At 58.7% G+C, this 84,346-nt stretch carries 76 protein-coding genes and 9 pseudogenes; 35 read left to right on the top strand and 50 right to left on the bottom strand.

Annotated elements, in window-relative coordinates; translation table 11 throughout:
* The first annotated feature begins 259 nt into the window (after nt 1-259).
* Nucleotides 260-454, top strand: coding sequence for a hypothetical protein (locus tag BSF44_RS18345; RefSeq protein WP_056727280.1), 195 nt, complete (start codon nt 260-262; stop codon nt 452-454).
* A gap of 14 nt (nt 455-468) precedes the next feature.
* On the opposite strand, the gene BSF44_RS18340 is transcribed toward BSF44_RS18345, so the two are convergent.
* Together BSF44_RS18340 and BSF44_RS18335 are read right to left on the bottom strand one after the other, a co-directional pair.
* Entirely contained in the window at nt 469-822 is a 354-nt protein-coding gene (locus BSF44_RS18340) for a DUF1428 domain-containing protein (protein WP_095944703.1), read from the bottom strand.
* Nucleotides 823-839: 17 nt separating this feature from the next.
* On the bottom strand, nt 840-1,904 hold the full coding sequence (locus BSF44_RS18335) for a hypothetical protein (protein WP_095944702.1): 1,065 nt from the start codon (nt 1,902-1,904) through the stop codon (nt 840-842).
* A 383-nt stretch (nt 1,905-2,287) separates the two neighbouring features.
* Here BSF44_RS18335 and BSF44_RS18330 point away from each other — a divergent pair, with 383 nt between their 5' ends.
* On the top strand, nt 2,288-2,548 hold the full coding sequence (locus tag BSF44_RS18330) for a hypothetical protein (RefSeq protein ID WP_095944701.1): 261 nt from the start codon (nt 2,288-2,290) through the stop codon (nt 2,546-2,548).
* Nucleotides 2,549-2,571: 23 nt separating this feature from the next.
* Here the strand turns inward: BSF44_RS18330 and BSF44_RS18325 are convergent, their stop codons facing one another.
* Complete coding sequence (locus BSF44_RS18325; protein ID WP_095944710.1) at nt 2,572-2,808, bottom strand: hypothetical protein; 237 nt, start codon at nt 2,806-2,808, stop codon at nt 2,572-2,574.
* 181 nt (nt 2,809-2,989) lie between these two features.
* On the opposite strand from BSF44_RS18325, the gene BSF44_RS18320 reads away from it, so the two are divergent.
* The 6 genes from BSF44_RS18320 to yghX all read left to right on the top strand — a co-directional run bounded on the left by BSF44_RS18320 (nt 2,990) and on the right by yghX (nt 10,277).
* Nucleotides 2,990-4,753 (top strand): L-lactate permease, encoded by a 1,764-nt coding sequence (locus BSF44_RS18320; protein WP_095944700.1) that lies wholly within the window; start codon nt 2,990-2,992, stop codon nt 4,751-4,753.
* A 246-nt stretch (nt 4,754-4,999) separates the two neighbouring features.
* Nucleotides 5,000-6,499: a glycolate oxidase subunit GlcD gene (gene glcD / locus BSF44_RS18310; protein WP_095944698.1), complete on the top strand. Its 1,500-nt coding sequence runs from the start codon at nt 5,000-5,002 to the stop codon at nt 6,497-6,499.
* Complete coding sequence (gene glcE / locus BSF44_RS18305) at nt 6,499-7,563, top strand: glycolate oxidase subunit GlcE (protein WP_095944697.1); 1,065 nt, start codon at nt 6,499-6,501, stop codon at nt 7,561-7,563. The genes glcD and glcE overlap by 1 nt, the downstream gene beginning before the upstream one ends.
* Before the next feature lie 3 nt (nt 7,564-7,566).
* Nucleotides 7,567-8,784 carry a glycolate oxidase subunit GlcF gene (glcF, locus tag BSF44_RS18300; protein ID WP_095944696.1) on the top strand — a complete coding sequence of 406 codons (1,218 nt, stop codon included), beginning with the start codon at nt 7,567-7,569 and terminating at the stop codon, nt 8,782-8,784.
* 19 nt (nt 8,785-8,803) lie between these two features.
* Nucleotides 8,804-9,205 carry a heme-binding protein gene (locus BSF44_RS18295; protein ID WP_095944695.1) on the top strand — a complete coding sequence of 134 codons (402 nt, stop codon included), beginning with the start codon at nt 8,804-8,806 and terminating at the stop codon, nt 9,203-9,205.
* 184 nt (nt 9,206-9,389) lie between these two features.
* Nucleotides 9,390-10,277, top strand: coding sequence for a YghX family hydrolase (yghX, locus tag BSF44_RS18290; RefSeq protein WP_095944694.1), 888 nt, complete (start codon nt 9,390-9,392; stop codon nt 10,275-10,277).
* A 143-nt stretch (nt 10,278-10,420) separates the two neighbouring features.
* Here yghX and BSF44_RS18285 read toward each other — a convergent pair whose 3' ends face one another.
* Nucleotides 10,421-11,074 carry a peroxiredoxin gene (locus BSF44_RS18285; protein ID WP_095944693.1) on the bottom strand — a complete coding sequence of 218 codons (654 nt, stop codon included), beginning with the start codon at nt 11,072-11,074 and terminating at the stop codon, nt 10,421-10,423.
* A gap of 123 nt (nt 11,075-11,197) precedes the next feature.
* Nucleotides 11,198-12,142 carry an aldo/keto reductase gene (locus tag BSF44_RS18280; RefSeq protein WP_172435367.1) on the bottom strand — a complete coding sequence of 315 codons (945 nt, stop codon included), beginning with the start codon at nt 12,140-12,142 and terminating at the stop codon, nt 11,198-11,200.
* Nucleotides 12,143-12,271: 129 nt separating this feature from the next.
* Here BSF44_RS18280 and BSF44_RS18275 point away from each other — a divergent pair, with 129 nt between their 5' ends.
* From BSF44_RS18275 to BSF44_RS18265, 3 genes are all read left to right on the top strand, one after another.
* A complete protein-coding gene (locus BSF44_RS18275; protein WP_095944691.1) occupies nt 12,272-13,060 on the top strand; it encodes an alpha/beta hydrolase in 789 nt (262 codons plus the stop codon).
* Between the two features lie 337 nt (nt 13,061-13,397).
* On the top strand, nt 13,398-14,030 hold the full coding sequence (locus tag BSF44_RS18270; RefSeq protein ID WP_095944709.1) for a hypothetical protein: 633 nt from the start codon (nt 13,398-13,400) through the stop codon (nt 14,028-14,030).
* Nucleotides 14,031-14,049: 19 nt separating this feature from the next.
* The gene (locus BSF44_RS18265; protein ID WP_095944690.1) at nt 14,050-14,715 is read left to right on the top strand and encodes a metalloregulator ArsR/SmtB family transcription factor; all 666 of its coding nucleotides are present in this window, start codon (nt 14,050-14,052) and stop codon (nt 14,713-14,715) included.
* Between the two features lie 72 nt (nt 14,716-14,787).
* Here BSF44_RS18265 and BSF44_RS30760 read toward each other — a convergent pair.
* Nucleotides 14,788-14,952: pseudogene (locus tag BSF44_RS30760) on the bottom strand (arginine-ornithine antiporter); the annotation flags it as partial.
* A gap of 1,596 nt (nt 14,953-16,548) precedes the next feature.
* On the opposite strand from BSF44_RS30760, the pseudogene BSF44_RS18255 reads away from it, so the two are divergent.
* Nucleotides 16,549-16,757, top strand: a pseudogene (locus tag BSF44_RS18255) (transposase domain-containing protein); the annotation flags it as partial.
* Nucleotides 16,758-16,988: 231 nt separating this feature from the next.
* On the opposite strand, the gene BSF44_RS18250 reads toward BSF44_RS18255, so the two are convergent.
* From BSF44_RS18250 to BSF44_RS18230, 5 genes and pseudogenes are all read right to left on the bottom strand, one after another.
* On the bottom strand, nt 16,989-17,603 hold the full coding sequence (locus BSF44_RS18250) for an NADPH-dependent FMN reductase (protein WP_095944689.1): 615 nt from the start codon (nt 17,601-17,603) through the stop codon (nt 16,989-16,991).
* Nucleotides 17,594-17,749 (bottom strand): annotated as a pseudogene (locus BSF44_RS18245) (hypothetical protein); the annotation flags it as partial. The gene BSF44_RS18250 and the pseudogene BSF44_RS18245, both read right to left, overlap by 10 nt.
* 14 nt (nt 17,750-17,763) lie before the next feature.
* The gene (locus tag BSF44_RS18240) at nt 17,764-18,300 is read right to left on the bottom strand and encodes a cupin domain-containing protein (protein ID WP_095944687.1); all 537 of its coding nucleotides are present in this window, start codon (nt 18,298-18,300) and stop codon (nt 17,764-17,766) included.
* Nucleotides 18,301-18,401: 101 nt separating this feature from the next.
* A complete protein-coding gene (locus BSF44_RS18235; protein ID WP_095944686.1) occupies nt 18,402-19,517 on the bottom strand; it encodes an alcohol dehydrogenase catalytic domain-containing protein in 1,116 nt (371 codons plus the stop codon).
* Between the two features lie 71 nt (nt 19,518-19,588).
* On the bottom strand, nt 19,589-20,170 hold the full coding sequence (locus tag BSF44_RS18230) for an amino acid synthesis family protein (RefSeq protein ID WP_095944685.1): 582 nt from the start codon (nt 20,168-20,170) through the stop codon (nt 19,589-19,591).
* A 118-nt stretch (nt 20,171-20,288) separates the two neighbouring features.
* On the opposite strand from BSF44_RS18230, the gene BSF44_RS18225 reads away from it, so the two are divergent.
* From BSF44_RS18225 to BSF44_RS18210, 4 genes are all read left to right on the top strand, one after another.
* Nucleotides 20,289-21,140, top strand: a complete 852-nt coding sequence (locus BSF44_RS18225) for a fumarylacetoacetate hydrolase family protein (protein ID WP_095944684.1) — start codon at nt 20,289-20,291, stop codon at nt 21,138-21,140.
* A gap of 40 nt (nt 21,141-21,180) precedes the next feature.
* A complete protein-coding gene (locus BSF44_RS18220) occupies nt 21,181-21,738 on the top strand; it encodes a VOC family protein (RefSeq protein ID WP_095944683.1) in 558 nt (185 codons plus the stop codon).
* Nucleotides 21,739-21,787: 49 nt separating this feature from the next.
* Nucleotides 21,788-23,230, top strand: a complete 1,443-nt coding sequence (locus BSF44_RS18215) for an aldehyde dehydrogenase family protein (protein ID WP_218194559.1) — start codon at nt 21,788-21,790, stop codon at nt 23,228-23,230.
* A gap of 79 nt (nt 23,231-23,309) precedes the next feature.
* Nucleotides 23,310-24,878, top strand: a complete 1,569-nt coding sequence (locus tag BSF44_RS18210) for a bifunctional 3-(3-hydroxy-phenyl)propionate/3-hydroxycinnamic acid hydroxylase (protein ID WP_095944682.1) — start codon at nt 23,310-23,312, stop codon at nt 24,876-24,878.
* Nucleotides 24,879-25,086: 208 nt separating this feature from the next.
* On the opposite strand, the gene BSF44_RS18205 is transcribed toward BSF44_RS18210, so the two are convergent.
* From BSF44_RS18205 to BSF44_RS18140, 15 genes and pseudogenes are all read right to left on the bottom strand, one after another.
* A complete protein-coding gene (locus tag BSF44_RS18205) occupies nt 25,087-25,773 on the bottom strand; it encodes a GntR family transcriptional regulator (protein WP_095944681.1) in 687 nt (228 codons plus the stop codon).
* A 98-nt stretch (nt 25,774-25,871) separates the two neighbouring features.
* Nucleotides 25,872-26,588 (bottom strand): methyl-accepting chemotaxis protein, encoded by a 717-nt coding sequence (locus tag BSF44_RS31150; protein ID WP_371918280.1) that lies wholly within the window; start codon nt 26,586-26,588, stop codon nt 25,872-25,874.
* Between the two features lie 144 nt (nt 26,589-26,732).
* Nucleotides 26,733-26,918, bottom strand: a pseudogene (locus BSF44_RS31145) (HAMP domain-containing protein); the annotation flags it as partial.
* Between the two features lie 1,050 nt (nt 26,919-27,968).
* A complete protein-coding gene (locus tag BSF44_RS18195) occupies nt 27,969-28,487 on the bottom strand; it encodes a DUF1097 domain-containing protein (protein WP_218194558.1) in 519 nt (172 codons plus the stop codon).
* Nucleotides 28,484-30,892: an RND family transporter gene (locus tag BSF44_RS18190; protein WP_095944679.1), complete on the bottom strand. Its 2,409-nt coding sequence runs from the start codon at nt 30,890-30,892 to the stop codon at nt 28,484-28,486. Before BSF44_RS18190 ends, BSF44_RS18195 begins: the two co-directional genes overlap by 4 nt.
* Nucleotides 30,893-30,896: 4 nt before the next feature.
* A complete protein-coding gene (locus tag BSF44_RS18185; RefSeq protein WP_256589105.1) occupies nt 30,897-32,027 on the bottom strand; it encodes a YCF48-related protein in 1,131 nt (376 codons plus the stop codon).
* 70 nt (nt 32,028-32,097) lie between these two features.
* Nucleotides 32,098-33,450 (bottom strand): DUF1329 domain-containing protein, encoded by a 1,353-nt coding sequence (locus BSF44_RS18180; protein WP_095944678.1) that lies wholly within the window; start codon nt 33,448-33,450, stop codon nt 32,098-32,100.
* Between the two features lie 26 nt (nt 33,451-33,476).
* Nucleotides 33,477-35,126, bottom strand: a complete 1,650-nt coding sequence (locus tag BSF44_RS18175; protein WP_095944705.1) for a DUF1302 domain-containing protein — start codon at nt 35,124-35,126, stop codon at nt 33,477-33,479.
* Between the two features lie 135 nt (nt 35,127-35,261).
* Nucleotides 35,262-35,678 (bottom strand): heme-binding protein, encoded by a 417-nt coding sequence (locus tag BSF44_RS18170; protein ID WP_095944677.1) that lies wholly within the window; start codon nt 35,676-35,678, stop codon nt 35,262-35,264.
* Between the two features lie 360 nt (nt 35,679-36,038).
* Nucleotides 36,039-37,469: an NAD(P)(+) transhydrogenase (Re/Si-specific) subunit beta gene (locus BSF44_RS18165; protein WP_095944676.1), complete on the bottom strand. Its 1,431-nt coding sequence runs from the start codon at nt 37,467-37,469 to the stop codon at nt 36,039-36,041.
* The gene (locus BSF44_RS18160; RefSeq protein ID WP_095944675.1) at nt 37,466-37,819 is read right to left on the bottom strand and encodes an NAD(P) transhydrogenase subunit alpha; all 354 of its coding nucleotides are present in this window, start codon (nt 37,817-37,819) and stop codon (nt 37,466-37,468) included. Before BSF44_RS18160 ends, BSF44_RS18165 begins: the two co-directional genes overlap by 4 nt.
* Nucleotides 37,820-37,834: 15 nt before the next feature.
* The gene (locus BSF44_RS18155; protein ID WP_095944674.1) at nt 37,835-38,956 is read right to left on the bottom strand and encodes a Re/Si-specific NAD(P)(+) transhydrogenase subunit alpha; all 1,122 of its coding nucleotides are present in this window, start codon (nt 38,954-38,956) and stop codon (nt 37,835-37,837) included.
* A complete protein-coding gene (locus tag BSF44_RS18150; RefSeq protein WP_256589102.1) occupies nt 38,953-39,399 on the bottom strand; it encodes a DoxX family protein in 447 nt (148 codons plus the stop codon). Before BSF44_RS18150 ends, BSF44_RS18155 begins: the two co-directional genes overlap by 4 nt.
* A 243-nt stretch (nt 39,400-39,642) precedes the next feature.
* Nucleotides 39,643-40,332, bottom strand: coding sequence for a 4-carboxy-4-hydroxy-2-oxoadipate aldolase/oxaloacetate decarboxylase (locus BSF44_RS18145; protein WP_095944672.1), 690 nt, complete (start codon nt 40,330-40,332; stop codon nt 39,643-39,645).
* Between the two features lie 317 nt (nt 40,333-40,649).
* The gene (locus BSF44_RS18140; RefSeq protein ID WP_095944671.1) at nt 40,650-40,811 is read right to left on the bottom strand and encodes a DUF3861 family protein; all 162 of its coding nucleotides are present in this window, start codon (nt 40,809-40,811) and stop codon (nt 40,650-40,652) included.
* 572 nt (nt 40,812-41,383) lie between these two features.
* Here BSF44_RS18140 and BSF44_RS18135 point away from each other — a divergent pair.
* On the top strand, nt 41,384-42,406 hold the full coding sequence (locus BSF44_RS18135) for an amidohydrolase family protein (RefSeq protein ID WP_095944670.1): 1,023 nt from the start codon (nt 41,384-41,386) through the stop codon (nt 42,404-42,406).
* Nucleotides 42,407-42,436: 30 nt separating this feature from the next.
* On the opposite strand, the pseudogene BSF44_RS18130 reads toward BSF44_RS18135, so the two are convergent.
* The 6 genes and pseudogenes from BSF44_RS18130 to BSF44_RS18105 form a co-directional block, all read right to left on the bottom strand.
* Nucleotides 42,437-42,949: pseudogene (locus BSF44_RS18130) on the bottom strand (reverse transcriptase domain-containing protein); the annotation flags it as partial.
* Nucleotides 42,950-43,181: 232 nt separating this feature from the next.
* Nucleotides 43,182-43,796: a TetR/AcrR family transcriptional regulator gene (locus BSF44_RS18125; protein ID WP_095944669.1), complete on the bottom strand. Its 615-nt coding sequence runs from the start codon at nt 43,794-43,796 to the stop codon at nt 43,182-43,184.
* An 89-nt stretch (nt 43,797-43,885) separates the two neighbouring features.
* The gene (locus BSF44_RS18120) at nt 43,886-44,245 is read right to left on the bottom strand and encodes a DoxX family protein (RefSeq protein ID WP_095944668.1); all 360 of its coding nucleotides are present in this window, start codon (nt 44,243-44,245) and stop codon (nt 43,886-43,888) included.
* Between the two features lie 11 nt (nt 44,246-44,256).
* Entirely contained in the window at nt 44,257-45,204 is a 948-nt protein-coding gene (locus BSF44_RS18115; RefSeq protein WP_095944667.1) for an ABC transporter substrate-binding protein, read from the bottom strand.
* Between the two features lie 62 nt (nt 45,205-45,266).
* Complete coding sequence (locus tag BSF44_RS18110) at nt 45,267-45,824, bottom strand: cupin domain-containing protein (protein WP_095944666.1); 558 nt, start codon at nt 45,822-45,824, stop codon at nt 45,267-45,269.
* Nucleotides 45,825-45,872: 48 nt separating this feature from the next.
* Nucleotides 45,873-46,988 carry an alcohol dehydrogenase catalytic domain-containing protein gene (locus tag BSF44_RS18105; protein WP_095944665.1) on the bottom strand — a complete coding sequence of 372 codons (1,116 nt, stop codon included), beginning with the start codon at nt 46,986-46,988 and terminating at the stop codon, nt 45,873-45,875.
* Between the two features lie 158 nt (nt 46,989-47,146).
* Here BSF44_RS18105 and BSF44_RS18100 point away from each other — a divergent pair, with 158 nt between their 5' ends.
* From BSF44_RS18100 to BSF44_RS18075, 6 genes are all read left to right on the top strand, one after another.
* Nucleotides 47,147-48,181, top strand: a complete 1,035-nt coding sequence (locus BSF44_RS18100) for an aromatic ring-hydroxylating dioxygenase subunit alpha (RefSeq protein ID WP_095944664.1) — start codon at nt 47,147-47,149, stop codon at nt 48,179-48,181.
* Nucleotides 48,178-49,137 carry a PDR/VanB family oxidoreductase gene (locus tag BSF44_RS18095; RefSeq protein ID WP_095944663.1) on the top strand — a complete coding sequence of 320 codons (960 nt, stop codon included), beginning with the start codon at nt 48,178-48,180 and terminating at the stop codon, nt 49,135-49,137. Before BSF44_RS18100 ends, BSF44_RS18095 begins: the two co-directional genes overlap by 4 nt.
* Nucleotides 49,138-49,183: 46 nt before the next feature.
* Nucleotides 49,184-50,134 (top strand): ABC transporter substrate-binding protein, encoded by a 951-nt coding sequence (locus BSF44_RS18090; protein WP_095944662.1) that lies wholly within the window; start codon nt 49,184-49,186, stop codon nt 50,132-50,134.
* The gene (locus BSF44_RS18085) at nt 50,134-50,493 is read left to right on the top strand and encodes a DoxX family protein (protein ID WP_095944661.1); all 360 of its coding nucleotides are present in this window, start codon (nt 50,134-50,136) and stop codon (nt 50,491-50,493) included. The genes BSF44_RS18090 and BSF44_RS18085 overlap by 1 nt, the downstream gene beginning before the upstream one ends.
* Before the next feature lie 192 nt (nt 50,494-50,685).
* On the top strand, nt 50,686-51,798 hold the full coding sequence (locus tag BSF44_RS18080) for an S-(hydroxymethyl)glutathione dehydrogenase/class III alcohol dehydrogenase (RefSeq protein ID WP_095944660.1): 1,113 nt from the start codon (nt 50,686-50,688) through the stop codon (nt 51,796-51,798).
* An 81-nt stretch (nt 51,799-51,879) separates the two neighbouring features.
* The gene (locus tag BSF44_RS18075) at nt 51,880-52,263 is read left to right on the top strand and encodes a VOC family protein (RefSeq protein WP_095944659.1); all 384 of its coding nucleotides are present in this window, start codon (nt 51,880-51,882) and stop codon (nt 52,261-52,263) included.
* A 541-nt stretch (nt 52,264-52,804) separates the two neighbouring features.
* Here the strand turns inward: BSF44_RS18075 and BSF44_RS18070 are convergent.
* Together BSF44_RS18070 and BSF44_RS18065 are read right to left on the bottom strand one after the other, a co-directional pair.
* Nucleotides 52,805-53,854, bottom strand: coding sequence for a patatin-like phospholipase family protein (locus BSF44_RS18070; RefSeq protein WP_095944658.1), 1,050 nt, complete (start codon nt 53,852-53,854; stop codon nt 52,805-52,807).
* Nucleotides 53,855-53,952: 98 nt separating this feature from the next.
* The gene (locus BSF44_RS18065) at nt 53,953-57,405 is read right to left on the bottom strand and encodes an adenylate/guanylate cyclase domain-containing protein (protein ID WP_095944657.1); all 3,453 of its coding nucleotides are present in this window, start codon (nt 57,403-57,405) and stop codon (nt 53,953-53,955) included.
* On the opposite strand from BSF44_RS18065, the gene BSF44_RS31140 reads away from it, so the two are divergent.
* From BSF44_RS31140 to BSF44_RS30755, 4 genes and pseudogenes are all read left to right on the top strand, one after another.
* Entirely contained in the window at nt 57,307-57,570 is a 264-nt protein-coding gene (locus BSF44_RS31140; RefSeq protein ID WP_371918279.1) for a type II toxin-antitoxin system RelE/ParE family toxin, read from the top strand. The genes BSF44_RS18065 and BSF44_RS31140 overlap by 99 nt on opposite strands.
* A 198-nt stretch (nt 57,571-57,768) precedes the next feature.
* A pseudogene (locus BSF44_RS18060) lies at nt 57,769-58,300 on the top strand (IS66 family transposase); the annotation flags it as partial.
* A 577-nt stretch (nt 58,301-58,877) separates the two neighbouring features.
* Nucleotides 58,878-59,618 (top strand): annotated as a pseudogene (locus BSF44_RS18055) (reverse transcriptase N-terminal domain-containing protein); the annotation flags it as partial.
* Between the two features lie 61 nt (nt 59,619-59,679).
* On the top strand, nt 59,680-59,877 hold the full coding sequence (locus BSF44_RS30755) for an aldehyde dehydrogenase family protein (protein WP_256589107.1): 198 nt from the start codon (nt 59,680-59,682) through the stop codon (nt 59,875-59,877).
* A 287-nt stretch (nt 59,878-60,164) separates the two neighbouring features.
* Here the strand turns inward: BSF44_RS30755 and BSF44_RS18045 are convergent, their stop codons facing one another.
* The 13 genes from BSF44_RS18045 to BSF44_RS17985 form a co-directional block, all read right to left on the bottom strand.
* Entirely contained in the window at nt 60,165-61,748 is a 1,584-nt protein-coding gene (locus tag BSF44_RS18045; protein ID WP_095944655.1) for an aldehyde dehydrogenase (NADP(+)), read from the bottom strand.
* 42 nt (nt 61,749-61,790) lie between these two features.
* Nucleotides 61,791-62,786 (bottom strand): AraD1 family protein, encoded by a 996-nt coding sequence (gene araD1, locus BSF44_RS18040; protein ID WP_095944654.1) that lies wholly within the window; start codon nt 62,784-62,786, stop codon nt 61,791-61,793.
* 52 nt (nt 62,787-62,838) lie between these two features.
* Nucleotides 62,839-64,014, bottom strand: a complete 1,176-nt coding sequence (locus BSF44_RS18035) for an L-rhamnonate dehydratase (protein ID WP_095944653.1) — start codon at nt 64,012-64,014, stop codon at nt 62,839-62,841.
* A 256-nt stretch (nt 64,015-64,270) separates the two neighbouring features.
* On the bottom strand, nt 64,271-65,542 hold the full coding sequence (locus BSF44_RS18030) for an OprD family porin (RefSeq protein WP_095944652.1): 1,272 nt from the start codon (nt 65,540-65,542) through the stop codon (nt 64,271-64,273).
* Nucleotides 65,543-65,758: 216 nt separating this feature from the next.
* On the bottom strand, nt 65,759-66,796 hold the full coding sequence (locus BSF44_RS18025) for a c-type cytochrome (protein ID WP_095944651.1): 1,038 nt from the start codon (nt 66,794-66,796) through the stop codon (nt 65,759-65,761).
* A 43-nt stretch (nt 66,797-66,839) separates the two neighbouring features.
* Complete coding sequence (locus tag BSF44_RS18020; RefSeq protein WP_095944650.1) at nt 66,840-67,742, bottom strand: SMP-30/gluconolactonase/LRE family protein; 903 nt, start codon at nt 67,740-67,742, stop codon at nt 66,840-66,842.
* A 10-nt stretch (nt 67,743-67,752) separates the two neighbouring features.
* Nucleotides 67,753-68,859, bottom strand: coding sequence for a substrate-binding domain-containing protein (locus BSF44_RS18015; protein ID WP_095944649.1), 1,107 nt, complete (start codon nt 68,857-68,859; stop codon nt 67,753-67,755).
* Between the two features lie 76 nt (nt 68,860-68,935).
* On the bottom strand, nt 68,936-69,958 hold the full coding sequence (locus tag BSF44_RS18010) for an ABC transporter permease (RefSeq protein WP_095944648.1): 1,023 nt from the start codon (nt 69,956-69,958) through the stop codon (nt 68,936-68,938).
* An 81-nt stretch (nt 69,959-70,039) separates the two neighbouring features.
* Complete coding sequence (locus BSF44_RS18005) at nt 70,040-71,554, bottom strand: sugar ABC transporter ATP-binding protein (protein WP_095944647.1); 1,515 nt, start codon at nt 71,552-71,554, stop codon at nt 70,040-70,042.
* A 35-nt stretch (nt 71,555-71,589) separates the two neighbouring features.
* Complete coding sequence (locus BSF44_RS18000) at nt 71,590-72,546, bottom strand: amidohydrolase (RefSeq protein ID WP_095944646.1); 957 nt, start codon at nt 72,544-72,546, stop codon at nt 71,590-71,592.
* Between the two features lie 87 nt (nt 72,547-72,633).
* Entirely contained in the window at nt 72,634-73,560 is a 927-nt protein-coding gene (locus BSF44_RS17995) for a YncE family protein (RefSeq protein ID WP_095944645.1), read from the bottom strand.
* 37 nt (nt 73,561-73,597) lie between these two features.
* Entirely contained in the window at nt 73,598-74,884 is a 1,287-nt protein-coding gene (locus BSF44_RS17990) for an MFS transporter (RefSeq protein WP_256589101.1), read from the bottom strand.
* Nucleotides 74,885-74,939: 55 nt separating this feature from the next.
* The gene (locus BSF44_RS17985) at nt 74,940-75,992 is read right to left on the bottom strand and encodes a 4-hydroxythreonine-4-phosphate dehydrogenase PdxA (protein WP_095944644.1); all 1,053 of its coding nucleotides are present in this window, start codon (nt 75,990-75,992) and stop codon (nt 74,940-74,942) included.
* Between the two features lie 395 nt (nt 75,993-76,387).
* Here BSF44_RS17985 and BSF44_RS17980 point away from each other — a divergent pair, with 395 nt between their 5' ends.
* Both BSF44_RS17980 and BSF44_RS17975 read left to right on the top strand, forming a co-directional pair.
* Nucleotides 76,388-77,350, top strand: coding sequence for a LysR family transcriptional regulator (locus BSF44_RS17980; protein WP_095944643.1), 963 nt, complete (start codon nt 76,388-76,390; stop codon nt 77,348-77,350).
* Nucleotides 77,351-77,765: 415 nt separating this feature from the next.
* Nucleotides 77,766-78,236 carry a cyclic nucleotide-binding domain-containing protein gene (locus tag BSF44_RS17975; RefSeq protein WP_172435365.1) on the top strand — a complete coding sequence of 157 codons (471 nt, stop codon included), beginning with the start codon at nt 77,766-77,768 and terminating at the stop codon, nt 78,234-78,236.
* Between the two features lie 137 nt (nt 78,237-78,373).
* Here BSF44_RS17975 and BSF44_RS17970 read toward each other — a convergent pair whose 3' ends face one another.
* On the bottom strand, nt 78,374-79,993 hold the full coding sequence (locus tag BSF44_RS17970; protein ID WP_095944641.1) for a methyl-accepting chemotaxis protein: 1,620 nt from the start codon (nt 79,991-79,993) through the stop codon (nt 78,374-78,376).
* 505 nt (nt 79,994-80,498) lie between these two features.
* Nucleotides 80,499-80,793: pseudogene (locus BSF44_RS17965) on the bottom strand (transposase); the annotation flags it as partial.
* A gap of 554 nt (nt 80,794-81,347) precedes the next feature.
* Between BSF44_RS17965 and BSF44_RS17960 the strand changes: the two are divergent.
* From BSF44_RS17960 to BSF44_RS17935, 6 genes and pseudogenes are all read left to right on the top strand, one after another.
* Nucleotides 81,348-81,557: a hypothetical protein gene (locus BSF44_RS17960; RefSeq protein WP_095944640.1), complete on the top strand. Its 210-nt coding sequence runs from the start codon at nt 81,348-81,350 to the stop codon at nt 81,555-81,557.
* Nucleotides 81,558-81,782: 225 nt separating this feature from the next.
* Nucleotides 81,783-82,097: a hypothetical protein gene (locus BSF44_RS17955; protein WP_095944639.1), complete on the top strand. Its 315-nt coding sequence runs from the start codon at nt 81,783-81,785 to the stop codon at nt 82,095-82,097.
* Nucleotides 82,098-82,393: 296 nt separating this feature from the next.
* A pseudogene (locus BSF44_RS17950) lies at nt 82,394-82,756 on the top strand (NUDIX hydrolase).
* A gap of 243 nt (nt 82,757-82,999) precedes the next feature.
* Nucleotides 83,000-83,251, top strand: coding sequence for a hypothetical protein (locus BSF44_RS30750; protein ID WP_043302427.1), 252 nt, complete (start codon nt 83,000-83,002; stop codon nt 83,249-83,251).
* A gap of 28 nt (nt 83,252-83,279) precedes the next feature.
* The gene (locus BSF44_RS17940) at nt 83,280-83,504 is read left to right on the top strand and encodes a hypothetical protein (RefSeq protein ID WP_008019294.1); all 225 of its coding nucleotides are present in this window, start codon (nt 83,280-83,282) and stop codon (nt 83,502-83,504) included.
* Nucleotides 83,505-83,572: 68 nt separating this feature from the next.
* Nucleotides 83,573-83,776, top strand: a complete 204-nt coding sequence (locus BSF44_RS17935) for a hypothetical protein (RefSeq protein ID WP_043302433.1) — start codon at nt 83,573-83,575, stop codon at nt 83,774-83,776.
* A gap of 283 nt (nt 83,777-84,059) precedes the next feature.
* Here BSF44_RS17935 and BSF44_RS30530 read toward each other — a convergent pair.
* A partial coding sequence (locus tag BSF44_RS30530; RefSeq protein ID WP_218194556.1) for a hypothetical protein occupies nt 84,060-84,346 on the bottom strand: 287 nt, incomplete at its 5' end.

Here is an 84,346-nt window from a genome sequence, read left to right as displayed (position 1 = left end):
TCGCCTTAAAGCGGGCCAGGCAAGGCGCAGGCCGCTGGGAATGGTTGTTCCCTTTCCAAGGCCTGCAACGCAGCCTGGCCCGCTTTAAGGCACAACCCGAAGGGCCGGGCCTGCTGTTGTGCAGGGCTGCGTTGCTCGAAGCTTATTTGGAATGACCAAACCACGCTTCTCGCGCCTTGCCCTGCACAACAGCAGACCCGGCGCGGCGTGAAAACTAATTGAGAACGCCCCCTACCATCCCGAAAAACCGGAGGGGGCCATGCGACAGATCATCAGCAAGGAACCATGGTGGGCCAGGCCGCCCGAGCCCGGCCAGGATGAACTCAAGCTGGAATGGGGCTGGCTGGTGCACTACAGCGAAGGCGAGCCGCGCTTCGAGTTCATCCGCGAGCGGCCGACGGACGACGAAATCCGCCAGCGCAAGAGTTGCAGGATCACCCCGACGCCGGAGTGATCCCGCGTGCGACGTCAGGCCTGGAGGAGTACTTCGAACCCGCCGTAGACCATGCGCTGGCCATCGAAGGGCATCGGATTGACGTCCGGCTTCATGCGCGGGTCCTGCATCATCCTGTCCATTCCGGCATTGCGGGTGGCCTTGTCAGGCCAGATGATCCAGCCAAAGGCAACGGTTTCGCCTTCCTTGAGCTTCACCGACATGGGAAACGAGGTGACCTTGCCTTCCGGGACATCCTCGCCCCAGCATTCGACAATGCTCAAGGCACCGTTTTCCTTGAAGACCAAGGCGGCGATTTTGGCGTGCCTGATGTATTGCTCACGGTTGGCGGTGGGTACGGCAGCGATGAAACCATCGACATAAGACATGAGTATTTCTCCTTGGGTCATGGGGTGTTCTGCTGCGTAGTCGGTTGCGATGGCGTCAAATCGACAGTCCCGGCGCTCAATCCGACCGGCGGTGCAGTGCGGTCCGCCAGGCTGCCCTCGATCTGCCCCGCCATGTACAGCGTGCCGGCCATGACGCCGCTGGTCGGGTTCTGCACCAGCTTGAGCCAGGCCTTGTCGAAGGTATTGCCCAGGCTGCTGCGGATCAGCGCCTCGCTGTCGGGCCGGTCATTGGCCTGAATCAGTGCGCGAATGCCCGCCACCCCTACCGTGATCAAGCCACCGGCGAGTTTCCCGGCTGCCGCGGCCACGGCGCTGGCGGCCCCGCGCGGGGCCATCTCGGCTTCCATCCGCCGGCTGGCGCGCCTGGCCACCGGCGCCATCGCGGTGTCGGTCGAACCCACGCCCCTGTCGCCACCGGCCTTGTGGACTTTATCGATCAGCGCGGCGTAGGCCGGCAGAGTGTTCAGCGGTTCGGTGCGCACGATCTGGTACAACGAGGCGTTCCGCGTCGGCGGCGGTCCGAGGGCGATGGCCGGGATTTTCTGGATACGCCCATTGAGCTGGGCCATCGGCACGCCGTGGCGGGTGGATATCTTCTGCAGTTCCTCCTTGAGGATGTCAACGTAGAACGCCACTGACAGGCCGAGAATCGAATCGGGATCGACTTCCTGTGCCACGGGGGCCAGCACCTTCTCCTGATAGGCTTCGAGCAGGTAGGCCGCCAGACGTTTTTCCGATGCGTCCTGCTCGCCCTTAGCGCTGAGGGTGTACCAACTGACCTTCATCGACAGCCATTCCTGGGTCCAGTAACTGCTGAACCACGGAATGAAATTCTGTTCGGTCAATTCATAGACCCGGGTGCGCCAGTAATCCATCGCACCGCGGGAGTAGATTCGGGTCTGCTCGGTGGCCGACTGCGACGCGGCGACGATTTCCCGGTCCACTTGTTGCCAGGTGCTCGCTGAAACGATGACCGGCGCCACTTCCACCGGCGCACGCGGCGGTGTGGCGCACCCTGCCAACACCACCAGTACGGCAATGATCAGTGAACGCAGGCTCAAGATCGCGACTTCCTGCAGTGTGCACCGGGCAGAATGCCCGACACCCAAAACCCTCGGTTTAAGTATAGGTGGCGGTGTCCGTGAGGCCGCCTTCGCGAGCAGGCTCGCTCCCACAGGTTCACCGCCAATCAGGGTGGGAGCGAGCTTGCTCGCGATGGGGCCCGCATCAACAGCGCAAAAACCACCATCACTGGCGTCGATATTCACCATCGCCGCGATTGCCTTCCGCTTTAACGCCGTCAGCGTAGGATCGATCCCAAGCCAACTCGAAACCCCGAATCGGAGGGAAACCTCATGCTGATCCATCTGCTGACCTGCCTGACCCTGACGGCGTTCACATTGAGTGTGTTTGCCTGGTACGTCCTGAGCGAGGAGCAAACGTCATGATTCACACGGTCACCCTCGCCGTACGTTTCCCGGTGTTCGGCAACAATTTCTACGCTCAGGAATTCGAGTCATGTAAAGAGTTGACTCTGCTCTTCGACGAGAAGTTCGAGGCGTTGCTGATGCCGGCAGCCGATCATCACTTCAGCAACGAAGTGGTCGGGCTCAATGATCAGTTCCGCTTTTTGAATGATGTGCTGGTCGAGCATCTGCTGGATGTCGAATTGGCAAAAGGCTCGGCCCGTTCGTTCGGGTTCTGACAGCGACCGCCGGTCGTCCGGGCTCACAACGATCGCTGGCTATTACCGATCCCCTTGGCAATATCGATCCCCCAATCCATCGCTGCTTCCATGTCCAGCATGTGCGGCCGTGGGTCGTGGTTTTCATTGATGGCCGTGCCGTCCGGCCGATAGACACCGATGAACATGCTCAACGAACCGTCCTTCAATATCTCGGCCTTGACCTTGATGCTGCATCCGTTCGATAGCGTTTCCTTGTGCTCCACATGGCGCTCGGTCATGACTGCATTGCTCCCCTGACTGAATTCAAACCCTACTGGCCATGCTAGCTCAGCCCCCGGAACTGCGCCGACCCGCTGGACCGGAGGGCCTGCCCTGACAGCGGCGCAATGCCACCTATACTGAAAACCACCTCCCCCCAGGGGGATCTGCACGTTCAACAATAAAAAGCAGAGGTGGAACATGGTCTGGCAGCAAGTCTACGATCCGTTCGGTAACCCGGTGCTTTCAACGCTCATGGCGGCTGTGCCGGTGGTGGTGATGCTGGCGTCCCTCGCGTTTTTTCATGTCAAGGCGCACCTGGCGGCGTTGCTCGCCCTGGCCTCGGCCTTGCTGATCTCGATCTTCGCCTTCGGCATGCCGGCGGGCATGGCAGGTTCGGCGGCGTTGTTCGGTGCGGCCAACGGCCTGCTGCCAATTGGCTGGATCGTGTTGAACATCATCTTCCTGCACCGCCTGACCACCGAGAACGGCTCGTTCAAGGTGTTGCAAGACTCCCTGGCGCGCATCACCGATGACCGACGCCTGCAATTGCTGCTGATCGCCTTCTGCTTCGGCGCGTTTTTCGAAGGCGCCGCCGGTTTCGGTACGCCGGTGGCGGTGACCGGAGCGATCCTGATCGGGCTGGGCTTCTCGCCACTCGCCGCCTCGGGGCTGGCGCTGATCGCCAACACCGCCCCCGTGGCGTTCGGCGCCCTCGGTACGCCGATCATCACCCTGGCCAAGGTCACCGGGCTGGATGAAATGGAACTGTCGATGATGGTCGGCCGGCAGTTGCCCTTCTTCTCGGTGTTGGTGCCGTTCTGGCTGATCTGGGCTTTTGCCGGCTGGCGCAAGATGGTGGAAATCTGGCCGGCGATCCTGGTGGCCGGGGTCAGTTTTGCCGTGCCGCAGTTCCTGGTGTCCAACTACCACGGGCCAATGCTGGTGGACGTGATCGCCGCGCTGATTTCCATGGCCTGCCTGACCGGCTTCCTCAAGGTGTGGAAACCCGCCACCGTGCACACTTCCGCTGCGCTGTCCGGCCGTGTCGACGACTCGAAGATCGACGCCGAGCACGACGAAAAACCTGTACCCACTGCAACCTTTGCCAACGAGGCAAAACCGGCCGTGATGCGGGCGTGGATGCCGTGGCTGATCCTCACGGTCTTCGTGTTCATCTGGGGCACCCAGGGCTTCAAGAACACCTTCGACACCCGCCCCGCCATCGACCCGCAAACCAGTGCCGCCAAGCTCGATCCCCAGGGCAAGCCGATGCGTGAGGCGAACCCGGTGTTTGCGCCGGTCGTGACCTTCACCACCCTGCACTTGCAGGTCGAGAAAGTCCCGCCCGTGGTGGCCGCGCCGAAAACCGAAGAAGCGGTGTACAAGTTCACCTGGTTCACCGCCACCGGCAGCGGCATTCTGCTGGCGGCGATTGTCGGCGGTTTGCTGATGGGGTACTCGATCCCGCAACTGATACACCAGTACCTGCGCACCCTGTGGGTGGTGCGTTACTCGCTGATCACCATTGCGGCGATGCTCGCGCTGGGCTTCCTCACGCGCTACTCGGGACTGGACGCGACCATGGGCCTGGCCTTCGCCGCGACGGGCATTTTCTACCCGATGTTCGGCACCCTGCTCGGCTGGCTCGGCGTGGCATTGACCGGCTCGGACACCGCGTCCAACGTGCTGTTCGGCGGCTTGCAACGGGTGACGTCCGAGCAACTGGGCATCAGCCCGGTGTTGATGGCCGCCGCCAACAGTTCCGGCGGGGTCATGGGCAAGATGGTCGACGCCCAGTCGATCGTGGTCGCCTCCACCGCCACCCGCTGGTACGGCCATGAAGGGGAAATCCTGCGCTACGTGTTCTTCCACTCGATTGTGCTGGCGATCCTGGTCGGCGGCCTGGTGACGCTGCAGGCCTACGTCGCGCCGTTCAGCCATATGGTGGTGGGCGGGCATTGAATCGAATACACGCGTAATTCTGCTTAAAACTGATCCATTGTGGGAGCGAGCTTGTTCGCGATGACCGTGTCACATTCGACAGTGATGTCGACTGTGCCACCGCTATCGCGAGCAAGCTCGCTCCCACATTGGTGGACGGTGGTTTATGGAATGAATCGTCCGTCGAGCAGACAAAGATCCCATGGACAGCCGGCCGTCTCAGGCCAATGATGTACATCAGTGGCCTCCAGCGGGAGTCATGAACCAATGAACATTCTCTACGATGAACGCGTTGACGGCGCCCTGCCCGACGTCGACAAACAGGCGCTGTTGCAGGCCCTGCAAACCCGCTTGCCGAAGCTGGAAGTCTTGCATCATCGGGAGGAACTCAAGCCCTACGAATGCGACGGGCTGTCGGCCTATCGCACCACGCCGATGCTGGTAGTGCTGCCCCGATCCATCGACGAAGTCCAGGGGGTGCTGCGGGTCTGCCATGAGCTGCGCGTCCCCATCGTGGCCCGTGGCGCCGGCACCGGTTTGTCCGGTGGTGCACTGCCCCTGGAGAAAGGCGTGCTGCTGGTGATGGCGCGCTTCAACAACATCCTGCACATCGATCCTGCCGCCCGTACCGCGCGGGTTCAGCCCGGCGTGCGCAATCTGGCGATCTCCCAGGCGGCGGCGCCCTTTGGCCTGTATTACGCGCCGGATCCGTCCTCGCAAATTGCCTGCTCCATCGGCGGCAACGTCGCGGAAAATGCCGGTGGCGTGCACTGCCTCAAGTACGGCCTGACCGTGCACAACGTGCTCAAGGTCGACATCCTCACCGTCGATGGCGAGCACCTGAGCCTGGGCTCCAACGCCCTCGACGCCCCCGGTTTCGACCTGCTGGCGCTGTTCACCGGCTCCGAAGGCCTGCTCGGGGTGATCACCGAGGTCACGGTCAAGCTGCTGCCCAAACCCCAGACCGCCAAAGTGCTGCTGGCGGCGTTCGATTCCGTGGAAAAAGCCGGGCGCGCGGTCGGCGACATCATTGCCGCCGGCATCATCCCCGGTGGCCTGGAAATGATGGACAACCTGGCGATCCGCGCCGCCGAGGACTTCATCCACGCCGGTTATCCGGTGGATGCCCAGGCCATTCTGCTGTGCGAGCTCGATGGTGTTGAAGCCGATGTCTCTGATGATTGCGCCCGGGTGCGCCAGGTGTTGCAACAGGCCGGCGCAACTGAATTGCGCCAGGCCAAAGACGAAGCCGAGCGCGTGCGCTTCTGGGCCGGGCGCAAGAATGCCTTCCCGGCGGTGGGCCGCCTTTCCCCGGACTACTACTGCATGGACGGCACCATCCCCCGCCGCGAACTGCCCGGTGTGTTGCACGCCATCGCCGAGCTCTCTAACGAATACGGCCTGCGGGTGGCCAACGTGTTCCATGCCGGCGACGGCAACATGCATCCGTTGATCCTGTTCGACGCCAATCAACCCGGTGAACTCGATCGAGCCGAAGCCTTGGGCGGCAGGATTCTGGAGCTGTGCGTGAAAGTCGGCGGCAGCATCACCGGTGAACACGGCGTGGGCCGCGAGAAGATCAACCAGATGTGCGCGCAGTTCAACAGCGATGAGTTGACCCTGTTCCATGCCGTCAAGGCCGCCTTCGACCCCGGCGGCCTGCTCAACCCCGGCAAGAACATTCCGACCCTGCACCGCTGCGCCGAATTCGGTGCCATGCACATACACGGCGGTCAATTGCCCTTCCCTGAGCTGGAGCGTTTCTGATGCACGGCCCTGAAGATTTCGATGACAGCCAGTCACTGCTGGAGCAGGTCAATCGGGCGCTGGAAAACACCACGCCGTTGCGCATCCAGGGTTCCAACAGCAAAGCCTTTCTGGGCCGCACCACAGCCGGGGAAATTCTCGATACCCGGTCGCACCGGGGCATTGTCAGTTACGACCCGACTGAACTGGTGATCACCGCCCGTTGCGGCACGCCATTGTCGCAACTGGCGCGGGTGCTGGACGCCGCACAACAGATGCTGCCCTGCGAGCCACCGTCCTTCGGCGACGGCGCCACCGTCGGCGGCATGATCGCCTGCGGACTGTCCGGGCCACGGCGCCCGTGGGTCGGTTCGGTGCGGGACTTCATTCTTGGCACGCGGGTCATCACCGGTCAGGGCAAACTATTGCGCTTTGGTGGCGAGGTGATGAAAAACGTCGCCGGCTACGACCTGTCGCGCCTGATGGCAGGCAGTTACGGCAGCCTGGGACTGATCACCGAAGTGTCCCTCAAAGTGCTGCCAAAACCCCGGCAAGCCTTAAGCATCAGCCTGGAAATGGACGCCGAACGGGCCTTGCTGCGCCTGGCGGAATGGGGCCAGCAGCCGTTGCCGATCAGCGCGGCCTGTCATGACGGCTCACGCCTGCACCTGCGGCTCGAGGGCGGTGAAGGTTCGGTGGCGGCGGCCCATGAGCGCCTTGGGGGCGAACGGCTGGAGGCTTTTTTCTGGGACGATCTCAACGAACAGCGCTTGAGTTTCTTCGATCAAGACCAGCCGCTTTGGCGCCTGTCGCTGCCGCACAACACACCGCTCCTGTCGCTGCCGGGGCGCCAGTTGATCGACTGGGGCGGTGCCCAGCGCTGGCTGAAATCCGATGCCGAAGCGGCGTACATACGCCAGGTCGTCGACGAGGTCGGCGGCCATGTCACCTGCTTCAGCCACGGCCTGACCGACAACCCCTTCCATCCGCTACCCCCAGCGCTGATGCGTTATCACCGCAACCTGAAACAACAACTCGATCCACGGGGCATCTTCAACCCCGGACGCCTGTACGCGGAGCTTTGAACCATGCAGACGACCCTGAGTGAAAGCGCCAGCCATCTGCCCCGCGCCGCGGAAGCCGAAAGCATCCTGCGCACCTGCGTGCACTGCGGGTTCTGCAATGCCACTTGCCCGACCTATCAATTGCTCGGCGATGAACTGGACGGCCCACGGGGCCGAATCTACCTGATCAAGCAGGTGCTGGAAGGCAACGACGTCACGCAAAAGACGCAACAGCACCTGGACCGCTGCCTGTCGTGCCGCAACTGCGAAACCACCTGCCCCTCGGGCGTCGATTACCACAACCTGCTGGACATCGGGCGCGCGGTGGTCGATGCGACGGTGCCACGCCCCCTCGGCCAGCGCCTGTTGCGCGAAGGGTTGCGCCAGACCGTGCCCCATCCAGAGCTGTTCAAGAGCCTGGTCAATGGCGGCCAGGTGTTCCGCGCACTGCTGCCCGGCACCCTGCAAAGCAAGTTGCCGCGCAATGTCTACCCGGCCAAGCCGCGTCCCATGACCCTGCGTGAGCGTCAGGTGCTGATGCTCGAAGGTTGCGTGCAGCCCAGTCTGTCGCCCAACACCAATGCCGCGGCGGCGCGGGTGCTGGACCGGTTGGGGATCAGCGTCATCGCGAGCCGCGAAGCCGGTTGCTGCGGCGCCGTGGACTACCACCTGGACGCCCAGGCCGTTGGCCTCGACCGTGCCCGGCGCAACATCGACGCGTGGTGGCCGGGCATCGAAAAAGGCGCCGAGGCGATTGTGCAAACGGCCAGCGGTTGCGGCGCCTTCATCAAGGATTACGGCCACCTGCTCGCCAGCGACCCGGCCTATGCCGACAAGGCGAAAAAGGTCAGCGAGCTGGCCCGGGACCTGGTGGAGGTGTTGCGCGACGAACCGCTGGAAAAGCTCGGCATCCACGCCTCGCAACGCCTGGCCTTTCATTGCCCCTGCACCCTGCAGCACGGGCAGAAACTTGGCGGTGCCGTGGAAGCGCTGCTGACCGGACTCGGCTTCAACCTGACCTGCGTCCCCGACGGACACCTGTGCTGCGGTTCGGCGGGCACCTATTCGCTGACCCAGCCCGAACTGTCGCGACAACTGCGCGACAACAAGCTCAACGCCCTGGAAAGCGGCCATCCCGAGGTCATTGTCACGGCCAACATCGGCTGCCAGTCGCACCTTGACGGCGCGGGGCGAACCCCGGTGCGGCACTGGATCGAACTGGTCGAAGCCGCCCTGCCCTAACCGAACCCTGGAGATGCCCATGAACAGCAAAGCCGTTCTGAGTCTGAACGAAATCGGCCACATCCTCGCCGCCGCCCGCGCCGAAGCACAGGCCAATCAATGGGCCGTGACCATCGTGATCGTCGATGACGGCGGCCACCCGCTGGCCCTGGAACGCCTCGACGGCTGTGCGCCCGCCAGCGCGTATATCGCCACCGAAAAGGCACGCACCTGCGCCCTCGGGCGACGCGAATCGAAAAGCTATGAAGACATGGTCAACGCCGGGCGCTACGCTTTCCTTTCAGCACCCTTGCTGACTTCGCTTGAGGGTGGTGTACCGATTGTCTTCGATGGCCAGGTGATTGGTGCTATCGGTGTCTCTGGCGTCAAGCCTGAGCAGGATGCGCAAGTGGCCAAGGCCGGGGCGCAGAGCCTGAAATGAACAGAATGCACATCAAACATCCACCATAGAGCCCTGTGGGAGCGAGCCTGCTCGCGATGGCGGCAGATCAGTCGACATCCATGCTGAATGACACTCCGCTATCGCGAGCAGGCTCGCTCCCACAGGGACGGCGTTTCGCCAACAAGATTGATCCGTGTTAAACCAGCCGAGAGGAGTTGCAGCAATGACCCGTCTAACTGCCAAAGACTTTGCCCCCGAACTGCTGGAACTGTACGACTACTACGCCCACGGCAAGATCAACCGCCGGGAGTTTCTCGACCGTGCGGCGCTGTTTACCTTCGGCGGGTTGACCGCCGGCGCCCTGCTCGCCGCGCTAAGCCCAAACTATGCGCTGGCCGAGCAAGTCGAGTTCACCGATCCGGACATTCTTGCCGAGTACATCACCTACCCCTCGCCCAAGGGCCACGGCCAGGTTCGCGGTTATCTGGTGCGTCCGGCCAAAGCCAGCGGCAAGGTGCCGGCGGTGGTGGTCGTGCACGAAAACCGCGGGCTCAACCCCTACATCGAAGACGTCGCGCGGCGTGTGGCCAAGGCCGGTTTCATCGCCCTGGCCCCGGACGGCCTGAGTTCGGTCGGCGGTTATCCCGGCAATGACGACAAGGGCCGCGAACTTCAGGCGAAGGTCGACCCGGAAAAGCTGATGAACGACTTTTTCGCCGCCGTCGAGTGGATGATGAAACACCCCGCCGCCACTGGAAAAGTCGGCATCACCGGGTTCTGCTACGGCGGTGGCGTGACCAACGCCGCCGCCGTGGCCTATCCGGAACTGGGGGCCGCCGTGTCGTTTTATGGCCGTCAGCCGACGGCCGAGGAAGTACCCCGGATCAAGGCCCCGGTGATGCTGCACTACGGCGAACTGGACACGCGGATCAACGAAGGCTGGCCCGCCTATGAGAAAGCGTTGAAGGCCGGGGGCAAGACCTATGAGGCCTATATCTATCCGGGCTGCAATCATGGTTTCCACAATGATTCGACGCCGCGTTATGACGAGGCGGCGGCGAAGCTGGCGTGGGAGCGGACGTTGGGGTGGTTTAAAAAGTATCTGGTTTGATCTGAAATTATCGGGCAGCAGGGCTGGCCTCTTCGCGAGCAGGCTCGCTCCCACAGGGATCTCCAGCGAACACAAGAAATGTGTACGACAAAGATCCAATGTGGGAGCGAGCCTGCTCGCGAAAGCGGTATATCTACTGGTGACTACTTCGGCTGAGCCACGGTCCGCAGATACGGCTTCAGGGTCTTGAAGCCATCCGGGTATTTCTTCTTCGCGTCTTCGTCAGACACCGACGTCGGGATGATCACGTCTTCACCCGGCCGCCAGTTCACCGGCGTGGCGACGGTATGTTTGGCGTTGAGTTGCAGGGAATCGAGCAGACGCAGCACTTCATCGAAATTGCGCCCGGCGCTCATTGGGTAGATCAGCATGGCCTTGACCTTTTTGTCCGGGCCGACGATGAACACCGAACGCACCGTGGCGTTGTCCACCGCCGTGCGCGCACCGCCGCTGGCATTGGGGTGGATCATGTCGTAGAGCTTGGCCACCACCAGGTTTTCGTCGCCGATCAGCGGATAGTTGACCGCGCAGCCCTGGGTCTCGGCGATGTCGCCTACCCAACGATTGTGGTCACTGACCGGGTCGACGCTGAGGCCCAGGACCTTGGTGTTGCGCTTGTCGAATTCAGGCTTGAGTTTGGCCAGGTAACCCAGTTCGGTGGTGCACACCGGGGTGAAATCCTTGGGGTGGGAAAACAGAATGGCCCAGCCATCGCCGACCCATTGGTGAAAATTGAGGGTGCCTTCGGTGGTGTCGGCGGTGAAGTCCGGTGCTTCGTCGCCAATACGGATAGCCATGTTCGATCTCCTTGCAGTGATGGACAGGGACGCCGCCAAGGCTGTGAATGCACTTCCCGCGGCATGGACGCGAAACAGTATAGGAGAGGTTCGACGACTCGCCGCAACGCTTGGAACAAGTCGCTAACCCACCAGCGCAATCAGTTGCTGACGCTGGGCATCGGTCAGCATCGGGCCGAATCCGGCGCGGGCGTTTTCCGCCATGTAGCGCGGGTTGCCGGTGCCGGGAATCACGCAGGTCACCGCCGAATGCGACAGCAGGAACTTCAGCGCCAGTTGCGGCCAGCTCTTGACCCCGACTTGCGCCGCCCAGCCTGGCAGCGGTTTGTCTTTCAATTTGGCCAGCAAGCCGCCACCGCCAAACGGCCGGTTGCAGATCACCGCCACCCCCCGCTCGCGGCACAACGGCAGCAGGCGTTTCTCTGCGCCGCGATCATCCAGGGCGTAGTTGATCTGCAAGAAGTCCAGGGGTTCGGCCTTGAGTACCGCCTCCACTTCTTCATAGGCCGACGCCGTGTAATGGGTGATGCCGATGTAGCGAATGCGCCCTGCTTCTTTCCAGTGGCGCAGGGTCGGCAGGTGCGTCTGCCAGTCCAGCAGGTTGTGGATCTGCATCAGGTCGATCCGGTCGGTCTGCAACAGGGCGAAGGATTGTTCCATTTGCGCGATGCCTTCTTCGCGGCCCCGGGTCCACACCTTGGTGGCCAGGAACGCCGGTGAGCGCGGCTCATGGATCGACAGCAGTTCGCCGATGGTCTGTTCGGCGCGACCGTACATCGGCGAGCTGTCGATCAGCTTGCCGCCCTTGTCGAATAACGCATCCAGCACCGCGGGCAAGTCTTTGTAGGCCGGTTGCGAAGGCTCGACATCGAATCCGCGATAAGTGCCCAACCCTACGATCGGCAAGGACTCATTGCTGGAGGGAATGGCGCGGGTCTGCATGGTCTTGCCTCCTGTTCCCGTCAACGGCTCGGGTTGTGCACCCACCGGACCGAACGTGAAGACCGCCGAAGCACCGGCAGCCAGCGTGAGTACTTCTCTACGGGTGTAACCCTCAGGATGGCTCATAAAACGCTTCTCACCAGTCGCAGGGGGCCGGCCTGTTGCGCCGACAACCCGGATTACCCGCGCCAAGGGTCGATTGACTACACTCAGAAAGCCTTGCGGCACCAGCCACTTTCAAACCCCGAGCCGTCAATGCCGCCCACTAACGTTAGTCGAATGTCACGTACCCTGGTGTTACTCATCGTCATCATCGCTGCGTTGTACCTGGCGCTGTGCGTGGCGCTGTTCGTGTTCCAGCGGGCGCTGATTTATTACCCGCAACCGCGCGCCGTCGGGACCACCGCGACGCTAATCACCCTGCCGGTCACCGACGCGCAGGTACTGGTCTCCATCCGACCGCACGAAGGTCCCAATGCGCTGATTTATTTTGGCGGCAATGCCGAAGACGTCTCGCGCAACCTGCCCGAGTTCACCCAAGCGTTCCCTGACTACGCGCTGTACCTGCTGCATTACCGTGGTTATGGCGGCAGTTCCGGCTCGCCCTCCGAAGAGGCCAATGCCCGCGACGCCATCACCTTGTTCGACCTGGTACATGCCAGCCATCCGCATGTGGCGGTGGTCGGTCGCAGTCTGGGTTCCGGGGTGGCCGTGCGCCTGGCCAGCGAACGCCCGGCCGCGCGACTGGTGCTGATCACGCCCTACAACAGCCTCGAAGGGCTCGCTGCCCGTCAGTTCCGCTGGTTTCCGGTGCGCTGGTTGTTGAAGGACAAATACCCGTCCTGGCAGTACGCCGCCCGCATCACGGTGCCGACACTGTTGATCGCAGCCGAGCATGACGAAGTGATTGCGCGTTCGAGTACTGAACGTTTGTACACACACTTCGCCAAAGGCGTGGCGTCACTGCGGGTGATACCGGGGACGGGGCATAACTCGATCGGCGAAAGCCCTGAATACTTAAAGGTGCTGAGGGATGGGTTGTAGCCAGCAAGGTAGAACATACCTGTGGCCTGAGAGCCTCCACGGTTAAGGCTCTGTCGGCGGCCGTTCATCCGAGAGTTTGCCAACACCCAATAAAAACATATTTTTATGCCTATATTGATATTGTCGAACGTTCCCATTCTCAGAGGGTGCCGTCATGAACGTTGAGATTCATTAGAAATTGAATTCGGTTCATTAAAAGCTGAATTACGCCAGACCAGTTTCATTCGAGCGACGAACTTGTCGTTCATAGCTCGGTGTGCGCTGCCTCATCGCTGATCAGCTCAGTTAAGCGATTTGATGCTTTGTTTTTATTTGTCCGATTCACGGAGGTGCCATGATGAACAATAAAATCGCAATCTACCTGCTCCTCGCCTTGCTTGCCCTTCCAGCCTGGAGCCACGCAGCTCCATCGCCCGCGTCCACGGATGCCGACTCGCCTGCACTGACCACGCGCCTAGCGCTGCGGGATCTATGGGTCGAGCATATTTTCTGGATCCGCGACTATGCGCTGGCCAACCAGTCCGGCGATCAGAAACAAGCCAAGGTCGCGGCCGACCTGGTGGTCGACAACGCCACCAAAATCGCCAACAGCATTGCCCCGCTCTATGGCCAGCCGGCGGCTGATCAACTGCTCAAACTGCTGGCCGGTCATTGGGGCGCGGTGAAACACTACAGCGATGCCACCGTCGCGAAAGACGCCAAGGGCAAGCAGGCTGCCGTCACCGAGTTGACCAGCAATGCCAAGGCGATTGCGGCGTTTCTGGCCACCGCCAACCCCAATCTGCCTGAAGCCACACTGGTCAATATGTTGTCAGCCCATGGCGGTCACCACATCGCCCAGATCGACGAGTTTGCCGCGCACGATTACGCTGGCGAAGCCCGCACCTGGGCAATGATGCGTACACACATCCTGGCCCTGGCCGACGCGTTGACCGGCGCACTGGTCAAGCAATTCCCGGACAAGTTCTGATATCGCGCGAGGGCATCCCATGCTGGAAGGACTGGGCCGAACACAGCAGGACCTGCTCAATGCGCTGCTGCACCATGCGGGCGGCATGAGCATTGACGAGTTGGCTGAAACTCTGGCCGTCACGCGCACAGCGATCCGCCAACACCTGGCGGCGCTGGAGCGTGACGGTCTGGTGCTGCGCGGCGACACCCGGCCGACGGGTCGTCGCCCGGAGCAGCTGTATCGGCTCACCGACCACGCGCGGGAGCAGTTCCCTCGCCACTATCAGCTACTGGCCAGCGTATTGATCGATGAGGTGGCGGGCATCATCGGCCCAGAGGCCCTGACTTCACTGATGCGCAGCATGGGCCGCAAACTGGCTTCTGATCGTGAACAGCAGGTCGTGGATGAAGCCAGGATCGTGCAGCACATGAACCAGGCGGGCTACGAGGCCGAGGTGTTTTTTCGCTCAGGCGACACGCCGGAAATCGTCGCGCATAACTGCGTGTTCCATCGCCTGGCCGCCGAGCACCCGGTGGTCTGCGAACTCGACCTGGCCTTGATCGGCGCGTTGGGCGGCGGCGAAGTCGAGCACAGCGAGTGCATGGTGCGTGGCGGGCATGTCTGTCGCTTCAGGTTGCGACCGAGTGAAACCCCGGACCTCGCGACTGACGCTGCTCCAGCCGATACCGATCAGCCAGCCTAGCGTTTGCGTGACAGCCGTTGCTGCCAGTTTCCGGCGTTGTCCCGCTGGCAGGCTTCTTCAGAGTCGAGCATCGCTTGGGGCGACGTTCTGTGGCAGTGAGAAAATGCCACCGCCGACCATCGAACCAATCACCAAAGCGATCAGTTACCCAACCTTGAGTTTGTCTCTGGAGGCCGTGACTAGGGTTTGTATGTCGGGCTCGAAATCTTTATCCAACTTGCCTACAGAATCGACCATTAGATCACCTTACCGAATGGGTATCGCTAAGGTAGAAAACAGACCACCCCGTAAAGTCGCTTTTGCACTGCATGACCTTTCAAGTGGTATGTGCAACGGAACGGAAAGCACCTGGGAACAGCAATCAAATGGTAATCAGTACTAAGAGCGTCGCAGAACTCGAAAATGCTCTGCGGTTCAGTACTTCTGAATCTCTGGTGGAAGAACATGAGGCGTATTTACGCGTTCTTCCAGTTTCGCCGCGCACTGCTCGGCGGAAATGTGATCGGAAAACTTCAATGTCATACCATAGGCCTCAACCAGCCAGATTGGCTTAGTCGATCCGGTGAACTCATCAGACTGCGCTCCCCCACTCCAAGCCTCAGTACCTCTTGCCTGAAGCGCTTTCTCTCCACGAGTGGCTTCTGATCAGACGGCAAGCGACTGAACCCAAATTAGCCGGAACTAATTGACCAGAACTGACATATTACTGATTCAAATGCGCAGCGTCCCTTGGCAAGGGCCGGCATGGTCCCTACCCGGCACGCGAACCGGCATGAGTTTTCACTTCGATTGGAATTCTTTTCATTAAAAATGGAATCAGCTAGCTATGGCCAACTGTCTCGCGGCAACGTTAAAAACCAGCATGGGCGCCGTGTGTGGAATGTTTCATGTCGTGATGTCGGACCTTTGCTAGAGGAGTATCCGCGGTGCGGCGCTGAACTACCCCGCTCCGAAGCGTACCCCCAGCTCGGCAACACTCTTGGCCACGCAACTGCTACCGCTCATGCACCTAACGACCTGAGCGACCTTGGCAAGATGCCGGCCCGGGCACTGCACACAAAGCATTCGATACACCTAAAGGTTTCCATAGTAGTCACTAGAAACTTTTGGTTTACACAGCCTATTGAAATTACTGCCTACCTACCCTTCGGCGACCATTAGAAAATAAAATGGAGTCATTAAATTCTGGAATGGAATCTGAATCCAACCGACCAAAATATGGTTACAAGTCAAGCAAAGACACGCCAAGCTGCTCTTTTTCTTAGGAGAATAATTACAACAGCGGCAGAAAACCTTAGCAGACCTTCGAGGCAACGTCGGCAACAATGACGATGTTAAACATGGATGTGCCTGGAGTACCGGAAGCATAGACGCCCTACCCAATTCACTGGCCGCACACCGAGCTAATTTCCTACAACCTTTATGAGTGAGCTGCCCCGCGGGTTGCGAGATATGCCGACTACGGTTTTGTCGAGTCTTGAGCCGCCAGCAACGCGAAGATACCAATGAAAAGGCGCTCGCTAACGGACGCTGGTATCCGGCTGGCGTCGAAGTACGTGAACCATGGTCCAGCATCGACCTGAAGACCACGCCAAACAGTTTCACATCCCTGAGCCAGCAGAGGTGTGGACGCTGCCTCGACTGCCTGCCTGTGCTGTGGGATTTGTGGCGACAGCTGGCCATCGCCTCCCCTCGCAGACTTACTAGCAAGGGCGCCGGAATCATCGAGCTGCCAGACGAGCTGCTGAAGCAGATGGGCATAGAGGACCTTCGGCCATTGCCTCGAAGGTCTGCAAAGGTTTTCTGCCGCTGTTGTAAAGACAAAGTCACGCCGAGCAGAAGATAAGGCCGCTGGCGCTGGGGCACAAGAACTGGCGCTTTACCGGGTCATTGCGCAGCGGCAACGTGCGGCCGCGCTGATGAGTCTAATCCAGTCGGCCAAGCTCAACGGACATGATCCGTACTTGTATTTGAAGGACGTATTGGCGCGGCTACCGATGCAGCGGGCGAGTGAGATTGCCGAGCTGTTTGTAGTGGTCTAATGAAACCGGACAGGACACTCAAGATTTCAACGCAAAGGCACTCTATTGGCCAATCCCAGCACGGGTCAGATTGGGTTGACGCTTTTGAGCATAGTGAACTGAGTATCCCAGCAGTTTCCCCGACGGTTCATGCTTTAGCGCATTGCTTCAGTTGTATTGGTCTACGGATTACGGAAACAATCGAAGCAAAAATTTCGCCGTTCAAGAGGTGCATGGCAGCAGACCAAAAAATTAGATCGCTGGATTAAAGTCAGAACTAACCTGGACACAACAATTTCTACTTGTTTCTTGCGTAGGCCAATTGTAAATCCGTTGCACAAGCCTTATTACTCCGTCCATTAAGAACGAAATAGCCGCTTTGTCGACAAGGAGCCCATCCTTGAGTTTACTTCCAACGTTACCGATAACGATCTGTGGGTAAACGACCTGTACGGCCTGAATAGCCACTAGGGTTTCATTCAATTGCTGATGCGCCCTCACACCACCGGTGAAGGCAGGAGATGCCGTAAAGGTAAGAACCGGTTTTCCAGTTAGCGTAGACTTACCGTGGGGTCGAGATATCCAATCCAACGCATTCTTCAGAACACCTGACATTCCATGGTTGTACTCCGGCGAACCAATAAGCACGGCGTCGGCGTTTCGTACCGCCTCACGCAGAGCCAGCACGGCTGATGGTGTTGCATCTCCATCAAGGTCTTCGTTGTAGGGTGGCACATCATGTAACTCATGAAGGTTCAACGTCACGCTGGGGGGAAGCTGTTCGGCAATCGTACGCAGCACTGCACAATGGGCTGAGTCTTTTCTCAAACTGCCCGACAAACCAAGAATTTTTACTGTTACGTCCATCTATAGACTCCTCGATTGTTCAGCCGCGTTGCAACGCCTTGGCCAACACCAATACACAGCGTTGCCAACGATTTTCGTGCATTACGGCGCTGCATTTCTTGAAGCAACGTGACAAGCATTCGACGAACTGAAACGCCAATAGGATGGGAGGGCTTCGACACTAGCGGTTGCTTGCCCCAACCATGAAAAAGATCGCCTTCGCCGAATGCTGAGACTTGTTGCGCCAGGCATGACGGGTACCGTTCTGAATCACCACATCGCCCGGACGGATCACCCGCTGCTCGCCATTGTCGAGTTCCAGCCAAAGCTCACCTTCCAACAACACCCCATAATCGATAGTCGGTGTCTTGTGCATGCCTGGATGTTCGGCTTCAAAACAATCGAACAAACCAGGTAGCGCGACCGCCATTTCGTTGAAGGCTCGCTGCGGATCCACTGGAGAGGCCATTACGCTGTCGGGTGGAAAGCTGACGGCCAACAATGAGGTCTCCCCGACTCCGGGAATGAGCGAGCCTTGCAGTTGTGTCAGGTCTTCCGGTGTTTCAGACAACCGAGGAGGACAGGACGTGGCCCACAGTTGGGCCATGCCATGCCCGGGGATGTCGACAAAGTCGGTGGCACGGCGGGCCGCGCCATCGGTAATGAACACGGCCTGTCCACTCAAATCGTGCCCCGTCACTATTCTTCGTATTTGCATCGGACAGTCTCCAATATCTGGAATCGATCCGCCGTAGACATGCATCTATGACGGCTTGGGTCTCCTGAGCGGTGGCGTATGCACACCACTCAGGGCTTATTTCATGGGCAGATGACGTAGTTGCTGAAGCCGCCATGGCGGTTTTCGATACCGGTGATCGCGCTGTTGACGTCTTCCAGACTGAAGGCGGTGTTTTCGAAGAACGAGAGATCAAGCACCCCGGATTCAACCATGTCCGCCATGGCTTGGCCTTGTCCGGTGGTAAACCATGCAGATCCGCTGATCTGGATGTCGTTGTCCATGATCCAGTGAAGATCGATAGGGACTTCGCCGGCGATGGCGCCGACGTTGACCAGGTGCCCACCGCGGTGGAGGGATTTAAGGGCCTGAGTCAGGCTCTCGTGCGGTGCCCCCGGGCCCAAGGCATCAATGACGACATCGACACCTTCGCCATGGGTCACTTCACTGACCCACTGGTCAGTCGGGACTGCACCGAGGGTGTGAATTTCAATCCGGCCCGGGGCCGCCAGGTCTTTCACTTTCTGGAACAGATCCTGGTTTCTGGCGGTGCCGAGGATTTTACGAACGCCCATAGCCAACGCCAGGGCGACGGCGCCCAGGCCGAGTGTCCCGCTGATCCCGTTGATCAGCACGGTGCTGCCGGGACTAACGTTGGCCTTGAGCAATGCTTTGTAGGCGGTGCCCAGATAACCCAGTCGCGCGGAGGTTTCGAAGCTGATGTTGTCTGGCAGTTTGACCAGGCTGTATTGCGGGGCAGGAATGTACTCGCAAAGACCACCGTAGGGGTAGTCTTCGAACATGCGCGGGCTTTTAGGTGTGAACCCGAAATAGCCGTTGAACGTATAGGCGGTGCACGCAATGGTGTTACCCGCGCGGCATGCCCGGCATGAACCGCAGTGTCTTCCCGGATTGACGTACACCCGGTCGCCGACCTTGAAGTCATAGACCTGGGCGCCGACGGCTTCGATGACACCGGATGGATCAAGTCCAAAAATCGCAGGCAGCATAGGCAGCGGATTCTGCGGGAACCATTTGACCCAGTTGGTGAGGATGTTGTGCAGATTCGGGACGATCCCGCACGCCTTGATCTTTACCAGCACCTCGGTAGGGCGAATCCCGGGGATGGGCACTTGTTCGATAACCATGGGTTTACCGCCTTCATACAGACGTGCGGCGCGCATAGTTTTGGTAGTCATGATGTTCTCCAACACACATATTGTTTTTGTAGTGGTACGCAACCCGTGAAGCACGCTTCAAATTTTCGGCACTAACGCAGTCCGTCTTCGCCCTTCACGTCGGCGGCAGCCAGACCGCCCAGTCGCGCATGAATCCGGCCACCGGTGGCCATGGCCACACCAAAAGCGATTTCGCCGCGACGAGGGCCGTCCCAAACGGTCATTTCAGCCACACCGAAGTGGCTGCGAACATAGGCCGCCTGGATGTGCCCGAGCGGGATCATCACCCGGCAACCAGGGCCACCGATGGTCTTCGCCGCCGGAACAATCGCCTTCGGATTACCGAGGACTTCGCGCATTGCCCAGCCGCCTGCTTCGTGCCAGACAGCACCGTGTTCCAGTTCACCATCCTCGCCAACGATCGCCCCTTTGCCATAGGCCTGCACTTTATCGACCCCACCTAGCGCGATGATCAACCGGTTGGATAAATCGGCGCCCAAGGCTCGCAACTCCTCCATAAAGGGCAGCAAACTCTCGACGTATTTGCCTGCATAGGGGTTTTCCACAATCGCCGTCGCAACTGCGATTGTCAGCGGGGTTGCCGCTGCCGGGCCGCCTTCGTGAAACACCTGCTCAACATCAAGTTTGAATTTGCGGATTTTCACCAGTGACATGCTTGCTCTCCTGCTAGACCCGCTCGCTAAGAGTTTTTTCCAGCGGGCTTCCCTAGTATGCATTTTATAGAGTATCGTGCAAGAACTTAGTTTTTACGCACAAAAACGGAGAGCGACGATGAAGTTAATTTCGTATCACAAAGACGGCAAGCCGGGCTTCGGGGCAGTAGTTGAAGGCAATATTGTCGACCTGACCAAGCAGTACCCCACCGCAGTCAATTTGGCCGGTTTGTTGTCCGACTCCACCCTGCTGGAGCAGGCGAAGGTCTATACCGCAAGCGCCACAGCCGACTACGCCTTCAGCGATGTGCAGCTGGATCCGGTCATTCCCGCCCCCGGAAAGATCATTTGCGTAGGCATTAACTATGTCGCACATGCTGAAGAGGCTGGCCGCAAAGTGGGTCAGTATCCTGTGATATTCCAACGCTTCGCCGAGACGCTGTTGGCCCACAATGCACCGCTGGTCCGGCCGATCGTCTCCCAGGAGTTCGATTTCGAGGCTGAGTTGGCCGTAGTCATAGGCAAGGGCGGCGCACATATCGAGCCTGAAGACGCCATGTCGCATGTGGCGGGGTATACCTGCTTCAACGATGCAAGCGTGCGCGATTGGCAGTTCCACACCCATCAATACGGCATGGGCAAGACCTTCCGCAGCACCGGAGCCCTGGGGCCTTGGCTCGTTACGGCCGATGAGATCGCCGACTACCGTGAACTGCGTGTAACCGGTGTGCTGAACGGAGAGCAGATGCAGGAAGGCAAACTATCCGAACTGGCCTTCGACATTCCCCACCTGATTTCCTACGTATCCCAGGCACTGACCTGGAATCCAGGGGACATTCTGGCCACTGGCACACCAAGCGGTATCGGCTTCAAACGTACACCACCGGTATTCCTGAAACCCGGTGATACCTTCGAAGTGGTCATCACACAAATAGGAACTCTTTCTAATCCGGTAATCGACGAAGCCTGACTTCTTGCACTGAACAATCATAAAACGGGGACTTACTGCTATGGCTACTCTGCCCAGAATCAACTTCACCCACACCGGCGCGTTCTGTGAAAACCTCGACATGATGGTCGACTTCTATTGCCAGAAGATCGGCTTCATCGTCAGCGACAAGGGGGTCGCATCGAGCGGTCATCGTCTATTTTTTCTGACCCAGAACCCCGAGGTTCACCATCAACTGGTTTTATTCGACGGCAAACCGAGCGACCTGACGTTCAATCCGATCAACCAGCTCTCGTTCCTGCTCGACTCGATCGAAGACCTCAAAAGCTTCTACCAGTTCGCCAAGGAAAACGGCATCGAGAACATTGATCAAGTCGATCATGGCAACGCCTGGTCGATGTATTTCAAAGACCCTGAGGGCAATCCAATCGAGATGTATGTCGACTCGCCCTTTTACACCAGTCAACCATGCCGCGAGCCACTCGACCTCGACATGAGCGCCGAAGAGATCAACGCCAGAACGGAAGCGATGTGCCGCCGTCGCCCTGGATTCCAGACCCGTGCCGAATGGGTGCAATCGACGGCTGATCGAATCGCTCAACAACGCGTGCGCTGGTAATCCACCTCTGCGCGGCCCGCCTTTTTTCGGGCCGCGCGAACATGCGGATATGTATAACGATATGCATAAGAATCTAATTGCGGGGCAATGGCTGGACGGCTCTGGCGTTCGGGAAAACTTCAACCCTTCGGATACCAACGACCTGGTCGGTCTATACGCCCAGGCATCCGCGGACGATACTCAGAAGGCCATCGCCGCCGCCGAACAAGCACAACCCCTGTGGGCCGCTAAAAGCCCGCAGCAGCGTGCAGATGCGCTCGATTTTATCGGAAGTGAAATTCTCCTGCGCCGCCAGGAAATAGGCATCCTGCTAGCCCGCGAGGAAGGCAAAACCCTACCGGAAGCGATTGCCGAAGTCACTCGCGCCGGCCAGATATTCAAGTTCTTCGCAGGTGAGGCACTGCGCATCCAGGGCGAGCACCTGGACTCCGTCCGATCCGGGATCGAAGTCGATATTTTGCGGCAACCGGTGGGGGTCATTGGCATCATTGCCCCATGGAATTTTCCCATTGCGATTCCGGCCTGGAAAATCGCGCCGGCTCTGGCTTACGGCAACTCGGTGGTCTTCAAACCAGCCGACCTGGTGCCTGGCTCCGCCTGGGCGTTGAGCGAAATAATCCATCGTGCGCAACTGCCCGACGGAACCTTCAACCTGGTCATGGGACGCGGCAGCGTCGTGGGCCAGACCCTGGTCGAATCTCCCCGGGTGAAGGCACTCAGCTTCACCGGTTCGTCGGATACCGGCCGGCAGATCCTGCAATCCGCTGGCGCCCGTTTCGCCAAGCTGCAACTGGAGATGGGTGGCAAGAACCCGCTGGTGGTGTTGAATGACGCAGATCTGGCGCAGGCCATCGAGTCCGCGGTGCAAAGCGCCTACTTCTCGACTGGACAACGCTGCACGGCCTCCTCACGTTTCATCGTCGAGAAAGGCATCTATCGACGCTTTACCGAAGGAGTGCAGGCCCGGCTGAAGACCCTGCAGGTGGGGCATGCTCTGAATACCGACACGCAGATCGGCCCCGTCGCCGAGCAGACGCAATACGAGCAGAACCTTGCCTATGTAGACATCGGCTTGGGCGAAGGGGCCGTGCTGGCCTTTGGCGGTCAGCCTTTGATGCGTGATACCCATGGCTACTTCATGAGTCCTGCGCTGTTCGTCGATGCTGACGCTCAAATGCGAATCGCCCAGGAAGAAATCTTCGGGCCAATAGCCTGTGCCATTCCAGCCGATGACTATGAACAAGCGCTGCTGCTAGCCAATGCCACTCCTTTTGGATTGTCAGCGGGAATCTACACGACCTCGCTGAAGTATGCGTCGCACTTCAAACGCCACATGGAGAGCGGCATGGTGATGATCAACGCACCAACTGCTGGAGTGGACTATCACGTGCCATTCGGTGGCACCAAGGGCTCCAGCTATGGCTCACGAGAACAAGGGCGCTACGCCGCCGAGTTCTTCACCACGGTCAAAACAGTCTACACACAGGCGTGAGCGCCCAGCCGAGCACAAGTCGAATATCCGCGCCCCATGCCATGCCGCGGGGCGCTACCACAACAAGATGGAGATGGCTATGGACTACGATCTGATCATAGTGGGTATGGGCCCCGTAGGGGCCATGGCAGCAAACCTCGCCGGTCTGTGGGGTTTGAAAACGCTAGCGGTGGAAAAAACCGAAAGCGTTTATGAGAACCCTCGCGCCATGGGATTTGACCACGAGGTGATGCGAGCCTTCGATAACATAGGCCTTGCTGATGCAATTGCACCGCATGTCATGCCCTACCGGGCCTCGCACTATCTGACGACTCAGTCGCGCCTCATCAAACGCATTGATGCGGCAAAACCACCCTATGTACTGGGCTGGGCCCCCAATTATGTATTTTCACAGCCGCCGGTTGAGCGCCAGTTGCGAGCTAATATCGCATCATTCACGCACGTAACGGTTGAACTTGGCACTGAAGTCCTGGCAGTTGAGATGCAGGACAACCTGGCACAGGTGCAAGTGCGCAACCGCAGCGGCGAGTTCCGGGTTGTCAGCGCTGGCTATGTGCTAGCCTGCGACGGTGGAACCAGCCCTATTCGCGCGCAGTTAAAACTGCGAATGGAGGACTTGGAGTTCGACGAACCCTGGCTGGTGGTCGATGTGATGCTCAAGGAGGGTGCCGGCGAATCGCTGCCGACCACCAACGTCCAGTATTGCGAAGTCGAGCGGCCTAGCACTTACGTTGTTGGGCCTGGCCGCCATCGCCGCTGGGAGTTCATGATCAACCCCGATGAAACACCCGGCGAAATTGCCAAGCCAGAATCAATCAGGCACCTGATCTCCCGATGGCTGGACGTCGATGACTACGACATCTGGCGTGCGTCGACCTACCGTTTTCACGCGTTGATTCTCGAGAAATGGCGCAGTGAGCGAATCTTCTTTCTTGGAGATGCCGCGCACATGACCCCTCCGTTTCTTGCTCAAGGCATGTGCCAGGGTATTCGTGATGCCATGGGTCTCATCTGGAAACTGGCGTTGGTTCAGCGTGGCATCGCCAGCCCTGGGCTGCTCGACACCTATCAGCAGGAGCGCGCGGCGCACGTACGCCAGACGACCAAAGTGGCCAAGGAGTTTGGCTTGATCATCTGCGAACGCGATCCCGGCAAGGCCGCCGAGCGCGATGAGAGTTTGATGCGGAGTATGAACAGCGCTCCTGGGGGCACCATTCGCCAGTCTTTGATCCCCGGTCTCAAGAACGGCCTGATCGACGATCGATCGCCAGCGGGTGAATTGTTCCCGCAACCGATGGTCGTCGATCGCAATGGCGTGAAAGGACTGCTGGATAGCTTCACTGGGCAAAGCTTGCGCATTGTGATCGCCTCGGATGTCGATTCCCATCCGCTGCTCGAACAACTTCATCTGCGTCTGGAGGGTAGCCAACTGCAGCTCGAGGTGGTGCGTCTGACGGCCGAACACCCGACGCAGAGTGCTGATCCGGATCAATACCATGAACTGGACGGCATACTGGAACAGTGGATGCATGAGCGGAACTGTAAAATTGTTATCGTACGCCCCGACCATTACGTGTTCGGTGGGGCCTGTACGACCGAAGAGGCGTTGGCCCTTTTTGAGCGCTGCCTGGCGTCACTGGCCAGTTGAGCGTTGAGGCAACGTGTTGGCGTTCTTTGACTGCACGTTGAGTTTTTTTATCCACCCAAAGCAGCCTTGCGGTCGCCTGCGATATTCGCCATTACTCACAAGGTAATGGCGATCCCTTCCCCTCGGTGTCACCAGGTTCCTGCCCGCAGCTACCCGCGGTAGGCAGGCTACTTGCCCTGGAACCACATTAACCCAGCCTTCGTTCGACCTATTGCAGCGCCGAATACTCCTTGTGAATTACCTCGGTTACCCGGTCCAAGGTGCCGGTGATATGGCGTTTGAGCAGGTCGACCGCTTTCTCTGAATCGCGGACCAGCGCTGCCTCCATCAACTGTTTGTGTTCGTCACCCTTACGCCGCTCCCCGGTACGGTGCAATGCAGAAAATCGACGATAACGCTCGGCGCGATCGAACAACGAGTCGATCATGCGCAGCAACAGCGCAGATGGGCAGGCGGAAAATAGTGCAAAGTGGAAAGCCTTGTGCCGCTGTGCCCAGTCATCGTCAAGAACGACAGCCACCTTACCCAGCTTTTTTTCGACCAGACCCAACCGATGGAAGGCTCCCAGAACGTTCGCCTCCCACGCATCGTCGCCGTACTTGATCGCATCGGCTAGCGCTTCGCTTTCCAGCAAGCAACGCAGACGGCTGATCTCGCGAAAGTCGTGCACCGACAATCCCGTGACCCGAAAACCCTTGTTCTCGCTGGCTTCGACGACGCCTTCCTGGGCCAGTCGGTTAAGTGCCTCGCGAATGGGTGAACTGCTCAACCCATATGACTTGGACAGCTCGGCCACCTTGAGTTTTTCCCCTGGCGCGAGTTCACAGCAGATGATCGACTTTTTCATCTGCTGCAACGCCACATCAATCAGCGATCCGCCGTGTGTATTCAGCATGGAATTTTCCGCTCAAATATTGCATTAATCTATATTTTATGCGCAAAAATACATTTGTGCAATTTAGCAAAAAGGTATTCGCCACCTCCGCACCTGTCTCAAGTCAGGTTGAAATAGTTGAGGATGAGTTGCAACTCTTGTCCCAGCCGCGTCAGATCACTACTTGCGGCTCTCAGTTGTTGATTGCAGGAGTGGTTCTGTTCCGTGGTATCACGCACATTGACCATGCTACGGCTTACGTCCTCCGCAACCTGACATTGCTGTTCGGTGGCGGCAGCGATCTTCTGGTTCATCTCGTGCATAGTCGCCACATCCTCGGCCACACGGCTCAAGGCAGCACTCGCCTGGCTGGACAACGCCTGAGCATGAACCGACTGCTCTCTCGCTCGGCCAATCTTGCTGACCGCCTCTTTGGTCTCGTGCTGCAGGGCCGCGATCATGTCACCGATTTCGTCAGCGGATACCTGGGTGCGGCTGGCGAGATTGCGCACCTCATCCGCCACAACGGAAAATCCCCTACCCTGCTCGCCTGCCCTTGCAGCCTCGATCGCGGCATTCAACGCTAACATATTAGTCTGATCAGCCAATCCACGGATCACATCCAAAACCCGGCTGATCCCTATGCTTTGTTCATCAAGACTCTGCATGCCAATACTCGCATCGTCCATCTGGGCGGATAATTGCTGGATTTGCTGTACCACTGCCAGAACATCGCGGCTTCCCGCAGCCGAACCATCTTTGGCCGAGCGTGCCGCCTGCAATGTCAGATCGGTGCTTCTTGCGACTTCTCCCAGCGTGGTATTCATTTGCAGCATCGCCGTCAAGGTCTTATCAGTTTCTAGCGATTGGGCTTGCACACGTTCCGAAGTTTCATCAGTGATACGTGTCAGATTACCGGTAGCAAGATTGACCTGCCGAGTTCCGCTCTCAATCTTGCGGACGATACCGTGCAGGTTTGCGGTCATCTGCTGCATGGCCTGCATGACCTGGCCCAATTCATCTTTGCGATTGTGCCGCACATCCATGTTCAATTGCCCAAGGGCGACCTGGCTCACCATGCTGGCTGTGTATCGCAAAGGGGCGACGATCTGTCGGCGGATGACCAATGCGGCAATCACGCTCAGCAATATGGAAACCAGTGTCATGCCGAGCAACGCATAGTAAGCCCGTTGATTCGAGCGCTGCTGACTGGCAACAATGCCTTGCTGTAATGCATCGGACTCATTCAGCATCTGCTGGGCAATAGTATCCATCGCCAACTCTGCTTCCATATTCAAGACCGTACTGGCGCGAAACTCGTCAAACGCCTGCCGGTATTGCGCGAGTGCCTGGATCGCGGATTCCAACGCTGCTCGCTGCTGCTCGGCGGCACCACCGGCCAGGGCCTGGGCCGAGGAGTTCAGGTCGCTCACCAGCAGCATCCATTGATCATAGTGCTCCTTGCCAGGCTGCAGGCTAAACAACCACTCGCTAGTTCGCACCGCCATCAACTTGCGCGTAAGCGCGATTGCGCTGTCGGCCAGACCAATGGCTCTATCGCTGGCCGTCCCGTCGGACAATGCTGCCGATAGCGCTTCGATGAGGTCCTGTTCGACTACCTCGAATTCGTTCCGCACTGCTTCGGCCTGGGTGCCCATCCTCATTCGCGTATCACTGGCTCGACGTCTGGTGTTCGCCAGCGTTTCGAACTGCGCCAGATAATCCTGACTTGCCAGTGCGAGACGCTGTGAGCCATCCAGAGACAGATCGAGAGAGCCCTGAACTTCTTGCATGGTAGCGAGTACCACTTCTTGGGCAGTCGACTGTCCGCCGATCTGATAGACCTTTTCGGCAACCCGCGCCTTGAGGATGCCCGCTCGCGTACTCGTGAACGCCGCCAGCGTTGTTTCACCGGTCAATACCGAATGCAGGCTGAAGACCGCGGTACCTGCCAGCAACACGGTCAAGCCACAAAGTAAACTGAAGCCCACTGCCAAAAGGGTACCGATTGAAAGCTGCCTTCGTTGGAATCGAGTCGTTCTCAAATGTTGTTCTCCATAATGGGTACGCGACGCTTCGGACCAGAGCAGCTGGCCATTGAAACCAGGCTGTGTACGACATAAAAAAAACCGCCAACAAGTGGCGGCAAGGTCTAAGGCTTGTGGCCTTTGACTAAGGAGGTCTTTGCGTCTTTGCCTAAAGCCTGTTGTGTTTGCTCAAGGGAGAGTGATCGAGACGTCTGCGGTCTGACTTTTTGCTTCACTCCAGCGTTTCTGAACCAGACTGGCCAACAGTCCAGCGATAACGCCCAGCGCCGATGCTATGGACAACTCGACAAAGGTGTCGAGCGTCGCAGGGAGATGAGAGGCGAAGTAACAGACCACCCCTAGGAATAGGCCCAGCAAGTTGTTGATCACGGGCAGCAGTCGCAAAGACAACACCACCAGCGTCACGCTCAGTGCTACCGGGGTGATGGTGAAAGCGCCCAGATAGGGCGCCAGCATCGCGCTGGCAGATCCAGCTGCGATGCCGATGACCAGCCCGATGAGGACGCAGACCAGGTTGATTGCCCCGTCGCGCACGGTGATGCCGCGGGTAAAGAAAGCAATCCAACCGATGAACATGGCCGAGACCGGTACGTCGATCACCAACGCACAGATGGTAGCGGCGAGACAGGCCAAAAGTGACTCGCCCAAAATTGCCTTGCAATGATTAATAGTCACAGAATGGCTCATGGCAATATCACCTCGTCGCTGGTTTTCAAGAGAGAAATAGATTCAGGCAATAGAAGCCTGGCAAGTGCAGGCGTCAAAATGAGCGCGCCAAGCATGTTCCAGATGAACATGAAGGCCAGCAGAATGCCCATGTCTGCCTGGAACTTGATGGGGGACAACACCCAGGTCGCTACGGCTACACCCAGGGTTACGCCGGTCAGCACAACCACCTTGCCGGTTGACAGCAGCGCTGTGTAGTAGGCGTTGGACAGGGTTGCGCCTTGCCTCAGGTTAGCCAGAGTAATACTGAGAATGTACAGCGAGTAATCCACGCCGATACCGACGCCCAGTGCGATCACCGGCAGTGTGGCAACTTTCAGTCCGATATCCAGGCCGACCATCAGTGCTTCGCAGAGTATCGACGTGAGCATCAGTGGCAGTACGGTACACACCACCGCGCGCCAGGAACGGAAGGTGATGTAGCACAGCGCGATCACAGCAAGGTACACCACCAGCAACATCTGCAGATTGGCGCGCTTGACGACGATGTTGGTAGCCGCCTCGATGCCGGCATTGCCCGCCGCGGACATGAATTGCAACTCTGCGGTGTTGTGTTGCGCAGCGAATGCCTCGACGGTATTCGCCACCCGAGTCAGGGTGTCGGCCTTGTGGTCGCTGAGGAACACGTTGACCGTCAGCAGGTCGCAGTTCTGGTTGAACAGTTCCCGTGGTGCGCGGGTGATGATGGCGTTGAGCAGGCCCTGGTTCCTCGGAATTTCATACCAGCGCAGACTGCCTTCGTTCATGCCGGCAGCGGCCTGTTTGCTCAGTGCGGCCAGGGAGCTGGTGGACACCACGCCCGGCAGCTGTTGCAAGCGAGCCTCCAGCGCATCGACGGTCACCAGGGTGTTGTAGTTGGCGCAGTAGAAAGGCGGAGTCTTGACCATGACCACGTACTTGTCGCTACTGGCCGCGTAGTTCCCGACCATGAAACCGTTGTCCCGGTTATAGCGTGAGTCGGCACGCAGTTCCGGGGCCCCGGGGTTCAGGTCGCCAACCTTGACGTGCAGGCTGATGGCAAAGCCCGCCACACCGAGCACGGCCGCCACGACTATCGCCAGACGGGCCCATTTCAGCTCGGTGAAACGATCGAGAAACGACCAGAGCGGATGGCGGCGATGCTGCAGGTCATCCAGGGCCAGGCGTTCGGCCTGGGCCTCGCGTTGCGCCGCGCGCTGGCTGACGCCAGTGTAGGACAGCAAGATCGGCAGCAGCACCAGGTTGGTCAGGATCAGCACCATGACGCCGATGGTCGCGGTAATCGCCAGGTCCTGGATTACCGGGATATTGATGATCATTAGCACCGCGAAACCGACCGCATCCGCCATCAGCGCCATTATCCCGGTGAGGAACAGGCGGCGAAAGGTGAAACGCGCCGCGATCAGCTTGTCGGCACCACGCCCGATGTCCTGCATGATGCCGTTCATCTTCTGCGCGCCGTGGCTAAGGCCGATGGCGAACACCAGAAAGGGCACCAGGATCGAATAGGGATCCAGCTGATAACCCAGTGTCGGTAGCAGACCCAGCAACCAAATCACCGCGATCATCGAACAGGACAGCACCAGCAAAGTGCTGCGCAAGCAGCGGGTGTACCACAGCAGGACGATGGCGCAGATCAGCAGGGTGCCGGCGAAGAACACTTGCATCAGTAACAGCCCATCCATCAGATCGCCGACCACTTTGGCGAAGCCGGTGATGGCGATCGAGTAGCGATCGTTTTCGTAGCGCTGGCGAATCTGCTCCAGATGCTTGGACAGCCCGTGGTAGTCCAAGGGCGTGGTGCCCTGAGCGCTGGTGTCCTGCAATGGCAGGAGGATCACGCTGGAGCGCAGGTTCGCCGAGACCAGGCGCCCGATCTCGCCGGAGCGTTCGACGTTCTGACGCACCTGATCGATGCTGTTAGCCGAACCGTCATAGGCATCGGGGATCACCGGGCCGCCGTCGAAGCCTTCTTCGGTCACGCCAATCCAGCGTGTGGCTGGGGTCCACAGGGATTTCATGTACGACCGATCCACACCGTCGAGGAGGAACAACTCGTCATTAATCTGCTTCAAGGTGTTGAGGTAGTCGGCGTCATAAATCGTGCCCTGCTTGGCCTCCAGGGCGATGCGCAGAGTGTTGCCCCCTTCGCCGAGCTGACCGCGGTATTTGAAGTAGTTTTCGATGTAGGGGTGCCCGACCGGGATCATTTTCTCGAACGCAGCGCTCAGGTGCAGGTTCGTTGACTGATAACCCAGCAGGGCGCTGATCAGCAGACACAGCGCCACGACCAAGCCGCGGTGGTTGAACAGCAAGCGCTCCACCAGGCTACCGGAGTTTTTGTCGAACATGACCAGTGCCGGGGCCGGACAGCTGTGAGGGTCCATAACTTTACTGTTCACGAGGGCTGCTCCGTTGACTGTCACTGATAAAGAACTGGCTGAGCCCGCGGGCACCTGAGACCACGATGCGTCCGTCGCCAGCCTGGGCCAGCCCGGTCAGGGCTGTGGTCTGCCCCTGAGGTGAAACGGTGAAGGTCCGACCATCATCCTGGCTGCTCAGCACCCGCCCGGTTTCGTCCACCAGCAACAGGCTGCCGTCGCGGAGAACGAGCCCGGCGGTGAGGGTTACCGGTTGATTGTTGGCGACTGTTTGCCAACTGTCTCCCTGGTCTTCGGAGCGGTAGATCTTGCCCCGCAAACCGAAAGCAAGCAGATGGTTGCGGGGGCTGGCCAGCAAGCCGAACAGAGTGCCGTTGGCCGGGATCTCGACGCTGCGAAAGTGCTGGCCCCGGTCGGTCGAACGCAGCAGCAGACCTTGCTCGGCGGCAATGAACAGGGTGCCTTGCAGGTCAAGAATGCCGTAGAGGTGCAGCGCTGAAGGGTTGTCCAGACGCTCGCTAATGGACTGCCAATGCTGGCCGCCATCCAGGGTCTCAAAGGCCAGGCCGTAGGCGCCCACGACTAGACCGTGCTTTTCATCGAAGAAGTGCACAGCTAGGAAGGGTTTATCCGGGCCGTCTTCCTGCAACCGTCGGGCCTCGTCGACACGCTGCTGATTGTCGTCGCTGGTGTGTTCGGTCAGCGTCTGGCTCGCGGCATCCAATGCCAGTTGTGCAGCTTGTGTGCCATCGAGTTGAGACACCCAGGTCAGGCCGCCGTCCTTACTGTGCAGGATCACCCCGGCATGGCCTACCGCCCAGCCTTGGGTCGGTGTTGCAAAGGTCACTTGGGTGAGGGTCACGCTCACAGGCGACGGGATCTGTTTCCAGGACTGACCATTGTCCTGCGAGCGCAGGATGAAGCCGCGCTCACCCACCGCCACAAGGTTCGTGCCAGCACGGGCCACGCTGAGCATCAGCGAGCGCGGTGCCAGCTCGCTTTGCAGTGCCGGGCGCTTATACAGTTCGGCGTCAGTGACCGTTTCCGGTTGCGCCCACGTTATGGGTAAGACGCCAAGCCCCAGGAGGAGTACCAGCAGTGTGAAGCGACGTGCGGGGATTTTGCGTATCGATACGTGCATATACATCTCAACCTCGACAATCCGGGTATGGGGCGTGCGCAATGCGCGCCCCATCTGCTGCGTCACGGGTTCAGCGGACCGAGCCGGATGCCACCGCGTTGCCGGTGAAGAAGTTCTCCGGCTTGCGAGCAACGACTTTGTAGGTCTCACCGTTCAAGCCCTGAACAACGCTATAGGTCTTGGCCTGGAGGTTGTAGATGACCACCGGCTTGACCACGACTGCAGGAATCGACGGCACTACGAACGGCAGGGCCTGGATCACGCGCCAAAGTTTGCCCTGGGCGTCATAGCCGTCCGCCAATGCGATGGTCCAGCTGTCCTCATCGATGTAAAAGCGACGCTTAGGCACTGCATGGCGCTTGCCAGGTGCGACGGTAGCTTCCAACTCCCAGACCCGGTGTAGTTCCCAGCGCATTTTGTCGGAGTTGAGGGTCTTTTCGGTGAAAGCGTCGGCCGGCTTTTCAGCGTGGAACTTATTGAGGTTGTAAGGGATGTACATCTCTTTTTTGCCGATAAGCTTCCATTGGTAGCGATCCGGGTGGCCGATAAAACCATGCACCTCATCGAAGTAGTTGGCACCGGAGGCGACGAAGTCCGGGGTGTCATAGCCCACAGTCGGCGCACGTCTTACCCGGCGTTGCCCGACCAGGTACTGCCAGGCTTCACGGGGGGTGGCAGCATCGATACTGTCGTGGGTTACGAGCGACTCACCGGCCTTGAACGGTGGTTCGGTGGTGAGGAAACGCAACAGCGCGTATTGTCCAGACCACTTTTGGGCGTTACCTTCTTTGTAGTAGTAAGGGTATTGCCAGTTTTCCACGCCACGACCGGCGAGAGTACGCGAGCCGTCGGAGTTGCCGATCATGTTCTTGTAACCGTGTTCGATAGATTCAGCCTCGGTACGTAATAGGAAGTTCCAGATAAGCTCACTGCCGTTGGCCGGAATCGGAAACGGCACGCCGCCATAGCACCCCTGTACCGACAAGCCGTTTTGCGTCAACTGGCATTGCGTGGCATTGGCCAGCGTATTGTCATAGGCCCACTGCGGTGCAGCCGCACTGCGGTGAGTGGGATACACATCCAGGTGGAAGCTGTCCGGGTATTGCTCCAGCAGTGCACGGGTGCCTTCGCTGAGTTTATCGGCGTATTGCGCGGCGTTTTTCGCGGTGATTTGCAGCAGGGGCTTTTCACCGGGGAACGGGTCGGCCGGCACGTCGCCGAACTTGGGCCCGGCTACTTCCCGGGTCAGACCACCGGTCCAGGCAGGGATGCTGCCGTCTTTATTGCCAGCTTTTTCGGCACCCATTGGGGTCAAGGTGCTTTTCAAGGCATTGGCCTGTTCGGCAGAAACGGCCGCGAGTGCCTGGCCTGATACCAGGCTGAAGAGGGCAATAGCTGAAAGAAAGGGAGCATGCTGTTTCATAATTGTTCTCCGGAGCATGACTGAGATCAGAACGTGCGCTGAATCGAGAAGGCGACGAAGTCGCGGTCTTTCATGTTCTGTTTGAAGGTGTACGCGTTTGTGGAGTCGATGATCGGCCCGCCGTCACCAAAGAAATTGGTGTAGCTGAGCGAGGCATACCAGGACTTCTGGTAGTCAGCCTTGAGCCCCAGGGTGATGTCGCCACCGTGTTCTGGAGCGAAGGCTTGCGGGGTGACCGAAGAACGACCGTAAGGGGTGTATCCAACGGTGACCGGAAACTGCATATCGACCCCCGGGATGACCTGGAAGTACTGCGGTTCGAAGGTGAAACGCAAGGAATAGGCATCGCGGGTGGTATTGGGGTCCAGTTGATCGGCGTTCTTCTTGATGCTCAGCCGTCGGTTGAACGCCAGCTCCCCGGCGAACGATGCGGCATCCCACAGGCTATTGCCCCCGTAGACGTTGATCATCGACACCTGCGCATGCAGCGAGTCGCCGATCGGGTAAGCGGAGTTCTTGTCATTGTCGGCACCGAGGCCGGCGATCACCACACCGCCGGTAGGCGCCAATGGCGTATCGACCCGCATCGACAGTTCGCCTGCGACGTTAGCCTCCCCCATTAAGGTGCTGAAGCTGGCGCCGTAGACCTTGACGTCTTCGGCGTAGACGTTCACGTAGCTGTCGTCGTTGCCCGGTATCAGCGCCGCGGGACGGAAGTAGAACAGTGGGGTCTTCTCGTGATACTTGGCGGCGTAGAGGCCGAACTCCCAGTCCTCGACGCTGAACTTCAGCTGGGCACCGAACTGCCCCGAATCGCGGGCATTGATACTGGCGCCGCGCGTGAGGCGGCCGGTGGGGAAGTACACGCTTTCGCCACCATCGCCGACGAAATCGCCGCCGCTGAAATAGCTCCCAGAGCCAGGCAGGCGGGTCTTGTTCCATTCGAACTGGTAATAGGCACCGACATTCACGGTGTCGGTGAGTTGCCAGTTACCCGAGACCTGCTTTGTGGGCAAGAGGATTTCCTTGAACTGCGAACCCGGCACGGATTGCAACTTGACCAGGTCCACCGTCGACTGAGCATTGGCGATACCGTTGGCACCGAAGAACAGGCTTTCTCCATAGATCTGGGTGAACTGCCCCAGGCGTCCTGACAGACTTGTGGAACCCAGAGTGCGTGAGCCATAGACAAAGGCATCGAGCAGCTCGGCCTTGCGTCCGTGGAGGTTGCGGGTGTCATCGGTGAAGTGATCGTTGCTCACACTAAGGGCGTTGGCCGTCGCCGGCGAATCGTTGTCATTGCTGTCGTTGTAGACAGAGTCATACCAAGCAGCACCGCTCAGGCGTGCGCCGACATCCTGGTAACGAATGTCCAGTTCCGAGAGCAGATCGAGCCGGCTGGAGATCAGGCCGGTACTGAAATTGCGATCACCATCGTCCATATTGGAGTTGGGCACCGAAGTGCCGGGGCCGCCGGAGACGCTGCCCTCGCGACCCTTGAGGCGAAAGGCATTGCTGTATTTGAGGGTATTGTCCCAGCTGGTGGTGAGTTCCGGGATGCCCGTGTCGAACTGGAAGGCGACGGCATTGACCGAGGTGCACAAGGCGATGGCGGCGCCGACGGAACCTGTGACACGGGTGAAGCGCTCCGGGCGGCCCGGGCGGCTGTGCGGCATTTTCATGGAAACCTCTTCTGTTTTTATTGTTGTTACCGATGGTCTATGCATCGTGCCGGGCACGAATTGTCGGGTTTGCTCGCGAATGGACTCCTTTTTGTGCATTCAGATAGAAACGAGGGCGTTGGGAGAGGCTCAGCGAACTTCACATCGATTGAGAAACGCCAGGCCAGCCTCTGCGATCTGCATGTCGCACTCGGACTTCACACCACTGACGGCAATACCGCCTACTACTTGGCCTTCAAAAAGTGCTGGCAGCCCACCCCCCATAGGAATCACCCCAGCCAACGAGAGAGTCCCGATGCGTCCGGCCGCAACCATGTCTTCGAAGAAGCTTGTGGGCCGGCGAGTGACGGCCGAGCAACGAGCTTTCTCGATAGCGATTTGTGCCGAGGATTTGGAGGCGCCAGGCAAACGACGCAAAGCCAGCAAATGCCCTCCGTCATCGACCACCGCGATGGAGACCGCCCAGCCGTTACGAAGCGCTTCTTCCTCCGCGGCGGCCAGCATGCCGTCCACTTCGCTCAACTCAAGTTCTGGTTTCATACGCATGTCAGCGGTCCTCAAATGCAGGTGGCAGGCGGTTTTCACACAACATTATTTTACGCATTGTTTTTTGTGTTGTGCCCATAGATTTATTTTATGCACAAAAAGTATTACCGCTATCCTTCGAAGTCAAGCGAAAAAACAACCCTGCAGACATCTAGGCTAATGAGACGGCGAAGGCCAATCAGCCAATACGATTCGCAACACGGTAGGTGCCGTGGAATGTCATCTCGGGTACCCCTTACTCACGGGAAAGGGGAAGACTTAACCACTCTGAGCGAGTCGAAATTCTCAAAGAGCAAGCGGTCGTCTGACGTGCCAGTTGAGATCAATGCTGCGTGCGCACCTGCTGTAGAACGGAGCCGGCTACTCGACTGCCTTGACCATGTCCTCGATAACTTTCTTGGCGTCGCCGAAGACCATCATGGTTTTGTCGAGGTAGAACAGTTCGTTGTCCAGACCGGCATAGCCGCTGGCCATCGAGCGCTTGTTGACGATGATGGTCTTGGCCTTGAACGCTTCGAGAATCGGCATGCCGGCAATCGGCGATTTCGGATCGTTCTTCGCTGCCGGGTTGACCACGTCGTTGGCGCCCAACACCAGCACCACGTCGGCCTGACCGAACTCGGAGTTGATGTCTTCCATCTCGAACACCTGGTCGTAAGGCACTTCGGCCTCGGCCAGCAACACGTTCATGTGGCCAGGCATACGACCAGCGACCGGGTGGATCGCGTACTTCACGGTCACGCCACGATGGGTCAGCTTCTCTGTTAGCTCTTTCAGCGCGTGCTGCGCCCGCGCTACCGCCAAGCCGTAGCCCGGAACGATGATCACGGTGTCGGCGTTGGTCAGCAGGAAGGTCGCGTCGTCAGCCGAACCGGATTTCACCGGGCGGGCTTCTTTCGAACCGGCCGGGCCGGCCGCATCCGCGGTGTTGCCGAAACCACCGAGCAGGACGTTGAAGAACGAACGGTTCATCGCCTTGCACATGATGTACGAGAGGATCGCACCGCTTGAGCCCACCAGCGAACCGGCGATGATCAACATCGAGTTGTTCAGCGAGAAGCCGATGCCCGCCGCTGCCCAGCCGGAGTAGCTGTTGAGCATCGACACCACCACCGGCATGTCCGCGCCGCCAATCGGGATGATGATCAGCACGCCCAGCACGAAGGCCAGGGCCAGCATCAGTGCGAAGGCGCTGAGGTTGCCGGTGAGCATGAAGGTCACGCCGAGTGCCAGTGTCGCCAGGCCCAGCAGCAGGTTCAGCTTGTGCTGGCCACCGAACTGGACCGGTGCGCCCTGGAATAGGCGGAACTTGTACTTGCCCGAGAGCTTGCCGAAGGCGATCACCGAACCGGAGAAGGTGATTGCACCGATCGCGGCACCGAGGAACAATTCCAGGCGATTACCGGCCGGAATCGCGTCGCCCAGCTGCTTAACGATTCCCAGGGATTGCGGCTCGACTACCGCCGCAATGGCGATGAGCACCGCGGCCATACCGATCATGCTGTGCATGAAGGCAACCAGCTCGGGCATCTTGGTCATTTCCACGCGTTTGGCCATGATCGACCCGGCGGTACCGCCGACCAGCAGGCCGACGATCACGTAGACGATCCCGTCATGGGCCAGCTCGGCACCGAGCTTGTAGATCAGGCCGACCGTGGTGAGGATCGCCAGGCCCATGCCGAGCATGCCGAACAGGTTGCCACGACGCGACGTGGTGGGGTGCGAGAGGCCCTTGAGCGCCTGGATGAAGCAGACCGAGGCGATCAGGTACAGAGACGTGATCAGGTTCATGCTTGCTGCACCTCTCCATTGACCACTATAAGCTGGACGGCCGGTGCCTTTGCCGGAGCCGCTTTTTTCTTGAACATCTCCAGCATCCGGCGGGTGACCAAAAAGCCACCAAATACGTTGACCGCGGCCAGGGCAACAGCCAGGGTGCCCATGGTCTTGCCCAGCGGGGTCACCGTGAGGGCGGCGGCGAGCATGGCGCCGACGATCACGATGGCCGAGATGGCGTTGGTGACCGCCATCAAAGGCGTGTGCAGTGCAGGTGTAACGTTCCAGACCACGTGATAACCGACATAAATCGCCAGCACGAAGATGATCAGGTTGTAGATACCGGGGGAGATAAGCTCTTCCATCGTCTGAATCCCTGCTTAGGCGTTTTTGCGGATGACTTGGGCGTCGCGGCACATCAGGCACGCGGCGACGATGTTGTCTTCGAGGTTGATCTGGAATTGGCCTTCCGGGGTGAAGACCAGCGTCAGGAAGTCCAGCAGGTTGCGGGCGTACAGCGCCGAAGCGTCAGCCGCCACGGCACTGGCCAGGTTGGTCGGGCCAACGATGGTCACGCCATTTTCGATGACCACCTGATCGGCCACGGTCAGTGGGCAGTTGCCGCCTTGAGCCGCCGCCAGGTCGATGACCACCGAACCCGGTTTCATCTGGGCCACGGTTTCCGCGCTCAACAGCGTCGGTGCCTTGCGGCCGGGAATCAATGCAGTGGTAATGACAATGTCCGCCTGCTTGGCGCGTTCGTGCACCGCCGCGGCCTGGCGTTGCATCCAGCTGGCCGGCATCGGCCGGGCGTAACCGCCGACACCGACGGCGCATTCACGCTCTTCATCGGTCTCGTAAGGCACGTCGACGAACTTGGCGCCGAGGGATTCGATCTGCTCTTTTACCGCAGGACGTACGTCAGACGCTTCGATCACTGCACCCAGACGTTTCGCCGTAGCGATCGCCTGCAAACCGGCTACGCCGGCGCCGAGAATCAGCACACGCGCCGCTTTCACCGTACCCGCAGCGGTCATCAGCATCGGCATGAAGCGAGGATAGTGCTGAGCGGCCAGCAACACGGCTTTATAGCCGGCGATGTTGGCTTGGGAGGACAGCACATCAAGGCTCTGTGCACGGGAGGTGCGCGGTGCGGCTTCGAGGGCGAAGGCCGTCAGCTGTCTGATGGCGAGTTGCTGTAGACCCTCCTTGTCGAAGGGATTGAGCATGCCCACCAACGTTGCACCTGGCTTGAACAGTGCCAGTTCATCGGGTTGCGGCGAGCGTACCTTGAGCACCAGATCGCAACCGAAAGCGGTTATGCGATCGACGATCTCGACACCAACTGCTACGTAGGCTTCATCCGGCGCGCTAGCGGCGACGCCGGCGCCCGACTGCAACCGCAGCGTGTGTCCTTGGATCTTGAGCTTCCTGGCCGTCTCCGGGGTCACGGCCACACGGGTTTCCCCCACAGCCGTCTCAAGTGGAATGCCAATGATCATCGACGCTCCCTCGAAGTCATCCTGAACCCCGTAGTGTCATTGCCATGACGCGCATCCAGGCTCATCGGTCCCGCACCAAGCGCTGCTACGACCAGCATGCCGCCGGCGATGGAGACGTTCTTCATGAACATGAGCTGCTCCATAAACACCTGATCAGCGGGGAGAGCCCAATAGTTGTGGAACAGGAAATTCGTCAGCAGGGTGAATTGCGCCAATCCAAATGCCGCCCAGCGTGCCTTCCAGCCCAAGGCAAGTGCCAAGGCGGCGAGAATTTCGAAGGCGCCGGACAGCACGGCCAAGGAGGTCGCCGCCGGTAGCCCGACGCTCGCTATGTATCCAGCGGTACCGGCGATGTCTGTTAGCTTGTCAATCCCTGACAGGAGGAATACCAGTGACAGTAGGACGCGACCAGTTAGAACCAGTGGTGACTTGAAGGAGTCCATCAATGCGCACTCTGAAGGTTAAGAAAATGTGAACAATCGCTCTGCTCGTCTCTGCGCAGTTGGCGCAACGGTGTTCGTCATGCCGTCCAGCGTGAACAGCAGTTGGCAGAACAACCGCGAGCTGGCACAGCGGTGAGCCGAGCTGTCGAAATCGATTAATAGACGTGAGCGCTGGACACCTGACCATCACTGATGAACACGGACTTGCCGTCCTGGATGCCGGTGGCCACCCGCCCCGGCAGCCTAACCTTTGGAATCAAATTCGACATATTTCAAGCCCTTCTGCGCCAACCGCGGACGCATGTTGTTCAGGTCAAGGCTGAGTTCCCCAGCCTCGTAGCGACGGCGCTTTTCACCTTCGTCAGCCTCGCGCAGCCGCGCGATGGTCAGCACGCTCTCGGCCTGGGCATGCGGCACGACACAGACCCCATCGTCATCGGCGACTATTACGTCCCCCGGATGGATCAGAACCCCACCACAGACGACCGGAACCTGGACGTTGGCCAAGGTTTCCTTGACCGTCCCTTGCGCCGAGATCGCCTTCGACCAGACTGGAAACCCCATCTCGGTGAGAGTGGCGACATCCCGCACCCCGGCATCAATCACCAATCCCCTTACACCGCGTGCCTTGAGTGCCGCACCGAGCAAATCGCCGAAATAACCGTCCTCGCAGGGCGATGTCGGCACAACGACCAGGATGTCGCCGGGCCGGGCCTGCTCGACCGCCACGTGGATCATCCAGTTATCCCCCGGCGCGACTTCACAGGTCAGTGCGTTGCCGGCGATCTTCGCCGAGCGATAGATAGGTCGTAGGTGAGGAGCGAGCAACCCTCTGCGCCCCTGCGCCTCATGCACCGTCGCCACACCCAATTCGCAGAGACCGAGCACCACCTGCTCGTCCGTTCGCCGCACGTTCGTCACTACTATTGCCATTTCATGTTTCCTTTTTTTTGGTCACAGACGGGTGAATGGTGCGTCCCGGCTTTTAATTGGCAGCGCCCCGCGCAGTGCCCGCCGAGACGACCGCTGGATGCGCCAGGGATCGATGCTCGCAGCACCACAACAAATGACGGGGTCGGCATTCATGGCGCACCACCTATTGTGCTGTCTGGTACCAATGGTATTAAAAGACCAAATAGTATTCAAGTACCGTTCGGTATTTTTTCTTCGAGACCATTCCTTTGCGCCTCGCGACTCACCCCCTACTTGCGAAGCGCAGTACCCCACGGGACTGGCTGGGCGCTCGACAGTCAGCCGCGCTTGCTCAACGACTTCAGCGTCTGAATGAACTCGCGCAGAGGCTGGCGCTGGACCTCAAACAGCGGATTATCACGCTCACTGAGCATGACCCCGCCAAGGAGTTTCAAACCCACCGCAGTGGCAGCGGCCAAATCCGCATCGAGGCCGCTCACCTAGGGACACGTTCGGCTATCTGAGCGAGGTCGTCATGGTTGTAGTGGGTGAATACAAGCGCTGGCGCAACTTCGCTGCCATCTCCACCCTCATCCACCAATGAAGCGAGGGTAACCTGGTACCTGTGGTACTCGACTCATCACCTGCTTACTCCACGCTGGTATCGATCGATGTTGCCGTGCCGCCCCTCCGCTTCGTTAGCGCGGGCACGTCGTACGCACTCCCGTTGACAATCCCAGCCGGGATACAGATACTAATAGGTATTCAGATACCACAAAGAGCGCCAACTGACACGCGATGCGCTTTGCAGACAGGTCTTTCAGGGCACAGGCAACCCCTGCCGATACAAAACGGAGAATCTGATATGAACAGCATCGCCCACCAGTCCGAGGAACTGACCGTCGAAAACCTCTACCGCGACCCCTATCCCTGCCCAATCAGCGGCTCGACATGCAGGGCGAAGTAGTCACCAAGGGCTAGCGCTTGCGCGGTGTGATTAATCTGCCCGCGATCCGGAGCGCCTGACAGCAAAAATCAAGCGAATTGCCGACCACAGATGAAGAGACCTCCCATGATTATCGACTGCCACTGCCACTACACGACCGAACCGCAGCTGCATCACTCCTTTCGAGAAGCACAAGTCAAGTATGCCAAGGATCGGACGGGCACTCCCCCCCTCTACCCGGGCATCGGCGACGACGAGATTCTCGCGTCGATCGAAGGCAACCAGCTTCGGCTGCTGCAGCAGCGTGGCATCGACATGACGGTCTTTTCGCCGCGTGCCGCCGGCATGGGCCACCACGTCGGTGACGAGAGCATCAGTCAGGCCTGGACTCGCGCATCCAACGATCTGATCGCGCGGGTCATTGCGATGTTTCCGCAGCACTTCTTCGGCGTTTGCCAGTTGCCGCAATCGCCGGGCGTGCCCATAGCGCACTCGATCCATGAGCTGGAGCGTTGCGTCAACGAACTGGGCTTCGTCGGCTGCAACCTCAACCCCGACCCCTCGGGAGGACACTGGACCGCGCCGCCGTTGACCGACCGCGCCTGGTATCCCTTTTTTGAGAAGATGATCGAACTCGATGTGCCGGCGATGATCCACGTCTCCGGGTCCTGCAATGCCTGCTTCCACACCACCGGCGCGCACTACCTCAACGCCGACACAACGGCCTTCATGCAGTTGCTGCAGGGCAATCTGTTCAGCGACTTTCCTGAACTGCGCTTGATCATTCCGCACGGCGGCGGGGCCGTGCCCTATCACTGGGGCCGCTACCGCGGGCTGGCCGACATGCTGAGTAAGCCACCCCTGACGCGCCACCTGATGCAAAACGTGTTTTTCGACACCTGCGTCTACCATCAGCCGGGCATAGATCTGCTGTTCAAGGTGATAGACATCGACAACATCTTGTTCGGCTCGGAGATGATTGGTGCGGTGCGCGGCCTTGATCCCGAAACCGGACATTATTTCGACGACACCCGGCGCTATATCGATGCGCTCGCCATCTCGCCACAGGACAAGCATCAAGTCTTCGAAGCGAATGCGCGGCGTGTGTATCCACGGCTGGATGCGCAGCTCACATCCCGCGGGCTCTAGCATCGCCTAGGTCACGGCGGATCGAGTAGGAGGGCCGCCTTGCGGCGTCCCTTCCTGCCGTCGGCTGACGAGTCCACCTGACATCGTTCCCGCTTCGAGGTAACGACGGATCAACGTGAGCACCCGCTTGTCTTCGATTTGACGCGCCACGTAAGCCATCAGGACATCGTGGTTGACCCGATCAAAGAATTTCTCCAGATCAAGTTCCACTCACCAGCGGTGACCCGCTGCCACATGGCCGCGAGCGGTTTCGAGGGCTTGGTGAGCGCTTCTGCCCGGACGAAAGCCGTAGCTGTAATCCGAGAACAGAGGGTCGAAGATCGGCGTGAGCTGTTGCAGCAAGGCCTGCTGGATCAGGCGATCCACGACGCAGGGGATACCCAGTTGTCTTGTCCCGCCTTTGGGTTTGGGAATGTCGACGGCGCGTACACCTTGTGGGTGATACTCACCGGCCAGCAACCGAGCCTTAAGGGTCGGCCAATACTGTTTCACGTAGCCTGCCAATTCGTCGACCGTCATGCCATCGGCACCCGCGACACCCTTGCCTCTGGCTAACACTTCCCCTTGCCGGGTGTGTAGAGGACTTTCACCTCCAAGTCACCAGCGTGGCCACCACAGCCAAGCTGGTTGCGCTAACGCGCAACGCGCCATGCCTGGCGCACAAACGAAAAATGGCGCCTCGGCAGTGACCGATGCGCCATTGGAGTGTGCCTTGCCGGGCGCTCCACGCACCCGTCCGGCAGGTGATGAGGAGCGCCGCTGCAATAGCTACCAATTACGAGGAGTGTTTACCGCCCTGCGGCTGCTCACCATAGGCGTGGAGCATCGCGGTCAGGGCAAGCCTGACCAGATCGCCGGCGGTCGGCCCGGCCTTGAAGCTCGCGGCCGCGCCATAGGTCAGTTCAAAGACGATACCGCCCAGGGTTTCCGGATCTGCGGGCGCGGCGCCCTCGGGGAACATCTGCAACAGGATCTCTCCGAGTCGCTGCCATTGAGCCTGGAACAGAGTGGCGTGTCGCTCGCCGAAGGTGGCGTCGCGACGCGCACGGTGGAACAGCTCGAGCGCGAGCAGACCCCAACTGGGATCGGTCGAGCGCGTTAACGCCCAGTTGCTGATGATTTCAATCATCGCCTGCGGGTCCGTCACTTCACCGAGCAGCTCGGCAATTTCCGTCACGTCCTTCAACGAATGGGTCTCCAGCAACTCGAGGAAAATTTCTTCCTTGCTGCTGAAGTTGGAGTAAAAGGCGCCTTTGCTGAATCCGGCCTCTTCGGCGATGCGTTCAACAGACGCGTTCTCGTAGCCCTCGCGGGCAACGACCGTGCGCGCCGACTCCAGCAACTTGCCCCGGGTCAACGCACGACTTTCTTCTCTGGTTAAGCGAGACACCCGCTCCTCCTTGAATTACATATAGGGATTGCATGTCGCAGCACGAAAATTCGCGCCGGGCGACTGGCACCCGGCACATCTTAATCATTTCACCCCAGCACCGAAAGGACACAGGCCATCGCCCAGAACAGCATGAATTCCGGGCCTTGTTTTTGCCAGCGCCAGTTGAAGCCATTGAGCCTGAGCACGGCGTAGCTGGCTCCGAGGAGTACCACGACCGCCAGCGCCGCGGCGAGTTTCTCCTGGATGCCGAACACCAGTCCGATACCCGCCAGCAGTTCCAAGACGACGGTAATGATGACAAAAGCTCGCCCAGGGCGCAGGCCGACTTTAGCAAACGTCTGCGAAGCAGGGCCGATGTTCTGCAGTTTGCCGGCACAATGCGGGAGGAACCACAAACCGCATAGGATGCGCAGCACGGCAAGCGGGTAAAACGATGCAAATTCCATAGGGTCTATCCTCACTCATCACTGCGCGATGCTTGCAGCGCGCTCTGGGCCCAGGTGTCGTCAACGACGGCCTTAGCGGCGTTCTGCGCTGCGGGATCGAGCAGCCCTGCCTTGGTCATCAGCTCCAGCGTCTTGTCGAATGCAGCGACTGGAATTTCCAGCGAGCGTGCGAAGACGCTCATCTCGCGCATGTAATCGAGCGACTTGCGGGCATATCGCAAATCCGACTGGGTGATTTCCATCACCACCGGCAACACCGTTTCGTCGTTGCTGGAGTCGTAGAGCAGTGCTGTCGCTTCGATCAAAGAGAGCAAAAATGCGACCAGCTTGTCCTCATTGCCGGATAGCCACGCCTGGTCGCCAATAAGTGCGGTGAAGACGATCTCGGGAATGTAGTCACTGACCTCACCTAGGTCGCTGTAGCCGGCATCCAGCGCCACGAAGTTCAGCGGAATCAGCTGGACCGCAGCATCGATCACTCCGTCCTGAAGTGCCTGCCAGCGTGCCGGATGCACTCCTGCCACGGCGAACTCGTAGTCCTGCGGATAGGTCAGTCCGTGCTGCGAGAGCATCTCACGGGTGTAAATGGCAGTGCCCTCAGTGAGCGACGAAGTGCCAAGAACTGCACCCTTGAGGTCCTCAATGCGCTTGAAGCGTGGGTTGGCGATGAGGGTCAACGGCAGCCGGTTCACGTTGCCGGCGATAACGCGCAGCCCGCCTCCGCGGACCGCATCGGCAATGGCACCTTCCGGCGGAGTAATGGCTAAATGCGCGTCGCCCGCGAGTACCGCAGCAGTGGCCTTATCGACACTGCCCATACGCCTGAGTTCTACCTCCAGACCGTGGCGAGCAAAGATGCCCAGCTTCTGCGCCACGAAGACCGGCAGCCAGTTAAACCCCATTGCACCTCCGGCCAGGACCAAGTTGGCGGCGGCGGGACTGTTCGAGTTATTTGTCATGCGGTATCTCCTAAATGTGGAATCGGGTTAGTTGAATCAACAAGCCAACCCTCATGAGCTCATCAGGATCGACTTGCGCCGATCAGAACAAAGGCCATAGTCGTGGACCGATCACTTTTGTTGCGCCACGCATGGCGCGTGCCGCACTGCACCGCGATGTCGCCAGTGGTCAAGTGTGTTTGCACTCCATCGTCGAGTTCGAGCCAGATGTCGCCGTCGAGCACGATGTCGTAGTCAAGGGAATCTGTGGTGTGCATGCCCGGATGTTCGTGCTCAAACAATTCGGCAAGGCCCGGTAAATGCTGCATGTACTCGGAGCCAGCCGCACTGGAATCAAAGCGGGGATCCGCCATGACCGAATCGGGAGGGAACCTGACAATCAACAATGTAGTTCCGCCTGGCTGAGGAGGGATCGAAACACCTGGTGGCGCTGGCTCGTGCGCATCCTTCAACAGTTGCGGTACTGCGGCAGTAGTCCACACGACGGATGACATAAGTCCTGGTGTCGCAAGGTGGCGATGCGCGTTGGGTGCAGTGCGATCGCTCACGATCACCGACTTGCCATCGCGGATACCGGTTACGACTCGACGCGGTAGATCAGGCCTGGATTTGATGGTCAAAATAGATAACTCCTTTTTGCGCTAGACGGGGGCCAAGTGACCCTGGCCTCAGGGCACGATCACATAGTTACTGAACCCACCGTGGCGGGCACTGATGCCAGAGATAGCCTGGTTGATGTCGTCCAGGCGTGCGACTTCGTGTTCGAGGATGGACAGATCGATCGTCTTCGAGCGGATCATCTCGACCATGTCGTAGCCCTCGGTCGAGGTGAACCAGGCCGAGCCAATGAGCTTCATTGAGTTGTCCATCAGCCACTTCATATCGATAGGCAGCTTGCCAACCGTGCCACCCACGTTGACGATCGTGCCGCCGCGTGCCACGCCGTGCATGGCGTCATCGAACACCTCCAGTGAAACGGCCGCTCCCAGCGCATCCACCATGAAATGAGCGCCACGACCATCAGTGCGACTGCGGGCCCACTGAGCGATCGAGCCGTCGTCAGTGGAGAAGACCTCGATACGGTGCGGTGCCAGGGCCTTCACGCGCTCGAGCAGCGCGTGGTTGCGGCCGGTTCCAAGGATGCGGCCAACTCCCATAGCCAGCGCAAACAGCGTGATTCCCAGACCTAGGGTGCCCGAGATGCCATTGATGATCAGCGACTTTCCTGCAAGGGGCCCGCACTTGCGCAGCGCTGCGTAGCCGGTTCCCAGATACCCAAGCCGAGCCGCTTCTTCAAACGAGATGTTGTCGGCCAGCTTGACGATGGCGTGCTGTGGAGCCGCCATGTATTCACAAAAGCCACCGTGCGGATAGAGGTCGTAGATAGTTTGAGATTTGTCCTTCGAAAAACCGAAGTAGCCGTTGAACACGAAGTACTCACAGGCCACGCGGTTATCCGACAGGCATGCCGGACACGAGCCGCAAGATCGTACAGGGCTCACGTAGACACGGTCGCCCGGCTTGAGGCCGATTACTTGCGAGCCGACTTCGACAATCACACCGGCCGGGTCGAGACCAAAGACTGCCGGCAGCTCGGGCTGCGGCAAGTGCGGACACCAGGTTGGCCAGTTGGCCAGCACATTTCCCAGATTGGGCACCATGCCACAGGCCTGGACCCGTACCAGGACATCGGTGGCCTGTGGTGCAGGACGCGGCACTGTATCGATCGCCATTGGGGTACCAACCGCGTGCATGCGGGCTGCGCGCATCGTAGAAATGCTCATATGGGGTCTCCTTTATTTTTTGGGCCGAGGATCGGAAAGGTCGAAAAGAAAAATAATTGACATTCTACTCGGTATGCGGATACTACAAGGCATGTGAAGTTTGTGCAAGACGCCATTACAAGAGTTCGTACCGAACCAAACCGAAGGAGACAAACGCAATGACCGCTCCCGTCTATCTGTCCAATACATGGTATGCAGCGGCCTTTAGCAGCGAACTGAGCGCCACACCGTTGTTGCGCACGCTGCTCGGTGAGCCGGTGGCGCTGTACCGAGGTTCCTCAGGAATCGCAGTGGCCCTGCACGACCGTTGCCCCCACCGCTTTGCCCCGCTGCACAAAGGCGAGGTGTTTGGCGACGATTTGCGCTGCCCCTACCACGGACTGCGTTTCGATCCTCAGGGTGCCTGTGTGCACAACCCCATCGGCGAGGGCAAGATTCCCAAGGCGGCCTGCGCGCGCAGCTATCCGCTGGTCGAGCGCGATGGCTTCGTATGGATGTGGTGGGGTGACGAACCCGCCGATGAGTCCAAACTGCGGCGCTGGCCGGAGTTCGACAATAGCGAGCGCTACACCTGCGTTCAGGGCTACGTCCAGGTCAAAGGTGAGTACCAGCTCATTGCGGACAACCTGCTCGACCTTAGCCATGCCGAGTTCCTGCACCCCTACCTGGCCACTGAGGGCTTCAACCGGCGCACCCAATATTCTATGGAGCAGCAGGGCAACACAGTGGTGGCGCGTAACTGGCGTCCGAGTGAGCCCATCAGCGGGCTGTTTGCCTTCGCCTACGGCGACGATGCTCCGACCCATGTGGATCACCTTTCCATCGTCAAATGGGAAGCCCCCTCGACGCTGCGCCTGGAGATCGGGGTCACCCGCCCAGGCCAACCGCCCGAGGAAGGGCCTCGTTCCTACCAGGCCCACCTGATCACCCCGGAGACAGCGCACACCTGCCACTACTTCTGGAAGTGGGGGCGCGACTTCAAGCTTGAGGACCCGGAATTCTCCACGCGTCTGCAGGCCAGCCTGCAGACGGCCTTCGAGACCGAAGACGGGCCGATGATCGAAGCCCAATCCGTGCACATGGGTGGCCAACCGCAGGAGGCGCTAAAGCCCGTGCTGTTGCCCACAGATTCGGCTTCACTACGCGCACGGCGTGTGTTGCAGCAGCTCATAGACCAGCAGGTGGTGTCATGATCGAGGTATTTGTCACCCAGCGGCATAGCGAAGCCGAGGGAATCTGCAGCTTCGAGCTGACGGCCGTGGACGGGTCACCACTGCCGCCCTATGAGCCCGGGGCTCACATCGATGTGCATTTGCCCAACCGCCTGATCCGGCAGTACTCGCTGTGCCCGGGGTCGGAGCAGGTGGGCCGCTACCTGATCGCGGTGTTGCTTGAGCCGACCTCGCGAGGCGGTTCCGCGGCGGTTCACGCGCTGCAGATCGGCGATCGCCTGCACATTGGCGCCCCGCGCAACCACTTCCCGCTGGAGACCGGAGCGCTGCGCTCGGTGCTGCTGGCCGGCGGCATCGGCATCACGCCCTTGCTATCAATGACCGAGCATCTGGCGGCCAGGGGCGCGGACTTCGTTTTGCACTACGGAGCCCGCTCGGCCGCACGTATGGCGTTCGAAGAACGGCTGCACCAAGAGTCGGTGGCCCCTCATGTGCACTTCCATCTGGACGATGGCGCGCCTGAGCAAAAGCTTGTGCTGGCTGAAGCTCTGGGGGCGGTCACGCCAGGCACCCATATCTATGTCTGCGGACCCGGCGGATTCATGGATTGGGTGTTGCAGGGCGCGCGTGAGGCCGGCTGGCCCGAAGCACAGCTGCATCGCGAGTATTTTGCCGCGCCCGCCCGCGCCCAGGACCTAGACGCCGAAGACGGTGCATTCCAGATCCAGATCGGCCGTGACGGCGCCATTCACACGGTGCCGGCCGAGCGCAACGTGATCGAAGTGCTGAACGAGCACGGTATCGAAGTGCCTGTGTCTTGCGAACAGGGCGTTTGTGGCACCTGCGTCACCCGCGTGCTCAAAGGTCAGCCCGACCACCGCGACAGCTACCTCACCGAACAGGAGCGAGCGGCCAACGACTGCTTCACACCGTGCTGCTCCAGAGCGCACTCGCAGTTACTGGTGCTCGATCTCTGAGCTCCCTCCCCTTTCGTCCATCGAACCGAACCACTGGAATGATTTCATGACCCACCCATCCATCCACCCTCTCACCCCCGTCAAGTTGGCCGGAGGAGCCCTCGGTTTTAACTGGCTCCCCGTGTTCGTGGCGCGCGATCGCGGCATCTTCAAACGCTACGGCCTTGAGGTGGAACTCTGTCGCCTGGGCAGTGTGGACAAGGCAACCGCTGCGGTACGCACGGGCGAGGCCGATCTGGCCATCTCACCACCTGAAGGTGTGCTGGCCGACGCTGCCGCTGGGGGTAATCTGAGGCTGATCGCAGCCAACTGCAACTGCCTGCCGCTCACTTTGGTGGCGCGCGCGGGCATCGAGCGCATCGAGGATCTGAAGGGCTCCGTGCTCGGCACCTCTTCGCTCACCGAAGGCACAGCCATCTACACACGCGAAATGCTGGCCCAACACGGGCTGCAGTATCCGGAAGACTATTCGTTTTCCTTGGCAGGCGTGCACCAAGCGCGTTGGAAGGCACTGCAGGAGGGCAGCATTGATGCTGCGGTGCAGCCGCCACCGTTCAATTTTCTGGCCATTGACGCTGGCTACAGCGACCTCGGCGAGGTCAGCGACTACCTGCCCGAGATCGCCTTCACCGCCATGCTCGGTCGGTTGGAATGGGTGCAAGCCCACGAGGTCGCGGTGCTGGCCCTGCTGCGCGCGCTGGCCGAGGCCACCGCACTTGTCTACGACGAGACGAACGACGCGACGCTGTTGCCCATCATGATGGAGGTGACCCAGTCAGACGCGGCCTACGCGAAACGGGCGCTCAACTACATGCGTGACAAGTCGGCGTTTGCCCGCTCGCAGGAGATCCCGTCCGCCGCATTGGACAAGTCGCTGGAGCTGATGGTCAAAGCCGGGCTGCTTGACGCCGCCGCGCAGGATAGCGCCCGCCGGGGCTGGGACGGCCGCTGGGCTCAACGTGCAGCGCGGGCCATGCACACTGGGGAGACCGTGTGATGGATGCGATGAGTGTTGATCCCCTGTCCGTGCTGCGCGTGCTGTGCGGTGTCTGGTTTCTGCCCCACTGCATCGGCAAGATCCGCAACCTGGGGCCGGCCTCGCAGACCTTCGCCAAGGCCGGCTTGCATCCGGCGCGGGTCTTCGTGGTGCTAACCATCGCGGTCGAAGTGATTGCGGGTCTGGGCCTGGCATTCAACATCTACCCCAAAGTCGCCGCCTGTCTCGCCGCAGGCGTGCTCGCGGGGGCCAGCTATGCGGTGCTCAAGATCAATGGCTTCAACTGGCGCTGGCAGAAGCAAGGCCCCGAGTACATGATTTTCTGGGCCATCGCGGCCCTGCTGTCGGTGGCCGGCTAATGGCCTGTGTGGCCCAGTGTCAAGCGCTTCGACAGCAGGCGCCAATACGAAAACCCCTCGGTTTTGTTGAACCACCATAGCCGCCGATGGCGCGGCTTGGGACCAGCGACCGGCTTCGCCCAGCGATCCAGCAATGGGTTCTTGCAGTTTTTTGAACTAACACAAGCTGTCCTTTACATCAGGAAGTTGCTCATGATCAAGTCACGCGCTGCAGTAGCGTTCGCACCGAATCAACCGCTCGAGATTGTCGAAATTGACGTAGCGCCACCCAAGGCAGGAGAGGTACTGGTACGAATCGTTGCCACCGGTGTCTGCCATACCGACGCTTATACGCTCTCCGGACTAGACAGTGAGGGCGTGTTCCCCTGCATTCTCGGTCACGAAGGCGGAGGCATTGTCGAAGCGGTCGGTGAGGGCGTCACCTCGTTGCAAGTGGGTGACCACGTCATCCCCCTGTACACGGCCGAATGCGGCCAGTGCAAGTTCTGTACCTCAGGCAAGACTAACCTTTGTCAGGCAGTTCGCTCCACCCAGGGTAAGGGCTTGATGCCCGACGGAACAACGCGTTTCTCCTACAACGGGGAGCCGATCTATCACTACATGGGTTGTTCGACCTTTTCCGAGTACACCGTGCTACCGGAAATCTCCCTGGCCAAGATCCCCAAGGAGGCGCCGCTGGAAAAGGTCTGCCTGCTCGGGTGCGGGGTGACCACTGGAATCGGTGCGGTACTCAACACCGCAAAAGTCACCGAAGGCGCGACAGTCGCTATTTTCGGGTTGGGTGGCATCGGTTTAGCAGCAATTATCGGCGCCAGAATGGCTAAAGCGTCCCAGATCATCGCCATCGATATCAACCCGGCCAAGTTCGAAGTCGCTCGCGAATTGGGCGCCACCGAGTTTCTCAACCCGAACGAGTACACCACTCCCATCCAGGATGTAATCATCGAATTGACCGACGGTGGCGTCGATTATAGCTTCGAGTGCATCGGCAACGTGAAACTGATGCGCGCTGCGTTGGAGTGCTGCCACAAGGGTTGGGGCGAGTCGACCATCATCGGAGTGGCACCAGCTGGTGTAGAGATCAGCACTCGCCCCTTTCAATTGGTCACCGGTCGTGTCTGGCGCGGTAGTGCCTTCGGCGGCGTAAAGGGGCGCACCGAACTGCCTCGCTACGTGGATAAGGCGCAGAAGGGTGAAATTCCGCTCGATACATTTATCACTCACACCATGGGGCTCGACCGCATCAATGATGCATTTGATCTGATGCACGCCGGGAAGAGCATTCGGACTGTCATTCATTTCTGAATTTGCGTGCCGACGCAGTCATTGCCGACGTCGACACGTAATTATTGGGCTCATGCCCGCCACTTCTTAAATCGAGAAAATATGTCTATCTATACGCATGTTACTGTTGGCACCAATGACCTAACTCAGGCTCGCGAGTTCTATGACAAAGTGCTGGGGGAGTTGGATTACAAACGAATTGCTGATCTGGATGACAATGGTTCGATCTGGGGTTATGACTCCCCTGCATTTTTCGTCCTTAAACCCGCAGATGGTGCTCCGGCCACTGTAGGTAATGGTGTTACCGTCAGCTTCCAAGCGCCGAGTCGCACTGCGATTCATGCGTTCCACGAAGTAGCTCTGGCATTGGGGGCTAAGGACGAAGGGCAACCAGGGCCTCGTGGCTGGGCACCTAACGCCTATGCCGCTTATGTCCGAGATCTAGATGGCAATAAATTGGCTGTTTATTGCTTCCAACCAGCTTAATTGATCCAGGCAGAGACTGTTTGAGTCATTCGCTTCACTTGAAGTAATCTGAACATGGAGCCGCGCTCTTATCTATTGATGCGAGCGCAGTTCTTCTTCACAACTTTAATAACCCTTGCCTACCGTCTATTGCGGCTCCGCACCGAACCAACTGTCCAGAACCAGCTGATAATACATCTTTGTTTCCAGGGGGGGTGTCCAACTCTTATTTCTGATGCCCCTCCTTTTTTCTTAGTCTGTTACCTGTCCTGTTTGACCGAACACCTACTCAGCCGGGAGTTTGTGGCCAGTAGATTGGAGTGGAGAATAGAGTCGCTTGGTTCTGCAGCGGTCAGGTCTGCAATGAGAATTGAACTGTTTTCAGTAGAGCATGAACTGTGAAAAGCCACATACGCCTCTGCGGCTTAGGTGCCTTTTCACATATAGCAAGTGCGGCGAAGTCGCACGCAGCACCACGACGCAGCACTCAGCGTGCAGCACCGCACCCATTGCGCGAGCGTTCGTGCCGACGCCAGTGACCTTTCCTGTCCTATGACGGCGTTCAAAGAAATTCCTTTCGGATGTCGATACTCGACCGTTCGCCAATACTCGGGTAGTTCTCCGTGAGCCACACTTCGGCCTCGCGTCGTCCGTTGTCGCGCATTCCGCGAAGGAAGTCCCAGTCCGCGTTGTACTTGCTGGACACGCTGAGCGCGCACATCGCCTCGTCGGCCCGAATGGAGTGGATCAGCATCTCCTTCATCTCGTCGCGATCGACCTTGCCTTGCTGGATGAGGTCGGTGACAAAGGCGATGGTGCGCATCTCACGCATCAGCGACGAGTTGAAGCTGATTTCACTGATGCGATTGAGGATGTCGGCAGTTGTAATGGGTACGCCGGGACGGACGAGCGGGTTGATGTGGACGATCACCACATCGCGCGTATGGCAGTGGTAGATCAATGGGAAAATGGCCGGGTTTCCCATATAGCCGCCATCCCAGTAGTTCTGCCCGTCTATCGTGATCGCCTGAAACAATGTCGGCACACAGGCCGAAGCTAGCACCGCTTCGGGGCAGACATCCTCGCCCGAGAAAATGCGTATCTTCCCCGTCTCGACATTGGTCGCGCACAGATAGAGGAGGAACGGGCATTGCTTTCGCAATGCGGAGAAATCGACCTGCCTCTCCAGCACCTCCCGCAGCGGACTCAAGTTGCGGCGGTTGAACTGGTAAGGTGAGAAGATACGAAGCGCCATGTCCGCGAACGTATACATGGGTGAATAGTCCAGCCCGAAGCTGTGCGTCCCTTTCAGCCATGGCATCCAGCGCAACGGGTTATGACGCTCGGCGGATTGCGCCACGGCGTACCAGAAATCGTGCAGTGCCTGGCGCGCGCCGGCTTCGCCACCTTGTAGCATACCGTAGGCCAGCACGACGGCATTCATCGCACCGGCACTGGTTGCGCTCACCCCTTCAATGGCAAGCCTGCCATCCTCGAGCAACCGATCGAGCACGCCCCAAGTGAACGCACCATGCATCCCGCCGCCTTGCAGAGCCAGCGCGATCGGCTTACGTTCGTCACTGCCCCGACGCTCTCCGTTCTTCATGCCCATTCTTGGTCTCCTCGTCGGTGCTGAGCGGTGCTTTGCCCCGTCACCCGCTTGCCGACCACACGCCGATGCTCCATTCAGCGCCATGCATCATCGATCGTTCACCCCCCGCTTGGTGCCCATGCATCGAGCAGCGCCTTGGCTTGTAGCAAATCAACGCTGTCGAAGCCTTCAGTGAAAAAACTATAGATGTCGGCCAGCATTTGCCTGGCCGCCTCCTTGTCTCGTGTTTCCCATAGCTGAGCAAGGCTCATTGTGGCTCGTAGCTCGAGTGACTTTGCCCCTTGTTGTCGAGCGACCGAGATCGCCTTTTGAAAGCATGCTTGCGCTTCCTGCTGCACGGAAGAATCCTGTCTGTCTTCGCCCGGACATTGGAGGGTAAGAGTTCCCTTGAGACGGTACAGTTCTGCTTCGTAAAAGTGTTCGCCTGTTCTGTTCACCATAGCCAGAGCGTCGGTCACGGCATCCAATCCTGCCTGCGGTTGCCCGACACGCCCGTGAACTGCGGCCAGCAGGGCCAGAAAATAAGAGCATCCAAGCTCTGCTCCGGTTGCTTGGTAAGTGGCGATACCCTTGGTTATCTGCGCGATTCCCTGCTCAATGTTTCCCTGCTCGGCGCGAGCCCAACCTTGGATAACAGTCCCCCACGCCAAATAAAACGGAAACCCTCGTTCGAGTGAAAGTTTGATGACGGCATCAGCATACTCTTCGGCGAGTCGTACATCTTGTCGAAACTGTCTCAGTATCGACGTAGCAGACAGGGTGAAGACCAGGTTGAACGGATGGGAAATCTTCTTGGCCACCGCAAGGCTATCCCGGCTGCGCGTACTTGCCTGATCGGGGAAACCCAAGTACCAAAGGCTCAAGGCCGAAAATGTCAGGGCGTAGCCCGGATCCATGCCGTACGTAATGGCATGTGTACGATGACGGTCCGGGTTGTAGAGGACACGCGCCCGCTCCTGGTGTTCATGGGCATTGCGCAGATCACCCTGGAAAAACAATGTCGCCCCGAGTGCACCATGGGCTTCCACGAGCAAGTCCGGATCCTGCGCAGTTTGCGCAACACTGAGCAATCGTTCAGCCAGGTCGCATGCAGTTGAGTACTCCGCACGCAACGAGTAATAAGTCCGCAGCCCCTGCAGCGCTGGGAAAAGCGCTGAGTCGTCGCCTACTTGCGCGCATAGCGCCAGTGCGCGGGTGTAGGTGGCCGCCACCTCGGGCGCACCATAGCCTCGCCCGGCCATCAAGGCCGGTCCCAGGGAGAGCAGCAACGTCAGTTCCTGATGAACACGCGCAGGCGTGTCTGGCAATTGCTCGAGCATTTCCAGCGCCGTGCCAAGGTGACGCATTGCATCGAGATGGGCGGAATGCTGGAGGGCCTGTTGCCCGGTACACTGCAGGTATTCCACAGCCTTCGGGACATTGCCGCTCAGCCTGTAGTGGTGCGCCAGTTCGCTGCAGTAATCCGCGATGCGGGTGGGGAACATTGCCTCGATGGCCTGCGCCGTGCGTTCGTGCAGTGCGCTACGCCGCTCCATGAGTAGCGAATGGCCCGCGACCTCCTGGGTCAGCGCATGCTTGAACGAATACTCCACCTCCGGAAATGCGGGCCGCTGGTAAATGAACTCCGCGGCCTCCAGTCGGGCCAGCAGATTGTGCAAATCGTCGTCCATCCGAGCGACCCGTCCATCACAGATGCGCTGGATCAGACTGAACGCAAACTCCTTGCCGATGACGGAGAGCGTCTGCAGCAATTCCTTCTCCGCAACGGGAAGCCGGTCGATACGGGCGGCGAGCACACCCTGCACGGTGGTGGGAATATGCAGCGCAGCCGGAGTTTGCTGGATCCGGTAACGGCCGGGTTCGCCGAGCAGCGATTTCTCCTCGACCAGCGTTTGGACCACTTCCTCCATGAAGAAAGGGTTGCCCTCCGTCTTCTCCAGGATGAGCTGTTTGAGGGGAACGAGGGTGGGATCGTCCCCAAGCAGGGCCGCGAGCAGACCCTGAGCTTCGGTCGGGCCCAGCGGTTCGAGCCGCAGCTGGCTGCAATGACCCGCGCGCGTCCACACAGTCTGATACTCAGGCCGGTAGTTCACGAGGAGCAGGATCGGGGCGCTCGCCACGCGGTCGATGAGGCGCGCGAGGAATGCTTCGGTCTCGCGGTCCAGCCATTGCAGGTCCTCGAACAGCAGTTCGATCGGCTGATCGCGACTCTCGCGCACCAGAAGTTGCGTAATCGCGTCGAAGATTCGGTCGTGCCGGATCTGAGGATCCATTTCCGCGAGCGCCGAACTGCGTTCGCCGATAACCAGCAGGTAGAGCAGGTAGGGCACGAGCTCCTCGAAGCCACGCTCGAGCGTCAGGGCCTTGCCCATGACCTTTTCCCGGCACCGCCGCTCGTCGTCCAGAGCAGTGATCTGAAAGTAGTTGTTCAGAAGCTCGATCAGCGGAAAATAGGCAAAGGCCTTGCCGTGCGACACCGAGAACGTCTCCAGCACCAGGCAGCCGCGCCGCGAGCGTTCCTTGAACTCATGGAACAGCCGCGACTTCCCGACCCCGGCCTCGCCTGCCACCGCGACGACCTGCCCGTGGCCCGCTTTGGCCTGATCGAGCGCCTGATGCAGGTGGTCCAGCTCGACCTGGCGGCCGACGAACCTGGCCAGCCCGCGATGTGCGGCCAGTTGCAGGCGCGTGCGCAGCGCGCCGATGCCTTGCACCTCGTACACGACGAGCGGTTCGGGGATGCCTTTGACCTGGGTGGCTCCCAGAGTCCTGAACTCGAAATAACCCTCCGCCAGCTTGTGGGTGGACTCGCTCACCAGGATCGACGATGGCGCGGCGATTCCCTCCATCCGGGACGCAATATGGATCGTGTGCCCGACCGGGTCGTAATCAGTGTGCAAATTGTCCGTGCGGATCGAACGCACGACGACCTCTCCGGTGTGGATGCCGACGCGGATTTGCAGCGGAATGCCTTTCTCCAGACGAATGCGGTCGCCATGTTGGTGTATCGCCTGCTGCATGCGCAGTGCCGCATACAAAGCCCGCTGCGGATGGTCTTCATGGGCGATGGGGGCGCCAAATAGCGCGAGGATGCCATCGCCCATCGTCTTGGCCACGTAGCCTTCGTAGTAGTGGACGGCTTCCATCATCAGCGCGACGACAGGCTCGATCAGGCGCTGGGCCTCTTCCGGATCGAGGTCATGGATCAGCGCCGTGGAGCCGGCCATGTCGGCAAACAGCGCCGTGACGATCTTGCGTTCGCCGGCGGTCTCGCCCCGGGCTTCCATGGCTGCCTGTTCGGCGCGAATGCGTTCGGCAAGGTGGTGGGGCGTGTAATGAATGGGCGCTGGAGAAGGCCCTGAAACAGGCCGGGGGCGTGGTGATGGCGCAGCAGGCGCATCGGTCAACGGCGCGCCGCATTCACTGCAGAACTTGTCGGAAAGGCCCGCCTCATGGCCACAGCGCGTACAGCTGCGAGCCAGCTTGGCGCTGCACGCTTCACAGAAGCTGGCCTCGGAGGGATTCTCGAATCCGCAGTTTGCGCAGCGCATACGATTTCTTCCCTTTTACACGCGTTCAAGAAGACCACTCAAAACACGGAAAAACGTGACATCGACCTGGCGAAATACAGGCTGAAGTCGTTGGTCCGGCAGGATATCAGCCCCCTTCTTCAAATGATGAAAGGGGGCTGTCCAAACCGCTGGACAGCCTTTTAACCCTCCATTAAAGATAGTTTGTATCGTTGTATCGAGAAGTAAAATTCGCTTGCAGATAAAGGCCTGTGATGCCTTTTCTCTGAGAAGCAGTGAGATAGGGTGAAGCTATCGTCTGTTTGTAGCCCTTCGCCTGCACGCGATGAGATAGAAAGACCTACATTGAGTTTGTAAACCACCATACGGAACTCCAGTAATGGCCTGACCAGGCATCGGCAGGAGAAAATCTTCGGTCGTGCCGGCCTGGCCATACCACGTTCGACGCTGGCGCAAGGGGTCGGTGTCTGCGGCGTACAGCTGCAACCGCTGGTCGATGCCTTGCGCGACGTCGTGCTCCAACACAACGTGGTACATGCCGACGAAGCGCCGGTACAGATGCTCTCGCCGGGTGCAAAGAAAACCCACCGGGTGTATGTCTGGGCCTATGCCACGACACCGTTTGCTGAGTTGAGCGCCGTCGTTTACGACTTTACGCCCAGCCGCGCGGGTGAGCACCGACAGCACCGTTCGCCAGGCATGATCACCGGACGCTTACGGATGTCCGTCATCGAATACGGCAGGAAAAAGCAGTCCCCATCATCGATGCGCTACGCACCTGGATGATTGCCCAGAGACAGCTTTGCACGATGGCTCGGCGATAAGCAAAGCTCTGGATTACAGCCTCAAACGCTGGACGGCGCTGTCGCGCTATCTCGATAACGGGGCCGTACCCATTGACAATAATTGGTGCGAGGTGCGACACGAAGTCGCTTACAGAAGTTGTTCCCCTTGGAGGGAATCACCCGTGTCACCGGGTGAATCTAGGAGGCTGAATCAAGAGCGTCTTCGACAATGTGACGAGGCACCGCAAGGTGCGGGGTACTAATCGTGAGAGGCGTACTCTTCTGGCAGCCATGGCCGGACAAGGGCTAGATAGTCGGTATGGTGAACACATGTGAACCTGCGTAAAGATCGTTAAATTGAACGAGCGGAAATGGCTTATACGCTCGAACCAAAAGGTAGCGGAGGTGGGAACAGCGTTTTTCTGCACGCGCGTTCGTGGCCCATACGTCTCCCGGTCGATAGCAGGCACCTAACCCGGCGTACTTCAGTAAGCGGAACGTGGAAATCCCCTATCGCTCCCGTGAGGGAAAGCCGTTTGCAAAAACGGCCCATGGCGGTGCGGGCGAAGGAACGAGGAAAAAGCGAACGCCATCCTGTAATGGGCTGGATAGAAGTTGAAACATCACTTCAAGCGAAAGCGGGCAGACGTCCTCATGGTCTCTCTTCACAAGAGAGTAGGTAGAACCCTTTCAACGGAAGGAGAGCAAATGAACGCAGCAACACTGGCGTGTGCACCTTCCGGCACGGCGTGGGACGGCATCAACTGGGCCGATGTCCAACGTCGAGTAAGAGGGCTGCAAGCGCGTATTGTGAAGGCTGTGCAAGACGGCAGGCATAACAAGGCGAAAGCCCTGCAATGGTTGCTGACTCACTCGTTCAGCGGCAAAGCAATGGCCGTTAAACGGGTGTCTGAAAATAAAGGCAAAAACACCCACTGCGTGGACAAGGTCACTTGGAATACTTCAAGGGCCAAGAGCCACGCGATAGCGTCGCTGAAGAGGCGAGGCTACTCGCCGCTTCCACTTCGGAGAGTCCTTATTCCGAAGAAAAACGGCAAGACGAGGCCTCTCGGAATTCCCGCGATGAAATGCCGGGCCATGCAGGCGTTGCATCTGCGGGCTCTGGAACCCATCGCAGAGACCACCGCCGATCCGAACTCTTATGGGTTCAGGCCGGAACGCTCAACTGCGGATGCCGCAGCCCAATGCTTTGGTGTGCTGTCACGAAAAGCAAACGCAGAGTGGTTTTTAGAGGGCGACATTCAAGGCTGTTTCGACAATAGCAGCCATGACTGGTTGATCGCCAACATCTCTATGGATACGGCGATTTTGCAGAAATGGCTCAAGGCGGGTTACGTCTACCAGAACGAACTATTCCCCAGCCACGCCGGAACTCCGCAAGGAGGCATCATTTCCCCGGTGCTGGCCAACATGACACTGGATGTGTTGGCGCTGATGCGATTTTGACCCAAGCTGCCGGAACTGATTGACCCGCCTGAATGCCCAACAGATGATCGCCCTGCATGGGATCTCCGAGACTGCCTATGGGGCAGCCGAAATCAGCAGCCTGAGTCAAAACCGCATCAGCGCCTACAATCCAATGGCTCCGTTCGGGGGGTATAAGCGATCTGGTAACGGTCGTGAATACGGCGTGTACGGCTTTGAAGAGTACCTCGAAACCAAAGCAATCATTGGATTTGACGGATAGCTAGAATCTCCTCCGCGGACATATAGCCCGTTTCAGGGGCGACGAAGGCAATTCGTCGCTGCCTGGATGTAGGGTTGATCAGCGAAAAATCGCCATGGACGTCTGTATTTTCAAAGTGGGGCAGAATCAAGTTTCGTCCTCCTCTGAAAACAAAGCAGGCGTCCAACGCGATTTCACAATCACAATTCAGCAGGCAAAACATAAAAAAAGAGGAGCACCGGAAGTAAGAGTTGGATGCCCCTCCGAAAAAATGTTTTATCAGCCGTCCTAACCACTATTCAAATTGCTCAGTCCAGCGACTCTCGAGTACTCACACTATCTACTAAGCGCTGAATCCCCAGCGGATTCGCGTCCTGCAATGCCTCGGGCAACAACGCATCCGGGTAATTCTGGAAGCACACCGGCCGCAGGAAGCGATCAATCGCCAGGGTACCAACCGAGGTCCCCCGGGAGTCGGATGTCGCCGGATACGGCCCGCCATGCACCATGGCCTCGCAAACTTCGACCCCGGTCGGATAGCCATTGAGCAAGATTCGCCCGACCTTCTCTTGCAGCAACTCCGCCAGCCAGCGGTACTCCAGCAATTCATCCGCCTCGCCAATCAGCGTCGCCGTCAGTTGCCCGCGCAGCCCCTGCAACGCCGCCGCCAACTGCGCCCGGTCCTCGACCTCGATGACGATGGTGGTTGGCCCGAACACTTCCTCCTGCAGCAACTCATCACCCTTGAGCAACAGGCTGACATCGGCCTTGAACACCTGTGGCTGCGCCTGATTGCCCTGTTGCGGACGGCCCGCCAGATGGCTCAGGCCCGGATGCTCGTGCAGTTCGCCAAGGCCTCGGCTGTAGCTGGCCAGCGCACTGGCGTTGAGCATGGTTTGCGCCGGTTGCTGGTTCATGTGGGCGCAGAATGTCTCAAGAAAAGCGCTGAACTGCGGCGAGCGCACAGCGACGACCAAGCCCGGATTGGTGCAGAACTGCCCACAACCCAGCGTCACCGATGCGGCCAATTGCGCAGCAATCTGCTCACCACGCACCGCGAGCGCTTCGGGCAGCAGGAACACCGGGTTGATGCTCGACATCTCGGCAAACACCGGGATCGGCTGCGGCCGGGTCGCGGCCATGTGGCTCAGGGCATTGCCGCCCTTGAGTGAACCGGTGAAGCCCACGGCCTGAATCGCCGGGTGCTTGACCAGCCATTCACCGACGCCACCGCCATAAATCATGTTGAACACGCCGGCCGGCATCTCGGTACGCTCGGCGGCGCGAATGATTGCGTCCGCGACCCACTCGGCCGTCGCCATATGCCCGCTGTGGGCCTTGAACACCACCGGGCAACCGGCGGCCAGCGCTGAAGCGGTATCGCCACCGGCGGTTGAAAACGCCAACGGAAAGTTACTGGCGCCGAACACGGCGACGGGTCCTAACGCGATGCGGTACTGACGCAGGTCCGGACGTGGCAACGGCTGGCGATCCGGCAGCGCCCGATCGATACGCGCACCGTAGAAATCGCCGCGCCGCAGGACCTTGGCGAACAAACGCATCTGCCCGCTGGTGCGTGCACGCTCGCCCTGGATGCGCCCGGCCGGCAGTGCGGTTTCGCGGCACACGGTGGCGACGAAGTCATCGCTCAAAGCATCGATTTCATCGGCAATGGCGTCGAGGAATGTCGCACGTTTTTCCGCGCTCAGGTTGCGGTAGATCGGGTATGCGGCAGCTGCGGCACTGGCGGCGGCATCCACTTCGGCTTCAGTCGCCTGGAAGAAGGTGCCAGGCAACGGCTCACCGGTGGTCGCGTCGAGGCTTTGCAGTTGCAACTTACCTTCGGCGCTACGGCGACTATCGATGTAGTTGTGTCCAAGTAGCGAAGTCATGAGTGATTCCTTGACCGGCCGACAGTGCCGGTAATTAAAGACTTAAAGCGCACGCACCTGACCGGTGGCCAATGGCGGGGCACTTTCGCCGATACCGTTTTCCAACGGCGCGCCGAACTCATCGAGGCTGATCTGGAAACGATCGCCCGGTTGGGTTTTCACGCCGTCGGCAAACGACAGCGTGGCGGTGCCGAAGTAATGCACATGAACATCTCCGGGCCGCAAAAACTGCGTGTACTTGAAGTGATGGAATTCGAGGTTGGCGAGGCTGTGGCACATGTTGTCTTCGCCGCTGAGAAACTCTTTTTCCCAGATCGTTTCGCCGTTGCGCTTGATGCGGCTGGTGCCCGCCAGATGCCTAGGCAATTCACCAACACGCAGTTCCGGACCATAGGCGCAGAAGCGCAGTTTCGAATGGGCGAGGTACAAATAATTGCGCCGCTCCATCACATGATCGGAGAACTCGTTGCCCAAGGCATAACCGACGCGATACGGCTGACCGTCGTCGCCGATTACATAGAGGCCGGTGAGCTCCGGTTCTTCACCGGCGTCTTCGGCAAACGGCGGCACCGGAAAGTCTGCGCCGGGGCGCACAACGATGCTGCCGTCACCCTTGTAGAACCATTCCGGCTGCGCGCCGACCTGGCCGGCCGCTGGCTTGCCGCCCTCCAGGCCCCACTTGAAGATGCGCATGGTGTCGGTCATGCCGGCTTCAACTGCGCCGTCCTGCTGGTGCATTTTGTCCCGCGCAGAAGCGCTGCCCAAATGGGTCAGGCCGGTGCCGCTGATCAGGCAGTGGGCCGGGTCTTCGTGGTCCAGCGGCGGCAGGACATTGCCCTGCTGCAACAATTGCGCGTAATCCGGGCCTGGCTCGGTGCCACGCTGAGCGACTTCTTCTTGCAGGCTGCGCTGGGCGCGGATCGCTGCGAGCGCCAGTTCACGGGTACTGCGGGTGCCTTTCAGCACTTGGACCTGTGATCCGTCGACGAGGCCGACCTGGCGTTCACCGGCAGTGTTTTCATATTGAATCAGGCGCATGTCGGCCTCCAGAAAGTCGTGGAAGGCGCCGTACGTTTACGGCGCCTCAAGGTCACTCGATGATGTTGAAGTCACTCAGGTACTCATCGGAGATTTCCAGGCCCAGACCCGGTTTGTTGTCATCGAGCTGGATGTAGCCGTTGACCGGTTGCGGCTCGCCCTTGAACACGTAGTAAAAGAGTTCGTTGCCGACTTCGACGTCGAACACCGGGAAGTACTCGGCCATCGGCGAAGCCGTGGTGGACATGGTCAGGTGATAGTTGTGCATCTGCCCGGCGTGGGGAATCACCGGCACCGACCAGGCTTCGGCCATGGCGTTGATCTTGCGCGCTGCGGTGATGCCGCCGACGCGGTTGGTGTCGTACTGGATCACGTCGACAGCGCGGCGTTCCAGCAGGTCTTTGAAGCCGTACGACGTGAACTCATGCTCACCGCCGGAGATCGGCATGATCCCCATTTTTTTCAGCTCGATGTAACCCTCGATGTCGTCGGCAATCACCGGTTCTTCGAGCCAGCGCGGTTCGAACTCGGCGAGTTTGGGCAACATGCGACGGGCGTATTCCAGGGTCCAGCCCATGTAGCACTCGAGCATGATGTCGATATCCGGACCGGCCAGGTTACGCAGGGCGCGCACTTGCTCGATGTTCTTGCGCATGCCCGCCGGGCCGTCTTTCGGGCCGTAGCCGAAACGCATTTTCAGCGCGGTGAAACCCTGGTTCAGATAGCCTTGGGCTTCTTCGAGGAACAGGTCGAGGTTGTCGTTGGCGTAGAGCTTGGAAGCGTAGGTCCAGATCTTTTCCTTGGTCCGGCCACCGAGCAGTTTGAACACCGGCTTGTTGACCGCTTTGCCCATGATGTCCCAGAGGGCGATGTCGATCGCCGAGATCGCCGCCATGCCAATGCCTTTGCGGCCCCAGGCGTGGCTCTGACGGTACATCTTCTGCCAGATGTATTCGTTGTCGAACGGATCTTCGCCAATGGCGATCGGTGCCAGGTAGGTGTCGATGATTTCCTTGGCGACACGGGGTGCCAGGGCACAGTTACCGATACCGACAAGACCGGTGTCGGTCTCGACTTCCACCACCAGCCAGCCATGGAAGCGGAACGAACCCATGGCGTCGCCACGCTCGAACAGGATGTCGCTGGCGTTGGTGCAGAAGTGCGCCTGGGGTGGCACGACTTTGCCTTTCCACTCGAAAACGCGGGTACGGATCGCTTTGATTTTCATGAATACAGTTCCTTCACTGTGGATTCAGTTGAATTGAGTCGTGTACAGGCTGTTCGCCCTGACGAAGTTGCACTCTTTTGATGGTCCGACTTTAGCTGCGGTGTACCGGCCTGAATAATCACTTATGCTTATCCGGCGATAGCCTGTAGAAATACCTTTTTGATTAACTCCCAAATTCGGGTTATCGATAAGAAAAACTCTTGGCGTACCTTCCCTCTGCTCTTTCGAAAAAAGGGAAGTGCAGCGCCTTTTCAAATCAGAGCAATGAGATCGGGTAGTTGAAGATCAAGCGGTTCTCATCGAACTCGTTGTTGCTGAAGTCGCGACGCAGGCTGGTGTTGCGCCATGTCACCGACAGATTCTTGAAGGCGCCGCTTTGCACGACATAGGCCAGCTCGGCATCTCGTATGCTTTCCTGGCCGTCGGTGATGGCGCCGACGTGCACGTTGTCACCGCTGATATAGCGGTTCATCAGGGTCAGACCGGGGATCCCGATAGCGGCGAAGTTGTAGTCGTAACGCACTTGCCACGAGTGTTCCTGAGGATTGTCGAAGCTGGCGTTGAAGCTGTCGTTGCCCAGGCTGCCGCCGCTGGTGCCGTTGACGCGCATCCACTTGCCGTCGCCGGTGAGTTTTTGCAGGCCAACGTAGAACGTACTGCCGCCAATCTTGGCGGAGAACAGGCCCGAGTAGACCTTGTTGTCGATTTTCCCGGCCAGTTCGCTGCCGTCATCGTTGTCCTGGAAATAGCCGAGGTTGGCGCCCAAGGTCCAGTCTCCGATCGGCTGGCTATGCACCAGGTTGACGAACTGCTGGTTGTAGATGTTTTCTAGCTCGGCATGCCAAAGGCCGATCTGAGTGCGCTCCTGGTTGAAGCGATACTCCCCACCAGCGAAATTGAAACGATCCGACAGTGCCTTATCGACACCCATGTCTTCCATGCTCGCGTCGTTACGCTGGCTGGTGCCACGGAACTGGCCACCATATAGGGTCAGGCCGGCGATCTCTTTGGAGGTGACCTGGGCCCCCTCAAAAGTCTGCGGTAATGAACGGCCGTCATCGGCTCTGAGGATCGGCAACACCGGGCGCCATTCACCCACCTTCAGCTCGGTGTTCGACAATTTGACCTTGCCGGCAATAGCCAGGCGACCGTAATCATCGGCCGGACGGCCGTCGTTATGGATAGGCAGCAGGCCGGTACCACTTGTGCCTTTGCCACCGTCGAGCTTGAACGCCCCCAGACCCAGCATATCCACACCGAAGCCAACTGTGCCCTGAGTGAAGCCGGAGCGTGCATCGAGGATGAAACTTTGGGTCCATTCGGCGGCCTTATTTTGCGGATAAGACGGATCGACGAAATTGCGATTCATGTAAAAGTTGCGTACTCCAAGAGTGACCTTGGCGTCTTCAACAAAACCATGCTCATCGGCCAGCGTCGATGCCGCGCAGATAGCCAGCGCTACGCCGAGGGCGACGCTCGTCAGGGTTGGTTTCGGAAAGTCAGTCGCTACGGTTACGGAGTCAGCCATTATTGTTGTGCTCCCATCTTTTTTTGGACAAAGCCGTCCCCCTTCGGGCTGGTGAGGCCCGATGACGTGATGCACCGAAGGGGTCAGGCAAGTTGATCGGCCGAAGTCGGCCGTAATCACGCAGTCACTTGCATGGTGCGTAAAGCGCTCAGCCGCTCAAATGGCCCGACTCAATCGCCGGGCTATTACTCATGGCTCGATACAGGGTCACCATCTTCACAGCGGACCATGGGGAAACGGTCCGAAACGCGCTCGTCGATAGCCCTCAGGGTCATCGGGGAAATGCTCTGGAATGGCAAATCCCGCCGGACGGAACGTCGGATTGGGGTATAGGCCGATCCGCTGGGGATTATGCCGACGCGGCAACTCACTGTTGATGTAAGCCGCGATGTCATAGGCCTCATCAATCTTCAGCTGTGGCGCAGAAGCGCTACTTCCAAAAGGCATGTTGGCGTAGATGAAGCGGGTGAGCAGCGGCACCATGTACATATGCCCACCATCGTCGTAAGTATCATCTCCGGCGATAGGCGGGAACAGATAGCCGCCACCTTTGGCAAAGTCCTGTGCTGGCATTCCCTCGCCCTTAACGCCGTGGCATTGGGTGCAATGCGCGGCGAACAGTCCTTGCCCCTGTTTAGGGTCGGCAGCGCGATCGGGCATGTTAATTGGCAACAGACCAGTGCCCGTGACGGCTATGCCCGGCTTACCTTGGCCACCCAACCAACGCAGGTAAGCAACGATGGCCTGCATTTCCGGCTTCTGTGGCGTCAGTTCGACTTCGCCTTTACCAAACATTCCGGCAATCCGCTGTTCCAGCGAAATGACCTTCATGCTTTTCGGATCTAGCTTGGGATATTCGTTGACGGCATTAACCAACGGCAGTGCGTAGGGTTTGCTGCCCGGCAATCCGGAAGGTCCTGCCTCATGACAGTTGGTGCAGTTGAGGTTGTTACGCGAATAACGCTTGCTGTGATCCTCCGCGAGCGGTCCGGCCAACTGAGTGGTTTGCTGCATCAACTTCATGCCATAGCGAATCAGCTCGCCCTCGGCCCCCTGTGGAATAGTCTCCATTTGCGGGACGGTCCAGGGTTGCACTGGACGCGATGCGAAGCTTTGGAACAATGCAGCCGCCTGCTTGCTGTCCGGCATGCTGCCAGGGATTAAGGCAGGAGGCTCCTCCGCCATGCAAGGCACGCCTATCAGGCTGCAGAGCAGCCCTGGCCAAAGGGCACAGATGAGAAATTTTCTGAACATTGCTGGTCCTCTTATTATTGTCGTTCGGCATGGACGCGGCGCATCAACTCTGGCATCCCCGCGTGTTCAGCGTGATGGCATAGAGCGAGGTGGATGCCGTGATAAACAGACGGTTACCTTCAGCTCCCCCGAAGGTGCAATTGGAGATTTTCTCCGGCACCAGGATCTTGCCCAGCAGACATCCGTCGGGGGCATAGACCTGGATGCTGTCCTGCGAGCTGACGTACAGCCAACCTTGCTGATCGATGCAAAATCCATCGGGCAATCCTGGTTCGATCACAGCAAAAAAACGGCCATTGACCAGACGCCGACCGTCGAGCACATCGAACACACGGATGTGATGGCAACCGTCTGCGGCATGGGACGCCGAGGTGTCCGAAACGTAGAGCAATGTCTCGTCAGGTGAGAACGCCAGGCCATTGGGTTTCTCGAAGTCATCGGCCACCCTGCTCAGCTCATTGCTCAGTGGATCGAAGCGATACACATGGCAACCGTCCTGCTCACTCTCCGCCCGGTAACCTTCACGATCACTCATGATTCCGTAGGCCGGGTCGCTGAACCAGATGCTGCCATCGGACTTGACCACCAGATCATTCGGGGAATTGAGCCGGGCGCCTTGATAGCGGTCGACCAGTACCTCCACCCGGCCGTCGCTCTCGGTGCGCGAAATGCAGCGACGGCCGTGCTCGCAAGTGACCAGCCGACCGTCACAGCCGCGGTAGTTACCGTTGCTGAAATGCGCCGGTTGACGGAACACGCCAAGGCCCTCATCGGCCGACCAGCGCAGCATGCGGTTGTTGGGAATATCGCTCCAGACCACGCAACTTTGCTCGCCGATCCACACCGGGCCCTCGCCCCACTCCGCCCCCGTACAAAGCTGCTCAAGGCGACTGTCCGGGTTCAAGATGCGCTGCAGCCTTGGGTCGAATATCTCGATGTTTTTCATGGCTCGGTCCTTAATGCTTCCAGATTTTGCTGTAAGCCGCGGCGTAGCCATTGTCCGGATCGAAGGTGTTGCGCTCCCCACCGTCGAACTCCACGTTCTGCGGTGTTACCAGGTGCACCGCGGTCACATAGCCGCTTGGCTGCTCGCCGGCGAAGGCCCGGTTCAGTTCGTCAATCAACTGCCAACCGTGCAGGTTGAGTGGCTCCGGCACTGTCGCTACCTGATAGCGAGACTTGCGGATGCGCTGGAATGCCGACTCGCTGCCGTCCCCGGCCGACAGGCTGAAAGGCGGCTGGTCGGGCTTGCGTCCCACCCGACTCAGAGATGGACCGATGAAGTCGAAATACAGGTCGTTGATGCCCAGCGCGTAGTTCCACTTGTCACCATGACGCTGCAGTAGCGAGGTGGTCAGTTGCGGCATGCGCGTCGAGGTTTCGGCTAATGGCGTGTCTTGCACCTCCAGCAACGAACAACCGGAGCATTGCTTGATCACTTGAGCCATGGCGTCCGATTTGGCGGTCGCGACGGTGTACAGCGAGTCGGTAAAGATCACCACGCCGGCCTTGCCGTCGGATTGCGCCACGGCGTAATAAGCCGCGATTTTGGCAACCTCGGTCGGGTCAGTGGTGACATTGACGAACAGTCCCTCCGCGGGCATTGCACCGGCCCCTGGCCCGGCGTGCCAGCCCACCATCGGAATGTTCGCCGCGCGAACCTTGCTGATGGCAGCAGCCTGTTCATGGGCATCGAAGCCGCCAAGAATGATGCCGTCGGGCTTCAGTGCGAGGGCCTGGTTCAATGCAGCCGTACGCCCGGAAATGCTGCCCTGGCCGTCCAGCACTCGGAGCTTCCAGCCAATGGCTCTGGCAGCATCCTGTACCCCCTCGCTGACCCCCAGTACGCCGCTGTTGCGCAAATCCGCGGCGACAAACAGCACTTGCTTGTTGGCCTGAGCCGCCGGACCGGTGATCGGCCCATTCCAGTGGTGCCAAGGCTGAGTTGCATCGGCGATCCGCTGCTTGGCTTGTTCGACGAAATCATCGGCAAACGCCGACATCATGACAGACAGGGCAAGCAATCCGGAGACCAGGGTGCGACTGAAAACAGGCAAAGTCATAGCGTTCTACTCCGAAAGAGTGGAAAAAATATTTGAGCTTTTGTTGGTCTGAAGCGCGCCAGTTCTGGCGCGCAGATCAATTCGCTGCGCTACGTGTATTGCGCACGCGCGTCCGTCGACGTCCGGAATAACCAGCGATACCGATCGCCAGCAACAAGGTGACGCCATTGAACAGTGGCTCGACGAAGAAGGCCCCGCCCAACTGCTGAATACCGGCAATCCCCACCGCCAGAACACCCACACCGATTAACGTGCCCCAGACATTGACCCGTCCCGGACGGATGGTGGTGGAACCCAGAAATGCACCGACCAGCGCCGGCAACAGAAACTCCAGACCTACGCTGGCTTGGCCGATTTGTAACTTGGAAGCCAGTAGCACGCCAGCCACCGCAGTCAGCAGGCCCGACCCCATGAAGGCACCGATCACATAACGGCGGCTGGGAATACCGTTCAACTCGGCCGCTCGCGGGTTAGCGCCGATGGCATAGAGAAACCGGCCAATGGGCAGAAACTCGGTCACCACCCACAACACCAGCGCCAGGCCCATGACGTAAAAGGCACAGACCGGCAAACCAAACAGCATGGCGCCATTGAGCTGGATGAAACCGTCGGGCAACTCGCCGAACACCTGCCGTCCACCGCTGTGCCACAGCGCCAAGGCATAGATCACCGTGCCGGTGCCGAGCGTGGCGATAAACGAGTCGATTTTTGCCATTTCCACCAGCAGACCATTCAGAAACCCGAACAGCAGGCCGGCGGCCAAGACCACCAGAACCGCCGCAGGCCAGGAAAAGCCGTAGCGGGTTTGCAGGCTGATCACCAGGATGTGCCAAAGCACAATTCCGTAGCCAACGGTCAAATCGATCTTGTTCGTCAGCATGGGGATCATCGCTGCCAAGGCGAGGATAGCGATGATCACCTTGTCGCTGAGGATCGAGTTAAGGTTAAGCAACGTCGGAAAGGTATCCGGTAGCAGCACGGAGAAAAACAGGATCAGAAACAGCATCAATACCGGCATACCGTAAACCGGCAATAGGCGCGAAAAATCCCGGGACAGAACGCTCGGATTTATCACCGGAGCGGTGTTATCAGTTTTCATGGCAATCCTTCTATTGTTATTGGTTTTTGCACAGGGCTGAGGCGCACGGCCAGATCAAGTCAGCCCACCCGTCAACGAACGTCAATGGCCTGCTGGTTCACTGGCGGAGGCATACTCAAGCAAGCTGTTAACCGACAGCTGATCCTTGCCGAGGCTGGCAACTACTTTCGCGCGACTGAACACCAGTGCCCGGTGGGCGATGTTGGCCACCTCCTCGAAGTCGGTGGAAATCAGCAACACCGCCAGCCCCTGCTCCAACGCACACTGGATCAGCCGGTAAATCTCAGCCTTGGCGCCAACGTCGACCCCGGCCGTAGGCTCCTCGAGAATCAGCACGCGATCGGTGATCTTCAGCCAACGCGCCATTACCACCTTTTGCTGATTACCGCCGCTAAGGGTTTCCACTGGACACTCGGTATCGTTGGGACGCACACCAAATCGACGGACCAGCTCATCGGCTTGTTGCCGCTCGCCCTGCGGGGCGATCCAGCCAAAGAGTCCGAGTCCACTGGCTACCGGATTGAGGTAGAGATTCTCGCGCACCGACATCGGCATCGTGAGCGACTCTCCACAGCGGTCGCCAGCAACCAGACCGAGGCCTTCACGCATGGCCGCCTGAGGGGAGGTCGGACGCAGCAGCGCACCATCGAGCAGGACTTGGCCCGCCACCATGGGTTGCAGACCAAACAAGGCACGGCCGATGAGTTCCTGACCAGCACCACGCAAACCGGCCAGCGCGAGAATCTCGCCAGCATGCAGCTCAAAGGACAACCCGTCGACCGGACCGGTCTGCAAGTCCTGCACCTGTAGCACCAGCGGACCATTGCGCACCGGGGCGGCCAGATAAAGCTGCTCCGGCTCGCGGCCGACGATCTGTCGCACCAGGTCCTGCGGGTCGGTATCTGCGATAGCCTTGCGGCACACCAACTGACCGTCGCGCATGACCGCTACCTGATCGGCCACGCGAAAAATCTCGTCCAACCGGTGCGACACATAGATCATCCCCACACCCCGCTCGCGCAACCGCTTGAGCACCTCGAACAGACGCTCGGCATCGTCCGCCGGCAGGCTCGCGGTCGGCTCGTCGAGGATCAGTAATTCGGCGTCCATAGCCAGCGCCCGAGCGATGGCAATCAGGGATTTTTGCGTACGCTCCAGCTCTCCGACCGGCGTGTCTGGATCGATGCTGCCATCCACCAGCGCTAACGCCTCGCGAGCCTTGCGCCGCACCTGAGCCCAGTCGATCAAACCGAGGCGACGAGAAAAACCGCAACTGAACGCAATATTTTCTGCAGCGCTGAGCGAGTCGATCAGTCCAAGATCCTGGTGGATGAAAGCGATACCACAGCGATCGGCCTCGCTCTCGATCGGCCGCCCCTTGAACAGGATGCGACCTTCGTCCAGGCCATGTACGCCAGCGAGCATTTTGATCAGGGTAGATTTGCCCGCGCCATTCTCCCCAAGCAGGGCCAGCACACTGCCGGCCTCTACTTGCAGGCTGACCCGATTGACCGCAAGGGTTCGGCCAAAGCGTTTGCTGACATTCTCGTAATACAGGAGCGGCAATCCCGCAGACTGCAGTGACTCACTGAGCATTTTGTTGTTTTCCTTATTATGATTTTTGCATCCCGCTACAGCGTAATCCGGTAAAAACGCTGAGCGTTTCGCCAGAAGAAAGCCTCACGCTGCCCCGCGTCGTAACCCTCGAGCATCGCATCCATGGACCGCACCAACTCGTCATAACCGATACGTAAGCCGGCCACCGGAAAGTTGCTGGCAAACAGGCAACGTTCAATACCGAACAGCTCCAGGGTTTCGCGCACCACCACGCGGTTGCCTTCCAGCGTCCAGGGTTGATCGCGCAAACCCAGCTCGGACACTTTCACCCAGACATTCGGCTGCGCCGCCAATGCCCGCATGCCACTGCGCCAGCCTTCGAGACCGGCGGCGCTACGGTCCCAGGGAAAGCCCATGTGGTTGAGCACGATCGGCACCAGGGGAAACGCCGCGGCCACTTGCGCGGCCTCAGCCAGGTGCCAGTAAGGCACGCGCAAGTCCCAGCTCAACCCGTACTTGGCCAGTAGCGCGAAACCGCGCAACCAGGCCGGATCCTGCATGCTGCCCGGCTGGCCGCGCACACTGGCGGCCAGTTCGGGGCTGGCCGCAGTGAGCGGCTTGCTGCGGATACCCCGCAGCAGCGGGTAGTTCAGATGACCATTGAGAATCTCTTCGCAGTTGTCATGGTGGAACCAGACATGCGCCACCACCGCATTGGGAAAGCCATAGCGCGCATGTTGCTCATGGACCCAACGGGTCTCCGCGACCTGGAAGCCCCGATCATGCTCGGCCTCACAGTGCACGGTAGCCAGTACCCGGTGTCCGGCGCTGTCGGCGAGATAGTCCGGCGCCAGGTAATTACGCCGTAGCGCACTGTAATCACCCAGAAAGAACGCCGGGTCCGCGGGTTCCTGTAGCCAGGGGTACCTATGGCTATCCAGATCCCATAAGTGGTGGTGGGCGTCGATCAGGGTGATGGGAGCGTTGCCTTCCACCTCCAGGCCCAGACGTTCGTGCAGGCTGCGTGGCATTTCATTGTCCCCTGGGAGCACAGTCTGGTCTGGCAGACCGCGATGAAGGATTCGTCACGGCGGTCATGTTGTTTTCGTATTCAACGCTCAGCGAACGATGACCTGCGACACATCCGGCTCGAGCAGGGTTTCGAAGTAGCGCTCGAAGGTCCAGTTGTCCAGATTGAGCATGCCGACTCGCTGATCCTTGAGTGTGACGAATGCCAGATTGCGGGTCGGATGCAGGCTCATGGCGATAGCCGCACTGTCCAGTTCGATACGGTGAATTTCCTGCAAATCAGCGTTGAATACCGAGATCGACTGTTCACCGTAGTTGGTCACAAAGAGGCGATTCTGGCGATCACGGTAGATGCGCGTCGGGTCGGCGCCAGTTCGACCGCGATGCACGACCTGCAGGGTCTCCACATCGATGGCGACGATGCTGTTGTCGCCACGGGTGGTCACGTAAAGCGTGCGCTCGTCCTGGCTGAAGCAGTTGCCTTCGGGCTGGCTGCCGGGCTGCAGCGGCAGCGGTGCGATAGTCGGGTCCTGAGGCTTAAGGCGGGTCACGGTGTTGCTCAACAGATTGAGCGCAAAGCCCGTTTCACCGTCACGGGTCAGTGCCATCAGGTGACTCTTGTAGCCGCCTGAAGGGATTGCCCGGTCAGGTACATCTCGCAGGTGCGGCTGGTCGAAAATCAGCAGGGTCGAGTGCCCTTCGCTGAGTACGTAGAGACGGTCCTGCTGGTCCATCGCCAAGCCGTGCGGACGAAAGTACGGCCAGATGTCCAGGGTGCGCACATGCTCACCCTTCTCCAGATCGATGACAAACACCGAGCAGCCGCCCTCGCCTTTATGGCTGGAAGTCTCGATGCCGTAGTGACCGACATAAGCAAAACGGTTCTGCGAGTCGACGACGAACTCGTGGGGGAAGTCCGGCAGGCGAATGTGCTTGATGGCTTCGCCGCTGGCGACGTCGTAGAAACTGAAGGTGTGGGCGCACTTCTGCACCAGCAAAAGAATTTCCTGACTCATGGTTTGATTCCTCATTCGTTATGCGCAGATAGTTGGCTTAAGCTTTGTCGCATTTGGCTGGCAGGATCCACGCTAGCAATGCAGCCAGTGCCACCGATATCGCCAGGCTGTAGACGCCGACACTCTGGTCATACTGGGAGATCAGGACGCCGACGAAATAAGGTCCGCAGAAGCCACCCAGGTTACCCAGGGCATTGATCACACCCCGTGCGCCGCCAGCTACTTCAGCACTGAACAACTTCGCTGGAATGGTCCAGAACACCCCGGCTGCCGACTGAAGAAAGACCCCACAGCCGACTAGCGCGGCGAAGGACCACCACATGTGTTCTCGCAGAGTAACGGAGAGAAACAGGCACAGCGCGAAGCATGCCAGCGGCACTACGATGAACACTTTGCGCTTGCCGCTGCGATCAGACAGGTTGGAGAACAGCAGCATGCCGAACATGGCCCCCAGATACGGCAGGATGGCCAACATGCCCACCATGCCCATGCCGGTATGGGTTAACTCTTTAAGGATGGTCGGCAACCACAAGGTGTACCCGTAAATGCCCGCCTGGTAGAAGAAGTTCAGCGCGATCAGATGCCACATGGTTCTGTCGCCCAGTACTGCCTTTAACGAAACGCTTCCGACCTCTTTACCCTGGATAGCACGCTGCTCTTCGCGCAATGTCGTGATCAGATAGTCCTGCTCTTCTTTGGAGATCCATTTCGCCTCTTGCGGACGGTCACTAACTGTCAGCATCCACAACACCATCACCACGGCCGACAGTAGTCCTTCGATGATGAACAACATGCGCCAGTCCAAAGCGGAAATGATCCAGCCTGACAAGGGTGCGGTGATGATCCCGGCCAACGGAACGAACATGATCACGATGGCATTGGCACGCCCGCGCTCCTTGTCCGGGAACCAATTGCTGATCATTGTCAGCACCACCGGGAGCATGCCGCCTTCGGCCACCCCCAGGGCAAAGCGCAGAAACAGCAGTTGATAGTGGTTGGTGACCAAACCACTCAATACCGAGATGACGGCCCAGGCCAACAACGACCAGCCAATGAACTTTTTGCCACTGCCGTGCACGGCCAGCTTTCCACCGGGCACTTGCAGAAACAGATAACCGATAAAGAAGATGCCGCCGGCCAATCCCATCATGCTGGCAGTAATGCCTAACTCCGTCGCCATGCCGCCGGGCATGGCAAAGGCAATGTTGATCCTGTCCATGTAGGAAATGATGCAGGTAATCAGTATTGGCGGGATAACCCTCAACCAACGTCTAGTGGGGATAGCCGGACTGTCTGCGGCGGTAAGCGTGCTGGTGTTCATCATCGGGTACCTCTTATTGTTTTAGCGGAACACTGGATCGGTACGCGGTACTTTCGACTTAACGTCGACCGCTTCCCATCCGACAGGCAATCTCGAAAGCCTGGCGGATGGCTCCGACATTGGCCTTGCCCTGCCCTGCGATATCGAAGGCGGTGCCATGCGCCGGTGTGGTGATGGGAATCGGTAATCCACCCTGCACCGTCACGCCGCGGGAGAACCCCATCAACTTGATCGCGATCTGTCCTTGGTCGTGGTACATGGTCACCACCGCATCGAAGGCTTTGGCATCGCCCTGGACCTTGAGAAAAATGGTGTCGGCCGGATAAGGGCCATCGGCGTCGATGCCCGCCTCCCGTGCGGTCTTCACCGCAGGGCCGATGATGTCGAGCTCCTCGCGGCCGAAACTGCCGTTGTCACCGTTGTGCGGGTTGAGGCCACAAACGCCGATCCGCGGCTTGGCAAGGCCGTTACGTTTGAGCGCCGTGTCGATCAGCTCGATGGCTTCCACGACCCTGGCCTGACTGAGCAGCCCCGGCACCTCGGCGAGTGCCACATGAGACGTCACTCGCGAAGTCCAGAGGTTGTCGAGCACGTTGAACTCGCAGAACGGTCCGTGGAAATCCAGGTACTCGGCGAACCAGTGCAGCTCGTCGCTATGGGTCATGCCCGCCATGTGCAACGAGGTCTTGTTCAACGGGCCAAACAGCAGTGCGTCAGTGAACCCCTGCTGAGTCAGGCGCAAACTTGTTTCCAGAGTGTCCAGACAGTACTGACCACCGATAGCACTGGCCTCGGAACGCGGGAACTCGCCCTGCGCCGCGCCGCGGTATTGATAGAACAGCGGGGTGTCATCACTGAAGTCCAGGGTCTCCAGTGAATCGATGGTGCGGTAAGGAAAGGTGCAACCAGCGATGTCCATGCCAATGCGCATCTGCGCCTCGTCGGCGATCAACAACAGATGGGCTTTGGAGCGCACGTCCGGCTCGGCGAGCAAGCGGGCGATCAGCTCCGGACCGATACCCGCCGGGTCACCCAGGACCAGGGCGATTTTCGGTTTGTACGATTGCAGGTCGTCTGACAGCTCGCGCTGATCAGCACTTGAATGGGCCATGACGCACACCTCAGCCTTTGTTTTTATAGTTAAGGCGAATGAAGGCATAACTGCTTTCCCGCCTCCCGGTAGGACGAACTATCGGAGAACAGGTGATAACCGTCTAATCAAAGCTTCTGATAGGGTGATTACCTCAGGATATAAGCGAAAAAACTAACCACATGACCCTAACCTGCGCTGGGTAACTCGCCTCCATAAAAGGTCCCATCTCCACCTTCTGCTGCCTACAATGAAACTTTTTACAAGCTCCGACATAACCGCTGGCTATCACCGTATTTATTTTTTTGACTAGACGCCTCCACGTTTAATGATGGAAAAATGGCTACCTGAACAGCAACCACTGGCAGCACCGGAATTCTTCCAGGCTTGCCGCCCCTTCATTGCCGAGCCGAACCATGACCCGAATTCCCGATGCCAGCGTGATCCACAGCCGTTTGCGCCTGCGCCAATTGCGGCTGATGCTCGCCTTGGAGGAGTTTGGATCTCTACGCCGTGCCGCCGAAAATATCGGCATGACCCAACCGGCAGCGACCAAAATGTTGCATGAGGCCGAGGGAGTACTCGGTGTCGAACTGTTCGAGCGTTTATCTCGTGGCATGCGCCCAACACCGTTCGGAGAAACAGTTACTTACTACGCTCGTATGGTCTTCGCCGAGCTCAGTGGCATGCGTGAAGAGTTGGTTGCGCTGGAATCCGGCAATCTTGGCCGGGTCTCCGTCGGGGCCATTCCTGCTCTAGCCTCGGGCTTACTGACGCGGACTATTGCAACCTTGAAGAAAAGCCATCCACGACTGTCCATGAGCATCCAGGTCGACACCAGCGACGTACTGGTGAACGCGTTGCTTCAGGATCAGCTGGACTTGGTTCTAGGAAGGATTCCACCGGGAGCGCGGGCCGAAGAGCTGCTGTTCGACAGCCTTGGCGAAGAGCAACTATGTGTCATCGCGGGCGCGCAAAACCCCTTGGCTCAAGCCACCCAATTGACTTGGGGAGAACTGCAGAACATGACCTGGGTTTTGCAACAACAACCCAGCCCAATGCGCACTATTATCAACCAGGTATTTCACAACGCGCGGGTCGATGTCCCCAGCAGTATCGTCGAAACCACGTCGATCATGACCCTACTGTCACTGATCCAACAGACCGACATGCTCGGCGTTACACCGCTCTCCGTGGTCGACGACTACCCTGGACGTCACCTGCTGGCCATTCTGCCGATCAGCGTCGAACCGCGGTTGCCGCCGTTCGGCCTGATCACTCGTCGGCATCGAATTATGTCATCAGCGATGCAAGCCTTCATCAGCACCGTGAAAGCTGAACATCAGCTAAAAATATCTACATGCGTATCAAATACATAACCAAGCCATCACTGCCCATAAAAGTATGACCAAAGTTATTAGAAGTAAATTCAGAGCACTCCGCTCCAGTAATGTCGTCAGGATTCGACCAGTCTGATTGAATTAAAGCGGCGTGGATGAGGTCGCGCACCAAACCGGATTTTACTCCAGCGCAGATGCCCGTCTGGTCAGAGAATGGGCCAACCCAGAGTTTACGGATACCGCACAGAACGTCGTGCTCATGCCCTGCGGCATGACTGCATGCGGCAGGTCTTCCACGGAGCTAGATCAAAGGGTTCATAATGCTTGCAGGCATATTGGTAGCCATGCAGAGGCGCAAAGCCCAGTATCGGTCATATGCCCATGACGGTGGTAACGTCGCCAATTCATGAACAGCACGCGGTTCCAATGGGGGAGGCACAGCAGGTGTACAACCATGCAATCTCTCGACCGAGCATTACTCAGCGATATCCTTCCCGCGGAAGTGTTTCGGAACATGTCCGCTTTCGGGGCCCTCTCGGACCATTTCGTGGAGCAAGTACTGGCGGGCGGTGAGTTGTTCAGATTAGCAGAAGGCGAGATGCTCTATCGCCAGGGAGAAGTTGCAGATTGCTTCTATGTCGTTCTAAAGGGGCATGTGAAGATCTATCAGGACACCCAAGCTGGCTGCAAAATCATCCGAACGACAACCGAGGGAGAAAGCGTCGGGTTTCCCGCAATGCTGGCGATGCGGCCAAGACTCTTTAATGGATCAGCGTCTGGCGAATGCATAGCGCTTAAAATTTCATGTCAGTTTCTATACAGGCTCCATGAGCTGGATAGGCTGCAGTACGAGATATTTTTTATCAACCTTTCTCGCGATATGAGTCGCTTCATGAGTGATTGCGCGCGCCGCTCATCCTTATAACAAGAGGTCGTTGTTTGAGACAGGCACCCCATCTCGCGCAAGCCGGCAGCACGCCTTCGCTCGTTTATTCGAGGGCTCATAAGCTTCAGTTAACATTCATAATGCCAATACCGAAGCAAAAAACAGGACTCCCCTGTCTAGATTTTGAAGCGCCCCACAGTCTGATGCAGCACGCCTGCCATCTGCGCCAGCTCCAGACCGGCGGTGTCGGCATGCCGGGCACCCAGCAAGACTTGCTCGGACAGGTTACGAATACCCATCAGATTGCGATCCACTTCACGCGCCACCAATGCCTGTTCCTCCGTGGCACTGGCGATCATCATGTTGCGCTCGTTGATCTGTGAGATCGACCGGGTGATCTCTTCCAGTGCTTCGCCGGAGCGTTGCGCGACTTCCAGAGTCGTCTGCACCAGATGACCACTGCTTTGCATAGCGGTCACCGCGTGCCCGGTATCGAGGCGAATGTTGCCAATCATCTGCTCGATTTCCTGGGTCGACACCTGAGTGCGATGGGCCAGCGCCCGCACCTCATCGGCGACCACCGCAAAACCACGTCCGGCATCACCGGCACGGGCCGCTTCAATCGCCGCGTTGAGGGCTAGCAAATTGGTTTGCTCGGCGATGCTGCGAATGACATCCAGCACCTTACTGATGTCCTGCACACGTCCGGCCAGTTGCTGAATACGCTGCGAGGTGTCCGTCATGCCGTCCGCCAGCGTCCCTATCGAAACCACCGTTTCCTGAACTTGCTCACGACCGCGTTGTGCGGTTTGCTCGGACACCCGGGACGCTTCGCTGGTGCTGACCGCATTGCGTGCGACCTCGTCGACGGCCGCCGTCATTTGATTGACCGCCGCCGCAGCCTGTTCGATCTCCAGCCCTTGCAACTGCAAACTGCTGCTGGTCTGGCTGCTGACCGCGCTCAGTTCTTCGGACGAACTGGCCACCTGATCGACCGATGCTGCGATGTGCTTGACCATCGCGTTCAAGCTTTGCTGCATCTGGTGCATGTTCATCATCACGCTGCCGTCGGCACTTGCATTCACCGGCACTTGAATCGTCAGATCGCCCTGCGCGATTTGGCTCAAGAACCGAGCCGCATCATCCGGCTCTCCACCCAAATGTCGGGTGACGCTACGCGTTACGATGAACGCGGCGGCGATGACGAGCGCCAGGCAGAACAAAAAAAACCCGAACATGTTGCGCCGGGCATCGTTGTACAGTTCCTGTGCCGACAGTTCGCGGTCGGCAAATATCCTTCCTTGCAGAGCCATCAACTCATCCAGGCTTCTATAGACCTCGTGTTCTGCCGGGATAACCTTTTGTTTCAGCTGCGCCATGGCTTCATCGAAAGCCCCCTGCCGGATCAATACCTGCACTTGAGTGAACGCAGCAACGTAGGCCTCTCGATGCTTTTTCAGGGTGGCGTAAGCGACTTTGCCTTCTGGCAGATTGAACAATGGCTCAAGCGTTTCGAGCGCCTGGGTGATTCGTTTTTTGGTGGTGTCAATGGATTGCTGAACCTGCTGATTATCTTTTTCGATCAGCAAATCTCGGGTATTCCTGGCGTTGTCCCGTACACCGGTTGCAATGACCATGATCGGCTCGATCTTCGGCCAGTCCTGTTTGACGATAACCACCGACTGTCCCTTGAGCGTTGCCAGATCGTGCAACGCGTAAAACGCCATGCCCATCAGTGCCAACGGCGCAATTAAAAACCCGATGACGATGCGTTGTGCCGTGTTTAACTTGACCATACTCAATGTTCCCCGATTAATACCTGCCCAACGGACAGCACAGCAACCGGCCAGTGGTTGCCACCGACGCGTTCATAAAGCAAAAAAAAACGCCTGAAACCTTCTCGGTTTCAGGCGTCTTTGCCTGTTCATTCGCGATGCGCGACCTGCCGCCTTCGCCTGAGCCCCCTGTTGCCCCCGACCTATTCGGCCAATCGATCGTCATTGACCGAGGAGGCTGTCCACACAAATGCGTTTCAGGTGGGCCTGATGCCAGCGATGCAGGCTTTGTGCCACGCAATCGCGAAGAGGATCTTGATTTATGGAGGATTGTCGCGGCGACTGCGGCTTGAGCGAGTGAAGGTCGGGATTAGCCCGATTTCCCCGGAGAAGCGATGACCAGCACAACCAGTCAAGGCGCTGAAGCTGCCGGAGGCGAACGTTCATTACGCCGCCTCCAACTGGTGCAGACTGTTAAGCATGGGCTTTATAAAAGTGCGTCTAGCGTGCCAACTCCCTCCAGTTGTCGATTTTTTGAAAATGTCGAGTGATTGGGTACGTCATCTTCAAGGTTCAACCGGCAGAACCAGCGATACGCCAGATTCAAATGGGCCTCTTCGTACAACTGCCGCTTGGATCATCAGTTCATGATCAATCGGCGGACACCCGATCGGGCTATAGAAACCTGCGAAGTAATGGCGCAGGTCGCTCAGATCGAGACATTGATCAATGCTGCGCAGAAGGTGATTTGCTGGGGTCTGATCTTACAGGTTGAACGAGTAAAACTGCCGTTCCTGCCCACTCGATAACTGTCCCATCATGCTGTGTGATCCCCGCCGACCTATGCAGAGATTTTTCCGCAGGCTAGGCAGGAGGGCTATTTTTTCAACAGAATCGGCCAATTAGCGCCGGTAACGTGCGACAGGAATGCACCCAAAAACCGTCGTTAACTCGCTTATCAAGTTGAGGCTAAAGCCCTGCTGGTGACTAACTCCAACCCTGACATCAGCTGAAAATTCCACCAAGAGCCAGCCGTTTGGTGGGGGTAAAAACCCCTAAAAATAAAAAGGGGTCGCGAGATAAAATCTCGCAACCCCTTGAATTATATGGTCGGGACGGAGTGATTCGAACACTCTACCCCTAGCACCCCATATTGGGGACAGTAATCACCTAAGGTACTGTTTTAAAAGGAATACCAGTGCAATTTAGGGTAGCAAAGAATCCGCTTTTTTGTGATTTCGCAAACGGTAATCCGCGGCTTCCACCGGAGGTTTTGCGCACAACCAGCCTCTCACCATGGCAACTTTTTACCCCTTCCCCTGCCCACCCCGATCAGCACCAGCTGCTACGCTGAAATCTCCACGGAGGTTTCGCGATGCCAAACTCAGATCTACTCCCTTCCCTGCTGTCCAAGCTCAACGAAAATCAACTCGCCTTGGAAGCCGCCATCATGGAGCTCACGAATTGGGTCGAGCAGCAGGGAGCCGCAGTTGTCGCCGATAACGTACGCGGCGCCTTGGATACGATCGATAAAAATGAAGAATTCATCAAGATGACACTCGCGGTGATGATGACGCCGGAGTGACGGCTATAGCCAGAAACGGACGTTTATAGATACGAGCACTTAACCCAGTGCCAGCTGAGATGCTTGTTCGCAACTAGGCTGGATTCGCTGATGGGTTACGCTGCCGTTGGTCGGCGCCTTGCGCAGCAGTGCGATAGAAAACTATAGGAATAAACTCTCGTGCCGATATCAGTGAGGCAAGGCCTGCGCGCGCCTGACCTTGAACCTGAGCGAACGAGCACATTGATGAGTGACAAATCTTTGGAAGAAAAAGCGGCAGTGATGGTCGACCCACATGAAACGATGGCCAGTATCGGACAGATCACTGCCGGGCGCGATGCCCTGCAACAGCGCCTGGACAAGGCTGATCGCGCGGTTCAGGAGCTTCAGGAGCAACTGGACTTGGCAAAGACGCTGATGACCCGTCTGCTGGCGGCGAGTTTTGCGTCGACCGGCAAACCTTCCGCGCCCCTGACAAACTGGGGGCTAAATGAGATCGACGTTGTCGAACGGGACATGGCCTGCTATTTGAATCCTACCAATGAGGCGAGTGCCGCTTGATAGGTCGCGCACTGAATGTCTACAGGCCGCGTAGATACTGGCTCCAAGCAGAATGCCGCTGTTGGGTTACCACAGCGGTTACCCATCGCGGTGTACCCAACCTGACTGGGCCTGCATGATCGCAGGCCCGTGGCGTTTCGGGTTGGGGGTTACTCATGGGTTATCCCCTCGCCAGTGACCGCCGCACCTGGCACTTTTTTGAGTTTGGCTTGCTCTAAATTCTGCGTTCGTCGATAAACGCGCCTTGAAGATGACATTTTTATTACAATTTAATGACATGCCTTCCGGGTCAAAAGATGAGAGTCAGAGCTACAGTCATATGCGAGAGAGATAGGCATATCTTGCTCGTTCGCAAACCGAAGTCAAAATGGGCTTTGCCTGGTGGCAAAGTAGAAACTGGCGAAGCTATCGCTGGAGCTGCTGCTCGATAACTCCAAGAAGAAACCGGGCTAAATGTTGATCAGCTCCTGTACATTTTTGAGTTCGATGCAGGCAACACACGCCACCATGTTTTTGAAGCCTCTGTCCAAGATGCCGAAAACGCTACGCCTCAAAACGAGATCATCGAGTGCATTTGGCATTCTCTGAACACGTTTCATGACTCAGACACAAGCGATGCTACGAAATCGATTGTCAGATCATTTCTACGTCGCCTTTAACTCCCCCCTGGATCGTTCTGGTTCGCACAAAGGTTAATCGTCTCTTTGCATCATTCTGAGTGCCCGCAATGGGTCGTTCTCTGCCGATCATGGTTACAAAGCGTGCTGGTCAAATCCGATGCAATCGGTGGTCAGAACGAATGCAAATGACTGGTCAGGTCGAATGCAAGCGGGTGATCAAGTAGAGTGCAATTTCGCAGCTGAATATCGGATTAGTGTTGTAGGGACTTGTAAGGGGTGATGATGGGGCTCAACAAACCAGTGCAGGACCTGAAGCGCGATCTGCAGGGTGTCGCCTCTGATCTGAAGTGGTCGGCCGTGGAGTTAGTTCGGATTGCCGAGCGGCTAAGCCACGCAGGTAATGGACCAGACGCTGAGGCGCTTCGAAGGATGATCACAATCTTCCAGCAAGGTGAGAATCGGTTAGATGGCTGGATTAAAGAAATCGGTGCAGGTCAGGTAGTCCGGCCGGCGAAGGCAGACCACTGCCAATGATCGCGGAAGGGATTGGCAGGAGGTTGTCATGGCACTTAACAAACCCAATCAAGAGTTACGCCGCGACTTGAAAGCCGCTGCATATTCCCTCGAAGAAGCTGCCCTGGAAATGTTCAGGCTTGCAAAACAGCGCGGGGATACAGAGCTTCTGGAGGCAATGGAGACGATCGAAAAGCTGCATGAGCAAGCTGATCGGCTGACTGCTTACACAGATGAGGTGAAGGCGGGAAGGATTGTCCGGAAGGCTGAATAGCCATGCGTCTGGCGGGCGTATTCGCGCTAGATCTGAAATACAAGCAATGCCCTGTAAACGGTTACTCAATGAAGAAGAAGCTGACGGACAGTAAAGCAGCAGTGACTGCTGCTGAAATTGAGCGTTCTATCCAAGCCCTGAACAAAATGGCTGAACGCCTGTGGGGGGATGGCCGGGAAGCCGAGGCGAAAGCTCTCCTCGATGCCTTGGACGCATTAAACCGGGCGCTTGATCGGATCAGGATTGGAGAGAGTCGCAGGGTTCTCCATTGAACGGCACAAACTAGCTGGCGGGTTATGAAGGCGAGAAGAAGTGTGCGGGGGAAGGCGGAGTAGGCGCGTGGTATGACGGCGAGATGTTGTAGCGGCTTGGCGGTCGCACCGATGTAACTCAAATGCCCGGTCCAGAGCCGGGCTTCTCGTATCTGCCCCTGTCATGCCTTCGTCACACCTACCAAGCACAATGCAGTCAGCCAAAGGGATTTGGCCCATCTACAGAGAGCCCGGCTAATGTGCCGGGCTTTTTCGTTTCTGCGACATGCTGTTCACCAATCGCTCACATGGTGGAGCGCAGATTAACCCTGCTCCTTTGAAGAATTCCCATTTGGCCCGCCCGCATGCGGGCCATTTTTTTGGTCGCTGCCACGATTTCTACAAGAACTGGAGAAGCGACCATGTCAGATGACTGCGAAATTGCACTCCACTTGACCACCCCCTGCATTCGACCTGACCAGTCATTTGCATTCGTTCTGACCACCGATTGCATCGGATTTGACCAGCACGCTTTGTAACCATGATCGGCAGAGAACGGCCACAAGCAGCCGTTCAAGACGCCTAAAAATC

Source organism: Pseudomonas sp. ACN8 (assembly GCF_002303925.1).
In the GTDB taxonomy this organism is placed as follows: domain Bacteria; phylum Pseudomonadota; class Gammaproteobacteria; order Pseudomonadales; family Pseudomonadaceae; genus Aquipseudomonas.
This window is presented reverse-complemented; position numbering and strand designations above follow the sequence as displayed.

What these genes read in the sequence shown, in the direction of transcription:
- BSF44_RS18345 (WP_056727280.1), top strand. Translation starts at nt 260, where the DNA reads ATGCGACAGATCATCAGCAAGGAACCATGGTGGGCCAGGCCGCCCGAG.
- BSF44_RS18340 (WP_095944703.1), bottom strand. Translation starts at nt 822, where the DNA reads ATGTCTTATGTCGATGGTTTCATCGCTGCCGTACCCACCGCCAACCGT.
- BSF44_RS18330 (WP_095944701.1), top strand. Translation starts at nt 2,288, where the DNA reads ATGATTCACACGGTCACCCTCGCCGTACGTTTCCCGGTGTTCGGCAAC.
- BSF44_RS18325 (WP_095944710.1), bottom strand. Translation starts at nt 2,808, where the DNA reads ATGACCGAGCGCCATGTGGAGCACAAGGAAACGCTATCGAACGGATGC.
- BSF44_RS18320 (WP_095944700.1), top strand. Translation starts at nt 2,990, where the DNA reads ATGGTCTGGCAGCAAGTCTACGATCCGTTCGGTAACCCGGTGCTTTCA.
- glcD (WP_095944698.1), top strand. Translation starts at nt 5,000, where the DNA reads ATGAACATTCTCTACGATGAACGCGTTGACGGCGCCCTGCCCGACGTC.
- glcE (WP_095944697.1), top strand. Translation starts at nt 6,499, where the DNA reads ATGCACGGCCCTGAAGATTTCGATGACAGCCAGTCACTGCTGGAGCAG.
- glcF (WP_095944696.1), top strand. Translation starts at nt 7,567, where the DNA reads ATGCAGACGACCCTGAGTGAAAGCGCCAGCCATCTGCCCCGCGCCGCG.
- BSF44_RS18295 (WP_095944695.1), top strand. Translation starts at nt 8,804, where the DNA reads ATGAACAGCAAAGCCGTTCTGAGTCTGAACGAAATCGGCCACATCCTC.
- yghX (WP_095944694.1), top strand. Translation starts at nt 9,390, where the DNA reads ATGACCCGTCTAACTGCCAAAGACTTTGCCCCCGAACTGCTGGAACTG.
- BSF44_RS18285 (WP_095944693.1), bottom strand. Translation starts at nt 11,074, where the DNA reads ATGGCTATCCGTATTGGCGACGAAGCACCGGACTTCACCGCCGACACC.
- BSF44_RS18280 (WP_172435367.1), bottom strand. Translation starts at nt 12,142, where the DNA reads ATGAGCCATCCTGAGGGTTACACCCGTAGAGAAGTACTCACGCTGGCT.
- BSF44_RS18275 (WP_095944691.1), top strand. Translation starts at nt 12,272, where the DNA reads ATGCCGCCCACTAACGTTAGTCGAATGTCACGTACCCTGGTGTTACTC.
- BSF44_RS18270 (WP_095944709.1), top strand. Translation starts at nt 13,398, where the DNA reads ATGAACAATAAAATCGCAATCTACCTGCTCCTCGCCTTGCTTGCCCTT.
- BSF44_RS18265 (WP_095944690.1), top strand. Translation starts at nt 14,050, where the DNA reads ATGCTGGAAGGACTGGGCCGAACACAGCAGGACCTGCTCAATGCGCTG.
- BSF44_RS18250 (WP_095944689.1), bottom strand. Translation starts at nt 17,603, where the DNA reads ATGGACGTAACAGTAAAAATTCTTGGTTTGTCGGGCAGTTTGAGAAAA.
- BSF44_RS18240 (WP_095944687.1), bottom strand. Translation starts at nt 18,300, where the DNA reads ATGCAAATACGAAGAATAGTGACGGGGCACGATTTGAGTGGACAGGCC.
- BSF44_RS18235 (WP_095944686.1), bottom strand. Translation starts at nt 19,517, where the DNA reads ATGACTACCAAAACTATGCGCGCCGCACGTCTGTATGAAGGCGGTAAA.
- BSF44_RS18230 (WP_095944685.1), bottom strand. Translation starts at nt 20,170, where the DNA reads ATGTCACTGGTGAAAATCCGCAAATTCAAACTTGATGTTGAGCAGGTG.
- BSF44_RS18225 (WP_095944684.1), top strand. Translation starts at nt 20,289, where the DNA reads ATGAAGTTAATTTCGTATCACAAAGACGGCAAGCCGGGCTTCGGGGCA.
- BSF44_RS18220 (WP_095944683.1), top strand. Translation starts at nt 21,181, where the DNA reads ATGGCTACTCTGCCCAGAATCAACTTCACCCACACCGGCGCGTTCTGT.
- BSF44_RS18215 (WP_218194559.1), top strand. Translation starts at nt 21,788, where the DNA reads ATGTATAACGATATGCATAAGAATCTAATTGCGGGGCAATGGCTGGAC.
- BSF44_RS18210 (WP_095944682.1), top strand. Translation starts at nt 23,310, where the DNA reads ATGGACTACGATCTGATCATAGTGGGTATGGGCCCCGTAGGGGCCATG.
- BSF44_RS18205 (WP_095944681.1), bottom strand. Translation starts at nt 25,773, where the DNA reads ATGCTGAATACACACGGCGGATCGCTGATTGATGTGGCGTTGCAGCAG.
- BSF44_RS31150 (WP_371918280.1), bottom strand. Translation starts at nt 26,588, where the DNA reads ATGCTGCAAATGAATACCACGCTGGGAGAAGTCGCAAGAAGCACCGAT.
- BSF44_RS18195 (WP_218194558.1), bottom strand. Translation starts at nt 28,487, where the DNA reads ATGAGCCATTCTGTGACTATTAATCATTGCAAGGCAATTTTGGGCGAG.
- BSF44_RS18190 (WP_095944679.1), bottom strand. Translation starts at nt 30,892, where the DNA reads ATGGACCCTCACAGCTGTCCGGCCCCGGCACTGGTCATGTTCGACAAA.
- BSF44_RS18185 (WP_256589105.1), bottom strand. Translation starts at nt 32,027, where the DNA reads ATGCACGTATCGATACGCAAAATCCCCGCACGTCGCTTCACACTGCTG.
- BSF44_RS18180 (WP_095944678.1), bottom strand. Translation starts at nt 33,450, where the DNA reads ATGAAACAGCATGCTCCCTTTCTTTCAGCTATTGCCCTCTTCAGCCTG.
- BSF44_RS18175 (WP_095944705.1), bottom strand. Translation starts at nt 35,126, where the DNA reads ATGCCGCACAGCCGCCCGGGCCGCCCGGAGCGCTTCACCCGTGTCACA.
- BSF44_RS18170 (WP_095944677.1), bottom strand. Translation starts at nt 35,678, where the DNA reads ATGCGTATGAAACCAGAACTTGAGTTGAGCGAAGTGGACGGCATGCTG.
- BSF44_RS18165 (WP_095944676.1), bottom strand. Translation starts at nt 37,469, where the DNA reads ATGAACCTGATCACGTCTCTGTACCTGATCGCCTCGGTCTGCTTCATC.
- BSF44_RS18160 (WP_095944675.1), bottom strand. Translation starts at nt 37,819, where the DNA reads ATGGAAGAGCTTATCTCCCCCGGTATCTACAACCTGATCATCTTCGTG.
- BSF44_RS18155 (WP_095944674.1), bottom strand. Translation starts at nt 38,956, where the DNA reads ATGATCATTGGCATTCCACTTGAGACGGCTGTGGGGGAAACCCGTGTG.
- BSF44_RS18150 (WP_256589102.1), bottom strand. Translation starts at nt 39,399, where the DNA reads ATGGACTCCTTCAAGTCACCACTGGTTCTAACTGGTCGCGTCCTACTG.
- BSF44_RS18145 (WP_095944672.1), bottom strand. Translation starts at nt 40,332, where the DNA reads ATGGCAATAGTAGTGACGAACGTGCGGCGAACGGACGAGCAGGTGGTG.
- BSF44_RS18135 (WP_095944670.1), top strand. Translation starts at nt 41,384, where the DNA reads ATGATTATCGACTGCCACTGCCACTACACGACCGAACCGCAGCTGCAT.
- BSF44_RS18120 (WP_095944668.1), bottom strand. Translation starts at nt 44,245, where the DNA reads ATGGAATTTGCATCGTTTTACCCGCTTGCCGTGCTGCGCATCCTATGC.
- BSF44_RS18115 (WP_095944667.1), bottom strand. Translation starts at nt 45,204, where the DNA reads ATGACAAATAACTCGAACAGTCCCGCCGCCGCCAACTTGGTCCTGGCC.
- BSF44_RS18105 (WP_095944665.1), bottom strand. Translation starts at nt 46,988, where the DNA reads ATGAGCATTTCTACGATGCGCGCAGCCCGCATGCACGCGGTTGGTACC.
- BSF44_RS18100 (WP_095944664.1), top strand. Translation starts at nt 47,147, where the DNA reads ATGACCGCTCCCGTCTATCTGTCCAATACATGGTATGCAGCGGCCTTT.
- BSF44_RS18095 (WP_095944663.1), top strand. Translation starts at nt 48,178, where the DNA reads ATGATCGAGGTATTTGTCACCCAGCGGCATAGCGAAGCCGAGGGAATC.
- BSF44_RS18090 (WP_095944662.1), top strand. Translation starts at nt 49,184, where the DNA reads ATGACCCACCCATCCATCCACCCTCTCACCCCCGTCAAGTTGGCCGGA.
- BSF44_RS18085 (WP_095944661.1), top strand. Translation starts at nt 50,134, where the DNA reads ATGGATGCGATGAGTGTTGATCCCCTGTCCGTGCTGCGCGTGCTGTGC.
- BSF44_RS18080 (WP_095944660.1), top strand. Translation starts at nt 50,686, where the DNA reads ATGATCAAGTCACGCGCTGCAGTAGCGTTCGCACCGAATCAACCGCTC.
- BSF44_RS18075 (WP_095944659.1), top strand. Translation starts at nt 51,880, where the DNA reads ATGTCTATCTATACGCATGTTACTGTTGGCACCAATGACCTAACTCAG.
- BSF44_RS18070 (WP_095944658.1), bottom strand. Translation starts at nt 53,854, where the DNA reads ATGGGCATGAAGAACGGAGAGCGTCGGGGCAGTGACGAACGTAAGCCG.
- BSF44_RS31140 (WP_371918279.1), top strand. Translation starts at nt 57,307, where the DNA reads ATGGCCACAGCGCGTACAGCTGCGAGCCAGCTTGGCGCTGCACGCTTC.
- BSF44_RS18065 (WP_095944657.1), bottom strand. Translation starts at nt 57,405, where the DNA reads ATGCGCTGCGCAAACTGCGGATTCGAGAATCCCTCCGAGGCCAGCTTC.
- BSF44_RS30755 (WP_256589107.1), top strand. Translation starts at nt 59,680, where the DNA reads ATGATCGCCCTGCATGGGATCTCCGAGACTGCCTATGGGGCAGCCGAA.
- BSF44_RS18045 (WP_095944655.1), bottom strand. Translation starts at nt 61,748, where the DNA reads ATGACTTCGCTACTTGGACACAACTACATCGATAGTCGCCGTAGCGCC.
- araD1 (WP_095944654.1), bottom strand. Translation starts at nt 62,786, where the DNA reads ATGCGCCTGATTCAATATGAAAACACTGCCGGTGAACGCCAGGTCGGC.
- BSF44_RS18035 (WP_095944653.1), bottom strand. Translation starts at nt 64,014, where the DNA reads ATGAAAATCAAAGCGATCCGTACCCGCGTTTTCGAGTGGAAAGGCAAA.
- BSF44_RS18030 (WP_095944652.1), bottom strand. Translation starts at nt 65,542, where the DNA reads ATGGCTGACTCCGTAACCGTAGCGACTGACTTTCCGAAACCAACCCTG.
- BSF44_RS18025 (WP_095944651.1), bottom strand. Translation starts at nt 66,796, where the DNA reads ATGTTCAGAAAATTTCTCATCTGTGCCCTTTGGCCAGGGCTGCTCTGC.
- BSF44_RS18020 (WP_095944650.1), bottom strand. Translation starts at nt 67,742, where the DNA reads ATGAAAAACATCGAGATATTCGACCCAAGGCTGCAGCGCATCTTGAAC.
- BSF44_RS18015 (WP_095944649.1), bottom strand. Translation starts at nt 68,859, where the DNA reads ATGACTTTGCCTGTTTTCAGTCGCACCCTGGTCTCCGGATTGCTTGCC.
- BSF44_RS18010 (WP_095944648.1), bottom strand. Translation starts at nt 69,958, where the DNA reads ATGAAAACTGATAACACCGCTCCGGTGATAAATCCGAGCGTTCTGTCC.
- BSF44_RS18005 (WP_095944647.1), bottom strand. Translation starts at nt 71,554, where the DNA reads ATGCTCAGTGAGTCACTGCAGTCTGCGGGATTGCCGCTCCTGTATTAC.
- BSF44_RS18000 (WP_095944646.1), bottom strand. Translation starts at nt 72,546, where the DNA reads ATGCCACGCAGCCTGCACGAACGTCTGGGCCTGGAGGTGGAAGGCAAC.
- BSF44_RS17995 (WP_095944645.1), bottom strand. Translation starts at nt 73,560, where the DNA reads ATGAGTCAGGAAATTCTTTTGCTGGTGCAGAAGTGCGCCCACACCTTC.
- BSF44_RS17990 (WP_256589101.1), bottom strand. Translation starts at nt 74,884, where the DNA reads ATGATGAACACCAGCACGCTTACCGCCGCAGACAGTCCGGCTATCCCC.
- BSF44_RS17985 (WP_095944644.1), bottom strand. Translation starts at nt 75,992, where the DNA reads ATGGCCCATTCAAGTGCTGATCAGCGCGAGCTGTCAGACGACCTGCAA.
- BSF44_RS17980 (WP_095944643.1), top strand. Translation starts at nt 76,388, where the DNA reads ATGACCCGAATTCCCGATGCCAGCGTGATCCACAGCCGTTTGCGCCTG.
- BSF44_RS17975 (WP_172435365.1), top strand. Translation starts at nt 77,766, where the DNA reads ATGCAATCTCTCGACCGAGCATTACTCAGCGATATCCTTCCCGCGGAA.
- BSF44_RS17970 (WP_095944641.1), bottom strand. Translation starts at nt 79,993, where the DNA reads ATGGTCAAGTTAAACACGGCACAACGCATCGTCATCGGGTTTTTAATT.
- BSF44_RS17960 (WP_095944640.1), top strand. Translation starts at nt 81,348, where the DNA reads ATGCCAAACTCAGATCTACTCCCTTCCCTGCTGTCCAAGCTCAACGAA.
- BSF44_RS17955 (WP_095944639.1), top strand. Translation starts at nt 81,783, where the DNA reads ATGAGTGACAAATCTTTGGAAGAAAAAGCGGCAGTGATGGTCGACCCA.
- BSF44_RS30750 (WP_043302427.1), top strand. Translation starts at nt 83,000, where the DNA reads ATGGGGCTCAACAAACCAGTGCAGGACCTGAAGCGCGATCTGCAGGGT.
- BSF44_RS17940 (WP_008019294.1), top strand. Translation starts at nt 83,280, where the DNA reads ATGGCACTTAACAAACCCAATCAAGAGTTACGCCGCGACTTGAAAGCC.
- BSF44_RS17935 (WP_043302433.1), top strand. Translation starts at nt 83,573, where the DNA reads ATGAAGAAGAAGCTGACGGACAGTAAAGCAGCAGTGACTGCTGCTGAA.